Raw genomic sequence first — 110836 nt, forward strand, 5'->3', positions numbered from 1 at the left:
GGTCGGCCAGTTCCGCCACCAGGCTGTCACCCGCCGAGCCGACCACCAGCTCGGCGCGGGTCAGCCAGGGCGCGGGATCGGCGACGCTGCCCAGGAAACTCAGATTGGCCGGTGCCTCGGTGGCGTCGTCCAGCACCGGACCCAGTACCGTCCAGTGCCAGTCGGGACAGGCCCGGGCCGCCGCGACCAGCCGCGCGCGACCGAAGGCGGTGCCGCCATGGCCGGCGATGACGGTGACCGTGCCGGGCTCGCGGATGCGGTCGGACTGCTGCCCGGCATAGCGCGACAGGCTGTCAACATAGCAAGTCTTGGCCCGCCAGGGAGCCGGGGTGGCAGGCTCTTCCAGGCCTTCCGGATAGGGCGCGAGCAGCCGGCTGGCACTGGCGTAGGCCAGTTCGTGGGCGGCATCGAAGCGACTGCCACGCTGGCGCAGGTAGATCGTCGGCACGCCGCACAACCGGGCCAGCAGCGCCACCTCCACCGAGACGTCGACCACCAGCAGGCAGGGCCAGGCGCGGCGGAACCAGTCCACCAGCAGGCCCATGCGCTCGCGCAGTCCTGCCACGCCCAGCGGTGCATAGTGCAGGCAGGCGAAGGCTTCGCCCTCGACACCCGGGGCGACGTCGGGCGGCAGCGGGCAGAGCCGGACGTTGGGCAGCGCCACCTGCTCGGGCAGGCGACTGCCGAACAGCGTCAGGGGGCCGTCGAAGGCCGCGGCGATGGCCAGGGCGCGGGTCACGTGGCCGGCGCCATGATGGTGGGCGTAATAACCGATGTTCAGCTCAGTCACGGGCAGTCTAGCCACAGGCCACCCGGCCGGCGGCGACATCGGCGAGCAGGCGCTCGTAGCGGTCGATCATCAACTGGTGACTCCACTGCGCCTCGGCCCGTGCCCGGCAGGCGTCGCGGGACAGCGACAGGGCTTCGCGCAGGGCCGCCGCCAGGGCCGGCACGTCGCCCGGCGGGGCCAGGGCGCCGGTCTCGGCGGTGAGGAGTTCCGGCAGGGCGCCGCGGGCAAAGGCGGCGACCGGCGTGCCACAGGCCAGGGCCTCGGCGACGATCAGGCCGAAGGGTTCATCCCAGCAGGGCGTGACCAGGCAGGCGCGGGCCTGGGCGACTTCGGCCGCCAGGGCGGTACGGTCCAGGTGACCGAGGTAGACGGCCTGCTCGCCCAGGCGCGGCTCGATCTCCTGGCGGAAATAGCGCTCGTCGGTGGCCTGCCCGGCCAGGCGCAGGGGCACGCCGGCCTCGCGCGCGGCATCCAGCGCCAGGTGCGGCCCCTTGTCCGGCACTAGGCGGCCGAACCAGAGGGCATGGTCGCCGATCGGCGTATCACGTGGGCGCCAGGCGTCGAGGTCGATGCCATTGGGAATCACGTGGCAGGCCGGCGCGAGGTGCGCCCAGTTGTCGGCATTGGCCTGGGAGACGGTGCAGTAATGGCCGCCACCGCGCCTGTGCAATTCGCCGATGGCGTTGATCAGCTCGAAGAACGGCGGGGTATGCAGCACCGTGAGCATGGGCGTGCGGATCAGCCCGGACATGGTCACCGGCACATAGTGCAGGGCGTTGTTGAAGATGACGTCGAAGCCGTAGCCATCGATGCGCTGCATGCAGTCGAGATAGCCGTGGTGCTCGTCGAGGTATTCGGAGCTGAGCACGTTGCGCTTGCGCCGGCAGCCGTCCGCCCCGTAGTTGCCGTCGTCGAGGATGGGCACCACCTCCAGCTCCGGCGCCGAGGCCGAGCTGGCGAATAGCGTCACGGCGTGGCCGCGTTCGCGCAGTTGCCGGGTGATGTCGTAGGTGAAGGCTTCGAGACCGCCGGCGAAGGGCTGGCGTATCGGGTGTTTCACGTGGGTGAGAATGCCTATGCGCATGGAACCGTCCGCCTGCTGTTGCCTGTCATCCCACCGTCCTCATCGCGAGCCGCTGGTTGATAGGAGTCTCAGCGACGGGAATTGGTTGTGCGCTTCGTCGTGAAAGCCGCGCGGCGGGCAAACCTCCGAAGCGGGCCGGGGGTCAGCTCTCCTGGACCCGTATTCCCAGCAGACGACGGAGGTTTCCATGCGTTATGAACTGCACTACTGGCCCAGCATCCAGGGCCGCGGCGAATTCGTCCGCCTGGCGCTCGAGGAAGCCGGCGCACCCTATCTCGATGTCGGCAATGCCCCGGAAGGCGAAGGCCTGGGCGTACCCGCCATGCAGGACTACCTGCAGGGCCAGAAGACCCGCCGACCGCCCTTCGCCCCGCCCTTTCTCAAGGCCGGCGACGAGGTCGTCTCCCATGTCGCCAACATCCTCCAGTTCCTCGGGCCACGCCTGGACCTTGTACCGGCCGATGAAGAATCCCGCTTCTGGGTCCACGGCCTGCAGCTGACCATCACCGACCTCACCGCCGAGGCCCACGATGTCCATCATCCGGTGGCCATCGCCCTGACCTACGAAGAGCAGCAGGACGAAGCCCGGCGCCGCGCCAAGGCCTTTGCCGGCGAGCGGATCCGTACCTACCTGAGCTACTTCGAACGGGTACTGGGCTTCAATCCGGCGGGCGACAGCTGGCTGGTGGGCGACCGGCGCTCCTACGTGGATCTGTCGCTGTTCCAGGTAGTGGCCGGCCTGACCTATGCCTTCCCCAACGCCATGCGGCGCCTGGCGCCGGAGATCCCCCGGGTGCTGGCCGTGGCCGAGCGGGTGACCGCGCTACCCAACATCGCCACCTACCTGGCCTCGCCCCGCCGCCTGCCCTTCAGCGAGAAGGGCATCTTCCGCCATTATCCGGAGCTGGATCCGGCCTGACGGGCAAAAGAAAAGGCCGCCCGGGGGCGGCCTTTTCCGTACAGCCTGGACTCAGGCGCGGTCGATGGTGTTCTTGACCGCTTCCTTGCCCTTGCCGACGTTCTTTTGCAGTTTGCCTTCGGCTTCCTGGGCACGACCCTCGCCTTTCATGCGCGAGTTGTCGGTGGCTTCGCCGACGCCTTGCTTGACCTTGCCGGCCACTTCTTTGGCGGTACCCTTGATCTTGTCGCTGGTGCTGCTCATATCAGTCTCCTTGGGATCGCACAGGCAGTGCGCTTGTAAAATCCGACTGCGGCTCTAGCCGGGTGGTTTCGACCATTCGTCGCACAGCGCAGCGGCGAGCGGTGCCCGGAAGCTTTGGGCAGCGGCGCGGGAAGCCTTTAGACTTCCCGCCTTTTTCGTGAGCGACCGCCCAGGCGCCTTTTCCGACGGGAACGTTGCGCAGGGCCGCCTCTCCAATTTCCACACCCCTTCACCGGAGACTTCTGATGTCGCTGAGCCAATTCGACAACCTGCCGGGCGTGACCGCCCAGCCCGACGCCGCCACCCGCGAGTTCGTCTTCAATCACACCATGCTGCGGGTCAAGAACCTGGAGACCTCGCTGGACTTCTATACCCGCGTACTGGGTTTCACCGTGGTCGATCACAAGGACTTCCCGGACGCCAAGTTCAGCCTGACCTTCCTGGCCCTGGTCGATCGCAACCAGGTGCCGGAAGAGCCGGAAGCCCGCCAGCGCTGGCGCAAGTCCACCCCGGGCATCCTCGAGCTGACCCACAACCACGGCACCGAAGACGACGCTGGCTTCAGCTACCACAATGGCAACAGCGATCCGCGCGGCTTCGGCCACACCTGCGTGGCGGTCCCGGACATCCGCGCCGCCTGCGAGCGCTTCGAGCAACTGGGCGTCGCCTTCCAGAAGCGCCTGACCGACGGCAGCATGAAGGAAATCGCCTTCATCAAGGACCCCGACGGCTACTGGGTCGAAGTCATCCAGTTCACCCCGCTGTCCTGATCGCTCCGGGCCCGGCGTCCGCCGGGCCCACCCCCGCCTGCCCTTCCGAAGACATCCGACGACTTTTCGGCGCTTAACTGATACCGACTAGCTCCAGGCCATCGACGCCTGCCTGGGCCTTTGGCGTACTGCTGGCGAAAAGCCTTACCAAGGTCGTATTGCGCACCCCAGCCAGCGACGTCGTCAGAGAGTCCATCATGAAAAAAACAACAAGAATCCGTACCGGGATGTACAGCGTGCTCAGCCTGTTCGTCGCCTGCCTGCTGCTGGCCTGCCTGTATGGGTGGCTCAGCGCCCGGACCAGTGCCCAGCAGATCCGCGACCTGGATAGTCTGACCATGGAGCAGCTGGACAGGGTCAACAACGCCGCCACCTGGATCAGCCGCGCCAGCGCCAATTCCCATACCGCCATGCTCGACCGGGTCAACGGCGATGCAGCCAAGGCCGAGAAAGGCGTGAAGCTGGCCCTGGAGCGGCTGGACATCGCCCGCAAGCTGATCACCGACATGCAGGCCAACGTCGGCGATCCCAAGCTGAGCGGCCAGATCGAAGCCATGCTCAAGGCCTTCGACGCCTACAAGGTCATCGTCGAAGGGCAGATCGCCGCCTGCCGCGCCGGCGACCTGCCCGGCTACATCCGTATCAGCGACGGGGCCAAGGGTGCCAGCACGGCCTTCGCCGACACCCGCCAGGCCTTTACCGACGAGATCACCAGCCGCATCGCGGCCACCCTCGCCGCCTCCGACAGTCGCGTGTCCCAGGCCCAGATCGGCAGCCTGCTGCTGGTCGGTCTGACCCTGCTGCTGGCGGTGCTCTCCGGCTGGTTCATCGCCCGCCGGGTGCTGGCCCCGCTCAACGAGGCCGGCGAGCACTTCGCCGCCATGAGCGAAGGCGATCTGACCCGCCGTATCGAGGTGCGCAGCCATGACGAGATCGGCCAGCTGTTCGCCGGTCTCGCCACCCTGCAGAGCCGCCAGCGCGACACTTTGGCCCAGCTCAATCGCACCGCCGAGCAACTCGACAGCGCCGCCCAGGAATTGGGCGAGGTGACGGCGCAGAGCAACCGCACCCTGAATCAGCAGCAACAGGAACTGGAACAGGCCGTGACGGCGGTGACCGAGATGACCACCGCCGTGGAAGAGGTGGCGCGCAACGCCGCCTCCACCTCGGATACCGCCCGCGAATCCGATCGCCTGGCCGCGGGCAGTCGCGGCCAGGTGGCCCAGGTGCTCAGCGAATTGCAGAGCATGCAGACCACGGTCAACGAAAGCGAAACCGTGATCGCCAGCCTGGCGCAGCAGGCCAACCAGATCGGCAAGGTGCTGGACGTGATCCGCGCCGTTTCCGAGCAGACCAACCTGCTGGCGCTCAACGCCGCCATCGAGGCTGCGCGCGCCGGCGATGCCGGCCGTGGCTTCGCCGTGGTGGCCGACGAGGTGCGCAGCCTGGCGCAGCGCACCCGCCAGTCGACCCTGGAGATCGAGCAGATGATCGGCAACATCCAGACCGGCACCGGTCAGGCGGTGACCGCCATCCAGCGCAGCAATACCCTGGCCGGCACCACCCTTGAAACCACCGAGCGCACCGGCCAGAGTCTGGAGCACATCTTCGTCGCCATCGGCGACATCAACGAGCGCAACCTGGTCATCGCCAGCGCCGCCGAGGAACAGGCCCAGGTGGCACGGGAGGTGGATCGCAACCTGATCAACATCCGCGAACTGGCGGGCGTCTCCAAGCGCGGCGCCGACCAGATCGAGACCTCCAGTCGCCAGCTCGTCGCGCTGACCCGCGAGATCCATGGTCTGGCGGCGCGCTTCCGCGTCTAGCCCGATGCACCGCTATCCCCGGGAACGGGCGTCCCGGGGATAGCCGCGGCTTTACCCAACTTTACGTTTTCTTGGCATGACGTCGTCGCCGCTACAGGAGAAAATTGGCCCCGGGCGCCCGGCGTGGCGCCCGTTCTCGCTACGGAGCTGCCTGACGTCATGACGACCTGCCCTACCCCGCGCGGCCCTCGCCTGAGGAGCCTGCTGCTGTCCTTTCTCGCCTCGCCCCTGGGCCTGCTGGTGGTGCTGACCGGCGTGCTGCAGCTGCTCGGCCCCGGCTAGGGCCTCGGCTCCGGCCACCGCAGCGGCCGGAGCCGCCTGGATCACAGGCGGAAGCGCGCGACCAGGCCATTGAGGTCCACGGCCAGGCGCGACAGCTCGGCGCTGGCGGCGCTGGACTGCTCGGCACCCGCGGCGGTCTGGACCGACAAGTCGCGGATGTTCACCAGGTTGCGATCGACTTCGCGAGCCACCTGGGCCTGCTCTTCCGCCGCGCTGGCGATCACCAGATTGCGCTCGTTGATGCCGCCGATGGCGCCATGGATGCGCTCCAGGGCATGGCCGGCGCCGCGGGCCACTTCCAGGGTGGACTGGGCACGCTCGGTGCTGCTGCGCATGGCCGCCACCGCCTGATCGGTGCCCTGCTGGATGGTGCCGATGGAGGTCTCGATCTCGCGGGTCGACTCCTGGGTGCGATGGGCCAGCGCCCGTACCTCGTCGGCCACCACGGCGAAGCCACGACCGGCTTCCCCGGCGCGCGCGGCCTCGATGGCGGCATTGAGCGCCAACAGATTGGTCTGCTCGGCCACGCTGCGGATCACGTCGAGCACCTTGCCGATGTCGTTGACCTGTACCGCCAGATCGCCCACCAGGGTGGCGCCGTGCTGGACGTCTTCGCTCATGGTGGCGATGGCACCCACGGTTTCCTGTACCAGGTCGCGACCGTCACGGGCCACGCCGGCCGACTCCTGGGAGGCCTGGGAGGTGTTGACGGCGTTGCGCGCCACCTCGTCCACCGCCGACGACATCTGGTTCACCGCGGTGGCGGCCTGTTCGATCTCGGCGTTCTGGCGCTGCAGGCCGCGACTGGATTCATCGGTCACGGCATTGAGTTCTTCCGCCGCCGAGGCGAGCTGGGTGGCCGAACCGAGGATGCCCTGCAGGGTCTGGCGCAGCTGGCCCTGCATGGTCTTCATGGCCTGCAGCAGGCGCGCGGCCTCGTCGCGGCCTTCGCTGTGGATTTCCTGGCTGAGGTCGCCGGTGGCGATCACCTCGGCGGCCTGCACGGCGCGGGCGATGGGCTGGGTGATGCTGCGGATCAGCAGCCAGGCGAAGACCACGGTCAGCAGCGCGGTGGCCGCCAGCAGCACCACCAGCCACTGGATGGCGTGACGATAGTCGGTGGCGGACTGTTCGTTGGCCGCGGCGGTCTGCTGATCCACCAGGTCGGTGAGTTGCTTGAGCACGCCGTTGACCGCATCGGAGTTGGCCAGCAGGTCCTCGTTGAGCAGGCGGCGCAGGGGCTCCAGCTGATCGGCGGCGGAAAACGCCAGCATGCGCTGCTGCAGACCGTCGTACTGGGTGATCAGCTGGCCGTAGCGGCTGTAGGCGGTGCGTTCTTCGTCGGACTGGATCAGCGCCTCGTAGCGCTGCTGGGCGGCGCGCATCTGGCCATTGCGCTGCTGGAACAGTGCCTGGGTCTTGGTGATGATCTCCGGCTCGCGATTGAGCAGCAGGCGATAGGACAGCACCCGCAGGCGCAGGGTCAGGGCGGTCAGCTCGTCGAGCGCGGCCACCCGCGGCATGGCGCGGTCTTCGATGGCCAGGCCCGAGGCGCGGATGTCGTTCATCTTGACCAGGGCGGTGCCGCCGAGCAGCAGCAGGAGCAGACCGATAAAGGCGAAGCCGAGCGTGGCACGCCGCGCGATGGAGAGATTGCGAAAGGACATGGAGAGTTTCCGTTGAGCCTGGAAAGCTCCTGCTATCGACCGCGAGCCACAGATCCTGAGGCCGGATATCGGCGTGGATCAGCCCCACCGCTATCGAGCAAAAGCGGCAAACCCTTGTCCTATAGGGCATCGGAGCTATTGAAAGGCTGGCGAAAGGTCTAGGCTGCGGCACTGTGCCGCAGATCACAGGCTGGAGGCAAAGTGGGCAAAAGACGCTCGATTTCCGCCAGCGGCATTGCGTTCACATTTTTGCACATCTCTCGCAAGCCACTGATCGCCAAGGAAATCTGTTCAGCTATCGCGATTCACGTTTTCTTCACGGGGAAAAGCGCGATTCGGCGCCTATATTCCGGCTTCGTGCCGATAAAAGGGCTAAAAGCGCTGATCGTGCGGCGATAATGGCGGGATGATCTCAGTATAAGTTTGAAATATCTTCTGCGTTGTCTGTCACGAGCTATTGTTTCAGCGTGGATTAAGGTTGTGGTCACCAGACTGGGTGACCGGGTGCCAGGACGCCGCCCGAAGACGCGATGGACCGCCAGACAATGAAGCCACCAGAGCCCGAGATGGCCGGGGCGTATCGAGGCGATGCCAGGGGGCGTCTAGCCACTAACCAGCGCTTGCCGCTGCCATTGCGTACTTGAGAAGAGGTCAGAAACAGATGAGCGACAACACGGATACCTTCGGCGCACCCGACGAGGCCCTCCTGCAACTGGTCGATGGTTTCAAGCGTTTCCGCCAGGATGTCTTTCCCGAACAGGAAGCGCTGTTCAAGAAACTCGCCAGTGCGCAGTCGCCCAAGGCCATGTTCATCACCTGCGCCGACTCGCGCATCGTCCCGGAACTGATCACCCAGAGTTCGCCGGGCGATCTGTTCGTGACCCGTAACGTCGGCAACGTGGTGCCCCCCTACGGCCAGATGAACGGCGGCGTCTCCACCGCCATCGAGTACGCGGTCGTGGCGCTGGGCGTCAAGCACATCATCATCTGCGGCCATTCCGACTGCGGCGCCATGAAAGCCGTGCTCAATCCCGATCCGCTGGAAAAGATGCCGACGGTAAAGGTCTGGCTGCGCCATGCCGAGGTCGCCCGTACCGTGGTCGAAGACCATGGCCATTGCGACTGCGGCCACGGCGGCACCCTGGGCTTCCTCACCGAGGAAAACGTGGTGGCCCAGCTGGTCCACCTGCGTACCCACCCCTCGGTGGCATCGCGTCTGGCCAGCGGTCAGCTGCAGATCCACGGCTGGGTCTATTCCATCGAGACCAGCGAGATCAAGGCGTACGATGCCCAGCAGGAGCGCTTCCTGCCCCTGGATGGCGAAAACATGCCGGTCGCCACCCCGCGTCCGCGCCTGCAACCGGCCTGATCCACGCGGCCAACCGGTTCGCCGGCTGGCCGCCCCGAGACGGGTCGCTCGACCCGTCTCCATAACAGCGCACTGCGCCGGACGACCCCACCTGGGGCTCCATCGGGATCGTCCACCCTAGCCGCTAGCCGCCTGAATCCCGAACCGTGTCATATGACGTGATATGACGCGCGGGAACCCTTTTTCCTAGTCGCTGGAGGACCAGGACCATGCTTGGCAATCAACAGACCCCGGGGCGCAACCTGTCGCGCGACGCCCTGGCCTCACTAGTAGTGTTTCTGGTCGCCCTGCCGCTGTGCATGGGGATCGCCATCGCCTCCGGCATGCCGCCGGCCAAGGGCATCATCACCGGCATCATCGGTGGCCTGGTGGTCGGCTTTCTCGCCGGCTCGCCGCTGCAGGTCAGCGGTCCGGCCGCCGGCCTGGTGGTGCTGGTGTTCGACCTGATCAACCGCCATGGCATCGAGGCGCTGGGCCCGGTACTGCTGCTCGCCGGCCTGCTGCAACTCATCGCCGGCTTCACCCGGCTGGGCGCCTGGTTCCGCGTCACCTCACCGGCGGTGGTCTACGGCATGCTTGCCGGCATCGGCATCCTCATCGTGCTCTCGCAACTGCACGTGATGCTGGACGCCAAACCGGCGGCCTCGGGTCTTTCCAACCTGCTGGCCTTCCCGGGCGCCGCCATCACCGCGGCGGGCCAGTGGAATGGAAGCGGCAGCGGCGCCCAGGCGGCGCTGATCGGCCTGCTGACCATCGCCAGCATGTGGCTGTGGGAGAAATTCCGCCCGCAGACGCTGCGCTTCCTGCCCGGCGCCCTGATCGGGGTGACCCTGGCGACCCTGGCCAGTCTCTGGCTGGCGCTGGACATCCGCCGCGTGGAAGTGCCCAACAACCTGGCCGACGCCATCGACTGGGTGACCTTCGCCGACCTCGGCATGCTGGCCAACGCCGAACTGGTGGTGGCCGCCCTGGCCCTGGCCTTCATCGCCAGCGCCGAGACCCTGCTCTCGGCCGCCGCGGTGGACCGCATGCACACCGGGCCGCGCTCGCACTTCGACCGCGAGCTGGGTGCCCAGGGCATCGGCAACCTGCTCTGCGGCGCCGTCGGCGCGCTGCCCATGACCGGCGTCATCGTGCGCAGCTCGGCCAATGTCCAGGCCGGCGCCACCAGTCGCGCCTCCACCATCTTCCACGGTCTCTGGCTGCTGGCCTTCGTCGCCGCCCTGCCCTTCGTGCTCAAGCTGGTGCCGGTGGCGAGCCTGGCCGGCGTGCTGGTGTTCACCGGTATCAAGCTGGCCGATCCCAAGTCGCTGACCGGACTCAAGCGCTATGGCCGGACCCCCATGATCATCTATGCCCTGACCGCACTGATGATCGTCGCTACCGATCTGCTGACCGGGGTGCTGGTGGGCTTTGGTCTGTCGATCGCCTTCCTTGCGATCAAGGCGGCCCAGCTCAAGGTCAGCCTCACCTATCGCGAGGACCAGCCGGACCAGGCCGATCTGCGCCTGGTGGGGGCCGCGACCTTCCTGCGCGTACCCCAGCTGACCAAGGTGCTGGAGCAGGTCAAGCCGGGCACCACCCTGCACGTGCCCCTGGAGCGGGTCTCCTATATCGACCATGCCTGCATGGAGCTGCTGGAGGACTGGGGACGGACCCAGGCCAGCAACGGCATGCGGCTGGTGATCGAGCCCAAGGCACTGGAGCGGCGCCTGGAAGGCCAGGTGCCGGCGGGTCAACCGGTCATGCCGACCCAGGCACCGGCCTGATCCGGGTGGCGGAGCAGCCAAGAGGCGCTCCGCCACGCTTCACCCAGTGCCAGGGTCCGCTGGCGGACGGCCAGACCGCCAGCACGATCGCTGATCGCGATACTGGCTTGCCAGAGCCTCGCGGGGCCAGGGTGCCATGCAAAGGCCACTCCATGAAGTGGACATTCTGTCCACAAAAAGCGCCTGAATTGACTGATAAATGTCCAAGTAGGCGTCGGTCATCCTACCAATGGCTAATAGTCTGCTAATTAACTTTCGCTCTTCTCGGGTTTGCCTTATAACGCTATCTGGTTCGACTTTTGTCGCACCAACGATCTTTGTGTCGGGCCACCCTCTATCTCGGGGGTAATCGCTTTGCCAGGAAAGCCATGCGACGCCCACACGGCTAAAAATGACCCCACGAGAGGTAGCTATGCGCAAGCCTGAATTGGCGACTGTGATCGCTGAAAAAGTCGGACTTCCGAAGGAACAAGCCAACGTCGTGCTGAACACGCTGTTGGATGAGATCGCTAATGCGCTGCACCGCAAGGACAGCGTTACCCTGGTCGGCTTCGGCACCTTCCTGCCGCGTCACCGCGGTGCCCGCATGGGGAAGAATCCCCAGACCGGCGAGCCGGTCAAGATTCGTGCGAGCAACACGGTGGCGTTCAAGCCCGGCAAGGCGCTGAAGGACAGCATCGAAGGCTGAGCATGAGGCGGCACGGATCGCCGCTGCAGCCAAAAGGCATCGCCCCTGCGATGCCTTTTTTGTGTCCGCGTGGAGGACGCGGAGCGGAGTGATCAGCCGATGGCGATCATTTCGAAGTCGCCCTTGCCCACGCCGCAATCCGGGCACAGCCAATCCTCGGGCACATCCTCCCAGCGCGTCCCCGGCGCGATGCCGTCGTCCGGCCAGCCCAGGGCTTCGTCATAGATATAGCCGCACACGATGCACTGCCATTTCCGCATTTTTGGTTATCTCCCAACCGGCTTCAGGTAGCGCGCACGCTACGCGAAAGCCCGGCAAAGGCCAACCGTACCGGAACCCCGGCGGATGCCCCGGGCTCCATAGCTGCTCTTTGCGGCTGTCCGTCATCCGCGTTCACAGCTAGGCTGCGTCCATGAATTCCTCGTCTCCGCCCATGCCCTGGGCCATCTATTTCGCAGTGCTGGGCAGCGTCATCAGCGTCGGCCTGGCCATCGGCCTGTCGATGCCACTGGTCTCGCTGCGACTGGAGGGCTGGGGCTATGGCAGTTTCGCCATCGGCGTCATGGCTGCCTCGCCGGCCCTCGGCATCCTCACCGGTGCCAGTCTCGCCGGGCGCCTGGCGGCGCGGATCGGCACGCCCCGGCTGATGCGGCTTTGCCTGATGAGCGGCGCCGCCTCGCTGATCCTGCTGTCGCTGCTGCCCAGCTATCCGCTGTGGCTGCTCCTGCGCCTGGCCCTGGGCGCCATCCTCACCCTGGTCTTCGTGCTCGGCGAAAGCTGGATGAACCAGGTCATCACCGATCGCTGGCGCGGCCGCCTGGTGGCGCTCTATGGCAGCAGCTATGCCCTGAGCCAGTTGGCCGGTCCACTGCTGCTGGGGGTGCTGGGGACCGAAGGCGACCAGGGCTTCTGGCTCGGCGCCCTGCTCATGCTCGGCGGCGCCACCCTGCTGCTCGGCCGCCAGGGTGCCCCGGCCGCCGGCGGCCACACCGCGGCCTGGCGAGCGCTGCTGGACTTCTGCCGCGGCGCCCCGGCCATCGCCTGGGCGGTGGCGCTGTTCGCCTGCTTCGAGGCGATGATCCTCACTCTGCTGCCGGTCTATGCCCTCAACCAGGGCTTCGGCCAGCAACTGGCCCTGTACATGGTCAGCGCCGTGGTGGTGGGCGATGCCCTGCTGCAGCTGCCGCTGGGTCTGCTCGCCGACCGCCTCTCGCGCCAGGGGCTGTTCCTCGGCTGCACCCTGGGCCTGCTGGCGGTGAGCCTGGCCCTGCCGCTGCTGCTGCACACCCCTGGTGTCTGGCCGCTGCTGGTGCTGTTCGGCGCCACCGCCGGCGGCCTCTTCACCCTGGCGCTGATCCTGGTCGGCGAACGCTATCGCGACGCCGAACTGGTCAGCGCCAATGCCTGCATCGCCCAGCTCTGGGGGCTCGGCTGCCTGGTCGGTCCGCTGGTCACCGGCGCCGCCAGCCAGTGGCTCACCGGTCACGCCCTGCCGCTGCTGATGGCAGCCGGCGCCGCGGTATTGCTGGTGATCGTCGGCCGCCGCGGCAGCGCGCCGGCGACGGTCGCCGAGGCGACCTGAGCGGGCCATGAAAAACGCCGGCACTAGGCCGGCGTCTTGTGTCTCGGGCAGCGCTTAGAACGCCGGTACCACGGCGCCCTTATACTTCTCTTCGATGAACTGTTTCACCGCCGGGGTGTTCAACGCCTTGGCTAGCTTCTGCACGGCATCGCTGTCCTTGTTGTCCGGACGGGCGACCAGGATGTTGGCATAGGGCGATTCCTTGCCTTCCAGCAGCAGGGCGTCCTGGGTCGGGTTGAGCTTGGCTTCCAGGGCGTAGTTGGTGTTGATCAGCGCCAGGTCGACCTGATTCAGCACGCGCGGCAGGGTCGCGGCTTCCAGCTCCTTGAACTTGAGCTGCTTGGGATTCTCGGCGATGTCCTTGGGCGTGGCGAGGATGTTGGCGCTGTCCTTGAGCTTGATCAGGCCGGCCTTTTCCAGCAGCAGCAGGGCGCGGCCGCCATTGGTGGCATCGCTGGGGATGGCCACGACGGCGCCTTCGCGGACTTCGTCGAGCTTCTTGATCTTCTGCGAGTAGATGCCGAAGGGCTCGACGTGCACCTGGGCGACGGTCACCAGGTCGGTGCCACGGCTCTTGTTGAATTCATCCAGGTAGGGCTGGTGCTGGAAGAAATTGGCGTCCAGGCGCTTCTGGGCCACCTGCAGGTTGGGCTGCACGTAGTCGGTGAAGACCTTGATCTGCAGGTCCACCCCTTCCTTGGCCAGCTGAGGTTTGACGAATTCGAGAATCTCGGCGTGGGGCACCGGGGTGGCGGCGACGCTGAGGGTCTCGGCGGCGTGGGCGGTCAGACTGGCGGCCAGCAGGGCGGCGGTGGCGAGCAATTTCTTCATGGCAGTTTCCTAAAGCGGGGTGGAACCGTCGGCGCCTCTGCGGGCGTCGACGGCGGTGGAGCTGCGGCTCAGAACGCGGGAACGACGGCGCCCTGGTACTTCTTCTCGATGAATTGCTTCACCTCGGGGGTGGTCAGGGCCTTGGCCAGCTTCTGGATGGCCGGGTCGTTGGCCTTGTCGGCGCGGGTGTAGAGCAGGTTGGCGTAGGGCGACTCGCCGCTCTCGATGAAGAGGGCGTCCTTGGTCGGCACCAGCTTGGCTTCCAGGGCGTAGTTGGCGTTGATCAGCGCCAGGTCGACCTGGTTCAGCACGCGCGGCAGGGTCGCGGCTTCCAGCTCCTTGAACTTCAGGTGCTTGGGATTCTCGACGATGTCACGCGGGGTGGCGGTGACGTTGCTCGGATCCTTGAGGGTGATCAGGCCCTGCTTGGCGATCAGCAGCAGCGCGCGACCGGAGTTGCTCGGATCGTTGGGGATGGCCACGGTGGCGCCGTCCTTGAGCTCCTTGATGTCCTTGATCTTCTGCGAATAGGCACCGAAGGGCTCGACGTGCACCGCCACCACCGGCACCTGGTCGCTGCTCGGGTTGCTCTTCTTGTAGCTGGCGTAATAGGGCTTGGTCTGGAAGTAGTTGGCATCCACCTGCTTCTGATCGGTCTGGCGATCGGGCTGGATGTAGTCGGTGAAGACCTTGATCTTCAGGTCCACGCCTTCCTTGGCCAGCTGCGGCTTGATGAATTCCAGGATCTCCGCATGGGGAACCGGATTGACCGCGACGGTCAGGGTCTCGGCGGCCTGGGCGGCGGTGGCGACACCCAGGCCGAAGGCCAGGGACAGCAGGGTACGTTTCAGCGACATCTGGATTTTCCTTGTGCAAAACCTTCGAGTGGATGAAGCCTGAATCAACGACGACTGAAATGGGCGACGAGGCGATCGCCGACCATCTGCAGTACCTGGACCAGCACCAGCAGCAAGAGCACCGTGACCACCATGACGTCGGTCTGGAAGCGCTGGTAGCCGAAACGGATGGCCAGATCGCCGAGGCCGCCGCCGCCGATCACCCCGGCCATGGCGGTGTAGGACACCAGGGCGATGGCGGTGACGGTGGTGGCCGCGATCAGCCCGGGCAGGGCCTCGGGCAACAGGGTGCGGGTGACGATCTGCCAGAGACTGGCGCCCATGGCCTGGGTCGCCTCGATGATGCCGCGGTCGACCTCGCGTAGGGCGGTCTCCACCAGCCGGGCGAAGAAGGGCGCGGCGCCCACCACCAGCGGCGGGATGGCGCCCTCGACGCCCAGGGAGGTGCCGATCAGCCAGACCGTGATGGGGATCATCAGGATCAGCAGGATGATGAAGGGCACCGAGCGCAGCACGTTGACCACGAAGGAGAGGATGCCGTAGACCAGCGGCTGCTCCAGCAGCTGGCGGCGGCTGGTGAGAAACAGCAGCACGCCCAGCGGCAGCCCGAGGATCAGGGTGAAGAGCATGGACCAGCCAAGCATGGCCAGGGTGTCCTGGGTCGCCTGCCAGATCTCGGCCCAGTCGATGTTGCTGAAGAGTTCGTCCATCAGCGCAGGACCTCCACGGTGACGTCGGCGGCCTGGAAGCGAGCCAGGGCGGCATCCAGGTCACCGCCCACCAGGGCGATGGTGAGCTGGCCATAGGGCTCGTCCCGGATGCGGTCGATGCGACCGCCGAGAATGCTGTAGTCCACACCGGTCTCCCGGGCGACGTGGCCCAGCAGCGGTGCATAGGTGGCTTCGCCGCGGAATGTCAGACGCAGGATGCGGCCTTCGACATGGGCATAGGCGGCGGCCAGGTCGGCTTCGTCCTGGTGCTCGGCCTCGAACACGAAGCGGCGGGTGGTGGGGTGCTGCGGGTGCAGGAAGACATCGGCGACGGTGCCCTGCTCCACCACGGCGCCGCCATCAAGCACGGCGACGCGATCGCAGACGCGGCGGATCACGTCCATCTCGTGGGTGATCAGCACGATGGTCAGGCCCAGCTCGCGATTGAGCTCGGCGAGCAGCTGCAGCACCTGGGCGGTGGTCTGGGGATCGAGGGCGCTGGTGGCCTCGTCGCAGAGCAGGATCTTCGGCTCGGTGGCCAGAGCGCGGGCGATGCCGACGCGCTGCTTCTGACCGCCGGAGAGTTGCGCCGGATACTTGCGCGCCTGGTCGGACAGGCCGACCCGCGCCAGCAGTTCCTCGACGCGCTGGGCGATCTGCGCCCGCGAGCGGCCGCCGGCCAGTTCCAGCGGCAGGGCCACATTGGCCGCCACGGTCTTGGACGAAAGCAGGTTGAAGTGCTGGAAGATCATGCCGATGCGGCGGCGGAAATCGCGCAGCTCGGTCGAGCCCAGGGTGGTGACCTCGGCGCCATCGACCTGCAGGCGGCCGCCAGTGGGAGCTTCGAGGCGATTGATCAGGCGCAGCAGGGTGCTCTTGCCGGCACCCGAATGGCCGATCAGGCCGAAGATCTCGCCGGCTTCGATCCTCAGGTCGACCGGCTGGAGCGCCGCGACCTCGCGACCGCGCGTGCGGTACGTCTTGTGGACAGCGTGGAATTCGATCAATGGAAAAACCTTGTGGGTATCGTCAGACAACTGGAGGGTGATCCAGCCGCGCAGTTTAACGCGCGCGCTTATATCTGCTTAGCACTTGTTGTCGGGTATTAAGCCAATAAAGGCATATGGCCAGTCCCGCGCCGGGACTTCCCTGGGGGACAGCCCGTCGCTTCGCATCAGCCAAGCGGAACACCGGCTCTGGGCTGCGAGTCACTAGAAGACTGCCTGAATTTGCCCCACATTCCGTAGGGGACGCAAAGAGCGCCCTCCAGGCGCCTGATGAGGACTTTCCATGGCTACGCCCCCCAAGAGTGAACTCGCCGGTACCGATACCCTGGATCGCCAGAACACCTCGAAGAAGATCGAGCAACTGGAGCAATTCCGTTCCGATGCCACCGGCCAGGCACTGCGTACCAATCACGGCGTGAAGATCGCCGACAACCAGAACTCGCTGCGCGCCGGCACCCGCGGACCTTCCCTGCTCGAAGACTTCATCATGCGGGAGAAGATTACCCACTTCGACCACGAGCGCATCCCCGAGCGCATCGTCCACGCCCGCGGCACCGGTGCCTATGGCTATTTCCAGCCCTACCAGGACTGGTCGGACCTGACCAAGGCCGCCCTCTTCCGCGACCCCAATCACCAGACGCCGGTGTTCGTGCGCTTCTCCACCGTGCAGGGCCCGCGCGGCTCCGGTGACAGCGTGCGCGACGTGCGCGGCTTCGCCATCAAGTTCTACACCGAGGAAGGCAACTGGGACATGGTCGGCAACAACATGCCGGTCTTCTTCATCCAGGACGCCATCAAGTTTCCCGACTTCGTCCATGCGGTGAAGCCCGAGCCGCACAACGAGATCCCCACCGGCGGCAGCGCCCACGACACCTTCTGGGACTTCGTTTCCCTGGTGCCCGAGTCGGCGCACATGGTGCTCTGGACCATGACCGACCGCGCCATCCCGGTGAACCTGCGCAGCATCCAGGGTTTCGGCATCCACACCTTCCGCATGATCAACACCGCCGGCAAGGGCGTCTTCATCAAGATCCACCTGAAACCCGCCGGTGGCGTGCGTTCCTTGGTGTGGGACGAAGCCCAGAAGTTGGCCGGCAAGGACACCGACGCCCACCGGCGCGACCTCTGGGAAGCCATCGAGGCCGGCGACTATCCCGAGTGGGAATTCGGCGTGCAGATCATCCCCGAGGAAGACGAGCACAAGTTCGACTGGGACATCCTCGACGCCACCAAGATCATCCCCGAGGAGCTGGTGCCCATCACCCCGCTGGGCAAGCTGGTGCTCAATCGCAACCCGGACAACTACTTTGCCGAGACCGAGCAGGTGGCCTTCTGTCCCGGCCACGTCGTGCCCGGCATCGACTTCAGCAACGACCCCCTGCTGCAGGGTCGGCTGTTCTCCTACACCGACACCCAGATCAGCCGTCTCGGCGGACCGAACTTCCACGAGCTGCCGGTCAACCGTCCGGTGGTGCCGAACCACAACGGCCAGCGCGACGCCAAGTACCGCATGACCATCGACAAGGGGCGCGCCTCCTACGAGCCCAACTCCATCGATGGCGGCTGGCCCAAGGAAACCCCGCCGGCGCCCCAGGATGGCGGTTTCGAGAGCTACTACGAGCGCATCGACGGTCACAAGGTGCGCGAGCGCAGCGAGACCTTCGGCGACCACTTCTCCCAGGCCACGCTGTTCTACAACAGCCTGTCGGAAGCCGAACAGTCCCACGTTGCCGACGCCTACAGCTTCGAGCTGGGCAAGGTCGAGCGGATGTGGATCCGCGAGCGGCAGGTCAACGAGATCCTCGCCAACATCGATCTGGAACTGGCGCAGAAGGTCGCCAAGAAGATCGGCGTGACCCCGCCCACCGCGCCCACCGTGCAGCCGCGCAAGGTGTCCATCGACAAGTCGCCGGCGCTGAGCCAGCTCAACCTGCTGTCCGGCAACATCAAGGGCTTCAAGGTGGCGGTACTGGTGGGTGACGGCGTCATCGCCAGCGAAGTGGACGCCATCAAGCAGGCGCTCAAGGCTGAAGGCGCCCATGTGAAGGTGCTCGGCCCCACCGCCGGCCCGGTCAAGGCCGCCGACGGCAGCGAAGTGGCCGTGGATGGCTCGGCCGAGGGCATGCCTTCGGTGGCGCTGGACGCGGTCTATGTGCCGGGCGGCGCCGAGAGCGTCAAGGCCATGCTCGACGACGGCGTGATCAAGCATTACCTGCTGGAAGCCTACAAGCACCTCAAGGCCATCGCCCTCACCGGCGAAGCCGAGCAGTTGCTCAAGGCGGTCTATCTGAGCCCCGACGAAGCGCTGCTGACCGGCGGCGACTTCAAGGCGGTACAGCAGGACTTCTTCGCCGCCATCGCCAAGCACCGTTGCTGGGCGCGGATGCCGAAGATCAAGTCCATCCCGGCCTGATCACACGGGCATAAAAAAGCCGACCGTCGCGAGACGGTCGGCTTTTTTCGTTTGGAGCCGTCGCACTCCTCCGACGCGGCCGCGATGGCTCCGTAGGTTGGGCTGAGACGGCTCCATCGTCGAAGCCCAACAGGCCGAGCCATCAGCGCTTTGTTGTTGGGCTTCGCTACGCTCAACCCAACCTACGGCCACCCACCGCCTCGGCAAGCCACCGCTGCAACCGTGATGCCCCGTAGGTTGGGTTGAGACGGCTCCATCGTCGAAGCCCAACAGGCCGAGCCATCAGGGCTCCCTGTCGTTGGGCTTCGCTGCGCTCAACCCAACCTACGGATTCTGCGCCGGGATCAACCCAGCACCAGCACTCCGTCCATTTCCACCTGGGAGCCCTTCGGCAGGGCTGCCACGCCGATGGCGGCGCGCGCGGGATAGGGCTGCTGGAAGTAGCGACCCATGATCTCGTTGACGGTGGCGAAGTGGGCAAGGTCGATCAGAAAGATGTTCAGCTTGACGATGTCGGCCAGCGAACCGCCCGCGGCTTCGGCGACGGACTTGAGGTTTTCGAAGACCTGGACCACCTGGGCCTCGAAGCCGTCCACCAGCTCCATGCTGGTCGGGTTGAGCGGGATCTGCCCGGAGAGATAGACGGTGTCACCGACCTTGATCGCCTGGGAATAGGTGCCAATGGCGGCGGGCGCCTTGTCGGTGTGGATCACTTGCTTGCTCATGGGTCGCTCCTGTGCGGGAAAGGCCCGATTCTGCAAGCCGGTGGCGATCCGCTGCAACCTCAGAACCTGTTCACGATCGCGCGAGCTAGAGACAAACAAGGCGAAAATGCCTGAGGAAGCGGAGTTTACGAGTGGTAATAAGCATTCCGACCGGGCTGGCGACCCAGGGCATTTTCAACGCCGTCTGGCCGACGCGCAGCAGATCGTGAGCAGGTTCTCAGCTGCGAACCCGAGTAATACCGGCCACGCCCTTGAGCGTCCGCAGCTTCTTGATCACCCGCGCCAGGTGCACGCGATCGCGCACGCTGACCACCAGCTGGACCACGCTGACCCGGCCGTCGCGCTCGTTCATGCCGATCTTCTCGACGTTGGCGTCCGCGGCGGTGACGTTGTTGGCCAGCATGGCGATCAGGCCACGCTGGTGCTCCAGCTGGACACGCAACTCGACGCTGAATTCGCCGGTGACGTCCTTGGCCCAGTTGAGCACGATGCACTTTTCGCTGTTGTGCCGGAATTCGGCGATGTTCCGACAGTTTTCCAGGTGGATCACCATGCCCTTACCGGCTGACAGGTGGCCGATGATGGGGTCACCCGGAATCGGCGTGCAGCACTTGGCGTAGCTGATCACCAGGCCTTCGGAACCGCGGATGGCCAGCGGCCCCTGCGGCGTGGTGCCGGGCTGCGGCTCCAGCGGCTCTTCCTGCTCGCTGCCGGACACCAGGCGCCGCGCCACTACGTAGGCCATGCGATTGCCCAGGCCGATCTCTTCGAGCAGGTCTTCCAGCACCACGCCCTTGTACTCGCCCAGTACCGAGAGGATGCGCATCGGCGAGATCTTCGACAGCTGGGTGCCGAAGCCGGACAGCGCCTTGTTCAGCAGGCGCTCGCCAAGGCTGATGGACTCGGAACGACGCTGCTGCTTGAGCGCGTGGCGGATGTTGGTGCGCGCCTTGCCGGTGACCACGAAGTTGAGCCAGGCCGGATTGGGCCGGGCGCCGGGCGCGGTGACGATCTCCACCGTCTCGCCGCTGCCCAGCGGCTGCGACAGCGGCGCCAGGCGACGATTGATGCGGCAGGCGATGCAGCTGTTGCCCACGTCGGTGTGCACCGCATAGGCGAAGTCCACGGCCGTGGAGCCCTTGGGCAGCTCCATGATGCGACCCTTGGGGGTGAAGACGTAAACCTCGTCGGGGAAGAGGTCGATCTTCACGTTCTCGATGAATTCCAGGGAGTTGCCCGCGCGCTGCTGCAACTCGAGAATGCCCTTCACCCACTGGCGGGCGCGCAGGTGGCTGGCGCGCGGCTCGTCGCCGCCGGCCTTGTACAGACCATGGGCGGCGATGCCGTTGTTGGCCATCTCTTCCATCTCGCGGGTGCGGATCTGGATCTCGATGGGCACGCCGTGCATGCCGAACAGGGTGGTGTGCAGGGACTGGTAGCCGTTGGCCTTGGGGATGGCGATGTAGTCCTTGAAGCGCCCCGGGAACGGCTTGTAGAGATTGTGCACCGCGCCGAGCACCCGGTAGCAGGTGTCGACCTTGTCGACGATGATGCGGAAGCCGTAGACGTCCATGATCTCGTTGAACGACTTACGCTTGCCGCGCATCTTCTGGTAGATGCTGTGCAGGTGCTTTTCGCGCCCGACCACCTCGCCGTCCAGGCCATCACGGGCCAGGCAGTTGGCCAGGGATTCCTGGATCTTGCCGAGGATCTCGCGGCGATTGCCCCGCGCGGTCTTGACCGCCCGCTGGATGCGTTCGGCGCGCATCGGGTGCATGGCGCGGAAACCCAGGTCCTCGAATTCCACGTAGAAATCGTGCATGCCCAGCCGGTTGGCGATGGGCGCGTAGATTTCCAGGGTTTCCTTGGCGATGCGCCGGCTCTTGTCCGGCGGCATGGCGTCCAGGGTGCGCATGTTGTGCAGCCGGTCGGCCAGCTTGACCAGGATGACGCGGATGTCCTTGGACATCGCCATGGTCATCTTCTGGAAGTTCTCCGCCTGGGCCTCGGCCTTGGTCTCGAACTTCATCTGGGTCAGCTTGCTGACCCCGTCCACCAGCTCCGCCACCGTTTCGCCGAACTGGGCGACCAGGGCTTCCTTGGCGATGCCGGTGTCCTCGATCACGTCGTGCAGCATGGCCGCCATCAGGCTCTGATGGTCCATGTGCATGTCGGCGAGGATGTTGGCGACGGCCAGCGGATGGGTGACATAGGGCTCGCCGCTGCGGCGGCGCTGCCCATCGTGAGCCTGCTCGGCGTAGTAGTAGGCCCGCCTGACCAGGTTGACCTGGTCGGGGGTCAGGTAGTCCGCCAGACGCTCGGCCAGCAGATCGATGCCGGTCGGGCGGACGTCACCATACGCAGGCTCGGCGGCCATGGCTTAGAGGGCCTCGCCGTCCGCTTCTTCGTTGACTTCGAAAGCGGCAAACAGCGGCTCTTCTTCGACGATGTCGTCCAGACGGATGACTTCCTCGTCGACCAGGCCTTCGGCGATCTCGCGCAGGGCGACGACGGTGGGCTTGTCGTTGTCCCACGGTACCTTGGGCTCCTTGCCGCCGGTGGCCAGCTGGCGCGAGCGCTTGGTGGCGAGCATGACCAGCTCGAATCGGTTGTCTACGTTGTCCAGGCAGTCTTCGACAGTAACGCGGGCCATGGTCTTCCTCGTGGCGATGATGATCCCGGGAACGGGGGACCCGATAGTATAAAAATTCGCCAGTGGCAAGGGAAGAGGCGGTGGTCGGAGGACCACCGGCACCTCACCTGGGGAAGCGGCTCCCGCCCGCGGCGGACGGGAGCCCTGGCCGGATCAGGCGCCGGCTTTCTTCTTCAGGCGCCAGGCGTGCAGCAGCGGCTCGGTGTAGCCGCTGGGCTGCTCGCGGCCCTTGAAGATGAGGTCGCGGGCGGCGCGGTAGGCGTAGGAGCTGTCGAAGTGGCCGGCCATGGGCTCGTAGAGGGCATCGCCGGCGTTCTGGCCGTCGACCACCTTGGCCATGCGCTGCAGCGTCTCGTCCACCTGCTCGGCGGTTACCACGCCGTGGTGCAGCCAGTTGGCGATGTGCTGGCTGGAGATGCGCAGGGTGGCGCGGTCTTCCATCAGGCCGACGTCATGGATGTCGGGCACCTTGGAGCAGCCGACGCCCTGGTCGACCCAGCGCACCACGTAGCCGAGGATGCCCTGGCAGTTGTTGTCCAGTTCCTGCTGGATGGCCTCGGCGGACCAGTCCGGCGACTCGGCCACCGGCACGCTGAGCAGGCCGGCGAGCAATTCGCCGCGGGCGGCGTCGACGTCGCTGCGTTCCAGCTCCTGCTGTACCTGCTGGACGTTGACCTGGTGGTAATGCAGCGCGTGCAGCACGGCGGCGGTGGGCGACGGCACCCAGGCGGTGTTGGCGCCGGCCTTGGGATGGCCGATCTTCTGCTCCAGCATGGCCGCCATCAAATCCGGCATGGCCCACATGCCCTTGCCGATCTGCGCCTTGCCGCGCAGGCCGCAGGCCAGGCCCACCAGCACGTTGTTGCGCTCGTAGGCGGTGATCCACCTGGAGGTCTTCATGTCGCCCTTGCGCAGCATGGGCCCGGCCAGCATGGCGGTGTGCATCTCGTCGCCGGTGCGGTCGAGGAAGCCGGTGTTGATGAAGGCTACCCGCGCGGCGGCGGCGGCGATGCAGGCCTTGAGGTTGACGCTGGTGCGGCGCTCCTCGTCCATGATGCCCAGCTTGACGGTGTTGGCCGGCAGCCCCAGCAGGGACTCGACGCGGTCGAACAGCTGGACGGCGAAGGCCACCTCGGTCGGGCCGTGCATCTTGGGTTTGACGATGTACACCGAACCGCTGCGGGAATTGCCCTGGCGCTTGAGGTCGTGCATGGCGATGGTCACGGTGACCAGGGCGTCGAGGATGCCCTCGGGGATCTCGCGGCCGTCTTCCAGCAGCACCGCCGGATTGGTCATCAGGTGGCCGACGTTGCGGATGAACAGCAGCGAGCGCCCGTGCAGGCTCAGCGGCTGGCCGTCGGCGCCCTGGTACTGGCGATCGGGATTGAGGCGGCGGGTAAAGGTCTCGCCGCCCTTGCTGACCTCCTCAACCAGGTCGCCCTTCATCAGGCCCAGCCAGTTGCGATAGGCCAGGACCTTGTCGGCGGCGTCCACCGCGGCGATGGAGTCTTCCAGGTCCATGATGGTGCTGACCGCGGCTTCCATCAGCAGGTCCTTGACCCCGGCGGCGTCGGTCTTGCCGATGGCGCTGTCGCGGTCGATCTGGATCTCCAGGTGCAGGCCGTTATGGCGCAGCAGCACCGCGGACGGATCGGCGGCCTCGCCCTGGAAGCCGACGAAGGCGGCCGGATCGGCCAGTTCGCTGGTGCCGTTCCTGAGGTCCACCACCAGGCGACCGTCCTGGATGCGGTAGGCGGTGGCGTCCTTGTGCGAGCCACTGGCCAGGGGTGCCACGCCGTCCAGCACCTGGCGGGCGAAGGCCACCACCTTGGCACCGCGGGTGGGGTTGTAGCCCTTGCCGCGCTCGGCGCCGTCGCTCTCGGACAGGGCGTCGGTGCCATAGAGGGCGTCGTACAGCGAACCCCAGCGCGCGTTGGCGGCGTTTAGGGCGTAGCGGGCGTTGAGCACCGGCACCACCAGCTGCGGACCGGCCTGCTCGGCGATCTCGCGGTCGACACCGGCCGTCGAGGCCTGCACCTGGCCGGGGACCGGTTGCAGATAGCCGATGCCTTCCAGAAAGCTCTGGTAGGCGGCCAGATCGGTGACCGGGCCGGGATGGGCGCTGTGCCAGTTGTCCAGCTCGACCTGCAGGCGATCACGCTCGGCCAGCAGTTCGCGATTGCGCGGTGCCAGCTCGTGCACCAGGGTGTCCACGCCCGACCAGAAGGCGGCGGTGTCGAGTCCGGTGCCGGGCAGCACCTCCTCGTCGATGAAACGCTGCAGCTCGGTGGCCACCTGCAGGCGGCCCAGGGTAGTGCGGTCGGTCATGATGGCTTTCCTTGGTAACGAAAATGTCGAGAGAGGGTTAACCCAGCGCGGCGATGGCGGCTTTCGCGACCTGCGCATCTTCCGGCGCCTTGACGCCGGAGACGCCGACCGCGCCCACCACCTGGCCGTCCACCAGGATGGGCACCCCGCCTTCGAGCATGCCCTGCATCAGCGGCGCGCTGAGAAAGGCGGTGCGGCCGTTGTTGATCATCTCTTCCAGCACCTTGGACTCCTTGCGCGCCAGGGCGGCGCTGCGCGCCTTTTCCGGGGCAATGTAGGCGCTGTTGGGCGCGGCGCCATCGAGGCGCAGCAGGGCCAGCGGGTGGCCGCCGTCATCGGCCACGGCGATGCACACGGCCCAGCCCTGGCGCTCGGCTTCGGCGCGACCGGCGGCCAGCAGGGTGTCGATCTCGGCAAGGGTGAGCACGGCTTTGGTCTTCATGGGGCCTCCAGGGTTCAGGGTTGGGTCGGAGCGGCCAGGGCCGCGTCGAGGATTTCGATCCAGTGGCGCACCGGGGTACGCCCGGCGCCGTCGAGATGGCTCTGGCAGCCGATGTTGGCGGTGGCGATCACCTCGGGGTGACCGCTCTCCAGGGCGTCGAGCTTGGCGTCGCGCAGCCGCCGCGACAAGTCCGGCTGGGTCAGCGAATAGGTGCCGGCCGAGCCGCAGCAGAGGTGGCCGTCGGGCACCGGCGCCAGCGGAAAGCCGAGGCGCTGCAGGACGCCTTCCACGGCGCCACCCAGGCGCTGGGCGTGCTGCAGGGTGCAGGGACAGTGGAAGGCCAGTCGCGGGGTGTCCTTCAGCTGCAGCTCTTCCAGCGGCAGCTCGCGCAGCACCTCCACCAGGTCGCGGGTGCGCGCCGAGACTTCACGCGCCTTGGCCGCATAGGCCGGATCGTCCTTGAGCAGGCTGGCGTACTCCTTGACGAAGGCGCCGCAGCCGCTGGCGGTCTGGATGATGGCTTCGGCACCGTCCTGCAGCGCCGGCCACCAGGCGTCGATATTGCGCCGGGCACGATCGAGGCCGGCTTCCTGGGCATTGAGGTGGTAGTCCACCGCGCCACAGCAGCCGGCGCGGGGCGCGGCCTCCAGGCTGATGCCGAGGCGATCCAGCACCCGCGCGGTGGCGGCATTGGTGTTGGGCGACAGCCCCGGCTGCACGCAGCCTTCGAGGATCAGCATGCGCCGCGCGTGGCGTGGTGCCGGACGCACGCCCGGGGCGGCGATGCGCGCCGGCAGCTTGGCCTGGACGCCTGCCGGCAGCAGCGGCTTCAGTGCCTGGCCGCCTTTCAGCAGCGCCCCGAACAGGCGCGGCTGCGGCAGCACCTGGCGCAGCCCGGCGCGCAGCAGCCGCTGGCCCAGCGGGCGCGGTACCCGGCGCTCCACCTCGGCGCGGCCGATGTCGAGCAATTCGTGATAGGAGACGCCCGAGGGACAGGTGGTCTCGCAGTTGCGGCAGGTCAGGCAGCGGTCGAGGTGCTCGCGGGTCTTTTCGCTGACCTCGCCGCCTTCGAGCATGCCCTTGATCAGGTAGATACGCCCGCGCGGGCCGTCCAGCTCGTCGCCGAGCAACTGGTAGGTCGGGCAGGTGGCGTTGCAGAAGCCGCAGTGCACGCAGCTGCGCAGCACCCGCTCGGCATCGGCGGCGCGGGGCAGTTCGCGGGCGGCGGGACTCAGATTGGTTTGCATGAGGTCTTTCCCCTACAGCCCGGCGTACAGCCGACCCGGATTGAAGATCCCCTGGGGATCCAGGCGCGCCTTGAGGCGGCGGTGATAGTCGAGCAGCGCGGCCGGCAGCGGATGCTGGGCCTCGCGCTCGGCGTCCGGCGTGTAGCACAGCGCATGGCCACCGGCGCGCTCGGCGATCCCGCGCAGCACGGTGGCCGGGGCATCGCTCTTGAGCCAGTACTGGGCACCGCCCCAGTCCAGCAACAGGCTGCCGGGCAACTCCAGCAGCGGGGTATTGACCGGTACCGACAGCCGCCACAGCGGCCTGGGATCGTCGAAGAAGGCCAGCCGCTGTTCGTTGAGCTCGTCCCAGAAGGTCTCGCCCAGGGCTTCGCCGCCCAGGCGATCGACGGCCGAGCGCACCGAGCCCTCGCCGCCCTCCAGGCGCAGGTGCAGCCGCTGGCCGTCATGGCAGGCCGCCGAGATCGGCAGGGCTTCGCGGCCCCAGACGGCCAGGCGCTGCAGGGCGCGCGCGGCGTCCAGTTCCAGGCTCAGACTCCGGGTGCAGCGCGGCCTGGGCAGCACCTTGAAGGACACCTCGGTGATCACCCCCAGGCAACCCTGGCTGCCGGCCAGCAGGCGGGAGACGTCATAGCCGGCGACGTTCTTCATCACCTCGCCGCCGAATCTGAGGTGCTCGCCGGTGCCGGTGATCAGACGGGTACCCAGGACGAAATCCCTCAGGCTGCCGGCCCAGGGGCGGCGCGGACCGGAGAGGCCGCAGGCCAGAGTACCGCCGACGGTGGCGCCCGCCCCCAGCCGCGGCGGTTCGCAGGGCAGCATCTGCCCCCGTTCGGCCAGGGCGGCATCGAGTTCGGCCAGCGGCGTGCCGGTGCGCACCGTGGCCACCAGTTCGGTGGGATCGTAGTGCACCAGGCCGCGATGGCCGCTGACGTCCAGCGGCTCGCCGTCCACCGGGCGCCCCAGCCGAGCCTTGGTGTCGCCGCCATGGATGCGCAGCGGCTGACGGCGGACCAGGGCCTCGCGGACCTGGTCGAGGAGCAGTTCCAGGCTGTCCATCAGAAGCGCTCCAGTTCGGGGTGGGGCAACTGGCCGCGATGCACGTGCAGGCCACCGAATTCGGCGCAGCGGTGCAGGGTCGGCACGTTCTTGCCGGGATTGAGCAGCCCGGGGGCGTCGAAGGCGGCCTTCACCGCATGGAAGAAGAGCAGTTCGCCGGACTGGAACTGGGTGCACATGGCATTGATCTTTTCCCGACCCACGCCGTGTTCGCCGGTGATGGTGCCGCCCACCGCCACGCAGAGGTCGAGGATGCGGCCACCCAGGGCCTCGGCCTGCTCCAGCTCGCCGGGCCGGTTGGCATCGAAGAGGATCAGCGGATGCAGGTTGCCGTCACCGGCATGGAAGACATTGCCCACCGCCAGGCTGTATTCCGCCGACAGCGCCTCGATGCCGCGCAGCACCTCGGGCAAGGCGCGGCGTGGAATGGTGCCGTCCATGCAGTAGTAGTCGGGCGACAGCCGCCCCACCGCGGGAAAGGCGTTCTTGCGCCCGGCCCAGAATTTCTGCCGCTCGGCCTCGTCGCGGGCCAGGCGGATCTCGGTGGCACCGGCGGCGGCCAGCAGGCTGCTGACGCGCTCGATGTCGGCGGCCACGTCGGCTTCCACCCCGTCCAGCTCGCAGAGCAGGATGGCCGCGGCGTCCACCGGGTAGCCGGCGTGGATGAAGTCCTCGGCGGCTCTCAGGGTCAGGTTGTCCATCATCTCCAGGCCGCCGGGGATGATGCCGGCGGCGATGATGTCGGCCACCGCCGCCCCGGCGCGCTCGATGTCGGCGAAGCTGGCCATGACCACCCGGGCGCAGGGCGGCTTGGGCAGCAGCTTGACGGTCACCTCCACCACCACCCCGAGCAGCCCTTCGGAGCCGGTGAACAGCGCCAGCAGGTCGAAGCCGGGGCTGTCCAGGGCGGCGCTGCCCAGGGTCAGGCGCTCGCCTTCCAGGGTGACGACCTCCACCGCCAGCACGTTGTGCACGGTCAGGCCGTATTTCAGGCAGTGCACGCCACCGGCATTCTCGGCGACGTTGCCGCCGATGGAGCAGGCGATCTGCGAGGAGGGATCGGGCGCGTAGTAGAGGTCGTGGGGCGCCGCGGCCTGGGAGATGGCCAGGTTGCGTACGCCAGGCTGGACCCGGGCGCGGCGGCCATCGGGGTCTACCTCGAGGATGCGATTGAGGCGCGCCATCACCAGCAGCACGCCCTGCTCCAGTGGCAGGGCGCCGCCGGACAGCCCGGTACCGGCGCCGCGCGCCACCAGGGGTACCTGCAGTTCGTGGCAGAGGCGCAGGGTCGCCTGCACCTGCTCCACCGTTTCCGGCAGCACCACCAGCAGCGGCGTGGTGCGATAGGCCGCCAGGCCGTCGCACTCATAGGGTTTGAGGTCTTCCCTGTCGTGCAGCAGGCAGTGTTCGGGCAGTTCGGCACGCAACCGCTGCAGCAGTCGCGCCTTGTCCGGGCGGGGCAAGGCGCCGTCGAGACGTTCGTCGTAGACCAGGCTCATCGGGTAACCGCCATTGTTGTTGTTCTGGCTGGAAAGGCTTCGTTGTACCCCGACTGCAACGCGGGCGTCCATGGCTCGAGGCACTGGTCATACCAGTTTTTTCAGGCTCTTCGACCAAAGGATGAGCCGTTTTCAGCCCACTTGACGGCGAAAGCGGCCAGTGGCCCACTAGCGCCAAACCTCGTGGTCATACCAGCAGGAAATCGCCATGTCCGCGCCCGTCGCCCGTCTTCCCGTCGCCGAGAACGTCAGCCAGCAGATCGAACGCCTGGTGGTGGACGGGGTGCTCAAGGTCGGCCAGCCGCTGCCGTCCGAGCGGCGCCTGTGCGACAAGCTCGGCGTCTCGCGCACCGCCCTGCGCGAGGGCCTGGGGCTGCTGCGCGCCCGCGGCATCATCGAGACCCGCCACGGCCAGGGCAGCTTCGTTGCCCGCCTGGCGGCGCCAGCGGCGGAGAATCCGCTGCTGCACCTGTTCAGCAGCCAGCCGCGCACCCTTTATGACCTGCTGGAGGTCCGCGCCCTGCTGGAAGGCGAAGCCGCGCGCCTGGCCGCGCTGCGCGCCACCACCGCCGACCTGGTGCTCATCGGCCGCCGCTACGACGAGCTGTGCGCCGCCTGCCAGGATCCGGCGAGCCTGCCGGCGGAAACCCACGCCCGCCTCGACCACGCCTTCCACCTGGCGATCAGCGAGGCCTCGCACAACCCGGTGCTGGTGCACACCCTGCAATCGCTCAACGAGCTGCTGCTGGGTTCGGTGTTCGCCTGCATCGCCAATCTCTACCATCGGCCTCCGCAGCGCCGCGAAATCGACGCCCAGCATGCCCGCCTCTATGCCGCGGTGAGCCAGCGCCTGCCCGACGAAGCCCACGCCGCCGCCCGCGAGCACATCCACAGCGTCCGGGACAGCCTGCGCGAGATCGAGCAGGAAGAGCAGCGCCTGGTACGGGCCACCATGCGTCTGGAAGGCTGGACCTAGCGAAAAAGGCTCGCCGGCAAAGGTCGGCGCCAGAGCCGCTGCCCGTCAGCCCAGGGTGCGCCCCGTCCCTCCGGTGGGCGCAACATCTTGCAACTGCCCTGCCCCGCCCCCATGCTTAGCCGACCTTTCCCCAGCTCTCGGCCCTAATGGACCCTTCCACCAGTCTCGCCTCGACGTTGTTCGCCGACCTCGGCCTCGTGTTCTTCGCCTTCTTCCTCGTGCTGCTCAACGGCTTCTTCGTCGCCGCCGAGTTCGCCATGGTCAAGCTGCGCGCCACCCGCGTGGAGGCCATCGCCAAGAAGCATGGCTGGCGCGGGCGCATTCTCAAGAAGGTGCACAACCAGCTCGACGCCTACCTTTCCGCCTGCCAGCTCGGCATCACCCTGGCCTCCCTGGGCCTGGGCTGGGTCGGCGAGCCAGCCTTCGCCGAATTGCTCGAACCCCTGCTCGGCGCCGTCGGCGTCAGCAGCCCCGAGGTGATCCACGGCGTCGCCTTCTTCTCGGCGTTCTTCATCATCTCCTACCTGCACATCGTGGTCGGCGAGCTGGCGCCCAAGTCCTGGGCGATCCGCAAGCCCGACCTGCTCTCGCTGTGGACGGCGGTGCCGCTGTACCTCTTCTACTGGCTGATGTATCCGGCCATCTGGCTGCTCAACGCCAGCGCCAACGGCATCCTGCGCATCGCCGGCCAGGGCGAGCCGGGCGCGCACCACGAGCACCACTACAGCCGCGACGAACTCAAGCTGATCCTGCACTCCAACCGCGCCACCGATCCGGACAGCCGGGTGCTGGCCTCGGCGGTGGAACTGGGCGAGCTGGAGGTGGTGGACTGGGCCAATTCCCGCGAGGACCTCATCTACCTGGACAGCAAGGCCAGCCTGGACGAGATCCTCACCCAGATCCGCCGCTCCAAGTACAGCCGCTATCCGGTCTATGACGAAGACAGCCAGACCTTTACCGGAGTGCTGCACATCAAGGACCTGCTCCTGGCCATCGCCGGCCTGGACAGTGAAGCCGCCTCCTTCGACCTCGACGACCTGGTGCATCCGCTGGAGCGGGTGACCAAGCACATGCCGCTGTCCGACCTGCTGGAGCAATTCCGCCGCGGCGGCGCGCACTTCGTGCTGGTGGAGGAAGCCGACCACAAGGTCATCGGCTTCCTGACCATGGAAGACGTGCTCGAGGTCCTGGTGGGCGACATCCAGGACGAACACCGCAAGACCGAACGCGGCGTGGTCGCCTACCAGCCGGGCAAGCTGCTGGTGCGCGGCGACACCCCGCTGTTCAAGGTCGAGCGACTGCTGGGCATCGATCTGGATCACGTCGAGGCCGAGACCCTGGCCGGCCTGATCTACGACAGCCTGAAGCGCGTTCCGGAAGAGGAGACGGTGCTGGAGGCCGAGGGATTGCGCATCATCGTCAAGAAGATGAAGGGTCCCAAGATCGTCCTGGCCAAGGTCATCAAGCTGGATCCCAAGGACGTTCGCCGGCGCCAGCCGGAGGAGCGCTGAGGCGGCGCGGCTTCAGCCGCGTCCGCTGCCCAGTTCCGGCAGACCATCGCTCAGGCAGACACGATTGCGCCCGCCGCGCTTGGCCGTGTAGAGCGCCCGATCGGCGTCTTCCAGGAGCCCCAGGCCATGTTCGAGATTGCTCGGCACGGCCACCGCGACCCCGATGCTGATCGACGGCCGCAGGCGGCCCTGCTCGGTCTGCAACTCCAGCCCGGCCACGTCCTTGCGGATGCGTTCCGCCAGCGTCCGGGCCGCCAGCTGATCGCTCCCGGGCAGGGCGATGACGAATTCCTCGCCGCCATAGCGCGCCGCCACCTCCCCCGCCCGCTGGACGTGCTGGCGCAACACCTCGGCCACGCACCTCAGGCATTCGTCGCCCAGGGTGTGGCCATGGGTATCGTTGACCGCCTTGAAGTGGTCGATGTCCACCAGCAGCACCGCCAGCGGCAGTTCGGCGCGGATGGCGCGGCGGATCTCCTGCTGGAAGAGTCGCTCGAAGTGCCGGCGATTGCCGAGTCCGGTCAGGGGATCGGTCTGGCTCTGGTGCAGCAATTCGCGATTCAGTCGCTCCAGGGAGGCCTTGGCCTGCTGCAATTCCACGGTGCGCAGCGCCACCCGCAACTCCAACTCGACAAAGGAGGCCTCGCGCTCCCGGGCCAGGGCGGTGGAGGCTTCCAGCGCCTGCCGCTGCGCCTCGATCCGCGCCCGCCGCTGCAGACTCAGGCCCTCGGTGAGCCCCAGCGACAGCATCACGAAGCCCAGGGCGAAACCGGCCATCTGCCCATGGAAGGCCAGGCTGTCGGCGGCCAGCCAGCCGGCCACGGCCAGCAGCTGGATCGAGCTGCCCAGCAACAGCAGGGCCCAGGCGGCGCTGAACCACAGCGCCATGCGGCTGCCGCGCAACGCCAGGTAGGTGGTGGTGCCCAGCAGCCCCAGGCAACTCAACGCCATCATGCCGAGCATTTCCTGGAAGCTCAGCAGGTGTGGCCAGATCAGCGTGATGACCAGCGCCACATTCCAGTAGCCGATCAGCAGGCGATTGCCGAAATCAATCCAGCGGCCGCCGTGATAGAGACTGAGCAGATAACGCACGAACAAGCCGCCACTCAGAAAGCACAGGGCCGCGAAGGCCAGGTGCGCACGCAAGGCGAAGGCCGGACTCTCCGGCCAGAGTTGCCAGGCGCCATAGCCGCTGGTGACCGCCTGATAGCCGATGACGCTGAGCAGATAGAGGGCGTACCAGCCAAAGCCCGAGCGGCGGCCGAACCCCCACAGCGTGAGGGTCAGCAAGAGGATGGTGATCAGACAGCCAAAGAAGCTGCCGACCAGCCAGGCATCCTGCTGCGCCTCGCGCAGATAGGTGGCCGGCGTCACCAGGCGCAGCGGCAGGACAAAGGTCTCCCGCGAATCCAGCCGCAGGTAGACCTCCTCCACGGCGCCGGCGGTCGGCGCCAGGGCGAACATCAGCTGGCGCCCGGGCAGCGCCCGTTGCGTCGCCGGCAGCGCTAGGCCGCTCTGCTGCAGCGGACTCCAGCGACCATCGGCATCGCGGCTGCGCAGGTCCAGGCGATCCAGCACCGGCCAGGTCGGAATCAGCCACCAGGCCTGGTCGTCGCGGCCCTGGATGGCGAAGCGCAGCCAGAGCCCCTGGCGACCGTCATGGAGCAGCATTTCCAGCTCGTCGGGCGCGTGCCAGCCGTCCTCGCCCCCGCGTGGGCGCGCGGCGGCCTCGGCAAAGGTCAGACTAGCGGGCGCCTTGAGAATCTCCAGCGCCGGCCGGGGATCGTAGCTGCGCGCCGGATCGTCGAGCCGCAGCACCTGCGCCTGGCCGTCGAGGGCGATCAGCAGCCATACCAGCAGGTGCAAGGCCCGATTGCGCCCACCGGCGCGCAGGGCGGCCAGGAATCCATTCATGGGGCGGCATCCACAGCCTGGAGGAAGGGAAGGCAGCTGTAGCACCAGTGCCCTGGAGGAAAAAGCGAGGTGATAGCATAACGCCACCAACCCTGCTCCTGCCAAGGGATTTCTATAGGCGACAAGGGGCCCGGGTCCCGGACGGACTCGATGGCATCAACCTGTCTGGAATGCCCTGGAGCGCGGACTCAGCGGTCGCCCAGCGCCATGTTGGGTAGGGCCGCCAGCGGCCGCACGAAACGGAAGGGAATGGAGACCATTTCGCCGCCCGTGTGGGCCTGGACGACGAAGTGCAGATGGGGTCCGGTGCTGCGACCGGTGTTGCCCGACTCCGCCAGGGGCGTGCCGATCTCCACCCGCTCGCCGGGCCGCACCTTGACCGAGCCGCGGCGCAGGTGCAGGTAGGCGCTCTGGCTGCCGTCCTCGTGGGCGATGCGCACGAAGTTGCCGGAGGGGTTAGGACCATGGCCGAACTGGCCGTTTTCCACGTCGATCACCGTGCCGGCCCGGGCGGCGCTGATCGGCGTGCCCTCGGGCATGGCGATGTCCACGGCATAGCGACCCTTGGGCGTGTTGTGGCTGAAATCGCCGCCGGCGCCCTGGGTCACGTAGTAGACACCCTGGCGCCAGGGCCAGGCATAGCCATAGCCGATGCCGTTATCGGCACCGCCCGGAGCGCCCGTCGCCAGCGGCGGCAGGGTGCCGACCGGCAGTTGCGGACTGTAGCTGAATGCCTGGTCGAAGTGCATGGGAAAGCCCTGCTGCCGCTTGCGGATCACCGCCAGCTGCACCGTGGAGCGTGGCTCGATGACCTGCCGGATCGGGCGCTCGGCACCGGCCACGTTGACGGTGCGCTGCAGGCGCAGCTCGACCCGCACGGGCACGTCGAAATCGTTGCGGACCTCGAAGATGCGGCCTTCACTGGCATTGCGCACCTTGAGCTTGACCTGCCCCTTGCGGGCCGGGCTCTTAACGGAGGTCTTGGTCAGGGTCGCCTTTTCGGCAGCCGGCGCGAGGGCGGGCATGGTCAGGGCGAGGGTCAGGCAGGAGATCAGGGCGGTCAGGCGTCGGTCCATGGCATAGGGCCACCATGATGGGCAAGGACAGAACCTAACAAAGCCGTGCAGGGTGAGCGATGGCCAAACCTCGGCTTTGTGAAGCCGCTGGCAAAGCATCGTCGGAATAAAAAAGCGTGGCACTCAAATCCCTGTGCCACGCTGCCACCGATCGGACGGTAGTTCAAATACAGGCCTGACGTTTCAGGCGGGCCAGCCAGGCGGTAGGTGTTCTGTGCGACACTCCCGCGTGAGGCATGTCTTCGGCGTGCAGAGGGATCTCCCCTGGGCTTGCCTAATGCTCCGGCCATAGTGCTGCAGGTTAGGTCCTAGCGCCTTGACCATGCCCAACCGAAACGGACAGCTGTTATGCAGGAACAGACAATCGACCGGTCGCGGAGCGTCGTGGCGGATGCGCCCATCCCGCCCGCCGGTCCCCTGGTATCCCAGCTCAGCACCTTCGCCCATGGCCAGGTATGGCCGCCCCATGTGCACGATCAGGCGCACTTGATGTACACGGTCAACGGCGTGCTGGAGGTCACCACCCACGAAGGGGTCTGGTACGTGCCGCCCAAGCAGGCGATCTGGATCCCGCCGCGCATCGAGCACCAGGCACGGGCCAACGGCGAGGCCACCCTGCAGGTGGTGATCATCGAATTGCCGAGCGGCCTGCCCTGTCCCCAGGCGGCCACCCGCATGGTGCTCATCTCGCCGCTGCTGCGCGAATTGCTGCGCTGCCTAAGACGCGGCGGCGCCTCCTACGGCGAAGCCGAACTCGGCAGTCACGTGCGGGCGCTGATGCTGGCGGAACTGGTGTTTCTCGAAGAGACCGCCCTGCACCTACCGGCGCTGGCCGACCGGCGGCTGCGTGCCATCCAGACCAGTCTGCACGCCGATCCCGCCGACGACACGGCGCTGGCGACCTGGGCGCAGCAACTGCACCTCTGCTCGCGCAGTCTGGCGCGGCTGTTCCTCAAGGAAACCGGCACCAGCTTTTCCACCTGGCGCCAGCATACCCGGCTGATGCTGGCCCTGCCGCGCCTGGCCGCCGGCGAGCCGGTGACCCGGGTGGCCCTGGATCTGGGCTATGCCTCGCCCTCGGCCTTTACCCGGATGTTTCGCCGGGTACTGGGCGTCTCGCCGAGCGAGTACCTCGACGCCCAAGGCTGACCCCCGCGCTCAGGGTCCGCCGACGGCGAAATTGGGCAGGCTGTCCACCGCCTGGGCGAAACGGAAGGGGATGGATTCGACCGCCTCGCCGGTGTTGCGCTGGACCACGAAGTGCAGGTGCGGCCCGGTGCTGCGCCCGGTGTTGCCGGAAGACGCCAGCGCCTGCCCTGGGCGCACCCACTGGCCTTCGGCGACCTTGATCGACCCCCGCTGCAGGTGCAGGTAGACGCTCATGGTGCCGTCGTCGTGGAGGATGCGCACGAAGTTGCCGGAGGGGTGATTGCCGCGCCCGTCCTGGTCGTTCTCCACCTCCACCACCTGACCGGCGCGCGAGACCACGATGGGCGTGCCCTCGGGCATGGCGATGTCCACCGCATAGCGACTCTTGGGCGTGTTGTGGCTGAAGCCGCCGCCGGCGCCCTGGCTGACGTTGAAGGGACCGCCCAGCCAGGGCAGCGGATAGGCGAAACCGGAGGCGAAGACCGGGGTGGCACTGCCCATCAGGGTGGTGAGCTGCGGGGTATAGCGCTGCGGACGACCCGGGTCGGGCGCGATCAGGGTCGCTAGGCGCGTCAGGCTGCGCGCCGGCAGGACCTTGCGGATGGGCGTCTCGCCGACCCCACTGACATTCTGCAGCGCCGAGAGGCGCAGGGTGACGGTCACCGGCAGGAAGCTATCGTTGCGCACCTCCAGCACCGTGCCGCCGGCATAGTGCCGCGGCTGCAGCTTGACCCGCTGGTCGAGCCGCTCGATCGGATCGTCGCTGAAGGTCATCACCTTGGCGCCCTTCTGCGCCTTGTCGGTGTAGGTGACCACGCCGTTGGCATCGACGTACTTGTAGATGGGCGCCGCCAGGACGGGGCCCGAGAGGGCGAGCGACAGCAGCAGCAGCAGGCGACAGGCAAGGGGCATGGGCAGGGCGTCAGAAATCCGCGGTGTCTCAGCGCGAAGCAGTCTCCGTGCCAGGCCCTTCATCGTGCCCCCTGCCCTAGGCGCCCGGCACGTAGTGCCGTTGGGCGGTGCCCTTGGCGATCAGCCGTGACAGGTAGTCGAGCTTGGCCGGGTCGCGGTCGATGAAACGGAAGTTGACCTGCACCCACTCGCTGGCCGGCGTCGCTTCCACCGCGCTGAGGGAATGCAGATAGCCGTTGAGGCGCGCCACGTCGTCACCGTCTTCGCCCTGCTCCAGGTCGAGCACGGCGGTTTCCAGGATCTGCGGCAGCGGATCGCCACGGCGGACTACCAGCAGGGCCTCCTTGATGCTGATGGCCTTGATCAGGCAGGCCATGCTGGCGTTGGGCAGCCGCAGCTGGCCCTGGCCGAAGTTGGCGGCGGGCTTACCGCGGGCGGGTGGCGGCGGCGCGCCGCCGGTAAGCAGGGCGGCACTGGAGGCGGCGGCCGGCGCCGCGACCGGTGCGGCGCCGGCCTGGACCACGTCGCTGCGGCCGGCGGTCAGGGCACCGAGGGAGTCATTGGCGAAACCGGTGGCCGGGCGCGGCTGGGCGCCGGCCTGCAGTTCGGCGAGCTTGCCGGTACGCTGCAGGGCCTTCTTGACCTTGGCCGCCAGCTGTTCGTTGGAGAAGGGCTTGCCCATGTAGTCGGACACGCCGGCCTGGATGGCCTGGACGACGTTTTCCTTGTCGCCGCGGCTGGTGACCATGATGAAGGGCACGCCCTTGTGGTCCGGCTGGGCACGAAACCAGCTCAGCAATTCCAGACCGGTCATGCCGGGCATTTCCCAGTCGCAGAGGATGAGGTCGAAGCGCTGCTTGCCGAGCATCGTCTGGGCGCGGCGACCATCGGCCGCCTCGTCCACCGTCAGCCCGGGAAACAGGTTGCGCAGGCCCTTCTTGATCAGATCGCGAATGAAGGGCGCATCATCCACCACCAGTACGTTCAACTTGCTCATCGGTCACTCCATGCCAAGTCTTCCAGCATAGCAGGCAGGTCCGGGACGCCACCCGGGGAGTGACCGGGCGGATCATTCGCGCGACCGATTGACCTCTTCGGCCATGCGCTTGAGGCCCATGTGCCGTACGTCGGTGCCCTGCACCAGGTAGATCACCAGTTCGGCGATGTTGCGCGCATGGTCGCCGACCCGTTCCAGCGAGCGCAGCACCCAGATGATGCTCAGCACGCGGGAGATGGAGCGCGGGTCTTCCATCATGTAGGTGGCCAGTTCGCGCAGCGCGGACTTGTATTCGCGGTCGATCAGCTTGTCGTACTGGGCCACCGAGAGGGCCAGGTCGGCGTCGAAGCGGGCGAAGGCGTCCAGCGCCTGGTGGACCATCTTGCGCACCTGTTCGCCGATGTGGCGGACCTCGACGTAGCCGCGCGGGGCCTCGCCGTCCTCGGTCAGCTCGATGGCGCGACGGGCGATCTTGGAGGCCTCGTCGCCGATGCGCTCCAGGTCGATCACCGACTTGGAGATGCTGATGATCAGGCGCAGGTCGGAGGCCGCGGGCTGCCGCCGGGCCAGGATGCGCAGGCATTCCTCGTCGATGCCACGCTCCATGATGTCGATCTGGTCGTCGATGGCGCGCACCTGGTGCGCCAGGCCGGCATCGGCGTCGATCACCGCGCGCACGGCGTCGCTGACCTGCTTTTCCACCAGACCGCCCATGGCCAGCAGGTGGCTGCGGACCTCTTCCAGTTCGACGTTGTATTGCTGGGAGATGTGCTGCGTGTGGCCTTCTTTGTTGATCATGCTGTCAGTCCTGCCTGAGAGGAGCGAGTCGCCGGGTGGGGCACCGGCCTGCCTGGAACTAGCCGTAGCGGCCGGTGATGTAGTCTTCGGTCTGCCGCTTCGCCGGGTTGGTGAAGAGGGTATCGGTGTCGCCGTGTTCGACCAGCTGGCCCATGTACATGAAGGCGGTGTAGTCGGACACCCGCGCCGCCTGCTGCATGTTGTGGGTGACGATGACGATGGTGTAGCGCTGTTTCAGTTCGTGGATCAGCTCTTCCACCTTGAGGGTGGAGATGGGATCCAGCGCCGAGCAGGGTTCGTCGAGCAGCAGCACATCGGGCTGCACGGCGATGGTGCGGGCGATCACCAGGCGCTGCTGCTGACCGCCGGAAAGGCCCAGGGCCGACTCGTGCAGGCGGTCCTTGACCTCTTCCCACAGCGCCGCGCCGTGCAGTGCCCATTCCACCGCCTCGTCGAGCACCCGCTTCTGCTTGATGCCCTGGATGCGCAGGCCGTAGACGACGTTCTCGTAGATGCTCTTGGGAAAGGGGTTGGGCTTCTGGAACACCATGCCCACCCGCCGCCGCAACTCGGCGATCTCGGTGCCGCGGGCATAGATGTTCTGGCCGTCGAGCAGGATCTCGCCGTCGATGCGGCAGTCCTCCACCAGGTCGTTCATGCGGTTGAAGCAGCGCAGCAGGGTCGACTTGCCGCAGCCGCTGGGGCCGATGAAGGCGGTGACCCGCTGGCGCGGGATCTCCAGGGCGATGTCATGCAGGGCCTGCTTCTTGCCATAGAACAGATTGAGCCGCGGCACCGACAAGGCCACGCCACCTTCGCTCGCTGCAGGCTGGGCGCTGGCCGCGTAGGCGGCGGCGGTTCTGAAGATGGAGGAATCGGAAGGCATGGGGTCTCCTCGGCCGCGGGCGCTAGTCTTCCAGCAGCCGGTATTTTTCGCGCAGCCGGTTGCGCAGGAACACGGCGGACAGGTTCAGCCCGGCGATCACCAGCACCAGCAGCAGCGCAGTGGCATAGACCAGCGGGCGGGCGGCTTCCACGTTGGGGCTCTGGAAGCCGACGTCATAGATGTGGAAGCCCAGGTGCATGATCTTCTGATCCAGGTGCAGATAGGGATAGTTGCCGTCCAGCGGCAGCGAGGGCGCCAGCTTGACTACCCCCACCAGCATCAGCGGCGCCACCTCGCCGGCGGCGCGGGCCACGGCCAGGATCAGCCCGGTCAGCATGGCCGGGCTGGCCAGTGGCAGCACTACCTTCCACAGCGTCTCGGCCTGGGTCGCGCCCAGCGCCAGGGAGCCTTCGCGGATGCTGCGGGGAATGCGCGCCAGGCCCTCTTCGGTGGCGACGATCACCACCGGCACGGCGAGGATCGCCAGGGTCAGCGAGGCCCACAGCAACCCCGGGGTGCCAAAGGTCGGCGTCGGCAGGCTGGCCTGGAAGAACAGCTGATCCAGGGAGCCCCCCAGCACATAGACGAAGAAGCCCAGGCCGAAGACGCCATAGACGATGGCCGGCACCCCGGCGAGGTTGTTGACCGCGATGCGGATGATGCGGGTCAGCGGACCCTGGCGGGCGTATTCGCGCAGGTAGATGGCGGCGATGACGCCGAAGGGGGTGACGATCACCGCCATCAGCAGGGTCATCATCACGGTGCCGAAGATGGCCGGGAAGACGCCGCCCTCGGTATTGGCCTCGCGCGGATCGGCGCTGAGGAATTCCCACAGCTTGCTGCCATAGAAGCCGAGCTTGGCACCCAGGCCCATGGCGTTGGGCTGATAGGCGCGCACGATGCGCGCCAGACTGAGTTCCAGGCTGCGACCCTCGACGTCGCGCAGCACCACGCTGTCACGGCGACGCTCCTGGCGCAGGTTGGCCAGCTGGTCCTCCAGCTCGCCGTAACGGGCTTCGAGTTCGGCACGGCGGGCGGCGAGATCGGCCTGGGCGGTGGCGTCGAGGCGGCCGTCCAGTTCCAGGCCGCGGCCTTCCAGGCGCAGGCGCTCCAGGGCGTAGTTGACGCTGCCGATGTCCTGCTTTTCCAGTCGATCCAGCCGCTCGCTCAGGTCGCGGGTGCGCAGCAGGCGACGCTGCAGTTCGGGCACCGCCGCGGCGCCCTTGGCCACTTGCCGCCCCGCTTCGCGCACCTCCAGCGCATAGCCGTAGAAGTTGCCCCATTCGCGGCGCTCCAGCACCAGGGCGTCGGCCGGGGTCTGGCGATCCTGCAGCCAGTCGCCGACCAGCCAGACGAAGTCGCTGCCATAGAGGTCGCGATTGCCCAGCTTGAAGAGTTCGCGGGTCAGGGTGTCGCCGCTGTCCGCCGGCAGGGTCACCCCGGCGCTGCGCAGCCGCTCGGCCGGTATCGTCTCTTGGTCCACCACCTGGCCGAGCACCAGGCGCGCTTCCAGGCCCGGCGGCGTGTAGCGCGCCTGCACCACCTCGGCCGGCCAGAAGTGCGCCAGGCCGCGCACGGCGAGGATGCCGATCAGGCCCAGGGTCATGAGCACGGCGATGGCCACGGCGCCGGCGCTGAGCCAGACCCCGGGCGCGCCGCCGCGCAGCCAGACGCCCAGGGAGCGCCGCTGCCCGCCGCCCTGCCCGTGCGGCGCGCCTGGGTTAGAGCGCCGCATATTTCTTCCTCAGCCGCTGGCGGATCAGTTCGGCCAGGGTGTTCATCAGGAAGGTGAAGCTGAGCAGCACCAGCGCGGCCAGGAACAGCAGCCGGTAATGGGTGCCGCCCACCTCGGATTCGGGCATTTCCACGGCGATGTTGGCCGCCAGGGTGCGCATGCCCTCGAACAGGTTCGCATCCATGATCGGGGTGTTGCCGGTGGCCATGAGCACGATCATGGTCTCGCCCACGGCGCGGCCCAGGCCGATCATCAGCGCCGAGAAGATCCCCGGGCTGGCGGTGAGCAGCACCACCCGCACCAGGGTCTGCCAGGGGGTGGCACCCAGCGCCAGGGAGCCCAGGGTCAGGCTGCGCGGCACGCTGTAGATGGCGTCTTCGGCGATGGAGAAGATGTTGGGGATGACCGCGAAGCCCATGGCCAGGCCGATGATCAGGGCGTTGCGCTGGTCGTAGGCGATGCCCAGCGTCTGGCTCAGCCAGAGGCGCAGGTCGCCGGCGAACAGCAGACCCTCCAGCCAGGGACTGAGCCACAGCGCCAGAGCGGTGGTCAGCAGCACCACCGGCAACAGCAGCAGGCTTTCCCAGCCTTCCGGGAGGCGCTCGCGCAGCGTCAGCGGCAGGCGCGACCAGCCGAAGCCCGCGGCGAGGATGGCCAGCGGCAGGAGTAGCAGCAGGCTGAACAGCCCCGGCAGGTGATTTTCCACGAAGGGCGCGAGGAACAGCCCGGCGAAGAAGCCGAGGATCACCGTGGGCAGGGCCTCCATCAGCTCGATGACCGGCTTGACCGTGCGCCTCATGCGCGTCGCCATGAAGTAGGCGGTATAGACCGCCGCGGCGATGGCCAGGGGCGCGGCGAACAGCATGGCGTAGAAGGCCGCCTTGAGGGTGCCGAAGGTCAGCGGCGCCAGACTCAGCTTGGGTTCGAAGTCCGCGGTGGCGGCGCTGGACTGCCAGACCCGCGCCGGCGCTTCGTAATTCTCGTACCAGACCTTGCCCCAGAGCGCCGACCAGGAGACTTCCGGGTGCGGATTGTCCAGGCGGAAGCCGAGCAGCCGGCCGTTTTCCTCCAGCAACAGCCGATCGGCGCGCGGCGACAGCGCCAGCACCCCGGCGGCGGGAGCGATCTGCTCGCGCAACAGGGTACGCCCGGCGGTGCTGTGGAAGACGCCCAGTTCGCCCGTGGCATCCAGCGCCAAGAAGCCCTTGCGGCGCTGCTCCGGCACCAGCTGGACGATGGGCGCGGTGCCCAGCTGGAAGCTGCGGATAAGCCTCAGCACCGGCTCGCCGTCCTGGCCGCGGACCATGAACCACTGGCCGATACCGCCCTTGGCGGTACCCACCAGCAGGGACACGCCGCCCAACAGCTGCGCGCTGGCGGTGACCTCGTCGTCGGCCGCGTCGAGCAGCTTGTAGTGGCCGTTGAGGCTGCCGTCGCGGAGGTCGAAGACATCTGCCTGGGCGCGGCCATTGAGCGCATACAGCCAGTGGCCGCGGGGATCGAGGTAGAGTGCCTTGGCCGCGGTGTTGAGCGGTCCGAGGGTGATTGAGCTGCGGACGGGAACGGCCGCGCCACCGGTCACCGGCGCGGCCAGCCCGGCCAGGCGCAGGGCGGTCACCCGATTGCCCTGGGCGCCGGCCAGCACCAGCAGGTCCTCGTCGCCGGCGATGGCGACGCGCTCCAGGGCGCTACGGGAGGCGCCCAGGTCCAGCGGCTCGCGCCCGTAGGGAAAGTCCAGTTCCGGGGTGATGACCCGGTTGCCCTGGGGATAGCGGGAGACATAGCGCTTGTGCGCCACCAGCACGCGACCATCGGACAGGCCCAGGGCGATCAGCCCGCGGGGGGCGTCCTGGGCCTGGCTGCTGATGGTGACGCCGGGCGGCAGCGGCAGGCGTTCGCGCATGACCGGCTGGCCGTCGGCCAAGGTGAAGAAGGTGGCCTCGCCGGCCCGGGAAAGATGCAGGCCGAGGCGATTCTGCTCGTCGATGCCCAGCAGCAGCGGCGCTCCGGCGGCGGCCAGCCAGTCAGGCTGAGGCAGCGGCTGGGCCTCGAGACTGGCGCCCCGCAGCAGCGGCAGCACCACATAGGCCAGATAGAAGAAGATCAGGGTGATGGTGGCCAGCACGGCCAGCCCACCGGCCAGCACCGAGCCCCGTATCAGTCGGTCCTGCAGGGCCCGCCAGCGCCGCCGCCGGCGCAGTGCAGGCGTGTTGAAGTCCAGCCGAGCGGGGCCGCGAGGATCGGGCGGGGACGGGGGTACCGGGGATATCATGGCGCAGAGCCTAATCACGTCGTGTGACAGAAAGGTTACAGCGAATGGACGGCCAGAGGCGCTACGCCCGGTGCGGGCGCAGGGTGCCGGGCACTCAGTAACCCAGGGTCTTCAGGGCCTGCTGCACCACTGCCGCCGGCAAGGGGATGTAGCCGTCCTTGATCACCGCCTCCTGGCCGCTGCGCGAGAGGATCAGCCGCAGGAATTCCCCTTCCAGGGGGTTGAGCGGGCGATTGGGCGCCTTGTTCACATAGACGTAGAGATAGCGCGCCAGGGGATAGCGCCCGGACAGGGTGTTCTCCTGGTTGTCCTCGACGAAATCGGTGGTGCCCGGGCGGGCCAGCGCCAGGGTGTGGACGCTGGCGGTCTGGTAGCCGATGCCGGAGTAGCCGATGCCACCCAGGGACTGGCTGATGGCCTGGACCACCGAGGCCGAGCCCGGTTGTTCGTTGACGTTGGCGCGGAAGTCGCCACGGCACAGCGCCGCTTCCTTGAAGTAGCCGTAGGTGCCCGACACCGAATTGCGGCCGAATCTCTGGATCGGGCGCCTGGCCCAGTCGCCGGTCAGGCCCAGGTCGCCCCAGGTCTTGAGTTCGTGCGGACCGCCGCAGAGCCGGGTGCTGGAAAAGATCGCGTCGACCTGCTCCAGGGTCAGCTGGCGCAGTGGATTGTCCTTGTTGACGAAGATCGCCAGGGCATCGATCGCCACCGGCACTGCGGTGGGCGGGTAGCCGAAGCGTTGCTCGAAGGCCTGGAGTTCGGCGTCCTTCATCTTGCGACTCATGGGACCGATGCCGGCGGTGCCCTCGGTGAGCGCCGGCGGCGCCGTGGACGAGCCGGCCGCCTGAATCTGGATATTGAGGTTGGGATATTCGCGCTTGTAGCTTTCGGCCCAGAGCGTCACCAGGTTGGCCAGGGTGTCGGAGCCCACGCTCGACAGATTGCCGGAGATCCCGCTGACCTTCTGGTAGGCGGGGATGGCCGGGTCGACGCCCTCGGCCCGAGCGGTCGTGCCACCTAGCGCCAGGGCGAGCGCCACAGCTGTCAGCGGACCTTTGATGTCCATGCCGGATTCCTCGCGGGGATGGGAGACGGACCTGGGCCGGCGACGCTCAGGCGCAAGCCGGCACTCTAGGCGCGCATTGTGACGGATTTATGAGCCAGCGCCAGCCGAGGCGGCAGGTTCGACTAGGCTGCAAGAGGGCCTGCGCTGCACCACCTTGGCGCAGGCCCGGGCTCCGGCCCTGCCACGACCGCCCAGCCACGCGGCGCCTGCGGGCCGGACCATCATTTGCATAGCTAAGCATTCATCTCAGTGCAGAGGAACGCACCATGGCCCAGGCTCTTCCGACGTCCTCCTCCCCCGCCGACGCGGCTCCCGTCAGCGCCGGCGCCACACCCTCGCGCGCCAAGCTGATCGCCGCGGCCAGTCTCGGCAACGGCCTGGAGATGTTCGACTTCACCGTCTTCAGCTTTTTCGCCGCCATCATCGGCCAGCTCTACTTCCCCTCGGACACCCCCTACGGCTCCCTGCTGATGGCGGTTGGCGTCTTTGGCGTCGGCTTCGTCATGCGTCCGCTGGGCAGCATGGTGCTGGGCGCCTATGCCGATCGCCACGGGCGCAAGCAGGCCATGCTGCTGACCATCACCCTGATGGGCCTGGGCAGCGCCCTGATCGCCCTCACCCCGACCCACGCCCAGATCGGTATCGCCGCGCCGCTGATCCTGCTGCTGGGACGGCTGCTGCAGGGCTTTTCCGCCGGTGGCGAGATCGGCGCCGCCACCACCCTGCTGCTGGAATCGGCCAGCCCCGGCCGGCGCGGCTTCCATGTCAGCTGGCAGGTGATCAGCCAGGGCGGCAGTGCCCTGCTCGGCGCCGCTCTGGGCGCCCTGCTCACCCGCAGCCTGTCCGAAGCCGAACTGCACGCCTGGGGCTGGCGCATCCCCTTCCTGGTCGGCTTGCTGATCATCCCGGTCGGCCTCTATATCCGCCGCCAGGTGGACGAGACCTGGAGCGGCGCCGGCACGGCCGAGGGCGGTCCGGTGCGCGCCTTCCTGCGCGAGCATCCGCGGCGCTTCGGCCTGGGTCTCTTGATCGTGATGTCGGCGACCCTGCTGACCTACCTGATGCAGTTCTACATGCCCACCTACATGACCCGCATCGTCGGCCTGCCGGCCACCAGTGCCTACCTGGCCGGGGTGGCCTCCAGCGCCGTGCAGATGGCCGCCGCCCTGGCCGCCGGGCTGCTGCTGGATCGTTTCGGGCGCTACAAGCCGGTGGCCCTGGTCAGCCTGGCGGTGGCCCTGCTGGGCATCTATCCGGCCTTCGTCTGGCTGAACGATCCCACCACCCAGGGCCTGGCCTTCGCCGCTCGCTTCGTGGTGATCACCGCCATGAGCGTCAACATGACCGCCGGGCTGCTGCTGATCCTCGCCGGCCTGCCGCGGCCGGTGCGCGCCACGGGCCTGGCCATGACCTACGCCCTGGCGGTGACCCTGTTCGGCGGCACTGCTCAGTTCATCGCCACCTGGTTGATCGGCGCCACCGGCAGCCCGCTTGCCCCGGCCTGGTACCTGATCGTCATGCTGCTGATAGGATGGCTGGCACTGCTGAGCTATCCCGAACGCCACCTGGATTGAGAGAGATCGCCATGAGCCTTGCCACCACTGCGGATCAAGACGCCACCGCCCGTCATATCGCCGGCTACCTGCCGGAAATGGTCGCCCTGCGCCGCGACATCCACCGCCATCCCGAACTGGGCTACCAGGAACAGCGCACCAGCGACCTGGTGGCCGCCGCCCTCGCCGGCTGGGGCTACGAGGTCCATCGCGGCCTGGGCGGCACCGGGGTGGTCGGCACCCTGCGCGCCGGCAGCGGCAGCAAGGTGCTGGGCATCCGCGCCGACATGGACGCCCTGCCGATCCTGGAGACCACCGGCCTCGACTACGCCAGCCAGCACCCGGGCCGCATGCACGCCTGCGGCCACGACGGCCACACCACCACCCTGCTCACCGCCGCCCGCTGCCTGGCCGAGACCCGCGCCTTCGATGGCACCTTGCACCTGATCTTCCAGCCGGCCGAGGAAGGCCTGGGCGGCGCCCTGAAGATGATGCAGGACGGCCTGTTCGAGCTGTTCCCCTGCGATCAGGTGTTCGGCCTGCACAACATGCCCGGCGTGCCCACCGGCAAGTTCTGCTTCGTCGACGGCGCCGCCATGGCCTCGTCCGACACCGCCCTCCTGCGCATCCGCGGCCAGGGTGGCCACGGCGCGGTGCCGGACAAGGCGGTCGACCCCATCGTCGCCAGCGCGGCCACAGTGATGGCGCTGCAGACCGTGGTCTCGCGCAACGTGGCGCCGCTGGACACCGCGGTGATCACCGTGGGCAGCATCCATGGCGGCGAGGCCTCCAACGTCATCCCCGATGCGGTGGAGATGAAGCTCACCATCCGCGCCTTCCAGGACAGCACCCGCGACCTGCTGGAACAGCGTATCGGCGCCCTGGTGCGCGCCCAGGCGGAAAGCTTCGGCGCCACCGCCGAACTGGACTACCAGCGCGGCTATCCGGTGCTGGTCAACCACGACGGCCCCACCGCCTTCGCCCGCCAGGTGGCGGTCGAGCACTTCGGCGCCGAGGCCCTGCACCCCTTCGCGCCCATCCCGGCCAGCGAGGACTTCGCCTACATGCTGCAGCAGGTGCCCGGTTGCTACCTGTTCGTCGGTAATGGCCCGAGCGCCAACCTGCACAACGCGGCCTACGACTTCAACGACGCCCTGCTGCCGGTCGGCGCGCGCTACTGGGTCAAGCTGACCGAGGCCTTCCTCAGCGCCTGAGGCCGCTCCCCGCCGGCACCCTCACCCGGGTGGCCGGCGACGGAATCTTCACGCGCGGGCCGCTAGACTGCAGGGTCATCCCCAACCTCGAGAGGTCGCCATGCGACGTGTTCCGCGCCTGGGCTGGCGCCAGGGTCTGGCGCTGGGCGTCGCCGTGCTGGCCGCCGGCTTCGCCTATCCGGCCTGGCGGCATTTCCATCCGGTCAGTGCGGCCGAGGGCTGGCGCTATCGGGAATTCGCTGCCGACATCCCCATGGTCAGCGCCCTGGCCCTGGACGCCGATGGCAGCCTGTTTGTGACCCAGGAATTCTCCAGTCGCCGCGGCAGCCTGCTGCGACTGCTGCCCAGCGGCGAGCGCCAGCCGGTACTGGGCGAGCTGTCCAAGCCGGATGGCCTGGTCATGTTCCAGGGCGGCCTGGTGGTCAGCCAGGAAGGCGGGCCGCTGCCGGTGTTGCTCCTGCGCGACGGCCAGCGCCAGGTCCTGTTCGACGGCAACGACGTCGAGGGCGTCGCCACCGATGGCCAGACCCTCTATGCCATCGAGGACCTGCCCCGCGGTCGCCTGCTCAGCTACGACCCGCTGCAGCGTCGCCTGGCGGTGCTGCGCGACGGCCTGGAAGAAGGCGAAGGGGTGGCGCGCTGCCCGGATGGCCGGCTGTTCTATACCGAAAAGGCCAAGGGCTGGGTCAAGCAGTGGCAGCCCGGGGGTACCGATACCCTGGTCGCTTCGGGGCTCGATGCGCCGGGCTTCGTGCAGTGCTCGGCCGATGGCCTGTGGATCACCGAAGACGCCACCCACGGCGCCCGGGTGCTGCTGGTGCAGCCCGACGGCCGCCTGGTCACGGTGCTCTCGCACCTGCGCTCGGCGCAGACCCTGATCCCGCGCGGCGACGGTCATTACCTGGTCGCCGAGCAGGGGCGCAACCGCATCCTGGAATTCTCCCGAGAAGCCGGAGCCGACCGCTAGGGCGAGCGGCTCCGGGGGCCTCAGGGCAGGCGATACACCAGGCAGGGATTGCCGTTGAGGCGGCGACCCAGCACCGGGGTCAGGTCGGCCAGCGGGGTACCCGCCAGCAACTCGCGGTCGTCGCGCGCCAGGATGATCCAGGCACCGGACGGCAGGTGTGCCAGGTCCGCGACCTGCGGCCGGGCGATGAAGATCGGCTGCTCGTCGTGGTCCAGGTTCATCATGTAGCGGATCGCCCAGCTGTCCTGGCCGAGGCCGAAGAACACCAGGGGACCCGGCTGCTGCTGGCGCAGCCCCTCCACCTGCTGGACGAAGCCGCGGGTGTCGTACTGCAGGTCCTGGGCCGGCTCCACCACCGTGACCAGCATCAGCCACTGGGCGGCCAGCGCCAGGGCGCTCAGCGTGAGCAGGCGGCGGTTGCCGTTCAGCCGGCGCCAGCTGACCAGGGCGGCGATCTGCAGGGCGACGAAGACCGGCACCAGCAGCGCCAGGGAAACATCCGGCCAGTAGCCGTGGCGCTGCCAGAGGTGACGACAGACCAGCATGGCCACCAGCGCCAGTCCGGGCAGCGCCAGCACCAGGGCGGTATAGAGCGGCGCGATCCGGCGGAACCAGCCCTCGGCGCGCAGGAGGCCATGAGCGGCGATGGCGGCCAGGAAGGGCACCATGGGCACCACATAGTAGGCGCGCTTGAAGTGCGGGATGGACAACCCGACCAGGATCAGCAGACCGCTGCCGGCGAGGCCCAGCAGCAGGCGGCGCTGGGCGGTGTGCGGCCAGGCCAGCAGGCGACCGCGCTCGGCCGCCAGCACCAGCAGCGCCAGCGGCAGCACCGGCAGATAGCGATAGAGCCCCAGCTGCAGATAGAACCAGAACGGCTTGCCGCTCTCGTCCAGCCGGCCGGTGACCTGCATGTGCCAGACCTCGGCGGCGAAATCCGCCCCGCCCTCGTGGTGGGCGAGCTGGATCAGCGTCCACCAGCCGAGGGCGAGCAGCGCCAGACCGGCCAGGCCATAGCCCAGCAGGCGTTGCAGGGCGAGGGTGCGCCGGGCCGGCTCGCCCCAGGCCACCACCAGCCAGTAGAGGCAGACCACGCCGCAGGGCTCGATGAGGCCCAGCGGACCGCGGATGGCGAAGCCCAGGGCGAACAGCGGCAGTACCAGCAGGCGGCGCAGCGGGCGACCGTCGCGATCGGCGCTGTAGAGCAGGTAGAAGCACAGCAGCACCACCAGGGCGACCAACTGGTCCAGGCAGACCGCACGGGCCTTTTCCAGCCACTGCGGGGTCAGGGCCACCAGCAGCACCGTGAGCAGCGCCCAGGCGCGGCGGGTGTCGGCCAGCAGGCGATAGGTCAGCGCCAGCACCGCGGCCGAGGCCAGGGCGGTGGGCAGCACGTTGGCCAGGTGATTGGGCGCGCCAATCACCCGCGCGGCCAGCCAGCTCAGCCAGGTGGCGGTGCCGGGATAGTCCGGATAGGGCTGGCCATAGGTGGTGGCGAAAAAGGACGGGCCATGGCGAAACATCTCGCCGAGGAAGACCGCCCAGCGACCGTCGAAACCCTGGGGCGCCTGGTTCCAGATGCCGAGGGTGAACATCAGGGTGGCGACTACCCCGAGCAGCAGGCTTTCGCGGCGCAGGCGACTGGCCGCCGGCAACGCGAAGAGGGGCGCGCTGCGTGGGGTCAGGGGCATGGGCGAGACCATCAGGCGGCATCCACGCGGCGGGTGACCTGGGGACCGCCCAGGGCGGCGCCACGGCCGATGGCGAAGTACTCGATGCCGCGGCGCTCCATGCGCTCGGGATCGAACAGGTTGCGGCCGTCGAAGATCACCGGCTGGTTGAGCTGGCGGGCGATCAGATCGAAGTCCGGCGCCTTGAACTGCTGCCACTCGGTGCAGATCACCAGGGCATCGGCCCCGGCCAGGGCGGCCTCGGGGGTGCCCATCAGCGCCAGGCGCTCGTCGTGGCCATAGAGGCGCTGGGCCTCGGCCATGGCCACCGGATCGAAGGCGCGCACCTTGGCGCCGGCTTCCCAGAGGGCTTCCATCAGCACCCGGCTGGGGGCATCGCGCATGTCGTCGGTGTTGGGTTTGAAGGCCAGCCCCCAGAGGGCGAAGGTGCGACCGCGCAGGTCACCGTCGAAGTAGGTGTTGATGCGCTCGAACAGCTTGGTCTTCTGGCGCACGTTGATGGCTTCCACGGCGCGCAGCAGATCCAGCTCCACGGCGTTTTCCTCGCCGGTGCGGATCAGTGCCTGCAGGTCCTTGGGGAAGCAGGAGCCGCCGTAGCCGCAGCCCGGGTAGATGAAGTGGTGGCCGATGCGCGGATCGGCGCCGATGGCCTGGCGCACCGCCTCGATGTCGGCGCCGACGTGCTCGGCCAGTTCGGCGATCTGGTTGATGAAGCTGATCTTGACCGCCAACAGGCTGTTGGCGGCGTACTTGGCCAGCTCGGCGCTGCGCAGGTCCATGCACTGGATGCGGTCATGGTTGCGGTTGAAGGGCGCATAGAGTTCGCGCATCACGTCGCGGGCCACCGGCGAGTCGGTGCCCACCACGATGCGATCGGGCTTCTTGCAGTCGGCGATGGCGGCGCCTTCCTTGAGGAATTCCGGGTTGGAGACCACCTCCACGTGCAGGGTGCGGCCCTCTTCGGCGAGCACCTCGTGGATCAGCGCGCGGACGCGGTCGCCGGTGCCCACCGGCACGGTGGACTTGTTCACCACCAGCAGCGGATCGCGGGATACCGGTTGACCGATCAGCGGCTCGCGGCGCAGGCGGGCGATGGTCTCGGCCACGGCGAAGACGGCGGACAGATCGGCCGAGCCGTCGGCGGCCGGCGGGGTGCCGACGGCGATGAACTGCACGGCACCATGGGCCACGGCCTCGGCGGCCTCGTGGGTGAATACCAGGCGGCCGGCGGCCAGGTTGCTGCGCACCAGCTCTTCCAGACCCGGCTCATAGAGGGTCACCTCGCCGCGCTTGAGCTTGTCGATCTTGGCGCGGTCGATGTCCATGCACACCACCTGGTGGCCGACTTCCGCCAGCACGGCGGCCTGCACCAGACCCACGTAGCCGATGCCGAAAACGCTGATGTTCATAGGGTATTCCTCAGGGTGGGAGCGGCGCTGGCGCGGGGCCCGCCGACGAGGGCGACGCCGGCCACGACCAGCGCGACGCCCAGGGTTTTCCAGGGGGTGAAGGATTCGGCGGCGCCTGGCAGCCAGGCCGCGCCGAGGTGGACGAAGACGTAGGAGAGGCCGAGCGCCGCATAGGCGCGGCCCAGCGGCAGGCGCGCCAGGGCGGCCAGCCAGGCCAGTAGCGACAGGCCGTAGCAGAGGATGCCCAAGGCCAGCAGCAGCCCGGCCGCACTCAGCAGCGACTCGGGCGCGGTGGCCCAGCTGGCCATGGCCGGCAGCCGCACCAGTGCCGCGCGCAGGGCGAGTTGCGCCAGGGTGGTGAGCAGGATGCTCAGGCCGAGAGGCAGCAGACCGTTCATAGCTGGCCACCCAGCAGCGCGGCGCCGGCGACGATGCACAGGCAGCCACACCAGGCGCGGGCGTCCACCACCTCGCCGAACACCAGGCGCGCCAGCAGGGTCACCGCCAGGGTGTTGAGCGAGAGCAAGGGATAGGCGACGCCCACCGGCACCCGCTGCAGCACCGCGCACCAGACCAGCAGGGCCAGGCCCAGGCAGACCAGGGCGCCCCACAGCCAGGGCGAGCGCAGTCGCGCGGCCAGGGCGTTACCGGCGGCCACCGCGCGCTTCTGGCCCAGTTGGCCGGCGCAGGTGAGGCCGATCACCACGGCGATCAGCAGGCCGTCGAGGGCGGTCATGGCGCCGGCCTCGGATAGACCAGCAGCACCAGGCGCTCGCTGGCGATGCTCTCGCCGGGCTCGGGCAGGCTGTCGAGCAGCTGGCGATCGCTGGGACCGTCGACGCGCAAGAGGATGGCCACCGGACCCTGGTCGCGATGGGCGGCGAGCCAGGCGGCCAGGTCACGCTCTTCGATCAGGCGGCCGCTGGCCGGCTCGCGGGCGAAGCCGTACTTGAGCTCGCCGGGACCGCCCACCAGCACCACGTCGTCGCGATGCGTGGCCCAGGCCAGGCTGGCGGCCACGCCGAGGTCGTTGCTGACCAGCAGGCCGGCATTCTTGAAGTGGCCGAGCTGGGCCTGGATGAAGGTGCTCGGCAGCTTGTTGTCGACCAGGCTGTTGGGCAGGGCGATGGACAGCAGCGGCAGCAGCACCCAGAGCGCCAGGGCCGGCGCCAGCAGGGTGCGCCGCGGCCAGACCAGGGCGGCCAGGCCGGCCAGCAGCAGTGCCAGGGGTGCCAGCAGGGCCAGGGCGCGGGTCAGGCCTTCGCCGCTCTCGTAGAGGCGACCGCCATAGATCAGCAGGGCGGCAAGGCCGGCCAGGCCCAGCAGCAGATTGCACAGGCCGTTCAGGCGCAGGGCGCCGGTGGCGCCGCGCCGGCCCGCGTCCAGCAGGGTGCGCGCCAGCAGCGGCACCAGGGCGGCCAGGGTCGGCAGCAGGTAGGTGGGCAGCTTGCCGCGGCTGAAGCTGAAGAACAGCAGCTGGCCGACCACGGCGATGCCCAGGAAGGCGGTACCGGCGTGGCGACGCTCCTGCCAGGTCCGGCCCAGGGTGCGCGGCAGGAGGCCAGCCCAGGGCAGGATGGCCAGCAGCAGCACCGGGCCATAGAACCAGAAGGGCCGCTCGTGCTGGGCATCCTGGCCGGCGAAGCGCTGGATGTGCTCGTGCCAGAAGAAGAAATTCCAGAAGTCCGGATCGCGGTGGGCGACCAGCAGCGCCCAGGGCGCCACCACCAGGATCGCCACCAGCACCGCCAGCGGACCGCGGCAGAGCAACTCGCCCAGGCGCCGCTGCAGGAGGAAGAAGGGCACGGCCACCAGCACCGGCAGCACCAGGGCGAGAAAGCCCTTGGTCAGCAGGCCGCAGCCACAGGCCAGCCCCAGCAGCGCCCACTGACCCAGGGCCGCGCCCCGGGTCTCGGCGGCCTGGGCCTGCCAGAGGGCGAGCAGCGCCAGGGCCATCCAGAAGGCGAACTGGGCGTCCAGGGTGACGTAGGTGGCCAGCCCCGCCACGGCCACGCAGGAGAGATAGACCACCCCGGCGAGCAGCGCCAGCGGGCGGTCCTGCCAGATCAGCCGGGTCAGGCGCGCTACCAGGGCGGCGGTGGCGAGACTGGCCAGCAGTGGCACCAGGCGCACGCTGAACAGCGAGTCACCGAGCCAGGCCTGGGCGATGGCCTGGGTCCAGTAGCCGCCGATGGGTTTCTCGAAATAGGGCAAGCCGAGGAAGTGCGGCACCACCCAGTCGCCACGCCGCCAGAGTTCCTGGGCGATCTGCGCATAGCGCGACTCGTCCGGAATCCACAGGCCGCGCCAGGCCAGCGGCAAGGCATAGGCCAGCAGCGCCAGCGGCAGCAGCATCCACAGGCGGCGCCGACTCATGCCTGCACGCCCAGCCAGCCCTGGCGGCCGGCCAGGCTGCCACGCACCAGGTTGCCCGCGGGCAACTGGCGCGGATCGGCCGGCAGGCGGTCGCCCAGGGTCAGGAACAGGATGCCCTCCTCCCGCGCGGCCTTGAGCAGGGCGCGGAAGTCCTCGGCGAAGGCGATGCCTTCCACCTCGGCGTGCAGGGTGTAGACGTTGAGCGCCCCCGGACGGAAGCGCTTGAGCAGGTAGTCGTTCCAGTCACCGGCGGCCAGCTCCGGGCCGACCACCTCGTCGAAGGTCGGCATGTCCACCGGCACCTGGGGGGTGCCGTGGCTGCCGTTGCCCAGTCGCGGGCGGAACAGCGCACTGCCGCGGCAATCGCTGTTGTACCGGAGGCCGAAGGCTTCCTTGGCCAGCACCACGCGCGGATCGGCGCGCCAGCCGGCGGCGGCGGAGCAGTCGACCTTGGCGCCGAGGATGTCTTCCAGGGCCTGCAGGCCACGGCCGAATTCGGCGCCCAGGCGCTCCAGGCTCCAGCTGCCGGTATGGGCCTGCCAGGCGTGGTGGTCCCAGGCGTGCAAGCCGACCTCGTGGCCGCGGGCGCGGGTCTCGCGCATCAGGTGGCCGAGGTCGCGGCCGATGGGCCGACCCGGCCAGGCGGTGCCGGCGAGGAGGATGTCCCAGCCATAGAGGCTGGCGGCCTTGGACCGGAGCATCTTCCACAGGAAGGTGGGCTTCACCAGGCGCCAGAGGTGGCGCCCCATGTTGTCCGGTCCGACGCTGAAGAAGAAGGTGGCCTTGACCCCGGCTTCGTCCAGCAGGTCGAGCAGCCGCGGTACCCCTTCGCGGGTGCCGCGATAGGTGTCCACGTCGATGCGCAGGCTGGCCGGGATCAGGGTGTTCATCAGGCCTCCCGCTGCGCCATGGCTTCGCGCAGGAAGAAGTCCAGCGTCTTGCCGACGGTGGCGGCCATGGCGGTGCTCGGCTGCCAGTCGATCAGGCGGCGGGCGTTTTCCACGCTGGGCTTGCGGTGGGCCACGTCCTGGTAGCCGTCGCCATAGAAGCTCTTGCTCTCCACCTCGCGGAAGCCGGCGAAGGGCGGGAATTCATGGCGCAGCGGATGGGCCTCGAACTGGGCCAGCAGCTCTTCGGCCAGCTCGCGGATGCTCGCTTCGTTGTCCGGGTTGCCGATGTTGACGATCTGGCCGTCGCAGCGACCGCCCTTGTTCTCGATGATGCGGAACAGCGCCTCGATGCCGTCGTCGACGTCGGTGAAGCAGCGCTTCTGGGCGCCACCGTCGACCAGCTTGATCGGGGTGCCTTCCACCAGGTTGAGGATCAGCTGGGTGATGGCGCGGGAGCTGCCGATGCGCGCCGAGTCCAGGCGATCCAGGCGCGGGCCCATCCAGTTGAACGGACGGAACAGGGTGAATTTCAGACCTTTGGCGCCGTAGGCCCAGATGACCCGGTCGAGCAGCTGCTTGGAGACCGAATAGATCCAGCGCTGCTTGTTGATCGGACCGACCACCAGGTTGGAGCGGTCTTCGTCGAAGCGCTCGTCCTGGCACATGCCGTACACCTCGGAGGTGGACGGGAAGATCACGCGCTTTCCGTACTTCACGCAGTGGCGAACGATCTTGAGGTTTTCCTCGAAGTCCAGTTCGAACACGCGCAGCGGATTGCGGGTGTATTCGATGGGGGTGGCGATGGCCACCAGCGGCAGCACCACGTCGCACTTCTTGATGTGGTATTCCAGCCACTCGGTGTGGATGGAGATGTCGCCTTCCACATAGTGGAAATTCGGATTGGCCTTGAGCCGCTCGATGGCGTCGGAGCCGATGTCCAGGCCGTAGACCTCGTACTCGCCGTCGGCCAGCAGGCGCTCGGAGAGGTGGTTGCCGATGAAGCCGTTGACGCCCAGGATCAGCACCCGGGTGCGGCGCTTGGCGCGGCGATCCTGGCGATGCAGGCGGGCACCGGCCACCAGGCCGGCTTCGCGGGCCAGTTGCGGACCGGACAGGTAGAGGCCGTTGTCGCCCAGCTGGCCGGCCTGGATTTCCAGGACGCCCTCGCCACAGGCGATGCGCAGCGGCTCCAGGCTCAGCACGCTGCCGGGGGCCTGGTCATGGGCTTGCTGGCGGGCCAGGGCGCTCCAGACGATCAGCTTGCGGTCACCGATCCAGCCGAAGGCGCCCGGATAGGGTTGGGTCACGGCGCGCACCAGGTTGCCCAGCTCGGCGGCCGGACGGCTCCACTCCAGCTCGCCATCGGCGGCGCTGCGGCGGCCAAAGGTGGTGGCCTGGCTTTCGTCCTGCTCGCGCTCGGTCAGCTGGCCTTCGGCCAGGGCCGGCAGGCTGTCGCGCAGGAGCGTCTGGCTGGCTTCGCGCAGCTTGGCGTGCAGGGTCAGGGCAGTGTCGTCGGCGGCGATGGCGACGCGCTGCTGGGCGACGATGGCGCCGGCGTCGGCGCGCTGGACCATGCGGTGCAGGGTCACGCCGGTCTCGGTCTCGCCGTTGACCAGCACCCAGTTGGCCGGGGCGCGACCGCGATAGCGCGGCAGCAGCGAACCGTGCAGGTTGTAGGCGCCGCGCTTGGCGCAGGCCAGGACGTCGTTGGACAGCAGGTTGCGGTAATAGAAGGAGAAGATGAAATCCGGCTCCAGGGCGCGGATGCGCTCGACCCAGATCGGGTGGTTGACGTCTTCCGGGGCGTGCACCGGGATGCCATGGCGGGCGCAGAGCTGGGCCACCGAACCGAAGAAGCGGTTCTCGCTCGGGTCATCCGGGTGGGTGAAGACGGCGGCGATGGGATAGCCGGCCTGGATCAGCGCGGCGAGGCCGGCGCAGCCGATGTCGTGGTAGGCGAAGACGATGGCGGTTTTCATCAGGGGCGTTCCTGTTACTGGACCTGGCGCAGCGGCGCCGGCGAAGGAGAAAGGGTGGCGGCGCGGATCACTTGTTCCACGTGGAACCGGGGCCGGGCACGGACGTCGTGGTACACCCGGCCGAGGTACTCGCCGAGCAGACCGAGGCCGACGAACTGGGCGCCGGTAAAGATGAACAGCACGGCGAACAGCGAGAACACGCCATCGGCCGCCCACTCGGCGCCGTGGGTGACGCGCAGCACCAGCAGCAGCGCGGCGAAGAGGAAGCCGAAGATGGCCAGGCCACCGCCGAACAGGCTGAGCATGCGCAGCGGGGTGGTGGTCATGCAGGTCAGCAGGTCGAACATCAGGTTGATCAGCTTGAGGAAGCCGTACTTGGAATCCCCGTGTTCGCGCTCGGCGTGGGCCACCTCGATCTCGGTGGTGTGGCGAGCGAAGCTGTTGGCCAGGATCGGGATGAAGGTGCTGCGCTCGTGGCAGGCCAGCATCGACTGCACCACCTGGCGGCGATAGGCGCGCAGCATGCAGCCGTAGTCGCGCATGGCGACGCCGGTGGAACGCTGCACGGCCCGGTTGATCAGCCGCGACGGCAGGGTGCGCAGGTAGGAATCCTGGCGCTGCTGGCGCACGGTGCCGACCACGTCGTAGCCCTGGGCGGCGGTGTGCACCAGGCGCGGGATCTCTTCCGGCGGATTCTGCAGGTCGGCGTCCAGGGTGATGATCAGATCGCCCCGGGCCTGCTCGAAGCCGGCGAGGATCGCCGAGTGCTGGCCGTAGTTGCGATTGAGCAGCACCGCCACGACCGGGCTGTCCGGCTCGCTGGCGGCCTGCTGCAGGAGTTCGGCGCTGCGGTCGCGACTGCCGTCGTCGACCAGGATGATCTCCACCTGGCAATCCAGCAGGCGGCAGGCGGCGCGGGTGCGGCGCAGCAATTCCGGCAGGCTGGCTTCTTCGTTGTAGACGGGGATCACCACGGATACCCGGTCGATGGCATAGGGCTTCATGCGCCTTTCTCCAGCAGGTCTTCGATGGCGCCGACCACGCGGTCGACGTCGGCGAGGGTCATGTCGGGAAACAGCGGGATGGAGCACAGCCGTGCCGAATTCCATTCGCTGTTGGGCAGCGCCAGCTCGGGCCAGCGCTCGCGGTACCAGGGATGCAGGTGGGTGGCGGTGAAATGGATACCGGTGCCGATGCCGCGCGCCTTGAGGCCGGCCATGAAGGCTTCGCGCTCCATGCCGCAACGCTCGGGGCAGATGCGCAGGATGTAGAGGTGCCAGGCGTGGGTCTGGGCGTAGTCGGGCAGCGCCAGGGGCGCGACCGGCAGCTGGGCCAGGCGCTGGGTGTAGGCCTGGGCCAGCAGCCGGCGGCGGCTGTTGATGTCGCCCAGGCGATCCAGCTGCACCAGGGCCAGGGCGGCGTGGATGTCCGAGAGGTTGTACTTGAAGCCGGGTTCCTGCACCTGGGCTTGGGGCTTGCGGCCCAGGGTCTGGCGGTCGAAGGCATCCACCGCCAGGCCGTGGAATTTCAGCCGGCGCACCCGCTCGGCCAGGGTGGCGTCGTCGGTCACCAGCATGCCGCCTTCGGCGCAGGTCAGATTCTTGATGGCGTGAAAGCTGAAGATGGCGGTGCCGCGCTGGCCGATGGGCTCGCCTTGGTAGCGAGTGCCGGCGGCGTGGGCGGCGTCTTCGATCAGCGCCACGCCATGCTCGCGAGCCAGGGCGCGCAGCGGGGTCAGGTCGCAGCTGGCACCGGCGTAGTGCACCGGCACGATGGCCTTGGTGCGCGGGGTGATGGCGGCGGCCACCTGCTCGGCGGAGACCATCAGGGTGTCGCGGTCGACGTCGACGAACACCGGGGTGGCGCCGATCAGGGTGATCATGTTGGCGGTTGAGACCCAGGTCAGCGAGGGGGTGATCACCTCGTCACCGGGACCGATGTCCAGCGCCAGCAGGGTCACGTGCATGGCGGCGGTGGCCGAGCACAGGGCCACGGCGTGGGCGGCGCCCACCGAATCGGCGAAGCGCTCTTCCAGCAGGTTGGCCTGGGGCCCGGTGGTGATCCAGCCCGAGGTCAGCACCTGGCTCACCGCGGCCACTTCCTCGGCACCGATGCTGGGCCGGGAGAACGGCAGGAAAGGCTCGTCCAGCTGACGCGGGGCGGTGCTCTGGGACAGATCGGTCATGGCGGCTCATCCGAAGCGAGGGGCGCCGGGACAGGACAGCCGACGCGATGAGCCCAGGCTAAGGCGTCTTGCCTTACGGCCCCCTTAGCGCAACCTGACAACTGCCTGACAGCCGGTCAGCTCGCTGGCCACCCCCGTGAACCTCTTGGCAAAACAAGGGCTTAGCCTGTGACGAATGGGGTGCCGGTGGTCGGTGAGAGGCCTAGAATGCTGACCCCTGCCCTCCTGGCAGTCCCGAACCTGACACGAGAGACGACCGCGCCCATGCTGGACAACACCCTGAGCGAACTGGAAACCGCCATCCGCGACCTGCTGCAGCGCAACCAGCGCCTGACCGCCCGCACCCAGGAACTGGAGCAGGCCCTGCTGGCCGCGCGCGAGGAAAACGACACCCTGCAACTGAGCCTGCTGGAGCAGGAAGAACACGGCGCCAGCACCCGCCAGCGCGTGGAAGGCCTGCTGGCCCTGCTGTCCGCGCAGTCGGTTGAGCAGGCGGTAGCCGCCGATGCCGAGCAGCGCCACACGGCCAGCGTCGAGTGAAGACCGCCAACGCGGGCGCCGACGACGAGGTGGAGGTGCTCGGTCGCCGCTACCGCTTCAAGGTGGCCGAAGGCGACCGCGCCGCCCTGCAACAGGCCGCCGCCCGCCTGCGCGACGAACTGGTCGCCATCCAGGGCGACCGCCGCCGCGGTGACGCCACCGAGCTGCTGGTGCTGGCCGCCCTGCGCCTGAGCCTGGACACCGCCGCCGACGCCGGCGCCCTGACCGCCCTCGACGCCCGCCTCCAGGCCCTGACCGCCGAGGTCCGGGCGGCGCAGGAGGCGTAGTCTCCTCTCCCTCGGGAGAGGGCTGGGATGAGGGAGCCGCTCCGCGCGAAGCCACCGGCATAGGCTCGACTCCGCCGTGTTGGGCTTCGACGATGGAGCCGTCTCAACCCAACCTACGAATCTCACGCGCTCCGCCAGAACCTACCGCCTGCGATCGGTCCCGTAGGGTGGATGACGGCGCAGCCTCATCCACGACGGCACCCGCGTGGAAAACGCGCTGCGGTTTTCTACCCTATGCCAAACGCTCCCTCCGCCCCCTCTCCCCTTGGGAGAGGGCTGGGGTGAGGGCCGCCCCCACTACCCCACTCCCGCACAACCGCCCTGCCCCGGCCATCTTGACCGCCCCGCGGCCCCGTGCGAGCTTCGGTGCCCTTTCCCCTGCCCTGGAGGTCCCTCATGTCGGGTGTTCGCTGGCTCGCCCTTCCGCTCTTGAGTATCGCCCTCGGCGCCCAGGCCGCGCCGGCGCCGCTGCCGGCCCTGCTGGACGCCATGGCCCAGCGCCTGACGCTGGCCGATGGGGTGGCCCGTAGCAAGCACGACAGCGGCAAGCCGGTGCTGGACGAAGCCCGCGAACGCCAGGTGCTGCAGGACGTCGCTCAGACCGCGCCCGCAGCCGCTGTCTCCCCGGCCACCGCCCAGACCTTTTTCGCCGCCCAGATGGAAGCCAACAAGCTGGTGCAATACGGCCTGCTGCAGGCCTGGCGGCGCAACGAACAGCCGTTGCCCGCCAAGACGACGGATCTGTCGGCGCTCAGGAGCCAGCTGAACGAACTCCAGGCCAGGCTGCTCGGCGGTCTCGCCGCCACCGGCGAACTGCGCGCAGCCGCGGATTGCCCGGCGCAACTGGATCGCGCCCTCGCCGCCTACCTCGCCGCCGCGCGCCCCGATGACCTCCACCGCCTGGCCCTGGTGCGGGCGCTGGGTGATTTCTGCACCCTGCCCCGCTGAGCGCCTGTGCATAATCGGTCGTACGGCGACCGAATCGCGTTGAATCCGAGGATCACCCATGCACATCCTGCTGGTCGAAGATGACGCCACCCTGGCCGACGGCATCCGCCGCGTCCTGGAAGGCCATGGCATGCAGGTCGACCTCCTGCGCAACGGCGCCGAGGCCGACGCCTGGCTGCGCACCACCCGCTTCGCCGTGGTGGTGCTAGACATCGGCCTGCCCGGTGGCCTGGACGGCTTCGAGGTGGTCCGCCGCCTGCGCCAGCGTGGCAGTGACCAGCCGGTGCTGCTGCTCACCGCCCGTGACGCCATCGACGACCGGGTGCACGGCTTCGAAGTGGGCGCCGACGACTACCTGGTCAAGCCCTTCGCCGTTCCCGAACTGGTGGCACGGATCAAGGCGCTGGTCCGTCGCGCCGGTGGCCAGAACAGCGCCGATCTGACCCTCGGCGCCCTGCGTCTGGACACCGCCGCCCACCAGGCGCGCCTTGGCGACACCGCGCTGGATCTCTCGGCCCGCGAGTGGGCGGTGCTCGAACACCTCTTGCGCCAGGCCGGCAAGGTGGTCTCCAAGCAGCAGATCATCGACGCCCTGGCGCCCTGGGGCAGCGAAGACCTGACCCACAACGCCGTGGAGGTCTATGTCTCACGGCTACGGCTGAAACTGGCCGACTCCGGGGTCGGCATCCGTACCGTGCGCGGCTTCGGCTATCGCCTGGAAGAAGCCGCGCCATGACCGCCACCGCGCCCAGCCTGCGCCGGCGGCTGCTGAAATGGCTGGTGCTGCCGGTGCTGCTGGTCAACCTCGGCGGCGCCGTGGTCAGCTACCAGTTCGCCCGCAAACCGGCCTTCAGCGCCTTGGACGGCGATCTCACCGACGCGGCGATCCTGTTGCTCGAACAGCTGGAGGTGGACGGCAACGGCCGCCTGTGGCTACCGACGGAAGCCGACTACCTGCTGCGCCACAACAGCCACGACCACGTCTGGCTGGCGGTCCGCAGCCTCGACGGCCAGCTGCTGTTCGGCGATGCCGCCATGCCGGTCCAGGAGATCACCGACGAGATGCGCGACGGTCATACCACCGCCCTGCGCACCCGTATCAACGACCGCTCGGTGTTCATGGTCGGCCGCCTGGGCGTGGTGGCCGGGCAACCGGTGGTGGCCAGCGTGGCCCAGACCCTGAGTCGCCACACCGCCGCCCTGCAGCGCATGGTGCTGACCCTGGTGGCGGTGCAGATCCTGGTCGCCCTACTGATCGCCGCCCAGCTGCTCTGGGCGGTGCGCCGCGGCCTCAAGCCCCTGGAGCGGCTGGAGCGTCAGCTCGACAGCCGCCACTACGATGACCTGGCACCGCTGCGCGAAGAGGGGGCGCCCCGCGAACTGGGCACCTTCGTCACCGCGCTCAACGGCCTGCTGCTGCGCATCCGCGAGGGCGCACGCAACCAGCGCGCCTTTCTCGACGACATGGCCCACCAGTTGCGCACCCCGCTGGCCGGCATCAGCACCCTGACCCAGTGGCTGCGCCAGCGCCATGCCGGCGATGCCGAAAGCGCCGCGGCGCTGGCGCAACTCCAGGCCGCCACCGAGCGCATGACCCGCCAGACCAACCAGTTGCTGACCCTGGCCCGCGCCGCCACCGCACGGCTGGAGAGTCCGCCGCGCGAGCCCCTGCGACTGGACGAACTGATCGGCGAAGCCATGCCCAGCCAGTTGTCCCAGGCCGATGGCCACGGCATCGACCTGGGCTATGAATTGGAGCCACAGACCGTGCAGGGCAACGCCTTCCAGCTGCGCGACCTGCTCGACAACCTGGTCGACAACTCCCTCAGATACACCCCGCGCGGCGGTCAGGTCACGGTCCGCCTGCGCGGCCAGGCCGGGGCCACGGTGCTGGAGGTGGAAGACGACGGCCCGGGCATTCCCGAGGCGGAGCGCGAGCGCATCTTCGAGCGCTTCTATCGCCTCGACAGCGGCATCCACGGCACCGGCCTGGGCCTGGCCATCGTCCGCGACATCGCCACTGCCCACGACGCCGGCATCGAACTGGCGACCGCCAGCGACGGCCACGGCCTGCGCGTGGCCATCCATTTCCCGCCGCTGGTCGTGCCGCCGGCGGAGGCTTCGTAGGTTGGGCTGAGCGCAGCGAGGCCCAACACACCCAGCCTCATCCCCTAACGCTTCCGCCACCCCGGATTCTCCAGCAGCACCGCCATCCCCTGCCCACCGCCAATGCACACCGCCGCCACCCCGTACCTAAGCCCCTCGGCGCGCAGCTGACGCGCCAGGGTAATCGCCAGGCGCAGGCCGGTGGCCGCCAGCGGATGCCCTAGGGCGATGGCACCGCCATGCACATTGAGTCGCGCCGGATCCAGCTCCAGGGCCTGCTGCACCGCCAGCAGCTGGGCGCCCTGGGCTTCGTTGATCTCCAGGCGGTCGATAGCCTCCAGCGTGAGGCCGGCGCGGTCGAGCAGGCCCTTGATGGCCGGTACCGGACCGATGCCCATGACGTCGGGTGGCACCCCCACCACGCAACTGCCCCGCACCCAGGCCAGCGCCTGGTCCGGCGTGGCATCTACGCCCCGTGCCAGCAGCACGGCGGCGGCGCCGTCGGCCACCGCGCAGCTGTTGCCAGCGGTCTGGACCCCGCCCGGATGCACCGGCGTCAGCCGCGCCAAGGCCTCCCGCGAGGTCTCCCGCGGATGGCTATCATGCTCGACCGGCGCGCAGCCCCGCGGCAGACGCAACTCCCGTGGCGCCAGGTCCTCAGCTTCGAAACGCGCCGCCGCCACCGGCACGATCTCTTCAGCGAACCAGCCCTGGCGCCGGGCCGCCAGGGCGCGCTCGAAACTCCGTAGCGCCCAGGCATCCACCGCCTCGCGAGCGATGCCATGGCGCTGCGCCAGGCGCTCGGCGGTGGCGATCATGTCCAGTCCGGCCGCCGGGTCCTTGAGCGCCTCCCAGAGAAAGTCGTGGAATTCCACCGGCGCGCCGAGGCGAAAGCCGCTGCGGTGGGTATAGGCGGCGATGGGATTGCGGGTCATGGACTCGGCCGCCACGCACAGCACCCGGCTGGCCTGGCCGCTCTGCAACTGATCGCCGGCCTGACGCAGCAGCTCCAGGCCCGTGCCGCAGACTCTTTGCACCTGCAGCGCCGGCACCGCCTCGGGCACCCCGGCATAGAGGCCGATATGGCGTGGCAGCAAATAGGCATCGAAGCTGGCCTGGGCCACCGAGCCGGCCAGCACGGAGTCCACCGTCCCGGCTTCATGCCCGCGTGCCAGCAGCGCCCGCGCCACGGCGATGCCCAGGTCGGTGGGCGATACCTGCCCCAGGGCGCAATTCAGGTCGGTCCAGGGCGTACGCACGCCATCCAGCAACAGGACATCGTCGTAGAGCGCACTTATTCCGGTGGGCATCGGGTACTCCTCTATTGCAGCAGATAGGCGTCGTAGACCACCGCCTTGCCCAGGCGCATGGCGCTGCCCACGCCTAGGGCGCGGTTGAGCCAGGCATAGGCCGGCGCGGCGGTCTCGAAGGTCAGGGTGACGCGAAAGAAATAGCGCCGGGGATCCACCGGCTTGCCGGCGGCCAGCTCGCGCATCACCTCCGGCGGGCCGTAGCGATAGCCCTTGGTCTGCAAATAGATCAGGGCGCCATCGTCGGTCTGCAGCAGATAGCGGGTATCGATGATGGCCAGGCCATCGGCGGTCACAACCTGCCAGTCGGCGCCGTTGTCGAGGATCCGTCCATGCAGGCGCTGGCCGTCGAAGCGGCCGCCGGTTATGGGGATGATGCGCCGCTTGCCCAGGTCACTGGTATGGCCCAACTCCCAGACCGGGGCGTCGAGGGCCACCTCGAAGCGCGCCAGGGGTTCGAGCTGCAGCGGCGGTGGCGTCGCGGTGGCCGGATCGCCATCCGCCGTGGCCGCCCGGGCCAGGCCAGTCAGCGTCAGCAGGGTGACGAGCAGCAGGCTACGCATGCCCAGGCGCCTCCGCGTGGGCGGCAGTCGCCGGCGCCGGCGCCCGCCGTTGCAGCAGGGCCAGCACCGCACCCGCGGCCACCAGCACCGCCGGGGTGGTGGCCACCACCAGGGTCGCCGCGCCTCCGCCCAGGACCAGGACCTGGCCCGCCAGCAGCGGTCCGGCCATGGCGCCCAGGCGTCCGACCGCCACCGCCGCGCCGGTCCCGGTCGCCCGCACCGCCGCCGGATAGAGCTGCGGCGCCAGGGCATAGAGCACCAGTTGGCCGCCGACCACGAACAGCCCGGCGGCGAAGCCGGCCAGGGCGACCAGCGGATAGGCCTTGGCCAGACCCAGCCCGGCCAGACCGAGCAGGATGCCCAGGTAGATGGCCAGCACCGTCAGCCGCGGCCGCCAGCGATCCATGAGCAGGCCGAACAGCACCGAGCCGATGCCGCCGCCCAGGTTGAAGAGGATCTGCACCCCCACCGCCTGGCCGCGGCTGAAGCCCTGGCCCACCAGCAGCGACGGCAGCCAGTTGAGCAGCATGTACATCACCGTGAGGGTGAAGAAGTAGCCCAGCCACAGCAGAAGGGTGGTCGACAGCGGGATGGCGCCGAGCCAGGCCCCGCGCGGACCGCCCGCTTGCGTTCCGCCTCGCTTGCGCAGAAAGCCGGCGGTCTCCGCCAGGTAGCGCCCGAGCAGCGGCGCCACCAGCAAGGGCGCCAGGCCGCCGACATAGAACACCGTCTGCCAGCGGCCGACGTCCAGCAGTCCCACCACCGCCGCCAGGGCGCCACCCAGGGGCACGCCGCAATACATCAGGCTGACCGCCGTGGCGCGGGCGCGCTCATCTACCGATTCGGCGGACAGCGCGATCAGGTTGGGCAGGGCGCCGCCCAGGCCGATGCCGGTGAGCAGCCGCGCCAGCAGCAGGCTCTCCAGACTCCAGACATGGGCGGTGGCCACCGAGAAGACCCCGAAGATCAGCACGCAGGCGATCAGCACCTTCTTGCGGCCGATGCGATCGGCGCACCAGCCGCCGATGAAGGCGCCGGGCAGCAGGCCGAGGATACTGGCGCTGAACACCAGGCCCATCTGCCCCGGCTGGAAGCCAAAGGCCTTGGCCATGGCCGGGGCGGCGATACCCATGGCCTGGAGGTCCATGCCCTCCAGCAGGGCGACGATGAAGCACAGCAGCAGGGTCAGGCGGGCCCCGGGCGGGGCGGTCGAGAGCAGGCGCATGGTGGACTCCTCAGAAGCGGAAGGTGGTGGCGACCATCAGGAAGCTGGTGTCGTCGCCATCGGCCTGGCGCACGGCGGCGCCGGCCTGGAAGTAGCTGTATTCCAGGTCCAGGGTCAGGTTGGCGGTGGGCATCCAGCGCAGGTTGTTGCGCCAGAGGGTACCGGCCTTGCGCGCCGAGCTGGCCGTGGTACCCGGCACGATGGTCATGCCCGGCACGTAGACGCCGTCCTCGGTACTCTGCCGCCAGACGCCGAACAGTCCGCTTTCCAGCTGCAGGGTCGGTCGCGGCGCCAGGGTCAGCAGTGGCCCGACCAGATAGAGGTTGGCCAGGGTGGTGAGCCCGGAGTCGCCATAGAAGCCGTTCTTCGGATAGAGCGGATCGAAGGTGCCGACGCGGTCGTCGCCCGGGCCGTGATCGCCGCTGGCGGCGTCCACCCGCAAGGCCAGCCGCGGTTTCCAGGCGCCGCCCAGGCGATAGCCGGTTTCGCTGCTCAGGCCCCAGGCGCGGATCCGGGCGCCGGCTAGCTGCCCGCCCTGCCCGGCCAGGTCCCAGCTCCAGTCCCAGGGACCGGCGTTGCCGAACAGGCGGACGCCGGCGGTGTAGCGCTTTTCCGCGCCGGTCAGGCCAGCCAGGGTGCGCTGGTCGGTCTCCAGGCCGAAGCCGTAGACATCCAGCTTGAGCGGCCCGGCCAGCGGCAGGGTGCCGTAGAGGCCATAGAACTTGACCGCGTTGTTGGAGCCGTCGTCGAAGCTGTCCTCGCCGGTCACCACGGGCCGCAGGCCGAAGGCGTCCAGCCGGTAGCCGTCCGGACGGGTCCAGGCCAGGCGCAGGCCGTCGAAGTTGAGGCGGATGTTGCGCGCATCGCGGTAGGTGACGAAGGCCTGGTTGCCGTAGCCCAGCTCCTGGCGACCGATGCGGGTCATCAGCTTGCCACCGGCCAGCGGCGTGCTGAGGTCGATGAAGGCCTGGTGCAATTCGGTGCGACTCTGGTCGTAGGGACCATAGAGCGCCTTGTTCCAGGCGCGGGTGTTTTCCAGCTGGACGAAGGCGCGCACGGCATCGTCGAACAGGTGCAGGTCGGCGTGCAGCTGCAGGCGCTGCTGGATGTAGTGATCGGTATCCACCCCGCGCCGGCCAAAGACCGGATTGCGGATGGTATCGAAGCGATAGCGCGCCTCGCCGCCGGTCTGCAGCCAGGCCGAGTCGCCAAGGCGCTGGTAGCGCAGCCTGTCGAAGGGATCGGTGCGTTTTTGCGGATCGTCGAGGAAGCGATAGTCCTCCGCCCAGCGCGGCGGTCCGGGCGGCAGGGGACGCGCCGTCTCCAGGTTATTGAGCGGCTTGGGCCGGGCGCTTTCCAGGGTGTTGGAAGGCGCGGCCAGGGCACCCTGGCTGGCGAGTAGGGCGGCGAGAGTGGTAAAGGCGAGGCACGAGCGAGCCCGTGCGCTGGCCGGAAGCGAGCGCGAAAAAGACATGAGATGACCGTCCTGACTGAGGAAGCGGAAGGCGCCGCGGGGGCGCGGATCAGGGCCTAGCGGGAGCGGATCGGGTAGCGGTCAGGCGGGAGGGTGGTTGGATAGCGAGCTGACATGGCGGGTGTCCCTTTGTTGTTGTTGTCGTCACCGGGGGTGGGCGGTTGGCCCTGGTTCGATGATGGTCGATGGCAGAAATGGATCAAGCCATCCGGGCCGAATCTGGCCGATTACCGAACGTTATATTTATTAACTTTCTCCCGGCAGGACGATGGGTCAACCCGCTCTCCCAACGTCTTCTGTATCGCGCTTTGTAACAATGCCCGCTCTTGAGGGGTCCATCAGGAGGCCCGTACGGGTTAAGGTTCCTTCTCTCACGATCGAAAAGGCGAACTCATGAGCTCCAAGACTCCCCTCCTGCTGGCTGGCGCCGCGCTCTTCACCCTGCTGGCCGGTTGCGGCTCGCACGAACCCCAGAGCAGCCCGGCGGCGGCCTCCTCGGCCCCGAGCGGCGCCGTCAGCAGCAGTGGCCGGTGCAACTCCGATGCGGTCCAGGATCTGGTCGGCAAGGCCCTCTCCCCGGCCCTGGCCGAAGAAGGCCGGCAGCGCGCCGGTGCCCAGGTCGTCCGCGTGGTCCGTCCGCAGGACCCCATGACCATGGACTTCAATTCCCAGCGCCTGACCATCACCACCAGCGCCAGCCTGGTGGTGCAGACCGCCACCTGCGGCTGATCCCCGTCGCGCCCCACGACCTGCCGGCCACCGTCGCGCAGGTCGGAGCGCCCTGCTAGAGGCCGAAGCCCTGGCGCAGGGCCGCCACGCTGTGGAAGTGAAAGGCCGGGCGGTGGCGCTCCAGCTCTTCCCGGCTGCCGAAGCCATACCCCAGGGCCACCGCCGCCACGCCGTTGGCCCGGGCGGCGATCAGGTCGTGCTCGCGGTCACCCAGCATCAGGCAGGTCTCCGGCGCCAGGCCTTCGCTGTCCAGCACGAAACGCAGCAGTTCGGTCTTGTCGGTACGGGTGCCGTCCAGCTCGCTGCCATGCAGGGCGATGAAGAACTCCGTCAGGGCGAAGTGCCTGAGGATCTCCACGGCGAATACCCGCGGCTTGGCCGTCACCAGGTAGAGCTGCCGCCCAGCCGCCTGCAGCGCGGCCAGCAACTCGCGGATGCCCGTATAGACCTCGTTCTCATAGAGACCAGTGGCGCGGAAATACACCCGGTAAGCCTCTACCGCGCGCCAGGCCCGCGCCTCGTCGAAACCGTAGTGGGTCATGAAACTCTGCAGCAGCGGCGGACCAATAAAGACCTCCAACCTGCGCAAGTCCGGCTCCTCGATCCCCTCAGCGCGCAGCGCCACTTGGATCGCCCGGGTGATGCCCAGGCGCGAATCGGTGAGGGTGCCATCGAGATCGAACAGCAGATGCGGGTGATGCATGGGGCGTCCTGGGCAGCGGAAATCCCCGCCAGTATGGCGACCGGGGGCAGAGATCGGTAGGCTCGACCGCTCCACTGGAAATGAGTCTTGTTCGCCGATGCCTCTGTCGCCGCTCTCCTCTCGCCGTCCCCCACGCTGCACCTGGCTGGCCCTGCCGCTGCTGCTGGCCTTGGCCATGCCGGGCCAGGCGCGCCCCATCGACCAGCCCATGGACGCCCAGGTGCTCCAGCAGCCGGGCCACGGCTATGCCTTCAGCGAAATCCAGCTGGATTCCACCGACGGCGCCCGCCATTACCAGGTGTGGATCGCCCGACCCGCCACCCCGGCGCCGGCCGCCGGCTATCCGGTGCTCTATCTGCTCGACGGCAACGCCGCCCTGGGCGGACTGAACGCCGAGTTGCTCGACACCCTGGCCAAGCGGCCCCATCCGCCCGTGCTGGTGGCGGTGGGTTACACGGGCGGCAAGCGTATCGACGGCCCCGGGCGGGCCTATGACTACACGCCCTCGGCCCCCACCAGCGAGCGCTTTCGCGAGATGGCCACCGGCGGCGCCGACGTCTTTCTCGCCTGGCTGCTGGAGCGCCTGGAACCGGCGGTGGCCCGGAAACTGCCCCTGGATCGCGACCAGCGCGCGCTCTGGGGCCATTCCCTGGGCGGGCTGTTCGTCCTCCACGCCCTGCTCACCCGCCCGGACGCCTTCGCCCAGGGCTACGCCGTGAGCCCCTCGCTGTGGTGGAGTCCCACCGTGCTGCCGCAAGACGATGAGCAACTGAAGGAACGCTTCCAGGCTCATCCGGCCCGCCTGGTGCTGCTGCAGGGCGGCGCCGAACGCGAACTGCCCGCGCACTTCCAGAGCGAGGTTCCCGCCGACGCCACCCGGCGCCTGGCCGATCGCCTCCGCCAGCTCCCCGGCATCCAGGTGCGTTACGAGGTGCTCGCTGGTCTGGGCCACGGCCCCATGCTGCCGGCCTCGCTGCAGGCGGTGTTGAGCGAGTGGCGCTAGTCCGCCAGCCAGCGATACATCACATGGCAATCCACCAGCCCCAGGCTGGCGTGGCGATAGGCCCTGGGCAGGGTGCCGACGATCTCGAAGCCGTGTTTCTGCCAAAGCCGCACCGCCACCTGGTTGCTGGCCACCACCGAGTTGAACTGCATGGCCTGGAAGCCCAGTTCGCGAGCCACCTGCAGGGAGTGCTCGCAGAGGGCGCCGGCCACGCCCTGGCCGCGAGCGGCGGGGGCGACCATGTAGCCGCAATTGCAGACGTGATCGCCTGGCCCCATGGCATTGGCCTTGAGGTAGTAGCTGCCGAGCAGCTGACCGTCGCGCTCGGCGACAAAGGTCACCCGCGGTAGCTCCACCCAAAGGCGCCAGGCCTCGTCGCGGGTCATGTCCGGGTCGTAGGCGTAGGTCTCCCGGGCCTGGGCGACCTGCTGGATCAGCGGCCAGACCTGAGCGAAATCGGCGGCTTCGAGGGGGCGAATCTGCATGGATGACTCCGGCGGACGAAGGAGCCGCCAGTGTCGCCTAGCCGACCGCCGCTGCCAAATCGCCGCCCTCTTCCAGTAGTCCCTGAGCCCCCTGGCGACAGGCCGCCAGCAATTCCTCGGCCAGTCCCTCGTCATCCAGCGCCCGCGCTAGGGCCACGCCGCCGATCAGGGTGGTGGCCAGTTGCAGCGCCCGGGCGCGCCGCTGCGCTGGCGGCCCTGACAGGTCCTGCTCCAGCCGGATGACGAAGCGCGCGAAGAAGCGGGTGTAGCTGCCCCGGATGGCGGCCTCCCGGTGGGTGACGTCGGCCGCCAGAAAGGCCAGCGGACAGCGCAGCGCTTCGCCCTGGGCATGCTCGCGACTCAGGTAATGCTCGACCAGTCGCCCGAGGCCTTCGCTACCGAGACCGTCGAGCCGGGCACTGCCGACCCGCGCGGCATGGGCGATGGCCTGGTCATAGACCTCGGTCTTGGTGCGGAAGTGGTGATAGAAGGCGCCGCGGGTGAGACCGGCATCGGCCATCAGGTCATCGAGGCCGACCGCATCGAAGCCGCGAAGGGCGAACAGGCGGGCAGCGCTGTCGAGGATGCGCTGGCGGGTCTGCTCGCGCTGATCAAGGGGCCAGGCCATGGCTACTCCAGATTATGTTCTTGAACATAAGGTCTCCTTTGCCAGCATGCAGCCTTCTTTGCAAGGAGCCTGCAGCATGACGCCCTATCTCTTCGGTCCTGCCTTCAGCACCCTGGTGCGCAGCGTGCGCCTCCATGCCCTCGAACAGGGCCTGGAGCTACCCTGTGGCCTCGCCCCTGACGGCCAGGCGATCGCCTGGCGCAGCGAAGCCCATCTGGCGCTGCACCCCTTCGGCCAGGTGCCGGTGCTGTTCGATGGCGAGCTACGAATCTTCGAGACCCTCGCCATCTGCCGGCATCTCGATCGTCGGCTCTCGCCGGAGCGCGGCGGCAACCTGGAGCAGGACGCCTGGAGCAGCGCCCTGCTCACCACCGTGGATACCCGCCTGGTCCGCCGCTATCTGCTGCGCGTCGCCGGGCCACGACCCGAGCCCTTCCGCACGCCAGAGGAAGAGCAGCGCGCCCTGGCCGACGTCCACGCGACCCTGGCCGTGCTCAATCGCCAGTTGGGCGACCAGAGCTTTCTCTGCGGCGCCGACTTCAGCCTACCCGACGCCCTGCTGGCGCCCATGCTCGACTACCTGGAGCCCCTGCCCGACCTACACTGGCAGACGACCTGGCCCCGCTTCGCCGCCTACCTCGACCGCCTGCGCGCGCGGCCCTCCGGCCAAGCGATCCTGGTGGCGACCGACTTCAAGCTGCGCTGAGCCGACAGGAGCTACCAGGGGCCACCTACCTCCCCAACACACCGTAGCCACCCCCTCTCCCTGCGGGAGAGGGCCAGGGTGAGGGCCGCCCACCACCCCTCCCTACCTGCTAGCCTTGGAAGCTCCTCCCCCGTCCAAGGACCGCCCATGACCACCGCCCGCCCCATCGCCCTCGTCACCGGTGCCTCCCAGGGCATCGGCCGCGCCGTCGCCCTCGGTCTGCTGCAGGACGGCTTCCGCGTGGTCTTCGCCGCTCGCCGCGCCGAACCCCTGGAGGCCCTCGCCGAAGAAGCCCGGCAACAGGGCGGCGAAGCCCTGGCGGTACCCTGCGACGTCACCGATGCCGCCAGCGTTGAGGCGCTGTTCGCCCGCATCCGCGAGACCTACGGCCGCCTGGACCTGTTGTTCAACAACGCTGGCGTCGGCGCCCCGGCGGTGCCCATCGACGAGCTGGAACTGGACGCCTGGCACCGGGCGGTCAACACCAACCTCACCGGCGTCTTTCTCTGCAGCCGCGCGGCCTTCGCTCTGATGCGCGCGCAGTCGCCCCGTGGCGGGCGCATCATCAACAACGGCTCCATCTCGGCGCACACGCCCAGGCCCTTCAGCGCGCCCTACACCGCCACCAAGCATGCCGTGGCCGGGCTGACCAAGGCCCTGGCCCTGGACGGCCGCGCCTTCGACATCGCCTGCGGCCAAATCGACATCGGCAACGCCGCCACCGAGATGACCGAGCGTATGGCCAATGGCGTACTCCAGGCCGACGGCAGCACCGCGGTGGAGCCGCGCATGGACGTCCGGCACGTCGCCGATGCCGTTCGCTACATGGCCAGCCTGCCGCTGGACGCCAACGTCCAGACCCTGACGGTGATGGCGACCAAGATGCCCTATGTAGGGCGGGGCTGAGGGGTTCCACGTAGAGTCCGATTAGACAAGGAGTGCAAGATGAATCCAGTCGAGGTCGTCTCCTTTTGGCGTGCCGCCGGCCAACGCCTGTGGTTCAACGGCGGTCCTGCCTTCGACGCCGAGTGCCGCTCGCGTTTCGAGGCCACGCACCTGGCCGCCAGTCGCGGTGAGCTGGACGGCTGGGTTGCCAGCGCCGAAGGCGCTCTGGCCTTGTGTCTGCTGCTTGATCAGATCCCGCGCAATATCTTCCGCCACAGCGGCCACGCCTTCGCCACCGATGGCCTGGCTCTGCAACACGCGCGACAGGCCATCGACGCCGGGCTGGATCAGCAGATCGAAGCCGAACTGCGCGCCTTCTTCTATCTGCCCTTCGAGCACTCCGAGGCGCTGGACGATCAGCGGCACTCGCTCATACTTTTCGAGGCACTGGGGATCGAGCACTACCGGCGCTATGCAGAGGCTCATCTGGAGGTGATCGCTCGCTTCGGTCGTTTTCCGCACCGAAATTATGTCCTAGGCCGGCTCAACACTCCGGACGAACAGGCATGGTTAAACGCAGGTGGCGGCTTTTAAACAAGCAGTAAAGGTACTTCCGGTAAGCTTCAAGAAGGCCGGCTATCAAGCACCCAAACGCCGATCGATCTTCCGGTTCAGGATGATCGACGTCTGGGTCTGCTTAACCCCTTCAAGGTTACCGATGCGGTCGAGCAGCTCGTCGAGCTTTTCGTGGGTGGTGCAGCGCAGGAAGGCCAGATAGTCGAACTGGCCGCTGACCGAGGAGACTTCCTCGACCTCGACCATCTTTTCCAGCGCGCGGATGACGCCAGCGGTGCTGCGCGGCAGGACGCTGATGGCGCAGTAGGCGCGCACGGCGGCCTGCTCTAGTTCTGAGCCCAGGCGCAGGCCGTAGCCCTGGATGATGCCATCACGCTCCAGGCGCGCCAGGCGGGTGACCACGGTGGTGCGCGCCAGGCCCAGCTGGCGGGCTAAGGTGGCGTTAGAGGCGCGGGCGTTCTGTTGCAGCAGGTGGATGAGCTGCCAGTCGGTCGGATCAAGTTTGGTGAACATCGTGGCTGCCTGCCGGGGGCGGGCGTCGGGGCCGGGGGCCGCCGACGCGGGAGCCGCCATTCTAGGCGGGGCGGCCGAGGGCAGCCAGGGCGGCGTCCAGGGAGTCCTGCTGCTGGCGTTCGTACAGCGCCATCTCGTCGAGCACCGGCGTACCCAGAGCGGCTTCGAAGGCCGCGCGATTGCCGCCGCTCTGGTATTCCTGCTGGCTACCGGCACCCAGGTTGGACTGGAAGATGCCCGCGGCGCTGACTGGCAGGAAGTCCTCATAGGTGATGGGATCGGCGAGGAGCTGGCCGGCGGCGATCAGGGCCTCGGGCTCGCGGGTGTCGCTAGCTGCCTGGCTGCCGGGCGCAGCGCGATAGCGGAACCAGGCCAGACCCTGGCGGCGCAGCTCGTCCCAGTTGTCGGGCAGCGCCTGGAACACCTCGGCCAATACCGTTGCGTAGTCACTGCCGGCCGCCTTGCTGCGCTGGCGGACCTCCTGCAGCAGTTCGTCGTAGCGCTGGCGACCGGCCGGTGTGAGGGCGATGCCGCGCTGTTCGATCTCGCCGAAGCGCGCCGTGTGTGAACCCTGGACCTCGCCCTGGAACAGGATGGGTTCTTCCAGGGCCTTGAAGCTGGTCTGGCGCAGCAGGATGGGGCACTGACGGCGAGGCGGCCCCTCGATGGTTTCCTTGGGCGCGATGCCGCAGGCGGGCATCTGCGCCTGGACGGCGTCGATGTCGAGGGTGCGCGGTGTCAGGTGGTTGATGTGTGGCCCCTTGAAGCAGACCACGTCGGCGATCAGCCGGTGGGCAGCGTGCAGGCGCTGATAGAGGCTGGCGTCGACATTGGCCTCGCGGTGCCAGCGAAAGGTCTCCAGGGCTTCCTGGACGAAGGCATCAGCCTCGGCATCCGTCAGGCCGCCCTGGGCTTCGGCGCGCTCGATCAGTTCCAGTGCGCCCGGGGTGAAGATGCGGCGCGCGTTCAGCACCCCTTCGGCCAGCTGGCGCAGCTCGGCGTCTTCGATCAGCTCCAGGCGCAGCAGCGAGGTGAAGACGCGGAAGGGATTGCTCTGCAGGGCCGCCGGCTCTACCGGGCGGAAGGCGGTGGAGTGCACCGGTACCCCGGCCACGCTGAGGTCGTAGTAGCCGACCGGCTGCATGCCCATCACGGCGAACAGGCGGCGCAGGGTGGCCAGCTCGGCGGCCGTGCCGACGCGAATGGCGCCATGGCGCTCCAGATCCAGGCGCTCCGCGGAGTCCCCGGCGAAGCCCGGTTGTCCGGCGTTCACCGCGGCGACCAGTTCCAGCAGGGTGCCGTACTGGGGTACCTCCTGGCGGTACATCGCCGACATGGCCTGGGAAAAGCGGGTGCGGATCAGATCCGGGGAAAGCAGCGACGCGGCGGTCATGGGAGCGGCTCCTGGCTCAGGCTAGAAGCCGATTTCGACATGCCCGCGCAGGCTGCTCAAGCGATCTTTGCTCATTGGATCATTCCCCGGGGGAATGGGCGGGAGGCCTCAGTGATCCTTGTGCTGGGTCTTGGGCTTCTTCACGTGATCGGTGCCGGTATCGCTGCCCGAGCCGCTGCTGGAGCCGTTATCGGCCGCGCCGACGCCGGTGCTGGGCGCCTTTTCCATACCGTGGGTGCTGGTGGGATCCGGCCGCGCGGGGGTGGCCGGGGGATTGGTCGGGCTGGTCTGGGCCAGGGCGGCGCCGGACAGGCTGAGGCCCAGGATCAGGGCGGCAAGCAAGGGGGACGTGCGCATGGGAGGACTCCTCTGGACGGATTCACTCCTCTTTAGGCACCTCCCCCGCGGGGAGGTGCCGCACCGCGGATCAGCTGCCGCTGGTGCTGGCCTTGTGGACCTTCTTGTGGGCCACCTTCTTGTGGTGGGTGGTAGCCTGCTTGCCGGTCTTGGCAGGGGTGCTGCTGGTGGCAGCAGGTGGCGCTGCCGGATCGGCGGGCGCCGTCTGGGCGAAGGCGGCGGAGGTGGCCAGCAGGCCGGCGAGAGTCAGGCAGAGGGTGGTGCTTTTCATGGAAGTCACTCCTTCGGTGGCTGATTGCATCCTCAGTTAGCCGCCTTTCGCCCGGTAAAACCGTGTCCTCTTCCACAGCCAGGGCCATTGGTAACAAGATATTTCAGTCGACTGCCAAGGCGTTAACAGTCTGGCGACCCCTTCGTCAGGGCCCTGGCTTGGGCATAATGCCGGGACGCCCCCCTGATCGTAGCCGCGTATGCCCAAGAGTCCTCACCTTCCCAAGCGCCCCCGCTGGAGCAGCCTGCTGCTGCTCGCCCTGGGTCTGACGCTGCTGCTGATTCCGCTGCGCTATGCGGCCCAGCACTATTACGAGGCGCAACTGGCCGAGCAGAACGGCCAGACCCTGGATCTCTATGTCGCCAACCTGCTGGGCACGCTGCGGCGCTACGAGGTGCTGCCGGACCTGCTGGGCGACCTGCCGGTGCTGCGCCATGCCCTGGAAGGCCAGGGCGACCGCACGGCGCAGGACGCCGCCAGCCAGATGCTGGAAGACATCCGCCAGCGTACCGGGGCGGACGTCATCTACCTGATGCAGGACGACGGCACCTGCCTGGCCAGTTCCAACTATCGCCAGGCGGACAGCTTCGTCGGTCGCGACTTCTCCTTCCGGCCCTATTACAAGGCGGCCATGCAGGGCCAGCCGGGGCGCTTCTTCGGCCTCGGCACTACCTCCAGCAAGCGCGGCTACTATTTCGCCGCCGCCGTGCGCGACGGCACACGCGCCATTGGCGTGGTGGTGGTCAAGGTCGATCTGGACAGTGCGGAAAAGCTCTGGGGCAATGCACCCGAGCAGCTGCTGGTCACCGATGACCTGGGCGTGGTCATCCTCACCTCCCATGACGCCTGGCGCTTTCGCGCCACCCATCCGCTGGACGAGCGCCAGCGCGAGCAGGTCAACGCCAACCGGCCCTACCCCACCACCAATCCGGCGCCCCTGACCCTGGTGCCCGGCGACTGGCTGACCCAGACCCGTAATCTCGACGAGGTCGGCTGGAATGCGCAGATCCTGGCGCCGCGGGAGATGGTCGAGCGCCAGGTGCGCAGCGCCCTCTATGTCGGCGCGGCGACCCTGCTGGCGCTGCTGCTGCTGCTGGTGGTCATGACCCTGAGACGGCGCCACTTCATCGAGCGCCTGGCGCTGGATGCCCGGGCCAAGCGGGATCTGGAGCTGAACGTGGAAGAGCGCACCCGCGACCTGCAGACGCTCAACGCGCGGTTGCAGCAGGAGGTGCACGACCGCGAGCAGGCCCAGCGCGAACTCATGCGCGCCCAGGACGAAGCCGTGCAGGCCGGCAAGCTGTCGGCGCTGGGGACGATGTCGGCCAGCATCAGTCACGAACTCAATCAGCCGCTGGCGGCCATCCGCAGCTATACGGAAAACGCCGTCGTACTGCTCGACCACGACCGGCTGGACGATGCCCGCGGCAATCTCAAGCTGATCGGCGAGCTGACCACGCGCATGGCCAACATCATCGCCCACCTCAAGGCTTATGCCCGCGGCGCCCGCCGCGCGCCGGAGAGCGTGGTGCTGCAGGGCGCCCTGGAAGACGCCCTGGCGCTGGTCGCCGCGCGGCGCCGGGCCATGCAGGTGGAGCTGATCCGCGACCTGCCCGATGCGCCGCTGTGGGTGCAGGCCGGCGAGACCCGCCTGCGCCAGATCATCAGCAACCTGCTGAGCAATGCCCTCGACGCCCTGGCGGAAAAGACCAGCACCCGCCGGCTGTGGCTGACCACCAGCATCGACGAGCGCGGCGTGACGCTGATCCTGAGAGACAACGGTCCGGGCTTTTCCAGCGAGGCCCTGGCCCGTGCCCACGAACCCTTCTTCACCACCAAGGCCACCGCCCAGGGCCTCGGCCTGGGCCTGGCGATCTGCGATAACCTGTTGCGGACCCTCGGTGGCCACCTGCACCTGTCCAACCATGGCGACGGTGGCGCCGAGGTACGTCTTTATCTGCTGCACGGCAAGCCGGGGGTCGCCTCGGTGCCCCAGGAAGAAGTCCGCGGTTGACCGTCAGCCCTCTACCTTAGGTCCTAGTCATGAGTGCCCTGCCCCCCTTCGATCCCGCCAGCCAGATCCTGCTGATCGACGACGACGCCCACCTGCGCCTGGCGCTGAGCCAGACCCTGGACCTGGCCGGTTTCAAGGTAACGACCCTGGCCGATGCCCGCGAGCTGGAGCTGGCGGCCGTGCGCGACTGGCCCGGCGTGGTGGTCAGCGACATCCGCATGCCCGGCATCGACGGCCTGGAGCTGCTGGCCCAGCTGCACCAGCGTGACGCCGAATTGCCGGTGGTGCTGATCACCGGTCACGGCGACGTGCCCCTGGCGGTGCAGGCCATGCGCGCCGGCGCCTATGACTTCCTGGAAAAGCCCTTCGCCAACGATGCCCTGATCGACAGCGTGCGCCGCGCCCTCGGCGCCCGCCACCTGGTGCTGGAAAACCGCAGCCTGCGCCTGGCCCTCGCCGAGCGCCATGAACTGCAGACCCGGCTGATCGGCCAGACTCCGGGCATGGCCCGGCTACGCGACCAGATCGGCGCCCTTGCCGCGACCCAGGCCGATGTGCTGATCCATGGCGAAACCGGTGCCGGCAAAGAGGTGGTGGCTCGCGCCCTGCACGACCTGTCCAATCGTCGCGACGGCCCCTTCGTTGCCATCAACGCCGGGGCCCTGGCCGAATCCGTGGTGGAAAGCGAACTCTTCGGCCACGAACAGGGCGCTTTCACCGGCGCCCAGAAAAGACGCATCGGCAAGTTCGAATACGCCAGTGGCGGCACCCTCTTTCTCGACGAGATCGAGAGCATGAGCCTGGATGTCCAGGTCAAGCTGCTGCGCCTGCTGCAGGAGCGCAAGGTCGAGCGACTTGGCTCCAACCAGCAGATCCCGCTGGACATCCGGGTGGTCGCCGCCACCAAGGAAGACCTGCGCCAGGCCGCCGACCAGGGCCGCTTCCGCGCCGACCTCTACTACCGGCTCAATGTCGCCACCCTGCGCATTCCCGCCCTGCGCGAGCGCAGCGAAGACATCCTGCCGCTGTTCCGCCACTTCGTCCTGGCCGCCGCCCAGCGCCATGGCACCCCGCTGCGCGAACCCGATGCCGAGCAGCGCGCGGCCCTCATCGCCCACAGCTGGCCGGGCAACGTACGCGAATTGCAGAACGCCGCCGAGCGCTTCGCCCTGGGGCTGGAGCTGGCGCTGGACAATAGCGCCTATGCGCCCCTGGCGCCCATGGCGGCGCCGCCCGTGGCCGCTGCCCCGGTGCTGGCGGCGCCCGCCGCGGCAGCCCTCGCCGCCGGACTGGGCGAGCAGGTCGAGGCCTTCGAGCGCGAGCTCATCCAGCGCGAACTGGCCCGGCCCCACGCCTCCCTGCGCAGCCTGGCCGAAGCCCTCGGCCTGCCGCGCAAGACGCTGTCCGACAAGCTGCGCAAGCACGACCTGCAATTCACCGGCGGCGCGGCGGACGACGGGGACTGACCAAGGTCGGCTGGTCGCGCCTGCCCAGGAGTGGCAGAGTGCGGGGCTCAGACGTCGTGCAACAGGCGTACGCGCAAGGAGACCCTCTTGACCTCGCTCATGCTCGCAGAAGCCGCCGCCAGCGGCGCGGCGGTCGCTCGCCAACTGGCGACCATCGACCAGGCCCTGGCAGCCCTGGCCGACGACCTCAGGACCAACCCACCGCAGCTGGCGCTGACCGTTGCGCGTGGCAGCTCGGACCATGCGGCCAGCTATTTCGCCTACCTGGCCATGGCCCACCTGGGGCTGCCGGTGCTGTCCCTGCCGCCTTCGCTGGTGACCCTGCGCCAGGCGCCGCTGCGCGTCGAAGGCCAGCTCGCCCTGGGCTTTTCCCAGTCCGGACGCAGTCCCGATCTGATCGAGACGCTGTCCGCCCTGGATCGCTACGGCGCCCGCACCGCGGCCTTGGTCAACGAGATCGACTCGCCCTTGGCCCTGGCCTGTCGCCACGCCATCGGCGTCCAGGCCGGTCCCGAACGCAGCGTCGCCGCCACCAAGAGCTTTATCGCCACCCTGGCCGCCGCCGCCCGGCTGATCGCCCATTGGCAGCAGGACGAGACCCTGCTGGCGGCGGGCGCGGCCCTGCCGGAAGCCCTGGATCGGGCGGCCGAACTCAGCTGGGCGCCAGCCCTGACCGTGCTGCGCGACGCCGAGCGCTGCATGGTAGTCGGCCGCGGACCGGGCTTCGCCATCGCCCAGGAGGCCGCGCTCAAGCTCAAGGAAACCTCGGCGCTGCAGGGCGAGGCCTTCAGCGGCGCGGAATTGCAGCACGGTCCGCTGGCGCTGGTGGAGCGCGGCTATCCGCTTCTGATCTTCGCCCTGCGCGGCCCCGAGCAGGCTGGTCTGCTGCAACTGGCGCGCGACCTGCGCGGACGTGGTGCGCGGGTGCTGCTGGCCGCGCCGGACGAGATCGCTGAGCGCGACCTGCCCCTTGCCGTCGCCGGGCATCCGGACCTGGACGGCCTGCTGGCGATCCAGAGTTTCTATCGCCTGGCCGCCTTGCTAGCCGAGGCTCGTGGCCAGGATCCGGACCAGCCGCGCCACCTGCGCAAGGTCACCCTCACCCGCTGAAGCGGCGATCCTCGGCCCAGGCGTTCCGGGATTCGGCGCGCCGGGTCCTGCGCTTCAATCCAGAGAGCTAAGTCTTTGGAGCTAGCCGCCGACGGCTGGTCGACGGGTAATCTGCCAAGCGGTCCACAGAGCCGGTAAGTCGCTGGAAATCGGTCAGTTTTTTCTTGTCGCTCCCGGCGATTTGTCTCAGCGTTCGCGCAACGGATGATGAGACAGCCCATATGGACATGCGCGCGATACCTGCGAGCAAGGTTCGCCTGACGACCGGAAACGTCCTCTTGGCGGAATTGCTCAAACCCTTCCTGGAAGAACGCCACGGCATTGAGCTCAGTTGCGCCCGCGAGCTGGAAGCGGCCAGCGAGGCCAGCCTGGTGCTGGTCGATCTCGGCAGCGTGCCCGAGGCGCCGCTGGAGCGCTGGCTGGAAAGCCTGACACCGGCGGTCACCGTGGCCTTTCTCAACGCCAGCCTCGAACAGGCCCTGCCCTGGGTCGAGCGCTTTCCCGCCATCCAGGGCGTGTTCGCTCCCCAGGCCAGCCGCGACCAGCTGCTGCAGGGGCTGGGCGCGCTGCTGGCCGGCGAGGACTGGCTGCCCCGCGCCATCCTGGCCCACCTGCTGCGGCGCTCCCGCGAGCGCCCCAGCATCGCCGCCGACGGCCTGACCCGGCGCGAGCGGGAGATCCTCCGGCTGGTCGGTCGCGGGCTGTCCAACGCCGCCATCGGCGAGGCGCTGTGCCTGAGCACCCACACGGTCAAGAGCCACATGCACAACCTGCTGCGCAAGACCGGCGCGGCCAATCGCGCCGAGGCGGCGCTGCGCTTCCATGCCGGGCAGGACCTGCCGGGATGAAGGCGGCCTGGCTGCTGCTCGGCCTGCTGCTGGCCGGACCGCTGCGGGCCGAGGGCGAGCTGATCCAGGGACTGCTGGTGGACAACACCATCTCCCGCTTCGGCCACGACTTCTATCGCCATTTCGCCGACCGCCTGACCGACACCACCGATCTGGACTTCAACCTGGTGGTGCGCGAACGGCCTTCGGCGCGCTGGGGCAGCCTGGTCTGGGTCGAGTACGAGCAGCGGCTGCTCTATCGCCAGTTCATTCCGCCGAACAACAGCGAACTCAAGGATGCCGCCTATGCCGCGGCGGACCAGGTCCACGAGGGCATCACCCGGCGCCGCCTGGAAAATCTGCTGCAGGACACTTTCGACATGGAAAAGGACGAGTTATGAACGCGCACGCCTGGAAGGCCCTGCCCCTGCTCTGCACCCTGGGCGTCGCCCCGGCCATGGCGACCGAGCTGGTCTACACGCCGGTGAATCCGTCCTTTGGTGGCAATCCGCTCAACGGCACCTACCTGCTGAACAACGCCACCGCCCAGGATCGCCACAAGGATCCCGACCTGCGCAGCAGCGCCAGCAGCCAGTCGCCCCTCGAGCGCTTCACCAGCCAGCTGGAATCGCGGCTGCTGTCCCAGGTGCTGACCGATATCAAGGACGGCAACTCGGGCACGCTCTCCACCGACCAGTTCATCGTCAACATCGTCGACGATTCCGGCAACCTGACCGTGCAGATTACCGACCGCGGTACCGGGGAGATTTCGGAAATCTCCGTCAACGGCTTCAACCAACCCTGAGCACGGATGCCTGCCATGAACGCCTTTTCCCTGGCGGCGGCCCTGACCGCCGCCCTCGTCCTGACCGGCTGCGTGCGCGACCCCATGCCCGCCGAACAGAACGCCGCCCCGACCCTGACGCCGCGCGCCTCCACCTACTATGACCTGCTGGCGCTGCCGCCGCCCAAGGGCCCGCTGGTGGCCGCCGTCTACGGCTTCCGCGACCAGACCGGGCAGTACAAGCCCAATCCGGCCAGCTCCTTTTCCACCGCCGTCACCCAGGGCGCCGGCAGCATGCTGGTGGACGCCCTGCAGGCCAGCGGCTGGTTCGTGGTGCTCGAACGCGAGGGCCTGCAGAACCTGCTGACCGAGCGCAAGATCATCCGCGCCACCCAGAACAAGCCGGACCTGCCGGAGAATCTGCAGCAGGCGCTGCCCTCGCTGCAGGCGGCCAACCTGCTGCTCGAAGGCGGCGTGGTGGCCTACGACACCAACGTGCGCAGCGGCGGCGAAGGGGCGCGCTACCTGGGCATCGGCCTGTCCGAGGAGTACCGGGTGGATCAGGTGACGGTCAATCTGCGCGCCATCGACACCCGCAGCGGCCGGGTGCTGGCCAACGTCATGACCTCCAAGACCATCTATTCCATCGGCCGACAGGCCGGGGTCTTCAAGTTCATCGAATTCAAGAAGCTGCTCGAAGCCGAGTCCGGCTACACCACCAACGAGCCGGCGCAGCTGTGCGTGCTCTCGGCCATCGAGGCGGCGGTCGCCCATCTGGTCGCCCAGGGCGTGGAGCGGCGGCTGTGGCTGGTGGCCGACGGTCGCGATCCGCGCGATCCAGCGCTGACCAAGTATCTGGAGCCGACTCGGCGCTAGGGATTAAGCCGCCGGCCCCGCGGGATTCGCTCCCTGGAGCGATAGCGATGGGCCAGGCGGCTCCGGACAATGCCAGGCGGAGAATCTTAGGCAATGACGGTGACAGAGATGCGCAGCCCAACCCGCGGCCTGGCCATGGTCCTTGCCCTTGCCCTCGGCCTGGATGCCCTGGCCTCGGCCGCTGATCTGATGGAGACCGGCGACCTGGGGCAGGCGCCCGCAGCCGGGCGCGACGCCGCCATCCGCCAGGTCGGCGTAGGCAACCAGGCGCTCATCGACCAGCGTGGCACCGCGCTGCGCGCTCAGGTCGTCCAGAGCGGCGCCGCCCAGGAAGCCCGCATCCTGCAGGACGGCACGGAGCTGAGCGCGGTCATCCTCCAGGGTGGCTATGGCAATGTCGCGCGCATCGAGCAGGTCGGCAGCGGCAACCAGGCCGACATCCTGCAACTCGGCGTCCAGGGCAACGCCCGCATCGAACAGCACGGCTCGGGCCTGTCCAGCCGCATCGTCCAGTACGGAAGCAACCAGAACACGGTGGTACGTCAGTACCGCTGATGGCACTCATGGAGATCAGACAGATGTTTCTACTCAGGCCCCTGGCCGCCCTGACGCTGGCCCTCGTGGCGGCCAACGCCCTCGCTCAGAACAGCACCGCCACCGTCCAGCAGGACGGCAACAGCGGCACGATCACCCTGGACCAGAGCGGCCCCGGCAACAGCGCGTCGCTCTATCAGCTGCAGGGCGAAGGCAACGCGATCAGCGTGGTCCAGACCGGCGCCAGCAGCGCCACCATCACCCAGGGCGGCGATATCTACGGCTACGCCCAGGGCAACGTGGCGAGCCTGCGCCAGGAAGGCGGCAGCAACGTCCATAGCCTGGCCCAGGACGGCTTCGGCAACCAGGCCACCATCACCTCCGTGGGCAGCAACAGCGGCACCCTGGTCCAGTCGGCCTCCAGCGCCCAGTTGACCCTGGAGCAGAACGGCGACAACAACCAGGTGCGCGTCGACCAGAGCGGCGATGCCGTGACCGCCACCCTCGCCCAGTCCGGCACCGACAACCGCATCGACCTGACCCAGCAGGGCTACTCGGTCGATACCGTGGAGTTGACCCAGCGTGGCCAGGCCAATGCCGCCACGGTGCTCTCCTCCGGCAAGTTCAATGAACTGACCTTTACCCAGGACGGCAATCGCAACACCTTGAACGTCGACCAGGCCGGCCGCGGCAACCGCTTCAGCGGCAGCTCCACCGGCGACGACAACCTGGCCAGCGTCACCGTCCAGGGCGACAGCAACCAGACCAGCATCGTCCAGACCGGCAACGGCAACGAGGCGCGCCTCGACGTCACCAGCGCCATCAGCACGGCCAGCGTCAGCCAGGTCGGCGACAGCAACCGCGCGAGCATCCTGCAGACCTCGGCCAACTTCAACGGCTTCAACGACAGCGCGCAGATCTCGCAGAGCGGCTTCGGCAACAGCGCCACCATCAACCAGCGGTGACGCGCGCCGTCTGGCTGCTCGCGGCCCTGCTGCCCCTGGCGGGCGGCGCCACGGCCAGCGCCCTTCTGAAGCTGCAGCCGCAACCGGCGAGCGCTCAGGTACAGCTGTGCTTTACCGGCGAAGACGCGCCCCTGCGCTACGAACTCATCATCGAATTGCACGGACCGGGCGGCGTCGCCCGCACCCGCCAGGCCGGCGAGGCGAGGGGGGATGGTTGCCCGGTCACCACGCGCCTGGGCGCCGCACCGGGCAGTCTGGTCGAGGCAAGGCTGAGTTGGCAGCGACAGGGCCAGGCGCAGCCCGCCCTCGAGCGACGCCTGCAGCTGTAGCTCGGTACAGAGGTTTCACGTGGAACCCTGGACTACAGGGTCAGCGGTAATTCCAGCGGGGTCTGCTGCCGCGCCGCCAGGCGCTGCTGGAATTCGGCCGGATCATGGATCAGCACGTCTTGGCCGGCGAAGGCCTGGGCGGCGATCAGCCGTGACAGCCAGAAGCGTACGCAGGCGACCCGCAAGAGCACCGGCCACAACTCGGCTTCGCGCGGCGTGAAATGGCGGTCGGCGGCATAGGCCGCCAGCAGCGCCCGGGCCCGCGGCAGGTCCAGCGCGCCACTCTCAGTGGAGCACCAGTCGTTCACCGTGATGGCGAGGTCATAGAGCATCCAGCCGGAACTGGCGTTGTAGAAGTCGATGACGCCCGACAGCCGGGGGCCGTCGAACATCACGTTGTCGCGGAACAGGTCGCCGTGCAGATTGGCCTCGGGCAGCGGCGGCTGCTCGGCCAGCAGGTTGCGGATTTCCCCAAGCGTGCGCTCCAGCAACGGCCGGGCGGTCGTGTCCAGGGTCGGCGCCAGGCGCTCGCCTTCGGCCAGCATCCAGGCCAGGCCACGGTCACTGGCGCGCTCGATGCGTTTTTCACCCGCAGTAGCCCGGTGCAGATGGCCCAGCAGGTGGCCGACTTCGCCGCAGTGGTGGGGATTGGGCGCGCGTTCGTGGCGACCGGCCAGGCGCGGTTGCAGCAGCGCCGGCTTGCCGGCCAGTTCGCGCAGGGCCTGGCCATCCTGGGTGCGCACCGCATAGGGCACCGGCAGGTCGGCGTCGTGGAGGACGTCGAGCAGCTCGATGAAGAACGGCATCTCCGCCACCGGACCGCGCTCCACCAGGGTCAGGACGAATTCGCCGCCTTCCAGGCTGATGAAGTAGTTGGTGTTTTCCGACCCTTCGGCGATACCCCGGAAATCCCGCAGCCGGCCCAGGCCATAGGGCGCGAGAAAGGCTTCGAGGGTGGGACGATCGAGGGGCGTGAAGACGGACATGACGGGGCCTGGCGGATGAATGTGCGAGCGGCGCGCAGTTTACCGGTCCAGGCGCCTTGCGCCTACCAGCTGAACAGGCGCCAGCTGGGGACGTGCAGGGTCGGTTTGTCGTTGGACGCGGTGCTGCTGCCATCGGCGGGCACCAGCTCGTAGGGCGCGCCATGCTTGGGGATGACCCGGGTGGATTGCAGCACGCCGCGGATGCGCGTCTCCTCGATGGTCTGGTCGCCGGCCTGGTAGCGGATCACCTTGATCTCGTCAGGCAGGGGCTTTTCCCCCGGTGGCAGCGGCTCCGCGGCCTGGACCAGCGGGGCCAGCAGCAACGCGGCGAAGAGGAAGCGACGAGCACCCATGGTAACCTTTGACCTTTTGAACGGAGCGAGTGGTCGATTCTAGAACCCGGCCTTGCCGTCGTCGAGACTGGCCGGACAGACGCCGCACACGCCACGACAAAGGTCCAGACCATGAGCCACGCCCCTCTCGTCCTGGTGGACGGTTCCTCCTACCTCTATCGCGCCTTCCATGCCCTGCCGCCGCTGATGACCTCCACCGGCAAGCCGACCGGCGCGGTGAAAGGTGTGCTCAACATGCTGCTCTCGCTGCGCCGCCAGTATCCGGACAGCCTCTTCGCGGTGGTCTTCGACGCCAAGGGCCCGACCTTCCGCGACGAACTCTTCGCCGACTACAAGGCCCAGCGCCCGGCCATGCCCGATGACCTGCGTGGCCAGGTCGAGCCGCTGCACGCCTGCATCCGCGCCCTGGGCCTGCCGCTGCTGGCCGTCGAAGGGGTGGAAGCCGACGACGTCATCGGCACCCTCGCCCGCCACTGCGCCAGTGCCGAGCGCCCGGTGGTGATCTCCACCGGCGACAAGGACATGGCCCAGCTGGTCTGTCCCTATGTCACCCTGGTCAACACCATGAGCGGCAGCGTGCTGGACGTGGAAGGGGTCAGGACCAAATTCGGCGTGGGTCCGGAATTGATCATCGACTACCTAGCGCTGATGGGCGACAAGATCGACAACATTCCCGGGGTGCCCGGGGTGGGCGAGAAGACCGCTGCCGGCCTGCTCAACGGCATCGGTGGTGGCCTGGATACCCTCTACGCCAACCTCGACGCGGTGGCCGCCCTGCCCCTGCGCGGCGCCAAGTCGCTGGCCGCCAAGCTGGACCAGCATCGCGAGCAGGCCTATCTGTCCTATCAGCTGGCGACCATCAAGCTGGACGTGCCGCTGGAGCTGACCTTCGATGAGCTCACCGTAGGCGAGCCCCATGTGGAAGCCCTGATGGCGCTCTACCAGGAGCTGGAATTCAAGTCCTGGCTGGATGACCTGATCCGTGACACTAAGCGCCAGGGCGCGCCCCTGCCGCTGGCCGAGGATGCCGCCACCACCCAGGTGGAAACCCACTACGACACCGTGCTGGAGCAGGCCGACTTCGACGCCTGGCTGGCGCGCCTGCAGGCCGCCGACTGCTTCGCCTTCGACACCGAGACCACCAGCATCGACGCTCAGCGCGCCGAGCTGGTGGGGCTGTCCTTTGCCGTGGCGCCGGGCCAGGCCGCCTATGTGCCCCTGGCCCACAGCTACATGGGCGCGCCGAACCAGCTCGCGCTGGAGCCGGTACTGGCCGCGCTCAAGCCGCTGCTGGAAGACCCGGCCAAGCTCAAGGTCATGCAGCACGGCAAGTACGACCTCAATGTACTGACCCGCTACGGCATCACGATCCAGGGCATCGCCTTCGACACCATGCTCGAATCCTATGTGCTGGACGCCACCGCCACCCGTCACGACATGGATAGCCTGGCGCTTAAGTACCTAGGCCACAGCACCATCCGTTTCGAGGACATTGCCGGCAAGGGCGCCAAGCAGCTGACCTTCGACCAGATCGCCATCGAGCAGGCCGGACCCTATGCCGCCGAGGATGCCGACGTCACCCTGCGCCTGCACGAGACCCTCTGGCCCAGGCTGGAAGCCGTGCCGGGCCTGGCGGCGGTGCTGCGCGACATCGAGATGCCGCTGGTGCCAGCGCTGGCGCGCATCGAGCGCAACGGCGCCCTGGTGGATTCGGCGCTGCTCGGGGTGCAGAGCCGCGAGCTGGGCGAGAAGATGATCGCCCTGGAAAAGGAGGCCTATGAACTGGCCGGCCAGGAATTCAACCTGGGCTCGCCCAAGCAGCTGGGCGAGATCCTCTTCGTCAAGCTGGGTCTGCCGGTGGTCAGCAAGACCGCATCGGGCCAGCCCTCCACCGCCGAGGCGGTGCTGCAGGAACTGGCCGACCAGGACTTCCCGCTGCCCAAGGTGCTGATGCAGTACCGGCAGATGAGCAAGCTCAAGAGCACCTACACCGACAAGCTGCCGCAGCAGATCAATCCGCGCACCGGCCGCATCCACACCAGCTATCACCAGGCGGTGACGGCGACCGGACGGCTGTCTTCCAGCGATCCGAATCTGCAGAACATCCCGATCCGCACCGCCGAGGGCCGGCGCATCCGCCAGGCCTTCGTCGCACCCAAAGGCTATCGCCTGCTGGCGGCGGACTATTCGCAGATCGAATTGCGCATCATGGCCCACCTGGCCCAGGACGAAGGCCTGCTGCATGCCTTCCAGAACGACCTGGACGTGCACCGCGCCACCGCCGCCGAGGTGATGGGCGTGCCGCTGGAAGAGGTCAGCAACGAGGATCGTCGTCGCGCCAAGGCCATCAACTTCGGCCTGATCTACGGCATGAGCGCCTTCGGCCTGGCCAAGCAGATCGGCGTCGGCCGCGCCGAGGCCCAGGCCTATATCGATCGCTATTTCCAGCGCTATCCCGGGGTGCTGGCCTACATGGAGCGCACCCGCGCCCAGGTGGTGGACCAGGGCTACGTGAAGACCCTCTATGGGCGCCGGCTGTACCTGCCGGACATCCACTCCAAGAACCAGGGCCTGCGTCGGGCCGCCGAACGGGCGGCGATCAACGCGCCCATGCAGGGCACGGCGGCGGACATCATCAAGCGCGCCATGATTGCCGTGGACGGCTGGCTGCAGTCGACCCCGGAGCTGGATGCCCGGGTGATCCTGCAGGTACACGACGAACTGGTGCTGGAGGTCCGCGAAGACCAGGTGGAGCTGCTGCGCGAAGGCCTGTTGCCGCTGATGAGCGGCGCCGGCGAACTGGACGTGCCGCTGCTGGTGGAGTCGGGGGTGGGCGGTAACTGGGACGAGGCGCACTGATAGATGCGCGAAGGTTGGGCGTGTTGGGCTTCGCGGTGCTCAGCCCAACCTACGTATCCTGCAGCCCCGTAGCGTGGAAAACGGCGCAGCCTTTTCCACTTGAGGCTTGGGTGCCTAGGCTTCCCTCACCCTAGCCCTATCCCGGAAGGAGAGGGGATGGCTTGGAGCTTGGCTTCCGCTCCGTAGCGTGGAAAACGGCGTAGCCTTTTCCACTTGAGACTCAGGTGCCAAGGGCGCCCTCACCCCAGCCCTCTCCCGGAGGGAGAGGGGGTTACAGCCTCAGCGCACTACGCCTTCCTCGCGCAATACCTTGAAGATGGCGGCCGCGGCCGCTTCCGGGGTCAGGTCCTTAAGGACCTGGCCGCCATCGCCGGAGGCCTTGGCCGTGGCGGCCTTGAAGCGGTCGGCGGCGGTCTTGGCCTTGATCACCTTGAGGCGCTTGGGGCGCGCCTTGGCCGGCTGCAATTCGCCGCTGTCGAACAGGCTGTCCTGCACGATCTCGGTGGTCTCCACCTGCAACTCGCCGCGCCGGGCCGGGCCGAAGGCGCTTTGCCGCGGCGCCGGGGCGGCGCTGTCGACGCTGGCGACGAAAGGCAGCCGTACACGCAGCCGCCGCCGCTGACCACGTGGCAGGGCCTGCAGCACGGTCGCCTGGCCACCCTCCACGGCTTCCACCGCGGCGAGGCCGACCACCAGCGGCCAGCCGAGGGTCTCGGCCAGCAGATAGGGCAGCAGGCCCGAGCCCTCGCCGGTTTCCGCCTGGCTACCGGTCAGTACCAGGCCGGCACCAACCTCGCGCAGGGTATCGCCGAGGGCCGGCAAAGCATCCGCGCCCGCCGGTTGTTCCAGCACGTGCAGGGCCGGCACGCCCATGCCCAGATAGCCACGCAGAGCCTCTTCGGCGGGATCACCAGCGTGCAGCACGCGCAGCTTGTCGCCGACCAGGCGCAGGCCCAGTTCGACGGCACGGGCATCCTGTTCCGCCCGCCGGGCCCGCCCGGAGGTGGGATGGGCGCCGACGGAGACCAGGGCCACGACCTTGACGCCGTCCAGCGACGGCAGCTTCTGCTCAGGCGACATCCTGCAACTCCCCTGCCCGCTGTTGTTCGACCAGCCGCGCCAGGGCGGCCAGGATGGCGTCACCGTTGCCGATCACCGAAAGATCCGCGCGCTTGACCATGTCGCAACCCGGATTGGTGTTGATGGCGATGACCTTGTCGCAACTGGCGATGCCCTGCAGGTGCTGCACGGCGCCGGAGATGCCCACGGCCAGATAGACCCGGGCGGTGACCCAGGTCCCGGTCGCACCGACCTGACGATTGCGCGGCATATGGCCGTCGTCCACCGCCACCCGCGAGGCGCCTTCGGTGGCGCCCAGCAGTGCGGCGGTGCTGTGGAAGAGATTCCAGTCACGGATACCGTTGCCACCGGAGAGGATGAATTCGGCCTCGGCCAGAGGAATCTGCATGGGATCGACGGCGACCGGGCCGAGGTCTTCAATGCGCGGCAGGTGGCGGGCGATGTTGCCGCCGAGGGTGACCGGCAGGACCTCGTGACGGGTCTCGCCGACCGGCTCCGCGCATTCCGGCAGGGCCAGCACCAGGCGCGGCAACGGCTGCTGCAGATCCTGGCGACCGGCACCGGCACGGCCGGTGGCCAGACCGTCCTTGACCTGCCAGACACGGGTGGCGGGACGCTCGTGCAGGGCCGCACCTAAGCGCCGACCCAGTTCACCGCCACCGCTGCGGCTGTCGGGCAGCAGCCATTGCCGCGGCTGCAGTTCGTTGTCTAGCGCGCGCAGCGCCAGCACCCGCTGTTCGGGGGCATAGCCCTGGAATTGCTCGCCATCCAGATGCAGCAGGCGATCCACCCCGGCGGTATCGAAGGCGGTTTCCTTGACCTCGCCAAAGACCACCGCCAGCACGGCGCCCTCGGCACCGGCCAGTTGCCGGGCCAGGCCCAGCAGGTCACGGTCATGGGCGGTCAGGCGACCGCTGACCAGATCCGGGACCACGGCGATGTAGAAGGCCGGCTCGGCGATCCGGTGCAGCGGCAGCTGTTCTTCCACCGCCTGGGCGGTGCCACGGCGACCGCCGCCCTGCTGGGCGCCACTGCGATCGATCCGCTTGACGCCCTGGGGGCCGACGAAGCCGGCAGCCGCGGCATGGGGGTTCTTGCGGACCAGGCCATTGGGGCCCATCCAGCGGACTTCGGCCTCGGCGCTGCTGGCGATACTGGCGTGCAGCGGATGCAGACGGTTGCGCGCGATCCACTCGCGGCGCGGATCGCGACGGATGATGCTCATGCTAGGCGCTCCGTTTGGAAATGGCAGGTGAGGTGCGCGGTGGGCCCCTCACCCCAGCCCTCTCCCCCGAGGGGAGAGGGGGTAAAAGCGGTGAACACCGGGACGTGTCTGGCACCCCTGATCATCCCCTCTCCCCTCGGGGGGAGGGCCAGGGTGAGGGGGCCCCGACGCCCGCTCACGACAGGGCCTCCGCCATCGGCCGCCGAGCGGCGGTCGGCTTGCTTTCGACAGGCGCCTCGACGATGGCTTCGGCCACCAGTTCGGCGATGTCCTTGATCTCCGGACGCGGGGCAACCACGCCTTCCAGCATCAGGGTGCACTGGGGGCAGCCCACGGCCACCAGCTCGGCGCCGGTTTCCTGGATGTCGGCCATGCGCATGTCCGGGATCCGCTGCTTGCCGGGGATGTCGGTGATGGGGGCGCCACCACCACCGCCGCAGCAGCGCGAACGGAAGCCGGAACGCTCCATCTCCTTGACCGCGATGCCCAGCGCCCTGAGCACCGCGCGCGGCGCCTCGTATTCGCCGTTGTAGCGGCCCAGGTAGCAGGGATCGTGATAGGTGATGGTGGCGCCCTGTTCGGCCAGGGCGTGCTGCCCAAGGTGCAGGGAGCCACGGCTGAGCAGGGTCTCGATGAAGGTGCTGTGGTGCTGCACCTGGTAGTGGCCACCGAGGTCGCCGTATTCGTTCTTGAGCATGTGGAAGCTGTGAGGATCGCAGGAGACGATGGTCTGGAAGCGGTATTGGCTCAGGGTCTCGATGTTGCGTTTGGCCAGTTGCTGGAAGGTCGCCTCGTCGCCCAGGCGACGGGCCACGTCACCGCTGTCGCGCTCTTCCAGGCCGAGCACGGCGAAATCCACCTTGGCCGCCTTGAGCACCTTGACGAAGGCGCGCAGGGTGCGCTGGTTGCGCATGTCGAAGGCGCCGTCGCCGACCCAGAACAGCACCTCGGCCTGGCCCTTGTCCTTCATCAGCGGCAGGTCCAGGTCGGCGGCCCAGTTCAGGCGGCCACCGGGGGCGAAACCGCCGGGGTTGTCGGTGGCGATGAGATTTTCCAGCACCTCGGCGCCCTTGTTCGGCGTCTCGCCACGCTCCAGGGTCAGGTGCCGGCGCATGTCGACGATGGCATCAACATGCTCGATCATCATCGGGCATTCCTCGACGCAGGCGCGGCAGGTGGTGCAGGACCAGAGGGTCTCGGCGTCCACCAGGGCCTTGCCCTGGCGAGCGACGATGGGCAGGTGCGGACCGCCGGCGTGCTCGCCGACCGGCTTGCCGGGATAGGGCGAGCCGAAGTAGCGGGCATCGCTGCCGCCCTTGAGGCCGACCACCATGTCCTGGATCAACTTCTTGGGGTTGAGCGGCTGGCCGGCGGCGAAGGCCGGGCACATGGCTTCGCAACGACCGCACTGGACACAGGCGTCGAAGCCGAGCAGCTGGTTCCAGGTGAAGTCGGCGGGTTTTTCCACACCCAGCGGCGCCTTGGGATCGTGCAAGTCCAGCGCCTTGAGGCCGCTGGAGCGGGCGGCGCTGGCGTTGTGCGGGGTGCTGAAACGCTCGGCGCGACGGTGCCAGGCCAGGTGCAGGGCACCGGCGAAGGCGTGCTTGATGGGACCGCCCCAGGTCATGCCGAGGAACAGCTCGGACACGCCCCAGGCCACGCCCACCGCCAGCACCGCGGCCAGCAGCCAGCCGCCGAAGTCCGGCGGCAGGATGCCGGCGACCGGTAGGGTGGCGATGAAGAAGCTCGCGGCAAAGGCCAGCAGGCTCTTGGGCAGGCGCATCCAGGGACCCTTGGACAGCCGCGCCGGCGGATCGCGACGGCGCTTGGCTACGAACAGGGCGCCGGTGAACATGCAAACGGTGGCCGCCAGCAGCGCCCAGCCGAGGATGCGGCTGTGCAGGCCGAAGCCATGGACCAGGATGGCCAGGAGCGCCGCCAGGACGAAACCGCCCGCGGTGGCCACGTGGGTCTTGGAGATGTATTTGTCGCGGTCGACCACGTGGTGCAGATCCACCAAGTAGCGCCGCGGCATCTTCAGCAACCCGCCCAGCCAGTCGACCTCGGCCGGACGCCCCTGTCGCCAGAGGCTGAAGCGGCGCACGGCACCGATCACGGTGAGGGCCAGGGCGGCGAAGAGCAGGATGGGGAGGATAGTACTGAGCATTGCGGGTCTCCCTACGGGACCTCGGGTGGCGGCGGATCACCTCCTCTCCCTGGGGAGAAAGCCGAGATGGGGAGCCCGCGTTCACGCCAAGGCGTCAGTTGGGCCCCTCACCCCCGCCCTCTCCCTCAGGGAGAGGGGGCTGTCCGTGCCGACCGGACGTTGCGAACCCTCACGGGGCGTGTCTTAGAAGTCCTTGCACAGGCGCAGGGCGTCGTAGATGGCGGCGTGGGTGTTGCGCTGGGCCACGCAGTCGCCGATCCGGTAGAGCAGGTAGCCGTTGCCCGTCTCGCCGAGCGCCGGCTGCGGCTCGATGGCGAACAGCGCCTCGATGTCCATCTGGCCCTTGTTGCGCGAGTCTTCCTTGAGGGCGTAGTAGAGTCCCTCGTCCGGACGCACGCCGTTCTCGATGACGATCTGGTCGACCACGCGCTCTTCGCGGGCGCCGGTGTATTCGTTCTCCAGCACCGCGACCTTCTTGTCACCCTCGGCGTAGACCTTTTCCAGCATCAGGTCGCCGGTCATGACCACTTCCTTGGGATAGAGGCTGCGGTAGTAGGTCGGGAAGGTGGTCCCGCCGATGGCCACGCCCGGCTTGATGTCGTCGGTGACGATCTCGACCTGGGCGCCCTTGTCGGCCAGGTAGTCGGCCACCGACATGCCGGTGAATTCGCAGATGGTGTCGTACACCAGCACGTTCTTGCCCGGCTCGACCTTGCCCGAGAGGATGTCCCAGCTGCTGACGACCAGGCCGTCGGCGGCGTGCCAGTGGTCGACCTGCTCCAGGAAGGGATGGCCGCCGTTGGCCAGGATGACGATGTCCGGGCGCAGGTCGAGGATGGTCGCCGGATCGGCGGCGGTGCCCAGGCGCAGGTCGATGCCCAGGCGCGTCAGCTCCAGCTGGTACCAGCGGGTGATGCCGGCGATCTGGTCGCGCTGCGGGGCGCGGGAGGCCAGGGTGATCTGGCCGCCGAGTTGCTCCTGCTTCTCGAACAGGGTGACGTCATGGCCGCGCTCGGCCGAGACGCGCGCGGCCTCCATGCCGGCCGGGCCGCCACCGACGATGACCACCTTGCGCTTGGCCCCGGTGGACTTCTCGATGATGTGCGGCAGGCCCATGTATTCGCGGCTGGTGGCGGCGTTCTGGATGCACAGCACGTCGAGGCCGTTGTACTGGCGGTCGATGCAGTAGTTGGCGCCGACGCACTGACGGATCTGGTCGATCTGGCCCATCTTGATCTTGGTGATCAGGTGCGGATCGGCGATGTGGGCGCGGGTCATGCCGACCATGTCGACGTAGCCGCCCTCCAGGATACGGGTGGCCTGGTTCGGGTCCTTGATGTTCTGGGCGTGCAGCACCGGCACGTTGACCACTTCCTTGATGCCCGCGGCCAGGTGCAGGAAGGGCTCCGGCGGATAGGTCATGTTGGGGATGACGTTGGCCAGGGTGTTGTGGGTGTCGCACCCCGAGCCGACCACGCCGATGAAGTCGAGCATGCCGGTGTCGCTGTAGTACTTGGCGATCTGCTTCATGTCGTCGTGGGACAGACCGTCCGGGTGGAATTCGTCGCCGGTGATGCGCATGCCGACGCAGAAATCGTCACCAACCTCGGCACGCACGGCCTTGAGCACCTCCATGCCGAATCTCATGCGGTTCTCGAAGCTGCCACCCCACTCGTCGGTGCGCTTGTTCACCCGCGGCGACCAGAACTGGTCGATCATGTGCTGGTGCACGGCGGACAGCTCGACGCCGTCCAGGCCGCCGGACTTGGCCCGGCGGGCCGCCTGGGCAAAGTTGCCGATCACCCGCCAGATCTCTTCCGGCTCGATGGTCTTGCAGGTGGCGCGGTGCACGGGCTCGCGGATGCCCGATGGCGACATCAGGGTCGGCCAGTGGCCGCCGTCCCAGCGCGAACGGCGCCCCATGTGGGTGATCTGGATCATGATCTTGGCGCCGTGCTTGTGCATGGCGTCGGCCAGATTCTGGAAGTGCGGAATGATACGGTCGGTAGAGAGGTTGACCGAACTCCACCAGTGCTGCGGGCTGTCGATGGCGACCACCGAGGAACCCCCGCAGATGGCCAGGCCGATGCCGCCCTTGGCCTTCTCTTCGTAATACTTGACGTAGCGCTCGGTGGTCATGCCGCCGTCGGTGGCATAGACCTCGGCGTGGGCCGTGGAGAGTACGCGGTTGCGGATGGTGAGCTTGCCGATCTGGATCGGCTGGAACATTGCTTCGAAGGCCATGACCTTCTCCTCGATCGGCTGGTGCGCGGTCTTGAGCCGCGCTCTTGCTCTGGGGTGTCGCTGGGGTGGCGGCGAGCGGGTCGGTGGCCACCCGGGGGCGTGGCGTTACTTCGGCCGGGTGACGAACAGGCCGTCGTCGTGGCCTTCTTCGGAACCGCTGTATTCCTGGACGGTAACGGTGCGGATGGCACTGCCCTTGGCGGCCAGGATCTGGTCGATGGCGCCGGAGAACCAGCCGGTGAACATGTAGTCCACCTTGCGATTGACCTTGCCGTAGACGTAGACGAAGGCGGAATGCTTGAGCTTGACCTCGGCATGGCCGGTGTCCAGGTCGAGCTTCTGGGTTTCGAACAGGCCCCAGCCGCGCTGCGACAGGCGCTTCATGTAGTGTTCGAACACTGCGGCGCCGTGGATGCCATGGCACTCGGCTTCCTTCTCGCACCAGTGCCAGGCGGACTTGTAGCCGGCCTTGTAGAGGATCTCGGCGTATTTGTCGGCGCCCAGGACTTCTTCGATACCCATGTGGTTGTTGACGAAGAAGTGCCGGGGTACGTACAGCATCGGCAGGGCGTCGGTGGTCCAGACGCCGGTTTCGTCGTCGACCTGGATGGGCATTTCGGGGGCGTGGCTGGCCATGCGGGTACTCCAGAACAGAGGGTCGTGGGTCGGGTTGAGCGCTAGCGGAGCCCGACGCTCACAAAGGGGTGGAAAGGGTTCGTCGGGATCACTCGCCCCAGACTTCGCCGAGGATGCGCATCCAGTTCTCGCCCATGACCTTGCGCACGGTGCGCTCGGGCATGCCGCGCTTGAGCAGGGTCTCGGTCAGGTTGGGGAATTCGCCCACGGTGCGGATGCCCAGCGGGTTGACGATCTTGCCGAAGCTGGTCAGGCGACGGGCGTAGCCCTTGTCGTGGGTCAGCCACTCGAAGAAGTCATGGCCGTGGCCCTGGGTGAAGTCGGTACCGATGCCGATGGCGTCTTCGCCCACCAGGTTCATCACGTACTCGATGGCCTCGGCGTAGTCGTCGATGGTCGAATCGATGCCCTTGGCCAGGAAGGGGGCGAACATGGTCACGCCGACGAAGCCGCCGTGGTCGGCGATGAACTTGAGTTCCGCGTCCGACTTGTTGCGCGGATGCTCTTTCAGGCCGGACGGCAGGCAGTGGGAGTAGCAGACCGGCTTCTTCGATTCGAGGATGACTTCCTCGCTGGTCTTGGAGCCGACGTGGGAGAGGTCGCACATGATGCCGACGCGGTTCATCTCGGCGACGATCTCGCGGCCGAAGCCGGACAGGCCGCCGTCGCGCTCGTAGCAGCCGGTGCCCACCAGGTTCTGGGTGTTGTAGCACATCTGCACGATGCCCACGCCGAGCTGCTTGAAGATCTCGACGTAGCCGATCTGGTCTTCGAAGGCGTGGGCGTTCTGGAAGCCGAACAGGATGCCGGTCTTGCCCTGGGCCTTGGCCTGGCGGATCTCGGCGGTGGTGCGCACCTGGACCACCAGGTCGCTGCACTCGCGGATCAGCTTCTGGCTCGCCGCGATGTTGTTGACCGTGGCCTGGAAGCCCTCCCATACCGAGACGGTGCAGTTGGCGGCGGTCAGGCCACCCTTGCGCATGTCTTCGAAGAGTTCGCGGTTCCACTTGGCGATGATCAGCCCGTCGATGACGATGCTGTCGGCGTGGAGTTCGGTGGCATTCATGACAGGCTCCGGCGTTGGTCTCGCGCCGGAACGGGTGCCGGCGATTCGAGGCCAGCATAGCCCCGGGGTCCTGGCCGACCGGATGCAAAAACGACAGGGGTATCACCAGAAGCGTCAGTGAGCGGGTCGGCCTACCCCGGCGGCAGGCCGGCAGCCGCCGCCGCGGACTCCGGCGCCGACGACCGGTGCGGCCGGTCTTCTCGTGGACTCAAGCCGAAGCGCTGGCGGTAGCAGCGGGAGAAATAGGACGCGGACTCGAAACCGCAGGCCAGGGCGACGTCCAGCACGCTGGCCTCGCCCTGCTGCAGCAGCTGGCGCGCCCGGTCCAGGCGCAACTGCAGATAGAAGGTGGAGGGGGTCGTCTGCAGGTGGAGGCGGAACAGCCGCTCCAGCTGGCGGCGGGTCACCTGGATGCCGGCAGCCAGGTCCAGGGTGCCCAGGGGCGTCTCGGTATGGCGCTCCATGCGCTCCACCACGCGGATCAGCTTGCGGTTGGCGATGCCATAGCGCTGCGCTACCTGCAGCCGCTGGTGCTCGCGTGGCGGGCGGATGCGCCCGAGCACGAATTGCTCGGAGACCTGCACCGCCAGTTCGCTGCCATGGCTGCGGCCGATCAGTTCCAGCAGCAGGTCGAGGCTGGCCGTGCCGCCAGCGCAGGTGATGCGGCCGCGGTCGATCTCGAACAGCTCGCCGGTTACCTCGAGCTGCGGCCAGGCTTCGCGAAAGGCCGCCACCGCCTCCCAGTGCAGGGTGATCCGGTGCCCGTCCAGCAGCCCGGCACGCGCCAGCACCAGGGCACCGGTGTCGATGCCGCCCAGGGGATGGCCGTGGCGGGCGACCTGGCGCAGCCAGCTGGCGAGGCCGTCGTCGTAATGGGCCAGGGGCTCGAAACCGGCCACCACGAACAGGGTGGTGCCCGCTTCCAGGGCGTCGAGGCCGCCGTCGACATTGACCGACATGCCGTTGCTGGCGGTCACCGCCGCGCCCTCGCGACCGAGGATGCGCCAGCCATAGCTGCCCGGACGAAAGCGATTGGCCACCCGCAGGGGCTCTAGGGTGGCGATGAAGCCCAGGGCGGAAAAGCCGGGCAGCAGGAGAAAGGCAAAGGACTGCGGCATGGGTGGGGCGTCCTCGGTAACGATTGGCTTGTGCAAGCAAGAAGGTCGCCAGGGTGCAAATTCCGGTCGTCGGGCTGCACATGGCGGCGGGGCGAGGCGCCTAGGGTAGAAGGCAACCGGCAGTCATCCCCGCCCGCCGCCCCAGGGAGTTCGTCATGCCCAACAAGACCCTCAGCGCCACCCTCCTCGCCTGCGGCCTCCTGGCCGCCACCCTCGGCAGCGCCCGTGCCGCCGATCCCGACAGCTGCCAGACGGTACGGCTGGGCATCGTCGGCTGGACCGACGTGGTCGCCACCAGTGCCCTGGCCGAGGTCATGCTCGAAGGCCTCGGCTACGGCGTGAAGCCGACCACTGCCTCCCAGCAGATCATCATGGCGGCCATGGGCGAAAAGAATCTGGATGTGTTCCTCGGCTACTGGCAACCGACCATGCAGCCGGTGGTGCAGCCCTTCGTCGACAAGGGCCAGGTCAAGGTGCTGACCCCACCGCTGCTGGCCGACGCCCAGTCCACCTTCGCTGTGCCCGAGTACGTCTACGAAGGGGGGCTGAAGACCTTTGCCGACATCGCCCGCTTCAAGGACAAGCTCGGCGGCAAGATCTACGGCATCGAGCCGGGCAGCGGCGCCAACCGCGGCACCGCCGAGATGATCAAGACCGACCGCTTCGGCCTCAAGGACTTCCAGCTGGTGGAGTCCAGCGAGGCGGGCATGCTCACCGCCGTGCGCCGCGCCGAGAAGCGCAAGGAGTGGATCGTCTTCTTCGGCTGGAAGCCGCACCCGATGAACCTGCAGATCAAGATGCGCTACCTGACCGGCAGCGAAGACGTCTTCGGCCCCAACGAAGGCCAGGCCACGGTCTCGGTGGTGACCACCGCCGACTATCCGCAGCGCTGCGCCAACGTCCAGCGCCTGCTCAGCAATTTGCACATGGACAGTGCCGAGGTCAGTGCCGTGATGGCGCCCATCCTGGAGCGCACCGCACCCAAAGACGCCGCCCGCGCCTGGCTCAAAGACAACCCGCAACGCCTCGACGCCTTTCTCCAGGGCGTGACCACTCTTACCGGCCAGCCCGCCGCTCTCAAGCTCTGATCGCTCAAGGACAGACCCCATGAACACCGATGTCATCGTCACCTGCGCCCTGACCGGCGCCGGTGATACCGTAGGCCGCAATCCCCATGTCCCCGTTACCCCGGCGCAGATCGCCGCCGCCGCCCTGGAAGCGGCCCGCGCCGGCGCCACCGTGGTGCACGCCCATGTGCGCGATCCCGCCACCGGCAAGCCGAGTCGCGACGTGGCGCTCTATCGCGAGGTGGTCGAACGCATCCGCGAGGCGGACGCCGAGATCGTCATCAACCTCACCGCCGGCATGGGCGGCGACCTGGAGATCGGCCCGGGCGAAAGCCCAACCGAATTCGGCCCCGGCTCGGACCTGGTCGGCCCCCTCACCCGCCTGCTGCATGTCGAGGAATTGCGTCCGGACATCTGCACCCTGGATTGCGGCACCCTCAACTTCGGCGACGGCGACTTCATCTATGTCTCCACCCCCGCGCAACTGCGCGCCGGGGCCAGGCGCATCACCGAACTGGGGGTGAAGGCCGAGCTGGAGATCTTCGACACCGGCCACCTCTGGTTCGCCAAGCAGTTGCTCAAGGAGGGGCTGCTGAAGGATCCGCTGTTCCAGCTGTGCCTGGGCATTCCCTGGGGTGCTCCGGCCGACACCACCACCATGAAGGCGATGGTCGACAACCTGCCGGCGGGCGCGTGCTGGGCCGGCTTCGGCATCGGCCGGATGCAGATGCCCATGGCCGCCCAGGCCATTCTGCTGGGCGGCAACGTCCGGGTCGGCCTGGAAGACAATCTCTGGCTGGACCGCGGCGTCCACGCCACCAACGGCAGCCTGGTGGAGAGGGTCATCCAGATCATCGAACGGCTGGGCGGACGCGCCCTGAGCCCCGCCGAAGGGCGGGACCGGATGCAGTTGGGAGGTGCCCGATGAGCGCCGTCTTCGCTGCCCTCGGCACCGGCGTGATCGGTGCCGGCTGGATCGCCCGCGCCCTGGCCCGCGGCCTTAGGGTGCGCGCCTGGGACCCGGCGCCCGGCGCCGAGGCCGCGCTGCGCACCCGGCTGGCCAATGCCTGGCCGGCATTGGAAGCCCAGGGCCTGGCAGCCGGTGCCAGCCTGGAGCGCCTGAGTTTCCATACCGATCTGGAAGCCGCGGTGGCCGATGCCGACGTCATTCAGGAAAGCGCCCCCGAGCGCCTGGAGCTCAAGCGCGAATTGCATGCCCAGGTCAGTCGAGCCGCGCGGCCCGACGCCCTGATCTGCTCCAGCACCTCGGGCCTGCTGCCCAGCGACTTCTACGCCGAGGCGCTGCACCCCGAGCGTTGCCTGGTGGGCCATCCGTTCAATCCGGTCTATCTCTTGCCACTGGTGGAGGTGGTCGGTGGCCGCCAGACCTCGGCGGCCAACCTGGAGCGCGCCGAAGCCTTCTATCGCGAGTTGGGCATGCGACCGCTGCGGGTACGCAAGGAGGTACCCGGCTTCATCGCCGATCGCCTGTTGGAAGCCCTGTGGCGCGAAGCGCTGCACCTGGTCAACGACGGCGTCGCCACCACCGGCGAGATCGACGACGCCATCCGCTATGGCGCCGGCCTGCGCTGGTCGTTCATGGGCACCTTCCTCACCTACACCCTGGCCGGCGGCCCGGCGGGCATGCGCCACTTCATGCAGCAATTCGGCCCGGCGCTGAAGCTGCCCTGGACCTACCTGGAAGCGCCGGAGCTGACCGACGGCCTGATCGACGCCGTGGTCGAGGGCACCCAGGCCCAGCAGGGCGACCTGGAACTGGCGGCGCTGGAGCGCTATCGCGACGACTGCCTGCTGGCGGTGCAGGCGGCCATCGCCGACTGCAAGACGCGCCACGGCATCCGGGACTAGGAGCGACCATGATCATCCATCGCACCGCGGTCGCCCCCGAGTGGGTCGACTACAACGGCCATCTGCGCGACGCCTACTACCTGCTGATTTTCAGCCACGCTAGCGACGCCCTGATGGACGCCATGGGCCTGGACGCCGCCGGCCGCGCCGCCAGCGGGCACTCGCTGTTCACCCTGGAGTGCCACCTCAACTTCCTCCATGAGGTGAAGGCGGATGCCCGGCTGGAGGTGCGGGTGAGATTCCTGGCGCTGGACGCCAAGCGCCTGCACCTGCACTTCGGGCTGTATCGCGAAGACGCGGCCGAGTTGCTGGCCGCCTCCGAGCAGCTGCTGCTGCACGTCGACCTGGCCGGCCCCAGGTCGGCGCCCTTCGCACCGGCCGTGCACGACTGGCTGGCTACCCAACTGGCGAGTCAGCAGGACGCGCCCTGGCCGGAGCACGTCGGGCGGGTCATCGGCCTGCCACCCGCAAGAAAATGACCAACAGCCCCAAGGATCCCCCGGAGTCACCCTGACATGAGCGCCATCGCCGACTTCAGTACCTACCAGATCATCAGCCCCATACGCAGCGTCCTGGGAGACGACACCCAGGTCACGGTGCTCTGGCTGGATGGCCGAGCCAGTCCTTACCACCTGCTCTGGCTCAGAGATAACTGCCCCTGCTCGCGCTGTGTCTATCCGGTTACCCGCGAGCAGGTCGTCGAGATCCTGGATATCCCCGACGACATTCAGGCCGCCCGGGTAACCCTCTCGGACGACGGCAACCTGGACATCCTCTGGCACGACGGGCATGCCAGTACCTACGACGCGGGCTGGTTGCGCGCCCACGCCTATGACGAAGCATCCCTGGCTGAGCGGGAACGGCTGAAGCCGAAGAAAAAGCTCTGGGACAGCGGCCTGGCCGTTCCAGCCTTCCATTACCCCGAGATAATGGCCGACGACACGGCACTGCTGGCCTGGCTGCTGGCGGTGAGAGACACCGGCCTGTCGTTGATCCACGGCGTGCCCACCGAGAGCGGCGCGCTCCTCCCCGTGGCGAAACGCATTTCGTTCATCCGCGAAAGCAATTTCGGCATGCTCTTCGACGTCCAGTCCAAGGCCGATGCGGACAGCAACGCCTATACCGCCTTCAACCTCCCGCTGCATACCGATCTGCCGACCCGCGAGTTGCAACCGGGCCTGCAATTCCTGCATTGCCTGGTCAACGACGCACGCGGCGGCAGTAGCACCTTCGTCGATGGATTCAAACTGGCGGAAGTGCTCAGGGAAGAAGACCCGCAGGCCTTCGAGATCCTCACCACCCTGCCCATCGAATTCCGCAATCGGGGCAGGTCTTCGGATTATCGCTACCAGGCACCCATCATCGCCCTGGATGAGAAGCAGCAGGTGACGGAAATCCGCATGGCGAATTTCCTGCGTGGCCCCTTCAGCACCCCGCCCGCCACCATGCCGTTGCTCTACCGCGCCTACCGTCGCTTCATCGCCCTGACGCGCGACGATCGCTTCCGCTATCGACACCGACTCGAAGCGGGTCAGCTCTGGTGTTTCGACAACAGGCGCGCCCTGCATGCCAGGGATGAATTCGACCCCGCCAGCGGCGCGCGCCACTTCCAGGGCTGCTATGTCGACAGAGACGAACTGCACTCCAGGATTCGCGTGCTGCAACGATGAGCCAGCCACCGCTGTCGGCGGACATGGCCGCCTTCGTCGCGGCCAGCCAGGCCTTCGCCACGGTCGATCCGGACCTCCAGGCTCAGCGCCAGGCCTACGCCCGACTCTGCGCCGCCCTGGCGCCGGCTGACTATCAGGGCCTGACGGTCAGCGATCACCGCGCCGGCGACGTGCCGTTGCGGCTGGTGGCGCCGCGGGAGGCCGCCATTGACCGCCCCGCCCTGCTCTATCTGCACGGCGGCGGCTGGATGCTCGGCGATCTGGATTCCCACGGTTTTCTCGCCGCGCGGCTGGCGCGGCGACTGGGGCTGGCGGTGCTGCTGGTGGACTATCGACTGGCGCCGGAGCATCCCTACCCCGCCGCCCTGAACGATGCCCGCCAGGCCTGGGACTGGTTGCAGCGGGAAGCCCGGGCCCTGGGGCTGGACCCGACCCGGCTGGCGGTGGCCGGCGACAGTGCCGGCGGCACTCTCGCCGCCGCCCTGTGCCTGGCGCTGCGGCAACAGGGGCGTGCCCAGCCCCGGGCCCAGGCGCTGATCTATCCGGCGCTGACCGCGCGGGTGCTGCCCAGCGAAAGCCGGCAGGCCACGGCGCCGCTGCTGAGCGCCGCCGACTGGCGGGCGTGTCTGGACGTCTATCTGCCTCGACCGGCGCGGCGCCGGGAGCCTCTCGCCCTGCCCCTGGAGTCCGGCGATTTCAGTGGACTGGCACCCGCCTTTGTCGCCGTTGCCCAGCGCGATCCCCTGGCTGACCATGGCCGTGCCTATGTCGCTGCCCTGCGGGGCGGCGGGACGCCCGGTCGCCTGTGGCAAGGTGCCGGCCTGCTGCACGGCGCTCTGCGCGCCCATGGCCGGCGGGCCGAGGCCCTGCGCGGGGCCCTGGAAGCCTTTCTCGCGGGCGAACTGGGCGCCCTGCCCCTCGCTGTCCTGGCAAAAGACAAAAAAAAACCTCAACCGCTGGAGACGGAAGAGGTTCAAACGCCCTGATGGGCCTCAGTGTGTAACCGGGGGTTGCTCGACCCTGGTGGCGAACAACCGGAAAATGTCGTTGATAGGCGCCATTCTAACGACGAACGTCGATCTTGACCCTGCGGCAGATTGTCCGGGCATGATGTCGTAATAAACCTACATTGCCTGGCTGGTAGGGGAGGCGCTTTCCAAAAACGACATCCGGCTATGCAGCGACGCCAGCCCCGCTTGTCGTCTACGGCGCCAATGGGAGAATCCAGGCATTCCACCGGAGAGGGCAGCACCATGATGATCGCCGACTTGATCGACCAGGACGACTTCCGCGACCGCCTGCGCGCGCTGGGTTTCAACGTGACGCCCGCGGCCACGGCGGACGAGGCCTGTCGCCAGGCGGTGACGGGCCTCAACCAGGAACGCGCCCAGGCCCTGCGGCAACTGATCCAGGAATTGCTGTCCGGCAGCGCGGCGCTGCTGCCGGCGGTGCGCCAGGCCATCGACCAGCAATTGCTGCCAGCCCTGGCCCAACCGCGCGGCTAGCAGGCGCTAGGGCCGCAGCAGACTCAACCGGCCCAGCAGCGGCAACCGGCCCAGGCCCCGCAACGGCGGCGTCAGCAGGCGCTCGCCCTGGCGGGCGAAGGCAGCGGCCAGCGGCGTATGCAGGCCCAGGCTGATCACGCCGAGGGCCAGCGCCAGACCGCCGATATAGTCATCCGAGCCCCAGTGGGCGCCGGCCACCAGCCGCGGCAGCATGAACAGCACGGCTAGTGCGGCCACTACCAGGCGCCGTCCGCCGCGGGTGAAATGGGCCATGAACAGCGCCCAGAGCAGCAGCACCGAGGCATGGTCGCCGGGAAAGCTGGCGCCGGATCTGTCCTTCAATTCCCAGCCGTGTTCCAGTCCGGGAAAGCGATCGCTGAGCAGATAGGCGCCGGTGAGCACATCGGACGGACTGGCGTGCTGCAGGCCCGCGGCTTCGATGCCCTTGGTCAACAGGGTGCGCACGATGAGCAGGATCACCAGCAGGCCGACGAAGGCCGCTAGCGCCGGCCGTACCTGCCGGGCCGGATAGGCCCAGCCGCCGCGGACCAGGAGCGCCAGGAGGATCAGGCCGACCAGGGCATCCACCGGTCTCAGGCTGAAGACGGTCCAGAGGTAGAGCCAGGCGGTGGACTGCGCCAGGGGGGCATTGAGGGCGTGGAACAGGCCGGCGTCGAAGGCCAGCAACTGGCTGCGCACGCCAGGGATCAGCCAGAGCAGCAACAGGCCCAGGGCCAGTCCCTGGCACAGCGCCAGGCGGCGCCACTGCCAGGTAGGAGTGAAGAGTGGAGCGTTCATCGAGGTCTCTTTTCACGAAAATTTCACGAATAGACCCACTCAACCTCGATAACGTCACACTTTGTTACAGCCAGATGACACAACAGTCCTTTGCATCCGCCGAGTCAACCGAAGAAGGCCAGGGCCTCGTCGGCGACCAGATCCGGTAACTCCTCCGCCAGGTAATGCCCACCCGGCAAGACCCGACCGCTGACCTGGGTGGCCACCTGGCGCCATTCCGCGAGGGGATCGAAGCAGCGCCCCACGGTGCCTTCCGCGCCCCAAAGTATGCGCAGCGGCAAATCCAGCCGGCGCCCGGCATCCAGATCGGCCTGGTCATGCGTCAGGTCGATCCCGGCACTGGCGCGATAGTCCTCGCAGATGCCGCGGGCGGTACCGGGCAGGCTCAGGCAGCGCAGGTATTCGGCCAGCACCTCTGGCGGAAAGGGCGCCAGGCCGGCACTGCGGGTACCCATCACGCCCTTGAGGTAGCCTTCCGGATCGGCTTCGATCAACCGCTCCGGCAGCGGCGCCGGACGGATCAGGAAGAACCAGTGCCAGTAGGCGCGGGCGAAGGCCTCGTCGGTCTGCCGATACATGGCCAGGGTCGGAGCGATGTCCAGCAGCAGCAGCCGCTCCACCGCCGCGGGATGATCCAGCGCCAGGCGATGGGCGACCCGCGCGCCGCGGTCATGGGCCAGCACGGCGAAACGCTCGTGGCCCAGCCGGCGCATCAGCTCGACGTTGTCCCGTGCCAGGGTGCGCTTGCTGTACGCCTCGGCACCCGCGTCCGGCTTGGTGCTGTCGCCATAGCCGCGCAGGTCGGCGGCCACCAGGGTGAAGCGCTCGGCCAGCCGCGGCGCCACCTTGTGCCACATGACATGGGTCTGGGGATGGCCGTGGAGCAGCAGCAGCGCCGGGCCCTGGCCGCCGACGCGGCAATTGAGCTCGACGCCGTCGATGTTCAGCCGCCGCTGTGCGAAGCCCGCGAAGAGGCCGTCCATCTCAGGCCAGGGCCGCGGCGATGGCCTGCCCCAGGCTTTCGGTGGTGCCCTGGCCGCCGAGGTCGCGGGTCAGGGGCGCCTGCTCGGGACCCTGGCGCAGCACCGCCTCGATGGCCGCCACCACGGCGGCACCGGCTTCGGCATGGCCGAGGTGCTCCAGCATCATGGCGCCGCACCAGATCTGGCCGATTGGATTGGCGATGCCCCGCCCGGCGATGTCCGGCGCCGAACCGTGCACCGGCTCGAACAGGCTGGGGAAGGTGCGCTCCGGATTGATGTTGGCCGAGGGCGCGATGCCGATGGTGCCGGTGCAGGCCGGGCCCAGGTCGGAGAGGATGTCGCCGAACAGGTTGCTGGCCACCACCACGTCGAACCAGTCCGGGTGCAGGACGAAGTTGGCGGTGAGGATGTCGATGTGGAACTTGTCCACCGCCACGTCCGGATAGGCCTTGCCCATCTCTTCCACGCGCTTGTCCCACCAGGGCATGGTGATGGCGATGCCGTTGGACTTGGTGGCCGAGGTCAGCTTCTTGCGCGGCCGCTGCTGGGCCAGGTCAAAGGCGAACTTGAGGATGCGGTCGGTACCGTGACGGGTCATCACCGTTTCCTGGATCACCACCTCGCGCTCGGTGCCCTCGAACATGATGCCGCCGACGCTGGAGTACTCGCCCTCGGTGTTCTCGCGTACCACATAGAAGTCGATGTCGCCCGGCTGGCGGTTGGCCAGGGGCGCCTTGACCCCGGGCATCAGCCGGCAGGGCCGCAGGTTGACGTACTGGTCGAAACGGCGGCGGAATTGCAGCAGCGAGCCCCAGAGGGAGATGTGGTCAGGCACCACGTCCGGCCAGCCGACGGCGCCGAAATAGAGGGCGTCGTAGTCCTTGAGGGTCTCGAACCAGTCGTCCGGCAACATCTTGCCATGGGCCTGGTAATACTCGGCGCTGGCGAAGTCGAAGTGGTCCCACTGCAGCTCGATCCCGAAGCGTCGGGCGGCGGCGTCCAGCACGCGGATGCCCTCGGGCATGACTTCCTTGCCGATGCCATCTCCGGCGATGACCGCGATCTTGTGGGGCTTGGACGCTTGCATGACGTTCTCCGGCAGTCTGAGGGGATGGGGCCAGTGTAGCCCCGTGCCAGAGGCGTACAATCCCGCCAAAGAGAAAGACATTCTTAACCTGGGATCAAGAATCTTGTCCACCGATGACCTCGCCTTCTTCGTCCGCCTGGCTGGCCATCCCAGCCTGACCGCCGCCGCCCGGGAAATGGGTCTGTCGCTGGCGGCGGTGAGCAAGCGACTCACCGCCCTGGAGCGCCGGCTGGGCGTGCAGCTGATCCGCCGCACCACGCGACGCCTGGACCTGACGCCGGAAGGCCTGCGTTATCTGGAAGGCGCCCGCCCGCTGCTGACCCAGCTGGAGGACCTGGAAGCCGCGGTCGGCCGACCCGATGCGCCCCTCGCCGGAGCGCTCAATCTCAACGCCACCTTTGGCTTCGGCCGCCGCCACCTGGCGCCGCTGCTGTCGGACTTCGCCCGTCGTCATCCCGGGCTGGAGCTCAACCTACACCTCTCCAGCCATCCGGTGAATCTGCTGGACGGGCCCTTCGACCTGGACATCCGCGTCGGCGAGCCGCCGGATGCGCGGGTCATCGCCCACCGCCTGCTGGACAACCGCCGCCTGCTCTGCGCCGCCCCCGCCTACCTGGCCCGGGCCGGCGTGCCGGACAGCGTGGCCGACCTGGCGCGGCACAACTGCCTGGTCCTGCGCCAGGACGCCGGCGACTACGCCGTCTGGCGCTTCACCCGGAACGGCCAGCATTTCGCCCAGAAGGTCCGCGGCAGCCTCAGCAGCAACGACGGCGAAGTGGTGGTGCGCTTGGCGATGGAAGGCCACGGACTGATCCTGAGATCGGAATGGGACGTGGCCGAACTGATCGCCAGTGGCGCCCTGGTGCCGCTGCTGACCGATCATGAGGCATCGGCGGCGGCCATCTATGCGGTGCACCGCCAGCAGCGCCACGTGCCGCGCCGACTGTCCGAGCTGATCCGCCATCTGGCGCGGGAGCTGCCCGCGCGTCTGGGTCGCTAGCGTTGCACGAATCTTCCAGACCGCCGCGGGATCTCAGCCTAGACTGAAAAGCCCGCAGATCCCCTTTTTCTCGCCATGGCCGACGATCACTGGATCCAGCTGCAGCAGGACGCCGAAACCGGCATCGAGACCCTGCGCGCCCATTTCGAAGGCCATGCCTATGACCCGCACTGGCATGACGCCTATCTGGTGGGCTACACCGAGCAGGGCCTGCAGCAATTCCACTGTCGCGGCCAGCGCCACCTGAGCACCCCCGGCCAGGTCTTCCTGCTGGAGCCCGGCGAACTGCACGATGGCCAGGCGCCGGAGGCCGAAGGCTTCACCTACTCCATGCTCTATCTCGATCCCCAGTGGCTGGCGCGCGAGCTGCAGGGCCTGCATGGCGACGCCCGGCCGCTGGGCGAACCTGGCTTCGCCCGGACCCTGGTGGAACAGGCCGAGCTGCATCGCGCCGTGGCCTGGGCCCATGAGGTGCTGAGTCGCCCGGAATTGCGCATCGTCCGCCAGAGCGCCCTCGACGCCCTGCTGCTGCGCCTCCTGCCGCAACTGCAATGGCGAGCGCCCCAGGCCGGCGATCCGCGGCTGCCCCAGGTGGCCCTGCGCGCCCGCGACTTCCTGCATGCCCATCACCACGAGGATATCGGTCTGGAAGACTTGGCCCGGGCCGCTGGGGTGGACAGATTTCGCCTGACCCGCGCCTTCAAGGCTGCCTTCGGGCTGGCGCCCCATGCCTATCTGGTCCAGCTGCGCCTGTCGCGGGCACGTCGCCTGCTGGCCGACGGCCTGTCGCCGGCGGAAACCGCCGCCGCCCTGGGCTTCGCCGACCAGAGTCACCTGGGTCGCTGGTTCCGCCGCGCCTATGGCCTGACCCCGGCGGCCTATCGCGCGCGCTGCTCGAATCTTCCAGACCACTAGCGGCAAGGCTTGCGACCCTGATGGCTCAGTCCTCTCGGGAGTCTCCCATGTCCCTGTTGCCCTTCCTGCTGTTCGCCCTGGTCGCCTCCATCACCCCCGGACCGACCAATGTGCTCATCCTCGGCCACAGCGCCCGCCATGGCGCCCGGGCCAGTCTGCCGCTGGTGCTGGGCGGCAGCCTGGGCGCGGTGGCCCTGGTGCTGGTGGTGGGTTTCGGTCTTGGCCAGACCCTGGCGCAACACCCCGACTGGCAGCGCGGCCTGGCCTGGGCCGGGGTGCTCTGGCTGAGCTGGCTGGCCTGGCAACTGGCCCGCGCCGGGGCGCCCGCAGTGGCGGACGACGGTGCCCGCCTGGGTTTCGGCGGTACTGCCGGATTGCAGGTGCTCAACCCCAAGAGCTGGAGCATGGCGCTGGCGGTGGTGACCGTCTATGCCGAACCCGGTGCCGATTTCTGGCACCAGGTGCTGGTGCTGGCCCTGGTGTTCCTGCTGGTGTCCGTACCCTGCCTGGGCCTCTGGGCCCTGCTCGGCCGGGTCGCGGCGCATGGCCTGAAATCGACCCGCGCCTGGCGTGGCTTCAACCTGGGGATGGCGGCGCTGCTGCTGGCCTCGGCCTGGGCGACGGTGATCTAGACCGGCATCCCGCCCTGATCGCGGAAGCTGTCCTCCAGGTGCTCCAGCCAAGCGCGTACCGCCGGCAGCTGGCCGCGCCTGTGGGCATAGGCGGCCTGCAGGTGACCACCGGGCAGCGACCAGTCCGGCAGCAGGCGCTGCAGGCGACCCTCGGCCAGTTCGGCCTCGCAATAGAGCAGCGGCAGCATCGTGTAGCCGAGGCCCGCCAGGGCGGCGGTCTTGCGCACGCTGAAGTCGTCGATGCCCAGCCGGGCTTCCAGCACCAGCTCACGGCGCTGGCCGTTGGGGCCGACCATGCGCAGGTGCACCCGGCGATCCAGCTCCAGGGCGCCGAGCAGCGGGACCCCCAGCAGGGCCTCCGGTGCATCCAGCTGGCGACCGACGAGAAAGTCGGGTGCGGCCACCAGCACCCCGGAGGCCTGGCGCAAGCGGCGCACGATCAGCCCCGGTTCCACGTCGTCGACGTCCCTTACCCGCAGGGCCACGTCGAGGCCCTCGTTGACCACGTCCACCCGCCGATTGACCAGCACCATCTCCAGTTGCACCTGGGGATAGCGCTGCAGGAAGCGGGTGACGACGTCGGGCAGGTAATCCTGGGCCAGGGCCACCGGGCAGGAAACGCGCAGCGGGCCGCGCGGTTCGCTGGACAGGCTGGCCGCCGTCTCGGCGGCGCTCTCCGCCTCGCGCAACAGCGCCTGGCAGTGCACCAGGTAGCGCTCGCCGAGGGTAGTCAGGGTCAGGGTACGAGTGGTGCGCTGCAGCAGCCGCGCACCCAGGCGGGTCTCCAGCTCGGCGATGCGCCGGGACAGCCGCGACTTGGGAATGCCCAGCAGGCGCCCGGCGGCGGCGAAGCCCCCGGCTTCCACCACCTTGGCGAAGTAGGCGAGATCATTGAGGTCTTGCATGGGCGATTGTCCTATCCATGGGACGAAGCATCGCATTCTAGGCGACTAATCAGCCGATCGTCTTATCGGTAGTCTGGGCTCATCGCGTCGAACCCTACAGGACTACCGCCATGAAACTCTTGCACATCGATTCCAGCATCCTCGGTGATCATTCCGCCTCCCGTGCCCTGACCGCCAAGGTCGTCGGCGCCCTCAAGGCCGCTACGCCCGAACTGGAGGTCAGCTACCATGACCTCGCCCACGACGCCCTGGGGCACTTCTCCGCCGCCAGCCTGGCCGCCGGTGCCACCCCGGCCGAGCAGCGCAGCGCCGAACAGCGCGACGAAGCCGAGCGCAATGCCCGCGCCCTGCAGGAATTCCTCGCCGCCGATGTCCTGGTGCTGGGTGCGCCCATGTACAACTTCACCATCCCGACCCAGCTCAAGGCCTGGATCGACCGCATCACCGTGGCAGGCACCACTTTTCGCTACAGCGAAGCCGGCCCGGTGGGTCTCTGTGAAGGCAAGAAGGCGATCATCGTCGCCACCGCGGGCGGCATCCATGCTGGCAAGCCGACAGGACTGGCCCATGCAGACTATCTGAAGCTGCTGCTGGGCTTCCTCGGCATCACCGATGTCCAGATCGTCCGCGCCGAAGGCCTGGCCTATGGCGACGAAGCCAAGAGCGCGGCCCTGGCCAGCGCCGAACGCCAGATCGCCGACCAGTACGCCTGAGTCCGGGCGCCCTCACCCCCGGCTCCTCTCCCTCG

Annotated in this window: 106 protein-coding genes (1 of these 106 running past the window's edge); 47 read left to right on the plus strand and 59 right to left on the minus strand. The window is 68.3% G+C overall.

Annotation, left to right across the window (positions count from 1 at the left end; genetic code table 11):
* Together FHR73_RS13435 and FHR73_RS13440 are read right to left on the minus strand one after the other, a co-directional pair.
* On the minus strand, positions 1-790 hold the 5' portion of the coding sequence (locus FHR73_RS13435; RefSeq protein ID WP_311629954.1) for a hypothetical protein. It extends 248 nt beyond the left edge of the window; 790 of the gene's 1038 nt are visible here — the first part of the coding sequence; it begins with the start codon at positions 788-790; its stop codon lies off the left edge, out of view.
* Positions 791-797: 7 nt separating this feature from the next.
* The gene (locus tag FHR73_RS13440) at positions 798-1874 is read right to left on the minus strand and encodes a glycosyltransferase (RefSeq protein WP_183631909.1); all 1077 of its coding nucleotides are present in this window, start codon (positions 1872-1874) and stop codon (positions 798-800) included.
* Between the two features lie 187 nt (positions 1875-2061).
* Between FHR73_RS13440 and FHR73_RS13445 the strand changes: the two genes are divergently transcribed.
* Positions 2062-2793, plus strand: a complete 732-nt coding sequence (locus FHR73_RS13445; RefSeq protein ID WP_183631911.1) for a glutathione S-transferase — start codon at positions 2062-2064, stop codon at positions 2791-2793.
* Between the two features lie 51 nt (positions 2794-2844).
* Here FHR73_RS13445 and FHR73_RS13450 read toward each other — a convergent pair whose 3' ends face one another.
* Entirely contained in the window at positions 2845-3036 is a 192-nt protein-coding gene (locus FHR73_RS13450; RefSeq protein WP_007161448.1) for a CsbD family protein, read from the minus strand.
* Between the two features lie 245 nt (positions 3037-3281).
* Here FHR73_RS13450 and gloA point away from each other — a divergent pair, with 245 nt between their 5' ends.
* The 3 genes from gloA (at position 3282) to FHR73_RS22560 (ending at position 5914) form a co-directional block, all read left to right on the plus strand.
* A complete protein-coding gene (gloA, locus tag FHR73_RS13455; protein WP_183631913.1) occupies positions 3282-3806 on the plus strand; it encodes a lactoylglutathione lyase in 525 nt (174 codons plus the stop codon).
* Positions 3807-4003: 197 nt separating this feature from the next.
* Complete coding sequence (locus FHR73_RS13460; protein ID WP_183631914.1) at positions 4004-5632, plus strand: methyl-accepting chemotaxis protein; 1629 nt, start codon at positions 4004-4006, stop codon at positions 5630-5632.
* Between the two features lie 159 nt (positions 5633-5791).
* The gene (locus FHR73_RS22560) at positions 5792-5914 is read left to right on the plus strand and encodes a hypothetical protein (protein ID WP_260175702.1); all 123 of its coding nucleotides are present in this window, start codon (positions 5792-5794) and stop codon (positions 5912-5914) included.
* Positions 5915-5955: 41 nt separating this feature from the next.
* On the opposite strand, the gene FHR73_RS13465 is transcribed toward FHR73_RS22560, so the two are convergent.
* Positions 5956-7581, minus strand: a complete 1626-nt coding sequence (locus tag FHR73_RS13465; protein WP_183631916.1) for a methyl-accepting chemotaxis protein — start codon at positions 7579-7581, stop codon at positions 5956-5958.
* A 661-nt stretch (positions 7582-8242) separates the two neighbouring features.
* On the opposite strand from FHR73_RS13465, the gene FHR73_RS13470 reads away from it, so the two are divergent.
* The 3 genes from FHR73_RS13470 (at position 8243) to FHR73_RS13480 (ending at position 11407) form a co-directional block, all read left to right on the plus strand.
* Positions 8243-8950, plus strand: a complete 708-nt coding sequence (locus tag FHR73_RS13470; RefSeq protein WP_133860378.1) for a carbonic anhydrase — start codon at positions 8243-8245, stop codon at positions 8948-8950.
* Positions 8951-9159: 209 nt separating this feature from the next.
* Complete coding sequence (locus FHR73_RS13475) at positions 9160-10719, plus strand: SulP family inorganic anion transporter (protein ID WP_183631918.1); 1560 nt, start codon at positions 9160-9162, stop codon at positions 10717-10719.
* Positions 10720-11131: 412 nt separating this feature from the next.
* Positions 11132-11407: an HU family DNA-binding protein gene (locus tag FHR73_RS13480; RefSeq protein WP_017639309.1), complete on the plus strand. Its 276-nt coding sequence runs from the start codon at positions 11132-11134 to the stop codon at positions 11405-11407.
* Between the two features lie 92 nt (positions 11408-11499).
* Here FHR73_RS13480 and FHR73_RS13485 read toward each other — a convergent pair whose 3' ends face one another.
* On the minus strand, positions 11500-11667 hold the full coding sequence (locus tag FHR73_RS13485; protein ID WP_007161456.1) for a rubredoxin: 168 nt from the start codon (positions 11665-11667) through the stop codon (positions 11500-11502).
* Between the two features lie 173 nt (positions 11668-11840).
* Here FHR73_RS13485 and FHR73_RS13490 point away from each other — a divergent pair, with 173 nt between their 5' ends.
* Positions 11841-12989, plus strand: a complete 1149-nt coding sequence (locus FHR73_RS13490; protein WP_183632742.1) for an MFS transporter — start codon at positions 11841-11843, stop codon at positions 12987-12989.
* Positions 12990-13043: 54 nt separating this feature from the next.
* On the opposite strand, the gene FHR73_RS13495 is transcribed toward FHR73_RS13490, so the two are convergent.
* The 4 genes from FHR73_RS13495 to FHR73_RS13510 form a co-directional block, all read right to left on the minus strand.
* Positions 13044-13820, minus strand: coding sequence for a MetQ/NlpA family ABC transporter substrate-binding protein (locus tag FHR73_RS13495; RefSeq protein ID WP_068384577.1), 777 nt, complete (start codon positions 13818-13820; stop codon positions 13044-13046).
* 68 nt (positions 13821-13888) lie between these two features.
* The gene (locus FHR73_RS13500; RefSeq protein WP_409258687.1) at positions 13889-14671 is read right to left on the minus strand and encodes a MetQ/NlpA family ABC transporter substrate-binding protein; all 783 of its coding nucleotides are present in this window, start codon (positions 14669-14671) and stop codon (positions 13889-13891) included.
* Positions 14672-14721: 50 nt separating this feature from the next.
* A complete protein-coding gene (locus FHR73_RS13505) occupies positions 14722-15387 on the minus strand; it encodes a methionine ABC transporter permease (RefSeq protein ID WP_017639302.1) in 666 nt (221 codons plus the stop codon).
* On the minus strand, positions 15387-16394 hold the full coding sequence (locus FHR73_RS13510; RefSeq protein ID WP_183631922.1) for a methionine ABC transporter ATP-binding protein: 1008 nt from the start codon (positions 16392-16394) through the stop codon (positions 15387-15389). Before FHR73_RS13510 ends, FHR73_RS13505 begins: the two co-directional genes overlap by 1 nt.
* A 283-nt stretch (positions 16395-16677) precedes the next feature.
* Here FHR73_RS13510 and katE point away from each other — a divergent pair, with 283 nt between their 5' ends.
* Positions 16678-18807: a catalase HPII gene (katE, locus tag FHR73_RS13515; RefSeq protein WP_183631924.1), complete on the plus strand. Its 2130-nt coding sequence runs from the start codon at positions 16678-16680 to the stop codon at positions 18805-18807.
* 344 nt (positions 18808-19151) lie between these two features.
* Here the strand turns inward: katE and FHR73_RS13520 are convergent, their stop codons facing one another.
* The 8 genes from FHR73_RS13520 to glcD all read right to left on the minus strand — a co-directional run bounded on the left by FHR73_RS13520 (position 19152) and on the right by glcD (position 28760).
* Positions 19152-19532: a RidA family protein gene (locus FHR73_RS13520; RefSeq protein ID WP_007161463.1), complete on the minus strand. Its 381-nt coding sequence runs from the start codon at positions 19530-19532 to the stop codon at positions 19152-19154.
* A 217-nt stretch (positions 19533-19749) separates the two neighbouring features.
* On the minus strand, positions 19750-21909 hold the full coding sequence (spoT, locus tag FHR73_RS13525) for a bifunctional GTP diphosphokinase/guanosine-3',5'-bis pyrophosphate 3'-pyrophosphohydrolase (RefSeq protein WP_183631926.1): 2160 nt from the start codon (positions 21907-21909) through the stop codon (positions 19750-19752).
* 3 nt (positions 21910-21912) lie between these two features.
* Complete coding sequence (rpoZ, locus tag FHR73_RS13530) at positions 21913-22185, minus strand: DNA-directed RNA polymerase subunit omega (protein ID WP_007161465.1); 273 nt, start codon at positions 22183-22185, stop codon at positions 21913-21915.
* Between the two features lie 153 nt (positions 22186-22338).
* Complete coding sequence (locus FHR73_RS13535) at positions 22339-24513, minus strand: malate synthase G (protein WP_183631928.1); 2175 nt, start codon at positions 24511-24513, stop codon at positions 22339-22341.
* Between the two features lie 37 nt (positions 24514-24550).
* Positions 24551-24955 (minus strand): heme-binding protein, encoded by a 405-nt coding sequence (locus tag FHR73_RS13540; protein ID WP_017639294.1) that lies wholly within the window; start codon positions 24953-24955, stop codon positions 24551-24553.
* Positions 24956-24969: 14 nt separating this feature from the next.
* A complete protein-coding gene (glcF, locus tag FHR73_RS13545) occupies positions 24970-26202 on the minus strand; it encodes a glycolate oxidase subunit GlcF (RefSeq protein ID WP_183631929.1) in 1233 nt (410 codons plus the stop codon).
* 12 nt (positions 26203-26214) lie between these two features.
* Positions 26215-27261, minus strand: a complete 1047-nt coding sequence (gene glcE / locus FHR73_RS13550; RefSeq protein WP_183631930.1) for a glycolate oxidase subunit GlcE — start codon at positions 27259-27261, stop codon at positions 26215-26217.
* A complete protein-coding gene (gene glcD, locus FHR73_RS13555) occupies positions 27261-28760 on the minus strand; it encodes a glycolate oxidase subunit GlcD (protein WP_183631931.1) in 1500 nt (499 codons plus the stop codon). The genes glcE and glcD overlap by 1 nt, the downstream gene beginning before the upstream one ends.
* Positions 28761-28968: 208 nt before the next feature.
* On the opposite strand from glcD, the gene glcC reads away from it, so the two are divergent.
* Together glcC and FHR73_RS13565 are read left to right on the plus strand one after the other, a co-directional pair.
* A complete protein-coding gene (glcC, locus tag FHR73_RS13560; RefSeq protein ID WP_183631932.1) occupies positions 28969-29736 on the plus strand; it encodes a transcriptional regulator GlcC in 768 nt (255 codons plus the stop codon).
* Between the two features lie 146 nt (positions 29737-29882).
* Positions 29883-31247 (plus strand): hemolysin family protein, encoded by a 1365-nt coding sequence (locus FHR73_RS13565; RefSeq protein ID WP_183631933.1) that lies wholly within the window; start codon positions 29883-29885, stop codon positions 31245-31247.
* A gap of 12 nt (positions 31248-31259) precedes the next feature.
* Here the strand turns inward: FHR73_RS13565 and FHR73_RS13570 are convergent, their stop codons facing one another.
* Both FHR73_RS13570 and FHR73_RS13575 read right to left on the minus strand, forming a co-directional pair.
* Positions 31260-33161, minus strand: a complete 1902-nt coding sequence (locus tag FHR73_RS13570; protein ID WP_183631935.1) for a diguanylate cyclase — start codon at positions 33159-33161, stop codon at positions 31260-31262.
* A 188-nt stretch (positions 33162-33349) separates the two neighbouring features.
* Positions 33350-34237 carry a M23 family metallopeptidase gene (locus FHR73_RS13575; protein ID WP_183631936.1) on the minus strand — a complete coding sequence of 296 codons (888 nt, stop codon included), beginning with the start codon at positions 34235-34237 and terminating at the stop codon, positions 33350-33352.
* 348 nt (positions 34238-34585) lie between these two features.
* On the opposite strand from FHR73_RS13575, the gene FHR73_RS13580 reads away from it, so the two are divergent.
* Entirely contained in the window at positions 34586-35386 is an 801-nt protein-coding gene (locus FHR73_RS13580; protein WP_183631939.1) for an AraC family transcriptional regulator, read from the plus strand.
* A 9-nt stretch (positions 35387-35395) separates the two neighbouring features.
* Here the strand turns inward: FHR73_RS13580 and FHR73_RS13585 are convergent, their stop codons facing one another.
* The 7 genes from FHR73_RS13585 to FHR73_RS13615 form a co-directional block, all read right to left on the minus strand.
* Positions 35396-36298, minus strand: a complete 903-nt coding sequence (locus FHR73_RS13585) for a M23 family metallopeptidase (protein ID WP_183631941.1) — start codon at positions 36296-36298, stop codon at positions 35396-35398.
* Between the two features lie 76 nt (positions 36299-36374).
* Complete coding sequence (locus FHR73_RS13590; RefSeq protein WP_183631943.1) at positions 36375-37295, minus strand: response regulator; 921 nt, start codon at positions 37293-37295, stop codon at positions 36375-36377.
* A 72-nt stretch (positions 37296-37367) separates the two neighbouring features.
* The gene (phoU, locus tag FHR73_RS13595; RefSeq protein WP_183631944.1) at positions 37368-38093 is read right to left on the minus strand and encodes a phosphate signaling complex protein PhoU; all 726 of its coding nucleotides are present in this window, start codon (positions 38091-38093) and stop codon (positions 37368-37370) included.
* Positions 38094-38151: 58 nt separating this feature from the next.
* Positions 38152-38979, minus strand: coding sequence for a phosphate ABC transporter ATP-binding protein PstB (pstB, locus tag FHR73_RS13600; protein ID WP_183631946.1), 828 nt, complete (start codon positions 38977-38979; stop codon positions 38152-38154).
* A 22-nt stretch (positions 38980-39001) separates the two neighbouring features.
* Entirely contained in the window at positions 39002-40714 is a 1713-nt protein-coding gene (pstA, locus tag FHR73_RS13605) for a phosphate ABC transporter permease PstA (RefSeq protein ID WP_183631948.1), read from the minus strand.
* A complete protein-coding gene (locus FHR73_RS13610; protein WP_183631950.1) occupies positions 40701-42986 on the minus strand; it encodes an ABC transporter permease subunit in 2286 nt (761 codons plus the stop codon). The genes pstA and FHR73_RS13610 overlap by 14 nt, the downstream gene beginning before the upstream one ends.
* Before the next feature lie 94 nt (positions 42987-43080).
* A complete protein-coding gene (locus FHR73_RS13615) occupies positions 43081-44052 on the minus strand; it encodes a PstS family phosphate ABC transporter substrate-binding protein (protein WP_183631952.1) in 972 nt (323 codons plus the stop codon).
* Between the two features lie 266 nt (positions 44053-44318).
* Between FHR73_RS13615 and FHR73_RS13620 the strand changes: the two genes are divergently transcribed.
* The 3 genes from FHR73_RS13620 (at position 44319) to FHR73_RS13630 (ending at position 47786) form a co-directional block, all read left to right on the plus strand.
* Complete coding sequence (locus FHR73_RS13620) at positions 44319-45626, plus strand: MFS transporter (RefSeq protein ID WP_183631954.1); 1308 nt, start codon at positions 44319-44321, stop codon at positions 45624-45626.
* Positions 45627-45637: 11 nt separating this feature from the next.
* Entirely contained in the window at positions 45638-46819 is a 1182-nt protein-coding gene (locus FHR73_RS13625) for a M20 aminoacylase family protein (protein ID WP_183631956.1), read from the plus strand.
* Between the two features lie 100 nt (positions 46820-46919).
* On the plus strand, positions 46920-47786 hold the full coding sequence (locus FHR73_RS13630) for a hypothetical protein (RefSeq protein WP_183631958.1): 867 nt from the start codon (positions 46920-46922) through the stop codon (positions 47784-47786).
* Between the two features lie 20 nt (positions 47787-47806).
* Here the strand turns inward: FHR73_RS13630 and FHR73_RS13635 are convergent, their stop codons facing one another.
* Genes FHR73_RS13635 through arnB form a run of 9 tightly spaced genes read right to left on the minus strand, consistent with a single transcriptional unit; the run spans position 47807 to position 58280 of the window.
* Positions 47807-49489: a glycosyltransferase family 39 protein gene (locus tag FHR73_RS13635; RefSeq protein ID WP_183631960.1), complete on the minus strand. Its 1683-nt coding sequence runs from the start codon at positions 49487-49489 to the stop codon at positions 47807-47809.
* Positions 49489-50886, minus strand: coding sequence for a UDP-glucose/GDP-mannose dehydrogenase family protein (locus FHR73_RS13640; protein ID WP_183631962.1), 1398 nt, complete (start codon positions 50884-50886; stop codon positions 49489-49491). Before FHR73_RS13640 ends, FHR73_RS13635 begins: the two co-directional genes overlap by 1 nt.
* Positions 50883-51284 carry a 4-amino-4-deoxy-L-arabinose-phosphoundecaprenol flippase subunit ArnF gene (gene arnF / locus FHR73_RS13645; protein WP_183631964.1) on the minus strand — a complete coding sequence of 134 codons (402 nt, stop codon included), beginning with the start codon at positions 51282-51284 and terminating at the stop codon, positions 50883-50885. Before arnF ends, FHR73_RS13640 begins: the two co-directional genes overlap by 4 nt.
* Positions 51281-51622 carry an EamA family transporter gene (locus FHR73_RS13650; protein WP_183631966.1) on the minus strand — a complete coding sequence of 114 codons (342 nt, stop codon included), beginning with the start codon at positions 51620-51622 and terminating at the stop codon, positions 51281-51283. The genes arnF and FHR73_RS13650 overlap by 4 nt, the downstream gene beginning before the upstream one ends.
* The gene (arnT, locus tag FHR73_RS13655; protein ID WP_260175703.1) at positions 51619-53262 is read right to left on the minus strand and encodes a lipid IV(A) 4-amino-4-deoxy-L-arabinosyltransferase; all 1644 of its coding nucleotides are present in this window, start codon (positions 53260-53262) and stop codon (positions 51619-51621) included. Before arnT ends, FHR73_RS13650 begins: the two co-directional genes overlap by 4 nt.
* On the minus strand, positions 53259-54140 hold the full coding sequence (arnD, locus tag FHR73_RS13660) for a 4-deoxy-4-formamido-L-arabinose-phosphoundecaprenol deformylase (protein ID WP_183632746.1): 882 nt from the start codon (positions 54138-54140) through the stop codon (positions 53259-53261). The genes arnT and arnD overlap by 4 nt, the downstream gene beginning before the upstream one ends.
* An 11-nt stretch (positions 54141-54151) precedes the next feature.
* Positions 54152-56131 carry a bifunctional UDP-4-amino-4-deoxy-L-arabinose formyltransferase/UDP-glucuronic acid oxidase ArnA gene (gene arnA / locus FHR73_RS13665; protein WP_409258682.1) on the minus strand — a complete coding sequence of 660 codons (1980 nt, stop codon included), beginning with the start codon at positions 56129-56131 and terminating at the stop codon, positions 54152-54154.
* A 14-nt stretch (positions 56132-56145) separates the two neighbouring features.
* Positions 56146-57135 carry an undecaprenyl-phosphate 4-deoxy-4-formamido-L-arabinose transferase gene (gene arnC, locus FHR73_RS13670; RefSeq protein ID WP_068384540.1) on the minus strand — a complete coding sequence of 330 codons (990 nt, stop codon included), beginning with the start codon at positions 57133-57135 and terminating at the stop codon, positions 56146-56148.
* Positions 57132-58280 carry a UDP-4-amino-4-deoxy-L-arabinose aminotransferase gene (arnB, locus tag FHR73_RS13675; protein ID WP_152643578.1) on the minus strand — a complete coding sequence of 383 codons (1149 nt, stop codon included), beginning with the start codon at positions 58278-58280 and terminating at the stop codon, positions 57132-57134. The genes arnC and arnB overlap by 4 nt, the downstream gene beginning before the upstream one ends.
* A 300-nt stretch (positions 58281-58580) precedes the next feature.
* Here arnB and FHR73_RS13680 point away from each other — a divergent pair, with 300 nt between their 5' ends.
* The 5 genes from FHR73_RS13680 to FHR73_RS13700 all read left to right on the plus strand — a co-directional run bounded on the left by FHR73_RS13680 (position 58581) and on the right by FHR73_RS13700 (position 62218).
* The gene (locus FHR73_RS13680) at positions 58581-58856 is read left to right on the plus strand and encodes a hypothetical protein (RefSeq protein WP_183631968.1); all 276 of its coding nucleotides are present in this window, start codon (positions 58581-58583) and stop codon (positions 58854-58856) included.
* The gene (zapA, locus tag FHR73_RS13685) at positions 58853-59143 is read left to right on the plus strand and encodes a cell division protein ZapA (protein ID WP_160922095.1); all 291 of its coding nucleotides are present in this window, start codon (positions 58853-58855) and stop codon (positions 59141-59143) included. Before FHR73_RS13680 ends, zapA begins: the two co-directional genes overlap by 4 nt.
* Before the next feature lie 396 nt (positions 59144-59539).
* Positions 59540-60091 (plus strand): chorismate mutase, encoded by a 552-nt coding sequence (locus tag FHR73_RS13690; RefSeq protein ID WP_183631970.1) that lies wholly within the window; start codon positions 59540-59542, stop codon positions 60089-60091.
* A 58-nt stretch (positions 60092-60149) separates the two neighbouring features.
* Positions 60150-60827: a response regulator transcription factor gene (locus FHR73_RS13695; protein WP_007160283.1), complete on the plus strand. Its 678-nt coding sequence runs from the start codon at positions 60150-60152 to the stop codon at positions 60825-60827.
* Positions 60824-62218, plus strand: a complete 1395-nt coding sequence (locus FHR73_RS13700) for a sensor histidine kinase (protein ID WP_183631972.1) — start codon at positions 60824-60826, stop codon at positions 62216-62218. Before FHR73_RS13695 ends, FHR73_RS13700 begins: the two co-directional genes overlap by 4 nt.
* A gap of 44 nt (positions 62219-62262) precedes the next feature.
* Here the strand turns inward: FHR73_RS13700 and FHR73_RS13705 are convergent, their stop codons facing one another.
* From FHR73_RS13705 to FHR73_RS13720, 4 genes are read right to left on the minus strand one after another with little or no spacing between them, the layout of a single operon-like run.
* Positions 62263-63507 carry a thiolase family protein gene (locus FHR73_RS13705; protein WP_183631974.1) on the minus strand — a complete coding sequence of 415 codons (1245 nt, stop codon included), beginning with the start codon at positions 63505-63507 and terminating at the stop codon, positions 62263-62265.
* Positions 63508-63518: 11 nt separating this feature from the next.
* A complete protein-coding gene (locus FHR73_RS13710; protein ID WP_183631976.1) occupies positions 63519-64070 on the minus strand; it encodes a DUF3237 domain-containing protein in 552 nt (183 codons plus the stop codon).
* Positions 64063-65295, minus strand: coding sequence for a 3-(3-hydroxy-phenyl)propionate transporter MhpT (mhpT, locus tag FHR73_RS13715; protein WP_183631978.1), 1233 nt, complete (start codon positions 65293-65295; stop codon positions 64063-64065). The genes FHR73_RS13710 and mhpT overlap by 8 nt, the downstream gene beginning before the upstream one ends.
* Before the next feature lie 10 nt (positions 65296-65305).
* Complete coding sequence (locus FHR73_RS13720; RefSeq protein ID WP_183631980.1) at positions 65306-66769, minus strand: alginate export family protein; 1464 nt, start codon at positions 66767-66769, stop codon at positions 65306-65308.
* Positions 66770-67162: 393 nt separating this feature from the next.
* On the opposite strand from FHR73_RS13720, the gene FHR73_RS13725 reads away from it, so the two are divergent.
* Positions 67163-67498 (plus strand): I78 family peptidase inhibitor, encoded by a 336-nt coding sequence (locus FHR73_RS13725; protein ID WP_183631982.1) that lies wholly within the window; start codon positions 67163-67165, stop codon positions 67496-67498.
* A gap of 55 nt (positions 67499-67553) precedes the next feature.
* Here FHR73_RS13725 and FHR73_RS13730 read toward each other — a convergent pair whose 3' ends face one another.
* The gene (locus tag FHR73_RS13730; protein WP_183631984.1) at positions 67554-68201 is read right to left on the minus strand and encodes an HAD hydrolase-like protein; all 648 of its coding nucleotides are present in this window, start codon (positions 68199-68201) and stop codon (positions 67554-67556) included.
* Between the two features lie 97 nt (positions 68202-68298).
* On the opposite strand from FHR73_RS13730, the gene FHR73_RS13735 reads away from it, so the two are divergent.
* Positions 68299-69204 carry an alpha/beta hydrolase gene (locus FHR73_RS13735; protein WP_183631986.1) on the plus strand — a complete coding sequence of 302 codons (906 nt, stop codon included), beginning with the start codon at positions 68299-68301 and terminating at the stop codon, positions 69202-69204.
* Here the strand turns inward: FHR73_RS13735 and FHR73_RS13740 are convergent.
* Both FHR73_RS13740 and FHR73_RS13745 read right to left on the minus strand, forming a co-directional pair.
* Entirely contained in the window at positions 69201-69689 is a 489-nt protein-coding gene (locus FHR73_RS13740) for a GNAT family N-acetyltransferase (protein WP_183631988.1), read from the minus strand. The genes FHR73_RS13735 and FHR73_RS13740 overlap by 4 nt on opposite strands.
* 37 nt (positions 69690-69726) lie before the next feature.
* Positions 69727-70317: a TetR/AcrR family transcriptional regulator gene (locus tag FHR73_RS13745; protein WP_183631990.1), complete on the minus strand. Its 591-nt coding sequence runs from the start codon at positions 70315-70317 to the stop codon at positions 69727-69729.
* Positions 70318-70393: 76 nt separating this feature from the next.
* Between FHR73_RS13745 and FHR73_RS13750 the strand changes: the two genes are divergently transcribed.
* From FHR73_RS13750 to FHR73_RS13760, 3 genes are all read left to right on the plus strand, one after another.
* Complete coding sequence (locus FHR73_RS13750; protein WP_260175704.1) at positions 70394-71023, plus strand: glutathione S-transferase family protein; 630 nt, start codon at positions 70394-70396, stop codon at positions 71021-71023.
* A 147-nt stretch (positions 71024-71170) separates the two neighbouring features.
* A complete protein-coding gene (locus FHR73_RS13755) occupies positions 71171-71929 on the plus strand; it encodes an SDR family oxidoreductase (RefSeq protein ID WP_183631992.1) in 759 nt (252 codons plus the stop codon).
* Between the two features lie 39 nt (positions 71930-71968).
* Positions 71969-72502, plus strand: a complete 534-nt coding sequence (locus FHR73_RS13760; RefSeq protein ID WP_183631993.1) for a DUF924 family protein — start codon at positions 71969-71971, stop codon at positions 72500-72502.
* A 45-nt stretch (positions 72503-72547) separates the two neighbouring features.
* Here FHR73_RS13760 and FHR73_RS13765 read toward each other — a convergent pair whose 3' ends face one another.
* From FHR73_RS13765 to FHR73_RS13780, 4 genes are all read right to left on the minus strand, one after another.
* The gene (locus tag FHR73_RS13765) at positions 72548-72997 is read right to left on the minus strand and encodes an Lrp/AsnC family transcriptional regulator (RefSeq protein ID WP_042135142.1); all 450 of its coding nucleotides are present in this window, start codon (positions 72995-72997) and stop codon (positions 72548-72550) included.
* A 61-nt stretch (positions 72998-73058) separates the two neighbouring features.
* Entirely contained in the window at positions 73059-74390 is a 1332-nt protein-coding gene (locus FHR73_RS13770) for a VOC family protein (RefSeq protein WP_183631994.1), read from the minus strand.
* 108 nt (positions 74391-74498) lie between these two features.
* The gene (locus FHR73_RS13775; RefSeq protein ID WP_183631995.1) at positions 74499-74747 is read right to left on the minus strand and encodes a hypothetical protein; all 249 of its coding nucleotides are present in this window, start codon (positions 74745-74747) and stop codon (positions 74499-74501) included.
* Positions 74748-74817: 70 nt separating this feature from the next.
* The gene (locus FHR73_RS13780; protein ID WP_183631996.1) at positions 74818-75018 is read right to left on the minus strand and encodes a hypothetical protein; all 201 of its coding nucleotides are present in this window, start codon (positions 75016-75018) and stop codon (positions 74818-74820) included.
* 199 nt (positions 75019-75217) lie between these two features.
* On the opposite strand from FHR73_RS13780, the gene FHR73_RS13785 reads away from it, so the two are divergent.
* The 10 genes from FHR73_RS13785 to FHR73_RS13830 all read left to right on the plus strand — a co-directional run bounded on the left by FHR73_RS13785 (position 75218) and on the right by FHR73_RS13830 (position 83923).
* Positions 75218-77032, plus strand: coding sequence for an ATP-binding protein (locus FHR73_RS13785; RefSeq protein WP_183631997.1), 1815 nt, complete (start codon positions 75218-75220; stop codon positions 77030-77032).
* Positions 77033-77061: 29 nt separating this feature from the next.
* On the plus strand, positions 77062-78498 hold the full coding sequence (locus tag FHR73_RS13790) for a sigma-54 dependent transcriptional regulator (protein WP_183631998.1): 1437 nt from the start codon (positions 77062-77064) through the stop codon (positions 78496-78498).
* Between the two features lie 99 nt (positions 78499-78597).
* A complete protein-coding gene (locus tag FHR73_RS13795; protein ID WP_260175724.1) occupies positions 78598-79608 on the plus strand; it encodes an SIS domain-containing protein in 1011 nt (336 codons plus the stop codon).
* 278 nt (positions 79609-79886) lie between these two features.
* Positions 79887-80456, plus strand: a complete 570-nt coding sequence (locus FHR73_RS13800) for a response regulator transcription factor (protein WP_260175705.1) — start codon at positions 79887-79889, stop codon at positions 80454-80456.
* A complete protein-coding gene (gene csgE / locus FHR73_RS13805; RefSeq protein WP_183632010.1) occupies positions 80453-80836 on the plus strand; it encodes a curli production assembly/transport protein CsgE in 384 nt (127 codons plus the stop codon). Before FHR73_RS13800 ends, csgE begins: the two co-directional genes overlap by 4 nt.
* Positions 80833-81240 carry a curli assembly protein CsgF gene (locus tag FHR73_RS13810; protein WP_027597322.1) on the plus strand — a complete coding sequence of 136 codons (408 nt, stop codon included), beginning with the start codon at positions 80833-80835 and terminating at the stop codon, positions 81238-81240. Before csgE ends, FHR73_RS13810 begins: the two co-directional genes overlap by 4 nt.
* Positions 81241-81255: 15 nt before the next feature.
* Positions 81256-82095 carry a CsgG/HfaB family protein gene (locus FHR73_RS13815; RefSeq protein WP_017641598.1) on the plus strand — a complete coding sequence of 280 codons (840 nt, stop codon included), beginning with the start codon at positions 81256-81258 and terminating at the stop codon, positions 82093-82095.
* Between the two features lie 108 nt (positions 82096-82203).
* Positions 82204-82650: a hypothetical protein gene (locus tag FHR73_RS13820; protein ID WP_017641597.1), complete on the plus strand. Its 447-nt coding sequence runs from the start codon at positions 82204-82206 to the stop codon at positions 82648-82650.
* A 23-nt stretch (positions 82651-82673) separates the two neighbouring features.
* The gene (locus tag FHR73_RS13825; RefSeq protein WP_157225840.1) at positions 82674-83594 is read left to right on the plus strand and encodes a hypothetical protein; all 921 of its coding nucleotides are present in this window, start codon (positions 82674-82676) and stop codon (positions 83592-83594) included.
* Positions 83591-83923 (plus strand): hypothetical protein, encoded by a 333-nt coding sequence (locus tag FHR73_RS13830; RefSeq protein ID WP_183632012.1) that lies wholly within the window; start codon positions 83591-83593, stop codon positions 83921-83923. Before FHR73_RS13825 ends, FHR73_RS13830 begins: the two co-directional genes overlap by 4 nt.
* Positions 83924-83955: 32 nt before the next feature.
* Here the strand turns inward: FHR73_RS13830 and FHR73_RS13835 are convergent, their stop codons facing one another.
* Together FHR73_RS13835 and FHR73_RS13840 are read right to left on the minus strand one after the other, a co-directional pair.
* Complete coding sequence (locus tag FHR73_RS13835; protein ID WP_017641594.1) at positions 83956-84909, minus strand: homoserine kinase; 954 nt, start codon at positions 84907-84909, stop codon at positions 83956-83958.
* Between the two features lie 62 nt (positions 84910-84971).
* Positions 84972-85262 (minus strand): DUF2782 domain-containing protein, encoded by a 291-nt coding sequence (locus FHR73_RS13840; RefSeq protein WP_017641593.1) that lies wholly within the window; start codon positions 85260-85262, stop codon positions 84972-84974.
* Positions 85263-85373: 111 nt separating this feature from the next.
* On the opposite strand from FHR73_RS13840, the gene polA reads away from it, so the two are divergent.
* Complete coding sequence (gene polA / locus FHR73_RS13845; protein ID WP_183632014.1) at positions 85374-88121, plus strand: DNA polymerase I; 2748 nt, start codon at positions 85374-85376, stop codon at positions 88119-88121.
* A 279-nt stretch (positions 88122-88400) separates the two neighbouring features.
* On the opposite strand, the gene FHR73_RS13850 is transcribed toward polA, so the two are convergent.
* The 7 genes from FHR73_RS13850 to FHR73_RS13880 all read right to left on the minus strand — a co-directional run bounded on the left by FHR73_RS13850 (position 88401) and on the right by FHR73_RS13880 (position 97657).
* On the minus strand, positions 88401-89174 hold the full coding sequence (locus tag FHR73_RS13850; protein WP_177323671.1) for an electron transfer flavoprotein subunit beta: 774 nt from the start codon (positions 89172-89174) through the stop codon (positions 88401-88403).
* A gap of 16 nt (positions 89175-89190) precedes the next feature.
* The gene (locus tag FHR73_RS13855; protein WP_183632016.1) at positions 89191-90426 is read right to left on the minus strand and encodes an electron transfer flavoprotein subunit alpha/FixB family protein; all 1236 of its coding nucleotides are present in this window, start codon (positions 90424-90426) and stop codon (positions 89191-89193) included.
* A gap of 175 nt (positions 90427-90601) precedes the next feature.
* Positions 90602-92593 carry a dimethylglycine demethylation protein DgcB gene (gene dgcB, locus FHR73_RS13860; protein WP_183632018.1) on the minus strand — a complete coding sequence of 664 codons (1992 nt, stop codon included), beginning with the start codon at positions 92591-92593 and terminating at the stop codon, positions 90602-90604.
* A gap of 183 nt (positions 92594-92776) precedes the next feature.
* A complete protein-coding gene (gene dgcA, locus FHR73_RS13865; protein ID WP_183632020.1) occupies positions 92777-94837 on the minus strand; it encodes a dimethylglycine demethylation protein DgcA in 2061 nt (686 codons plus the stop codon).
* 105 nt (positions 94838-94942) lie between these two features.
* Positions 94943-95473: a DUF5943 domain-containing protein gene (locus tag FHR73_RS13870; protein ID WP_027597311.1), complete on the minus strand. Its 531-nt coding sequence runs from the start codon at positions 95471-95473 to the stop codon at positions 94943-94945.
* An 88-nt stretch (positions 95474-95561) separates the two neighbouring features.
* Positions 95562-96539 carry a dipeptidase gene (locus tag FHR73_RS13875; protein ID WP_017641587.1) on the minus strand — a complete coding sequence of 326 codons (978 nt, stop codon included), beginning with the start codon at positions 96537-96539 and terminating at the stop codon, positions 95562-95564.
* Between the two features lie 131 nt (positions 96540-96670).
* A complete protein-coding gene (locus FHR73_RS13880; RefSeq protein WP_183632022.1) occupies positions 96671-97657 on the minus strand; it encodes a GlxA family transcriptional regulator in 987 nt (328 codons plus the stop codon).
* 155 nt (positions 97658-97812) lie between these two features.
* Between FHR73_RS13880 and choX the strand changes: the two genes are divergently transcribed.
* The 7 genes from choX (at position 97813) to FHR73_RS13915 (ending at position 103768) form a co-directional block, all read left to right on the plus strand.
* Entirely contained in the window at positions 97813-98745 is a 933-nt protein-coding gene (gene choX, locus FHR73_RS13885) for a choline ABC transporter substrate-binding protein (protein ID WP_183632024.1), read from the plus strand.
* A 19-nt stretch (positions 98746-98764) separates the two neighbouring features.
* Positions 98765-99652: a 3-keto-5-aminohexanoate cleavage protein gene (locus FHR73_RS13890; RefSeq protein ID WP_183632026.1), complete on the plus strand. Its 888-nt coding sequence runs from the start codon at positions 98765-98767 to the stop codon at positions 99650-99652.
* On the plus strand, positions 99649-100593 hold the full coding sequence (locus FHR73_RS13895; RefSeq protein WP_183632028.1) for an L-carnitine dehydrogenase: 945 nt from the start codon (positions 99649-99651) through the stop codon (positions 100591-100593). The genes FHR73_RS13890 and FHR73_RS13895 overlap by 4 nt, the downstream gene beginning before the upstream one ends.
* Positions 100594-100601: 8 nt before the next feature.
* Positions 100602-101072: a thioesterase family protein gene (locus FHR73_RS13900; protein WP_183632030.1), complete on the plus strand. Its 471-nt coding sequence runs from the start codon at positions 100602-100604 to the stop codon at positions 101070-101072.
* A 36-nt stretch (positions 101073-101108) separates the two neighbouring features.
* Positions 101109-102263, plus strand: a complete 1155-nt coding sequence (locus FHR73_RS13905) for a gamma-butyrobetaine dioxygenase (protein WP_183632032.1) — start codon at positions 101109-101111, stop codon at positions 102261-102263.
* Positions 102260-103249: an alpha/beta hydrolase gene (locus tag FHR73_RS13910; RefSeq protein ID WP_260175706.1), complete on the plus strand. Its 990-nt coding sequence runs from the start codon at positions 102260-102262 to the stop codon at positions 103247-103249. Before FHR73_RS13905 ends, FHR73_RS13910 begins: the two co-directional genes overlap by 4 nt.
* Positions 103250-103516: 267 nt before the next feature.
* Positions 103517-103768 (plus strand): hypothetical protein, encoded by a 252-nt coding sequence (locus FHR73_RS13915; RefSeq protein ID WP_007160239.1) that lies wholly within the window; start codon positions 103517-103519, stop codon positions 103766-103768.
* A 6-nt stretch (positions 103769-103774) separates the two neighbouring features.
* Here FHR73_RS13915 and FHR73_RS13920 read toward each other — a convergent pair whose 3' ends face one another.
* The 3 genes from FHR73_RS13920 to FHR73_RS13930 all read right to left on the minus strand — a co-directional run bounded on the left by FHR73_RS13920 (position 103775) and on the right by FHR73_RS13930 (position 106636).
* Positions 103775-104566, minus strand: a complete 792-nt coding sequence (locus FHR73_RS13920; protein WP_183632034.1) for a phosphatase PAP2 family protein — start codon at positions 104564-104566, stop codon at positions 103775-103777.
* A 104-nt stretch (positions 104567-104670) separates the two neighbouring features.
* Entirely contained in the window at positions 104671-105549 is an 879-nt protein-coding gene (locus FHR73_RS13925; RefSeq protein ID WP_183632037.1) for an alpha/beta fold hydrolase, read from the minus strand.
* Between the two features lies 1 nt (position 105550).
* Positions 105551-106636, minus strand: a complete 1086-nt coding sequence (locus FHR73_RS13930) for a tartrate dehydrogenase (protein WP_183632040.1) — start codon at positions 106634-106636, stop codon at positions 105551-105553.
* Between the two features lie 103 nt (positions 106637-106739).
* Between FHR73_RS13930 and FHR73_RS13935 the strand changes: the two genes are divergently transcribed.
* From FHR73_RS13935 to FHR73_RS13945, 3 genes are all read left to right on the plus strand, one after another.
* Entirely contained in the window at positions 106740-107636 is an 897-nt protein-coding gene (locus FHR73_RS13935) for a LysR family transcriptional regulator (RefSeq protein WP_183632041.1), read from the plus strand.
* Positions 107637-107711: 75 nt separating this feature from the next.
* A complete protein-coding gene (locus FHR73_RS13940; RefSeq protein ID WP_183632043.1) occupies positions 107712-108551 on the plus strand; it encodes an AraC family transcriptional regulator in 840 nt (279 codons plus the stop codon).
* A 47-nt stretch (positions 108552-108598) separates the two neighbouring features.
* Positions 108599-109183: a LysE family translocator gene (locus tag FHR73_RS13945; protein ID WP_183632045.1), complete on the plus strand. Its 585-nt coding sequence runs from the start codon at positions 108599-108601 to the stop codon at positions 109181-109183.
* Here FHR73_RS13945 and FHR73_RS13950 read toward each other — a convergent pair.
* Positions 109180-110088, minus strand: coding sequence for a LysR family transcriptional regulator (locus FHR73_RS13950; RefSeq protein WP_027600566.1), 909 nt, complete (start codon positions 110086-110088; stop codon positions 109180-109182). The genes FHR73_RS13945 and FHR73_RS13950 overlap by 4 nt on opposite strands.
* A gap of 110 nt (positions 110089-110198) precedes the next feature.
* Between FHR73_RS13950 and FHR73_RS13955 the strand changes: the two genes are divergently transcribed.
* The gene (locus tag FHR73_RS13955; RefSeq protein WP_183632046.1) at positions 110199-110801 is read left to right on the plus strand and encodes an FMN-dependent NADH-azoreductase; all 603 of its coding nucleotides are present in this window, start codon (positions 110199-110201) and stop codon (positions 110799-110801) included.
* Positions 110802-110836 lie beyond the last annotated feature (35 nt).

It is taken from the genome of Pseudomonas sp. AS2.8 (assembly GCF_014190935.1).
GTDB lineage: Bacteria > Pseudomonadota > Gammaproteobacteria > Pseudomonadales > Pseudomonadaceae > Chryseomonas.

Coding starts and splice junctions, on each gene's coding strand:
- FHR73_RS13440 (WP_183631909.1), bottom strand. CDS start 1,874: ATGCGCATAGGCATTCTCACCCACGTGAAACACCCGATACGCCAGCCC.
- FHR73_RS13445 (WP_183631911.1), top strand. CDS start 2,062: ATGCGTTATGAACTGCACTACTGGCCCAGCATCCAGGGCCGCGGCGAA.
- FHR73_RS13450 (WP_007161448.1), bottom strand. CDS start 3,036: ATGAGCAGCACCAGCGACAAGATCAAGGGTACCGCCAAAGAAGTGGCC.
- gloA (WP_183631913.1), top strand. CDS start 3,282: ATGTCGCTGAGCCAATTCGACAACCTGCCGGGCGTGACCGCCCAGCCC.
- FHR73_RS13460 (WP_183631914.1), top strand. CDS start 4,004: ATGAAAAAAACAACAAGAATCCGTACCGGGATGTACAGCGTGCTCAGC.
- FHR73_RS22560 (WP_260175702.1), top strand. CDS start 5,792: ATGACGACCTGCCCTACCCCGCGCGGCCCTCGCCTGAGGAGCCTGCTG.
- FHR73_RS13465 (WP_183631916.1), bottom strand. CDS start 7,581: ATGTCCTTTCGCAATCTCTCCATCGCGCGGCGTGCCACGCTCGGCTTC.
- FHR73_RS13470 (WP_133860378.1), top strand. CDS start 8,243: ATGAGCGACAACACGGATACCTTCGGCGCACCCGACGAGGCCCTCCTG.
- FHR73_RS13475 (WP_183631918.1), top strand. CDS start 9,160: ATGCTTGGCAATCAACAGACCCCGGGGCGCAACCTGTCGCGCGACGCC.
- FHR73_RS13480 (WP_017639309.1), top strand. CDS start 11,132: ATGCGCAAGCCTGAATTGGCGACTGTGATCGCTGAAAAAGTCGGACTT.
- FHR73_RS13485 (WP_007161456.1), bottom strand. CDS start 11,667: ATGCGGAAATGGCAGTGCATCGTGTGCGGCTATATCTATGACGAAGCC.
- FHR73_RS13490 (WP_183632742.1), top strand. CDS start 11,841: ATGCCCTGGGCCATCTATTTCGCAGTGCTGGGCAGCGTCATCAGCGTC.
- FHR73_RS13495 (WP_068384577.1), bottom strand. CDS start 13,820: ATGAAGAAATTGCTCGCCACCGCCGCCCTGCTGGCCGCCAGTCTGACC.
- FHR73_RS13505 (WP_017639302.1), bottom strand. CDS start 15,387: ATGGACGAACTCTTCAGCAACATCGACTGGGCCGAGATCTGGCAGGCG.
- katE (WP_183631924.1), top strand. CDS start 16,678: ATGGCTACGCCCCCCAAGAGTGAACTCGCCGGTACCGATACCCTGGAT.
- FHR73_RS13520 (WP_007161463.1), bottom strand. CDS start 19,532: ATGAGCAAGCAAGTGATCCACACCGACAAGGCGCCCGCCGCCATTGGC.
- spoT (WP_183631926.1), bottom strand. CDS start 21,909: ATGGCCGCCGAGCCTGCGTATGGTGACGTCCGCCCGACCGGCATCGAT.
- rpoZ (WP_007161465.1), bottom strand. CDS start 22,185: ATGGCCCGCGTTACTGTCGAAGACTGCCTGGACAACGTAGACAACCGA.
- FHR73_RS13535 (WP_183631928.1), bottom strand. CDS start 24,513: ATGACCGACCGCACTACCCTGGGCCGCCTGCAGGTGGCCACCGAGCTG.
- FHR73_RS13540 (WP_017639294.1), bottom strand. CDS start 24,955: ATGAAGACCAAAGCCGTGCTCACCCTTGCCGAGATCGACACCCTGCTG.
- glcF (WP_183631929.1), bottom strand. CDS start 26,202: ATGCAAACCAATCTGAGTCCCGCCGCCCGCGAACTGCCCCGCGCCGCC.
- glcE (WP_183631930.1), bottom strand. CDS start 27,261: ATGGACAGCCTGGAACTGCTCCTCGACCAGGTCCGCGAGGCCCTGGTC.
- glcD (WP_183631931.1), bottom strand. CDS start 28,760: ATGAGCCTGGTCTACGACGAACGTCTCGACGGCGCCTTGCCCCGCCCG.
- glcC (WP_183631932.1), top strand. CDS start 28,969: ATGTCCGCGCCCGTCGCCCGTCTTCCCGTCGCCGAGAACGTCAGCCAG.
- FHR73_RS13565 (WP_183631933.1), top strand. CDS start 29,883: ATGGACCCTTCCACCAGTCTCGCCTCGACGTTGTTCGCCGACCTCGGC.
- FHR73_RS13570 (WP_183631935.1), bottom strand. CDS start 33,161: ATGAATGGATTCCTGGCCGCCCTGCGCGCCGGTGGGCGCAATCGGGCC.
- FHR73_RS13575 (WP_183631936.1), bottom strand. CDS start 34,237: ATGGACCGACGCCTGACCGCCCTGATCTCCTGCCTGACCCTCGCCCTG.
- FHR73_RS13580 (WP_183631939.1), top strand. CDS start 34,586: ATGCAGGAACAGACAATCGACCGGTCGCGGAGCGTCGTGGCGGATGCG.
- FHR73_RS13585 (WP_183631941.1), bottom strand. CDS start 36,298: ATGCCCCTTGCCTGTCGCCTGCTGCTGCTGCTGTCGCTCGCCCTCTCG.
- FHR73_RS13590 (WP_183631943.1), bottom strand. CDS start 37,295: ATGAGCAAGTTGAACGTACTGGTGGTGGATGATGCGCCCTTCATTCGC.
- phoU (WP_183631944.1), bottom strand. CDS start 38,093: ATGATCAACAAAGAAGGCCACACGCAGCACATCTCCCAGCAATACAAC.
- pstB (WP_183631946.1), bottom strand. CDS start 38,979: ATGCCTTCCGATTCCTCCATCTTCAGAACCGCCGCCGCCTACGCGGCC.
- pstA (WP_183631948.1), bottom strand. CDS start 40,714: ATGCGGCGCTCTAACCCAGGCGCGCCGCACGGGCAGGGCGGCGGGCAG.
- FHR73_RS13610 (WP_183631950.1), bottom strand. CDS start 42,986: ATGATATCCCCGGTACCCCCGTCCCCGCCCGATCCTCGCGGCCCCGCT.
- FHR73_RS13615 (WP_183631952.1), bottom strand. CDS start 44,052: ATGGACATCAAAGGTCCGCTGACAGCTGTGGCGCTCGCCCTGGCGCTA.
- FHR73_RS13620 (WP_183631954.1), top strand. CDS start 44,319: ATGGCCCAGGCTCTTCCGACGTCCTCCTCCCCCGCCGACGCGGCTCCC.
- FHR73_RS13625 (WP_183631956.1), top strand. CDS start 45,638: ATGAGCCTTGCCACCACTGCGGATCAAGACGCCACCGCCCGTCATATC.
- FHR73_RS13630 (WP_183631958.1), top strand. CDS start 46,920: ATGCGACGTGTTCCGCGCCTGGGCTGGCGCCAGGGTCTGGCGCTGGGC.
- FHR73_RS13635 (WP_183631960.1), bottom strand. CDS start 49,489: ATGGTCTCGCCCATGCCCCTGACCCCACGCAGCGCGCCCCTCTTCGCG.
- FHR73_RS13640 (WP_183631962.1), bottom strand. CDS start 50,886: ATGAACATCAGCGTTTTCGGCATCGGCTACGTGGGTCTGGTGCAGGCC.
- arnF (WP_183631964.1), bottom strand. CDS start 51,284: ATGAACGGTCTGCTGCCTCTCGGCCTGAGCATCCTGCTCACCACCCTG.
- FHR73_RS13650 (WP_183631966.1), bottom strand. CDS start 51,622: ATGACCGCCCTCGACGGCCTGCTGATCGCCGTGGTGATCGGCCTCACC.
- arnT (WP_260175703.1), bottom strand. CDS start 53,262: ATGAGTCGGCGCCGCCTGTGGATGCTGCTGCCGCTGGCGCTGCTGGCC.
- arnA (WP_409258682.1), bottom strand. CDS start 56,131: ATGAAAACCGCCATCGTCTTCGCCTACCACGACATCGGCTGCGCCGGC.
- arnC (WP_068384540.1), bottom strand. CDS start 57,135: ATGAAGCCCTATGCCATCGACCGGGTATCCGTGGTGATCCCCGTCTAC.
- FHR73_RS13680 (WP_183631968.1), top strand. CDS start 58,581: ATGCTGGACAACACCCTGAGCGAACTGGAAACCGCCATCCGCGACCTG.
- FHR73_RS13690 (WP_183631970.1), top strand. CDS start 59,540: ATGTCGGGTGTTCGCTGGCTCGCCCTTCCGCTCTTGAGTATCGCCCTC.
- FHR73_RS13695 (WP_007160283.1), top strand. CDS start 60,150: ATGCACATCCTGCTGGTCGAAGATGACGCCACCCTGGCCGACGGCATC.
- FHR73_RS13700 (WP_183631972.1), top strand. CDS start 60,824: ATGACCGCCACCGCGCCCAGCCTGCGCCGGCGGCTGCTGAAATGGCTG.
- FHR73_RS13705 (WP_183631974.1), bottom strand. CDS start 63,507: ATGCCCACCGGAATAAGTGCGCTCTACGACGATGTCCTGTTGCTGGAT.
- FHR73_RS13710 (WP_183631976.1), bottom strand. CDS start 64,070: ATGCGTAGCCTGCTGCTCGTCACCCTGCTGACGCTGACTGGCCTGGCC.
- mhpT (WP_183631978.1), bottom strand. CDS start 65,295: ATGCGCCTGCTCTCGACCGCCCCGCCCGGGGCCCGCCTGACCCTGCTG.
- FHR73_RS13720 (WP_183631980.1), bottom strand. CDS start 66,769: ATGTCTTTTTCGCGCTCGCTTCCGGCCAGCGCACGGGCTCGCTCGTGC.
- FHR73_RS13725 (WP_183631982.1), top strand. CDS start 67,163: ATGAGCTCCAAGACTCCCCTCCTGCTGGCTGGCGCCGCGCTCTTCACC.
- FHR73_RS13730 (WP_183631984.1), bottom strand. CDS start 68,201: ATGCATCACCCGCATCTGCTGTTCGATCTCGATGGCACCCTCACCGAT.
- FHR73_RS13735 (WP_183631986.1), top strand. CDS start 68,299: ATGCCTCTGTCGCCGCTCTCCTCTCGCCGTCCCCCACGCTGCACCTGG.
- FHR73_RS13740 (WP_183631988.1), bottom strand. CDS start 69,689: ATGCAGATTCGCCCCCTCGAAGCCGCCGATTTCGCTCAGGTCTGGCCG.
- FHR73_RS13745 (WP_183631990.1), bottom strand. CDS start 70,317: ATGGCCTGGCCCCTTGATCAGCGCGAGCAGACCCGCCAGCGCATCCTC.
- FHR73_RS13750 (WP_260175704.1), top strand. CDS start 70,394: ATGACGCCCTATCTCTTCGGTCCTGCCTTCAGCACCCTGGTGCGCAGC.
- FHR73_RS13755 (WP_183631992.1), top strand. CDS start 71,171: ATGACCACCGCCCGCCCCATCGCCCTCGTCACCGGTGCCTCCCAGGGC.
- FHR73_RS13760 (WP_183631993.1), top strand. CDS start 71,969: ATGAATCCAGTCGAGGTCGTCTCCTTTTGGCGTGCCGCCGGCCAACGC.
- FHR73_RS13765 (WP_042135142.1), bottom strand. CDS start 72,997: ATGTTCACCAAACTTGATCCGACCGACTGGCAGCTCATCCACCTGCTG.
- FHR73_RS13770 (WP_183631994.1), bottom strand. CDS start 74,390: ATGACCGCCGCGTCGCTGCTTTCCCCGGATCTGATCCGCACCCGCTTT.
- FHR73_RS13775 (WP_183631995.1), bottom strand. CDS start 74,747: ATGCGCACGTCCCCCTTGCTTGCCGCCCTGATCCTGGGCCTCAGCCTG.
- FHR73_RS13780 (WP_183631996.1), bottom strand. CDS start 75,018: ATGAAAAGCACCACCCTCTGCCTGACTCTCGCCGGCCTGCTGGCCACC.
- FHR73_RS13785 (WP_183631997.1), top strand. CDS start 75,218: ATGCCCAAGAGTCCTCACCTTCCCAAGCGCCCCCGCTGGAGCAGCCTG.
- FHR73_RS13790 (WP_183631998.1), top strand. CDS start 77,062: ATGAGTGCCCTGCCCCCCTTCGATCCCGCCAGCCAGATCCTGCTGATC.
- FHR73_RS13795 (WP_260175724.1), top strand. CDS start 78,598: ATGCTCGCAGAAGCCGCCGCCAGCGGCGCGGCGGTCGCTCGCCAACTG.
- csgE (WP_183632010.1), top strand. CDS start 80,453: ATGAAGGCGGCCTGGCTGCTGCTCGGCCTGCTGCTGGCCGGACCGCTG.
- FHR73_RS13810 (WP_027597322.1), top strand. CDS start 80,833: ATGAACGCGCACGCCTGGAAGGCCCTGCCCCTGCTCTGCACCCTGGGC.
- FHR73_RS13815 (WP_017641598.1), top strand. CDS start 81,256: ATGAACGCCTTTTCCCTGGCGGCGGCCCTGACCGCCGCCCTCGTCCTG.
- FHR73_RS13820 (WP_017641597.1), top strand. CDS start 82,204: ATGCGCAGCCCAACCCGCGGCCTGGCCATGGTCCTTGCCCTTGCCCTC.
- FHR73_RS13825 (WP_157225840.1), top strand. CDS start 82,674: ATGTTTCTACTCAGGCCCCTGGCCGCCCTGACGCTGGCCCTCGTGGCG.
- FHR73_RS13835 (WP_017641594.1), bottom strand. CDS start 84,909: ATGTCCGTCTTCACGCCCCTCGATCGTCCCACCCTCGAAGCCTTTCTC.
- FHR73_RS13840 (WP_017641593.1), bottom strand. CDS start 85,262: ATGGGTGCTCGTCGCTTCCTCTTCGCCGCGTTGCTGCTGGCCCCGCTG.
- polA (WP_183632014.1), top strand. CDS start 85,374: ATGAGCCACGCCCCTCTCGTCCTGGTGGACGGTTCCTCCTACCTCTAT.
- FHR73_RS13855 (WP_183632016.1), bottom strand. CDS start 90,426: ATGAGCATCATCCGTCGCGATCCGCGCCGCGAGTGGATCGCGCGCAAC.
- dgcB (WP_183632018.1), bottom strand. CDS start 92,593: ATGCTCAGTACTATCCTCCCCATCCTGCTCTTCGCCGCCCTGGCCCTC.
- dgcA (WP_183632020.1), bottom strand. CDS start 94,837: ATGGCCTTCGAAGCAATGTTCCAGCCGATCCAGATCGGCAAGCTCACC.
- FHR73_RS13870 (WP_027597311.1), bottom strand. CDS start 95,473: ATGGCCAGCCACGCCCCCGAAATGCCCATCCAGGTCGACGACGAAACC.
- FHR73_RS13875 (WP_017641587.1), bottom strand. CDS start 96,539: ATGAATGCCACCGAACTCCACGCCGACAGCATCGTCATCGACGGGCTG.
- FHR73_RS13880 (WP_183632022.1), bottom strand. CDS start 97,657: ATGCCGCAGTCCTTTGCCTTTCTCCTGCTGCCCGGCTTTTCCGCCCTG.
- choX (WP_183632024.1), top strand. CDS start 97,813: ATGCCCAACAAGACCCTCAGCGCCACCCTCCTCGCCTGCGGCCTCCTG.
- FHR73_RS13890 (WP_183632026.1), top strand. CDS start 98,765: ATGAACACCGATGTCATCGTCACCTGCGCCCTGACCGGCGCCGGTGAT.
- FHR73_RS13895 (WP_183632028.1), top strand. CDS start 99,649: ATGAGCGCCGTCTTCGCTGCCCTCGGCACCGGCGTGATCGGTGCCGGC.
- FHR73_RS13900 (WP_183632030.1), top strand. CDS start 100,602: ATGATCATCCATCGCACCGCGGTCGCCCCCGAGTGGGTCGACTACAAC.
- FHR73_RS13905 (WP_183632032.1), top strand. CDS start 101,109: ATGAGCGCCATCGCCGACTTCAGTACCTACCAGATCATCAGCCCCATA.
- FHR73_RS13910 (WP_260175706.1), top strand. CDS start 102,260: ATGAGCCAGCCACCGCTGTCGGCGGACATGGCCGCCTTCGTCGCGGCC.
- FHR73_RS13915 (WP_007160239.1), top strand. CDS start 103,517: ATGATGATCGCCGACTTGATCGACCAGGACGACTTCCGCGACCGCCTG.
- FHR73_RS13920 (WP_183632034.1), bottom strand. CDS start 104,566: ATGAACGCTCCACTCTTCACTCCTACCTGGCAGTGGCGCCGCCTGGCG.
- FHR73_RS13925 (WP_183632037.1), bottom strand. CDS start 105,549: ATGGACGGCCTCTTCGCGGGCTTCGCACAGCGGCGGCTGAACATCGAC.
- FHR73_RS13930 (WP_183632040.1), bottom strand. CDS start 106,636: ATGCAAGCGTCCAAGCCCCACAAGATCGCGGTCATCGCCGGAGATGGC.
- FHR73_RS13940 (WP_183632043.1), top strand. CDS start 107,712: ATGGCCGACGATCACTGGATCCAGCTGCAGCAGGACGCCGAAACCGGC.
- FHR73_RS13945 (WP_183632045.1), top strand. CDS start 108,599: ATGTCCCTGTTGCCCTTCCTGCTGTTCGCCCTGGTCGCCTCCATCACC.
- FHR73_RS13950 (WP_027600566.1), bottom strand. CDS start 110,088: ATGCAAGACCTCAATGATCTCGCCTACTTCGCCAAGGTGGTGGAAGCC.
- FHR73_RS13955 (WP_183632046.1), top strand. CDS start 110,199: ATGAAACTCTTGCACATCGATTCCAGCATCCTCGGTGATCATTCCGCC.